The sequence below is a fragment of the Streptococcus sp. 517s genome, from assembly GCF_054445985.1.
The window spans coordinates 215,344-325,933 of record NZ_CM136847.1; the positions used below are offsets into that span (position 1 = coordinate 215,344).

A 110,590-nucleotide genomic window follows, 5' to 3' on the forward strand; every position below is an offset into this window, starting at 1 on the left:
TTATGTTTCTTAGTAGTCGTAATTGCAGTTGCTTGATTAGGAGTGATATCTTTTCGCCCGCCTGTAGTTGATGCTGAACTTGCTTTTGGTGGATTTTTGGCAAATTCTTCACGTACTTTTTGACGAAGTTTTGGACGAACAACATAGTTAACGATGAACTGTTGGAGAATCATCATGAAACCACCGACAACCCAGTAAAGTGTCACACTGGCTGGTGCGAAGAGGGAGAAGACGACAATCATGAGTGGGCTCATGTAAATCATTTTCTTGAGTTGATCTCTTTGCATCTCGTCTTCTACTCCGTGAAGTGAAAGGAGTGATTGGAGATAGTAGAGGATACCAGCGAAGGCGACAAGGATCATACTTGGGGAACCGAGATTGATACCCAAGAAGGTAGAGCTAGCTACACCATCAGTGTATTGGGCTGCAAAGTAGATAGCAGAGAAGAAAGGCATTTGAATGAGGATAGGGAAGCATCCTACACCACCGAACATGCTGATGCCGTTTTCTTTTTGTGCAGCAAAGAGAGCCTGTTGTGCTTCTAGTTTTTCTTCCTGAGTTGTTGCCTCTTTAAGGCGTGTTTGATGTGGTTCGAGCACGTGTTTGAGAGCATTCATCTTTTCAGAGTGAAGTGTTGCCTTCCATGATTGGTAGATACCAAGTGGCAAAATAATCAAACGTACGATAATCGTTACGATGATGATCCCAATCCCAAAACCAAGGTTCATATCATTGGCAAAGTATTTGATAGCCTCTGCCATAGGCGATCCGATAGTGTTCCAGATAAAACCAGTAGGTTGTCCTGTTGCTTTGTCTACTTGGACACAGCCTGTCAAGACGAGTAGCATAGCCACTCCCATAGCAGAGAGGGCAAAACGTTTAATAGATTTCAATGTTTTCATTCCTTCTTTAAAAATTATACCTTTCTATTCTACTGTTTTTTTGTAAAATATACAATAGTTCTAGAGACCTAATTTGCGACTTTGAAGTCTGGATAGGATGAAAAGTTGCTCATTTGTACATCTAGATAGGTGACTTTTGAAAAGGGTGTCGGACCTTTTCGGATTTCTTGGATAAATTTTGCCATAGCGGCAGAGGAGTCTGCCTGAGCAAGAATTTCCACTGTGCCATCGTCGTTATTCCAGACACGACCGGTGATGCCACCGATTTCAAGCGCTAAAGTATAAACACCCCAGCGAAAACCAACACCCTGCACCCTACCTTGGGCAATCATTCTAACCTTTTGCATACCAAACCCCTTTGATTGTGTTATAATATTTCTATGACTATTATAACCTCAAAAGCCAATTCTGTGGTAAAAAATGCCAAGAAATTGCATCAAAAAAAATATCGAAAGTCTGCCTATTTGATTGAGGGCTGGCACTTGTTTGAAGAAGCTGTTCAAGCAGGAGTGACGATTGAGAAGATTTTTGCCTTAGAAAGTTACCGAGATCAGCTAACCGCTTTTCCGCAAACGGTTTGGGTCTCTGAAGAAGTCTTGCTAGATTTGGCAGATACGCAAACCCCTCAAGGGATTGTTGCCGTGATTCAAAAAGAGGAAGTAGGACTGCCTGATCTCCGTCAGGGTAAGTTTCTATTTTTAGAGGATGTCCAAGATCCTGGTAATGTTGGCACCATGATTCGAACTGCGGATGCGGCAGGTTTTACAGGGGTTATTGTTTCAGATAAGTCAGCAGATATCTACAGTCTCAAGACCCTGCGTTCCATGCAAGGAAGTCATTTTCATTTGCCTATCTATCGTATGCCCGTTGCCGCTTTTGTAGAAGAGGCAAAGAAGAGCAATTTGCCTATTCTGGCAACGACCTTATCGAGAGAGTCAAAGGATTATCGTGAACTTTCTTCACTAGAGAACTTTGTTTTAGTCATGGGAAATGAAGGACAGGGGATTAGTTCTGTCATGGCTGAGAGTGCTGATCAGCTGGTTCATATTGGCATGAAAGGTCGAGCAGAAAGTCTCAACGTGGCAGTTGCCGCAGGTATATTGATGTTTTATTTTAGCTGATTTATAAAATCTTTGTTATAATCAAGACATACTTATAGAGAAAAGGAGAATCAGAATGAATCAAACGATTATTCAAGAACGTTCAGGTCTCAATCAATTTTACGCTAAGGTTTATGCCTTTGTGGGACTTGGGATTGGTCTATCAGCTCTCGTGTCAGCTTTGATGTTGACAGTCTTTCAGTCCCAGTTGATTTACTTTTTAATGCATGGCCGTCTCTGGCTGATGGTTGCAACTTTTGCAGAACTTGCTCTAGTCTTTGTTGCAAGTAGCATGGCTGCGAAGAACAGCCCAGCAGCTCTCCCAGTATTTTTAGTTTATTCTGTTTTAAATGGATTTACGCTTAGTTTTGTCGTAGCCTTCTATACACCTGGGACCGTCTTATCAGCCTTTGTATCTAGTGCCCTTCTCTTCTTTGTCATGGCGGTAATCGGAATTTTCACTAAGAAAGATTTGGGTGGAATGGGACGAGCTTTGATGGCGGCGCTTGTCGGCCTCATCATTGCCATGGTTGTGAATCTATTTTTAGCCAATGGCTTCTTTGACTACATGATTAGTATTGCCATGGTCTTGGTCTTCTCAGGTTTGATTGCTTGGGACAACCAAAAGATTCGCTATGTTTATGAGCAGTCACGAGGACAAGTAGCGACAGGTTGGGTCATCTCAATGGCACTCAGCATCTACTTAGACTTTATCAACCTCTTCCTTAGCATCTTACGAACCTTTGGTCGAAACGATTAATGAATGACAGAGTCAGTGTTCGAAAGAGCACTGACTTTTTCTCATTTACTCTTTTCTTTTCTTGGAAATAGGTGTATAATGCTTTTAACTAATTTTTGAGGAGCCGTTTATGAAGAAAAGTTTTATTCATCAGCAAGAAGAGATTTCCTTTGTCAAAAACACCTTTACCCAGTATTTGAAAGATAAGTTAGAAGTTGTTGAAGTTCAAGGTCCTATCTTGAGCAAGGTTGGTGATGGGATGCAGGACAACCTGTCCGGTGTCGAACATCCAGTATCCGTAAAGGTCTTGCAGATTCCAGATGAAACTTATGAAGTCGTCCACTCACTAGCCAAATGGAAACGCCACACCTTGGCTCGCTTTGGTTTTGGAGAAGGTGAAGGTCTTTTCGTCCATATGAAGGCCCTTCGTCCAGACGAAGATTCGCTTGATGCGACTCACTCTGTATATGTAGACCAGTGGGACTGGGAAAAAGTGATTCCAAATGGTCAACGTAATATCGCTTATCTCAAAGAAACCGTCGAGAAGATTTACAAGGCTATTCGTCTGACAGAGCTAGCCGTAGAAGCCCGCTACGATATCGAATCCATCTTGCCAAAACAAATCACCTTCATCCATACAGAAGAGTTGGTGGAACGCTATCCAGACCTAACACCGAAAGAGCGTGAAAATGCGATCTGTAAAGAGTTCGGTGCAGTCTTCTTGATTGGTATTGGTGGCGAGTTGCTTGACGGGAAACCTCATGATGGCCGTGCACCTGACTACGATGACTGGACAACAGAGTCTGAGAATGGCTACAAGGGATTGAATGGGGATATCCTGGTTTGGAATGAACCTCTTGGTTGTGCCTTTGAACTTTCATCAATGGGGATTCGGGTAGATGAGGATACCCTTCGTCGCCAAGTGGCTCTTACAGGAGACGAAGATCGTCTTGAGTTGGAATGGCATAAAGCCCTGCTTAACGGTCTTTTCCCATTGACAATCGGTGGAGGTATCGGACAGTCTCGGATGGCCATGTTCCTTCTTCGTAAGAAACACATTGGAGAAGTTCAGACCAGTGTTTGGCCTCAGGAAGTCCGCGATACGTATGAAAATATCTTGTAGAGAATCGAACCGCAAGGTTCGGTTTTCTTTCTCTTTTTGCCTATAATTTGGTATAATAAACGGTATGAAAATCGTATCAGGAATCTACGGAGGGCGTCCCCTCAAGACGCTAGAAGGCAAGACGACGAGGCCGACATCAGATAAGGTTCGTGGAGCTATCTTTAACATGATAGGTCCCTATTTTGAGGGCGGTCGTGTCTTGGATCTCTATGCTGGCAGTGGTGGTCTGTCTATTGAAGCTGTGTCAAGAGGGATGTCCCATGCTGTCTTAGTGGAACGGGATAGAAGGGCACAAGCTATCGTCGCTGCAAATATCCAAATGACCAAGGAAGTTTCCAAATTTCAGCTCTTAAAGATGGAGGCTGAACGGGCCTTGGAGCAGGTGACAGGTCCCTTTGACCTGGTCTTTTTAGACCCTCCCTATGCCAAGGAACAAATCGTTGCAGATATCGAAAAAATGGCAGAAAGAAACCTTTTCTCCGACGAGATCATGGTTGTCTGTGAAACCGATAAGTCTGTAGAACTTCCAGAAGAAATTGCCTGCCTCGGCATCTGGAAGGAAAAAATATATGGGATTAGTAAGGTGACAGTCTATGTCAGATAGAATTGGATTATTTACAGGTTCATTTGATCCGATGACAAATGGACATCTGGATATCATTGAACGAGCCAGCAGACTCTTTGATAAGCTTTATGTCGGGGTGTTCTACAATCCCCACAAACAAGGTTTTCTCCCTGTTGAAAACCGCAAACGGGCAGTCGAAAAAGCTGTGGCGCATTTAGATAATGTAGAGGTCCTGGCTTCTCATGACAAACTAGTCGTCGATGTTGCAAGAAGACTGGGTGCTAAGACCCTTGTCCGTGGCTTGCGGAATGCCACAGACTTGCAATACGAGTCTAGTTTTGATTACTACAATCATCAACTGGCTCCAGAAATCGGAACCATTTACCTATATAGTCGCCCAGAGCACCTTTATATTAGCTCTTCAGCCATGAGAGAACTTCTGAAGTTTGGTCAGGAGATTCAGCAATATGTACCAAACAGTGTTGTGGAGGAATTAGAACATGAAGAAAAAAACTAGATGGCCCTTATATGTCATCCTAGCACTAGTAGTGACTTTTTTAGCTTTTGTAGTACCTTTACCCTACTACATAGAAGTTCCAGGTGGAGCGGAAGATATTCGTCAAGTTTTAAAAGTCAATGAAACAGAAGATACAGAAGCAGGAGCTTACCAGTTTGTAACAGTCGGTATTCGACACGCAACCCTATCACATCTTGTCTATGCTTGGTTAACACCTTTTACGGATATTAGAAGTGCTAAGGAGACTACGGGTGGCTCTACTGATGCGGAGTTTATGCGGATCAATCAGTTCTACATGCAAACATCCCAAAACATGGCCAAGTATCAGGGATTGAAGACGGCTGGAAAGGATATCGAACTCAAGTATCTGGGAGTCTATGTCTTGACCGTGACGGACAATTCAACTTTTAAGGGCATTCTGAACATAGCAGACACCGTGACGGCTGTTAATGACAAAACATTTGACAGTTCAAAAGACTTGGTCGACTATGTTAATTCTCAACAATTAGGGGATACGGTCAAGGTAACCTATGAAGAAGACGGAAAAGTCAAGTCTGCAGAAGGTAAAATTATCACTCTCGAAAACGGGAAAAACGGGATTGGGATTGGTTTGATTGACCGTACGGAAGTGACCAGTGATGTTCCGATTCGCTTTTCAACAGCTGGTATCGGGGGGCCAAGCGCCGGTCTCATGTTTAGCCTAGCTATTTACACCCAGATAGCAGATCCAGGTCTTCGTAATGGTCGCATTGTTGCGGGAACGGGAACCATTGATCGCGATGGAAATGTTGGCGACATCGGTGGAATTGACAAAAAAGTGGTTGCAGCCTCTCGTCAGGGAGCCAACATCTTTTTTGCTCCTGACAATCCAGTCACCGAGGAAGCAAAAAAAGCAGATCCCGATGCGAAAAGCAACTATGAAACAGCCCTAGAAGCTGCTAAAACGATCAAAACAGAGATGAAAATCGTTCCGGTTAAAACCTTGCAGGATGCGATTGATTACCTTAAAAACAATCCCTAATTCGTAGAAAAATCGAAAACTAGCGCGCAAGCGGATAAGATGGTATAATAGTCAAATGGTTCAATTATTATTCACTCTAAGTAGTCATATACTCTTTATTTATTTGAGCTTTTACCTTTTGAAGGATCTTGTTAGATGGGAAAAGGTTTTAAAAGTGAACGCTACTAACACAAAAAAGGTTCGTTTGTTGGTAGGCTTCTTTAGTATTGTGATGGGCTATATCTTGAGTTCATTCTTTATCAGTTTGTACCAACTGTGGCAAGAAGCACTTAGAGGACTATTATAAAATCAAAAGTAAAGGAAACAACTATGGAAAAAATTGTGGTTCAAGGCGGAGATAATCGTCTGGTCGGGAGTGTGACGATCGAGGGAGCAAAGAATGCAGTCTTGCCCTTGTTGGCAGCGACTATTCTAGCAAGCAAGGGTAAGACAGTCTTGCAGAATGTTCCAATCTTGTCAGATGTTTTCACCATGAATCAAGTAGTTCGTGGTCTGAATGCCAAGGTGGACTTTGATGAGGAAGCTCATATTGTCGAGGTTGATGCGACTGGTGATATCACGGAGGAAGCTCCTTATAAATATGTCAGCAAGATGCGAGCATCCATCGTTGTCTTGGGACCAATCCTTGCTCGTGTAGGCCATGCCAAGGTATCCATGCCAGGGGGGTGCACCATCGGGAGTCGTCCCATCGACCTCCACCTCAAAGGTTTGGCAGCTATGGGGGCAAAGATTACCCAGGCAGCTGGTTACATTGAAGCCAAGGCAGACCATTTGCATGGCGCTCATATCTACATGGACTTCCCTAGCGTCGGCGCAACACAAAACTTGATGATGGCAGCAACTCTAGCTGATGGTGTGACAGTGATTGAAAATGCTGCGCGTGAGCCAGAAATTGTTGATCTCGCTATCTTCCTTAATGAAATGGGAGCCAAGGTCAAGGGAGCTGGTACCGAAACAATCACAGTGACTGGTGTCGAGGACCTCCATGGTACGACTCATACTGTAGTACAGGACCGTATTGAAGCTGGAACCTTTATGGTAGCAGCAGCTATGACAGGTGGGGATGTTCTCGTTCGTGATGCAGTATGGGAGCATAATCGTCCCTTGATTTCAAAACTACTTGAGATGGGTGTTGAAGTGACAGAGGAGTCAGAAGGTATCCGTGTTCGTTCTCAACTTGAAAATCTCAAAGCTGTTCATGTAAAAACCTTACCACATCCAGGATTCCCAACAGATATGCAGGCGCAATTTACAGCTCTGATGACAGTCGCAAAAGGGGAATCCACCATGGTGGAAACGGTGTTTGAAAATCGCTTCCAACACTTGGAGGAAATGCGCCGTATGGGCTTGCGTTCAGAGATTATCCGTGACACAGCTCGTATTGTTGGGGGACAGGCTTTACAGGGGGCAGAAGTTCTATCAACGGACCTTCGCGCTAGTGCGGCTTTAATTTTGACAGGTTTGGTGGCGCAGGGAGAAACAGTTGTCGGCAAACTAGTCCACCTTGATAGAGGTTACTACCGCTTCCATGAGAAGTTAGCTCGGCTAGGAGCGAAGATTCAGCGAATCGAGGCAAATGATGAAGAAGAATAAAAACTTACGCTATGTACTCCGTCGCCTACTGTTGATTTTTATTGTTCTATTGCTAGGATTTCTGGCTTTAGGAATCGGCTTGATGGTTGGCTATGGCATCCTAGGAAAGGGACAGGATCCGTGGGCTATCTTGTCTCCGGCAAAGTGGCAGGAATTGATTAGTAAATTTACAGGAAATTAGACTGGGAGACCAGTCTTTTTCTAAAGAAATAAGGAGAAAAATGAACAAAAAAACAAGACAGACTTTGATAGGGTTGCTTATATTCTTACTCTTGGCTGCGGGAAGCTATTATATCAAGCAGATGCAGTCGGCACCAAGTAGCCCTCGAACTAAGGTTAGTCAGAAAAAACAAGCTTCAGAAGCTCCCGGTAAGGAGCTGGCTGAAAGTGTCTTAACTGAGTCGATTAAGAACCAAATCAAGGGGGATCTCGAGTGGAATGGAGCAGGGGCTTTTGTTGTCAATGGCAATAAAACCAATCTAGATGCCAAGGTTTCTAGCAAACCCTATGCGGATAATAAAACAAAGACAGTGGGAAAAGAAACAGTTCCAACTGTTGCCAATGCCATCTTATCCAAAGTGACTCGGCAGTATAAGAATCGTGAAGAGACTGGAAATGGATCCACCTCTTGGACGCCACCAGGATGGCATCAGGTCAAGAATCTAAAGGGGGCCTATACACATGCAGTTGATAGAGGACACCTGCTGGGCTATGCCTTGATAGGTGGTTTGGATGGTTTTGATGCCTCTACTAGCAACCCCAAGAACGTTGCAGTCCAGACAGCTTGGGCTAACCAAGCGCAGGCTGAGGATTCGACAGGTCAGAACTACTATGAGAGTTTGGTCAGAAAAGCCTTGGACCAAAATAAGAGGGTCCGTTACCGCGTAACACTCCACTATGCGACAAATGAGGATCTAGTTCCATCCGCTTCACAAATCGAAGCCAAATCTTCGGATGGCGAATTGGAGTTCAATGTCCTAATCCCCAATGTTCAAAAGGGAATCCAGCTTGACTATCAAACAGGTCAAGTAACAGTGACGGATTAGAAACAATGGATACTGTATAAAACAGCTCCTTTGTCTTTTAGAGGCAGGGAGTTGTTGTTTAAATGAAAAATAATGTGAATCCTGAAGAATTTTATGATATAATGAAACACAAGATACTATTTTAGGAGAAGGACTATGGAAGACCCGAGCAGTCAGAATTTGTTGCTACAGTTTGTATTATTATTTATCTTGACCTTGTTAAATGCTTTTTTCTCAGCCACTGAGATGGCAATGGTGTCACTAAACCGTTCCCGAGTAGAACAAAAGGCAGAAGAGGGAGACAAACGTTACATCCGTTTGTTAAAGGTACTTGAAAATCCTAACCACTTTTTATCAACGATTCAAGTTGGTATCACGTTAATTACCATCTTGTCTGGGGCCAGTTTAGCGGAGACTCTAGGACGCGAAATTGCATCTTGGATAGGGAGCAGTGAAACAGCTTCCGCTATTGCAAGCTTTCTATCTTTAGCGTTTTTGACCTATATTTCTATTGTTTTTGGGGAACTTTATCCCAAGAGAATTGCTCTAAATCTGAAAGATACCTTGGCTATCCGAACAGCGCCAGTCATTATTGGTTTGGGGAAAATTGTCAGTCCCTTTGTTTGGCTTTTGTCAGCCTCAACGAATCTATTGAGCCGTGTGACGCCAATGACCTTTGATGATGCTGATGAAAAGATGACACGTGATGAAATTGAGTACATGCTCACTAACAGCGAAGAAACACTGGATGCAGATGAGATTGAAATGCTACAGGGAGTCTTTTCTTTAGATGAACTAATGGCTCGTGAGGTAATGGTGCCCCGAACAGATGCCTTTATGGTGGATATTCAGGATGACAGTCAAACGATTATCGAGAGTATTTTAAAGCAAAATTTCTCACGTATCCCTGTTTATGATGGGGATAAGGATAATGTTATTGGTTTGATTCACACCAAGCGCTTGTTGAATGCCGCTTTTGTGGATGGTTTTGACAATATTGTCTGGAAACGAATTCTCCAAACGCCACTGTTTGTTCCTGAGACTATCTTTGTGGACGATCTCCTTAAAGAACTTCGAAATACCCAAAATCAAATGGCCATCTTACTAGATGAATACGGTGGAATGGCTGGTTTGGTAACTCTGGAAGACCTCTTAGAAGAAATTGTTGGTGAGATTGATGATGAGACTGACAAGGCTGAAATTGAAGTCCATCAAATAGGAGAAGACACCTATATCGTTCAAGGGACCATGAATCTTAATGATTTTAATGACTACTTTGATGTGGAACTGGAAAGTGATGATGTTGATACCATCGCCGGTTATTATTTGACGGGTGTGGGAATGATTCCAACGACTGAAAAACTCAGTTATGAATTGGTCAGCCAAAACAAACAAATCATCCTAACCAACGACAAGGTGAAAAACGGACGTGTTACCAAGGTAAAAGTCCAAATCACTGAAATAGAGACTGAAGAAGAAACAGAATAAAGCAGTGACTTGAGTCACTGCTTTTTGTAAGTCTATATGGTAGACACAGTTATCCCTATCTATTTGGAATAACAAAAAAAGCCCGATTTTACGGGCTTTTCATTCGGTTAATTCCTGTTAATTCAGGTACTGAAAGGCGGTAGACGGATTAAATACTATTGATTTAATGGGCTTTATTAAGGTTTCGCCCCAAATCTGCCCCAAATTCAAGCAATCAGGAAGATTTCTTTAATTTTTTCAAAGTTCTTTTCTGCGAGTGCTTCCATTTGATGCGAATATACTTTCAAAGTGATATCTGGACTTTCATGCCCTAGCAATTTTGATATGGTTACAATATCTACACCCTTTAAAATCAAATAAGATGCGTAAGTGTGGCGCAGACTATGATTTCTTACTGGTCGACCAACTAGCCTTTTTATCAGCTTATTACAAGCCGAATTGGAAACACCAAAGCAAACTCGATTTTTTATGTTCGCTTGCCAATATTTCTTTTTATAAGTTTTCAGCGTTTCTATCGTGGTTTTGTCTATTGGGACCTTTCTTTTTGATGTTTCATTTTTTAGATTCGCAAAATCTTGCGTTTTGGAATAGTCAAAGGACTTATTTATATCTATTATTCCATTCTGTAAGTCTATATCACTCCACGTTAACCCTAGAGCCTCAGAAAAGCGCATACCAGTGACTGAAAGTAAGTAGAGGGTAAAATAGGACACGTACTGGATATTCGAGCGTGTGGACGAAATTAGAGCCTTATATTCACTTTCTTCCAAGAAGTCGTTTTCTTCTGCTCGGTTTTCAATTTGTGACTTTACTTTGGCATCTTCAGCAAAATTGTAGCTGATCACTTGTTCTCTGACTGCAACTTTTAGAGCGCCTTTTATCTGATAATGGAATTTCTCAAGTGTTTCCTGAGCATATTTTTCGCCAAACTCATTGAGTCGTTTTTGGTAATACAAGGGAGTAATATCCTTTACTTTCAAATCTCCAAAATAAGTTTTGATATGCTTCAGATTTTTGGTATAAGTGTCCCAGGTCTTATCCTTGACGTGCGGTCGCTTGTATACATCAGACCATGTTTTAACAAAATCATAGAGCGTGACATCCTTATCTGTCAGAATATTCTCGGATAGATTATCCTCTATCTCCCTTGCTGCTGCTTGAGCAAGTTTTTTTGTTTTGAATCCGCTCTTTGATTTCTGTTTATATTTACCAGACTTATCTTTGTAAGAGATGCGGTATTCCCAACCATTATCCCTTTTTCTAAAGTATGCCATTGTTTTTACCTCATTTTTTTGATAAAATGGGTATAGTAAAGAGGGCCATTTAATGCCTTTTACTATACATGTTTGCCTCACGCTCAGACTCGCCAAAGTTTTGAGAGCGTGGGGATTTTTGTTTTTTTACGAGTTATGAACGATAACATCCAAGGCTCCCATGATTCGCTGAGCGTTCTCGACGGCTTCCTTGTACTCTTTCGAAGTATTCTTCACAGGCTTTCTAATCAAGTCAATGAATACGACTGGTTTGGTGAAGTCATTTGAGGTTACACGGACTGTCATGTTTAAAATTTTAGAAGTTGATTTTCTTTTCGCAACAATACCGCCTGCGACAGCACCAATTGCACCAAACATAGCGCCTGCAATCAATGCTTGGCCAACTCCTCCAGAAACAACCGTTTGATTATTGATAATCAATTCATAGGATACTAAATCCTCAAACGAATACCAATCTGTGTCATTCTTATCTTTCTTGACCAAGGATGGTATCAAAGACAATCCCATCGTCCCCATGGCAAGACCTACTTTCGCTGTTCCTTTGATTGCTCCTCCGACCAAACCAGACGAACCTTTCGCTTTGCGTGCTCCATTTATCCGATAGGTACGATTATATCTATCAATTTCAAGTGGCCCGACTTTATCTGTCCGTCTGCTTTTAGCAGCAGGAGTAGGAGAAACTGGTTTCGTAGTTGGTTGAGGTTGCTCTGCAGGTTCTTGGTTAGCAATGGAATAACCACAATTTGGACAGAACTTATAGCCCTCTACTGGATTGCCACATTCAGGACAAAATTTCATATTGACCTCCAATGAAATTATATGATTTTTTATTTCTCTCTATACAAATCCACGACTTCACCAATAATTCGGAAGTCTGTTTCTGGTGTAATTGGCATATCTTTGTATGCAGGATTCAAGCTGTGTAAGTAAGCTTGGTCTTCGTCAATAACAAGCTGCTTGATATAAGCATCGCCGTTATAGTTAAACACTCCGATAACTCCGTCATTTAAATCCACGCTCGTCTGAATGAATACCAGGTCACCATCATGATAGTCAGGTTCCATGGAATCCCCTTTGATTGGTATAACAAAGTCAGCATCAATATCTACTGGCAACTCAATCCGTTCCACTCGTACATCGTTCAAATACTGTCCTGTACCTGCTGAAGCTGGGTGGTCGTAGTAGTCGTAACTATATAACTGAATGACCTCCGATACTTCGTTTGGTTGAGTTTCTTCGTTCCTCTGCTCGTCCAGTTGCTTTTCAGCATAGGCCAGGACCTTGTCTTGTCTCGGTGGTTTTAGTTCATCGTAGATGGTTTGGATTGAGGAAGCGGGAGAGATAGGGTTATTCCATGATTCTCCAACGACAGAGTAAATTACAGGATTAGCAGTAACAAATCTCGGATCTAGAGTGGATTTTGGAACTCCAAAAAAATCCGCAATTTTTTGAACATTCCCTGGAATCGGCAAAGAAGTTCCTTTTACATATCCTGTCAATGTGCTAGGCGGTATCCCTGTCGCTCGAGACAACTCAGCTTGTTTGCAATTTCTATCAGATAAAATTGAGTTAAGATTTGCAGAAAAGACTTTCATATCCTTTTTATCTTGAGGAGTTAATTTTCCTCGTCCTCTTGCCATATTTCCCCCTCCTATCTATCTTCTTTACTATATGATACCGTTTATTTTCGATTTTGTAAATAAAAAATTCGAAAAAATTACGAAAAAAATCGAAAAAACCATTGACTTACGATTTAAATCGTAGTATAATTAAATCAAGCTTAAGGAAATAACAAAAACCAAGAGCAAAAAAGAAAGGAGAAGAAAGATGAATGAGCTCGAAAAAACAGCCCTCAATGAAGTGTTGAGGACGGTTAGACTTATAAATGAAAAAGTTGCTGAGATTGTTGAACTTCAAAGTCAACAAGAGCTAGCTATTACTTATCTTCGGGGAATAATGGATGGTTCTGGGCCTGATTGAGCCTCTCTTGGGCTTGTTGAATAATTGACTGATAGTCAATTTTTGATGGTTTAAGATCAAAATCATGCGTGTTTACGAGAGAAGAATAAGACTGTTGGTTTTCTAACAGATTTAGTATCTTGTTTAGCTTTTTGGTCAAATTGTCATTGAGATCGTCAAGTGTAAGATTTCTTTCAGCACGATTCTCAGGCATTTCAAAGTTTTTAAAACTTTGTATTTTAGCTTTTAAATTCTCTTTAGATTCTTCGATTTTTGCTACATCCGTATCATAGAAAACGGTACGAGTCGTCATAACATCAAAAGGAAGATTTCCTCCTACTTTTATGATTGGGACTAGTGGAAGTTCAAGCGCCTGTCTGAAACCTAACTCGTAGAATGCGTTGGGATTATGGTCTGTCATATCTGCTATAACCATAGGAGCAGTTTTAAGGTAATTGATAATTGTAGCGTTGATGTTATCAACTGCGTTGACGTGGTCAACACGAACAGGTTTATAACCAAGTTCTTCACAAACAGGAGCAATAAGATATCTATATACGTTGTCAGCTCGTTCTCTTGTTGGTGTTCCGGATTCACCAATGGCAGTTACAATAAAACAAATCTTTTCAGTCATGTTTTTCTCCAATCATTTTATTTTGATTATACCATATTTGAAAGGGGGTGAGGGGGAGATTTTGAATAATAAAAAGCCTTGACCTACTTTACACTAGATCAAGACCTGCACACTTTGATAAGGTTTCACAGTCGGTGTAAAGCGACTGGTTGAAACTTCGCTGGTCATGCGTCCAGCACTGCAATCAACGTGGTTTGGCTAGTCTTTGAGTGCCGCACGGTAGTTATCTGTCAGTCCCGCTATAAGCAGAGCTGCAGTCCCTCTTATAGTCAGCGACAGGCTCCGTGCAGTCACACTCGCAGTAAAAACTCGTTGGTACCTAGCCAAACTGAATCACTGAACCACAGTCCCCTTCAAAAATTTTGCCAATTTGCATCAGCTCCTTTCTTGTTAAGGATAATATAAATATATACTGTTTTTGAAGGGGTTACATCGGTCTTAAGACTGATTTTTGGAGACAACCATGGAAGATAAAATCATCGAACTTGCTGATTACTTCATCAGTGAATCTAAAACGTACAGAGAAGCAAAGATAGCGTGTGAAAAGCTATTAGAACAAGTCAGCCATGAGATTGAACTCAGGGCGCTGGAAAGTAAGACGAGGGTATGAAATGAGACCAAAACGGTATCCGTATAGTGGGAAAAGAAAAAAGCAATCTGATGGACAGATTGCTAAGTTAAAAAGAGATATTGATGTAAATCGTACAAATATATCATCTTTAAAATTCGCTATAGAAACTCTAAATAACCATCAGAATTATCGATAACTTGATAACCTTGAGCGGTTGCTTCTTCGATAATCTCAGTTTTAGACATTTCAAAATTAGATAACTGAATTACTACGCTAGGTTTATCAGTAGCCGACTCTGAAAAATTAGATAATAGAATATTATCGAGATCTGCCCAAGTTAGTTTCTTAACAACGTGGTTTGGCTTGTGGCTAAGCTTACTCATATTATCAACCTCCTTTCTATCGAAATTTTGACTAAAACGGTGAGAGGTCCTAGTCAGGATATATTATAACTCAAACATTTTTGTTTGTCAATATATTGTATAAGAAAGGATGTAATGTGCTTGAAAAGCACAACATATGGTGTTTTAGATGTGGAATAAAATTGAAAAACAATTAAAAATAAAAGGCTGGTCGATGTATCGTTTGGCTAAGGAATCGGGTGTCCATCCATCCAATTTTTCAAACCTTAAGGCTGAAAGATTAAAAGAAATGTCGTGGACAAATATGTGCAAAATTGCTGATGCACTGGAAGTCAGCTTGGACGAATTTAGATAAGGAGGTAGGAACGTGCCGAAAATGACATTGAGAGCATTAAGAACGAATTATAACTTATCTGCAAAAGAAGTCGCCGATAAACTCAACATTCATCAACAAACACTGTTGAAGTATGAGCATGATAGTTCAAAAATCCCAATGGATCTTTTAGACAAACTTGCTCGACTATACAATGTCGAAAAGGATTTTATTTTTTTAGGCAAAAAATACGAATTAAATCATAATCTAGGAGAAGTGTGAATGGACAAACGAGAGTTACAGAAAGGGGCTTAAATATGAGGTATGCAGTATATTCTAAGAAATACTCACGAAAATTACACGGCTATCAATAACACTTTCACTCAAGATAAGCAACTGAAACCAGCTACAATAGGGATTTTGGCAGTCATACTGACTAACAAGTCTGATTGGGTTGTGTATCCTGACGAGATTGCACGACGTCTAGGGATAAGTAGGCGCACGGTAGATGAGCACTTTAAACTTTTAGAGAAAGCTGGTTATCTCAGAGTATACCGCTTAGGGCTAGGCAGAGGTAAAGGTGTCTCAGTACACAGATTTTTTTCAGATATGCCTATCTCAGATGATTACTTTGAGTATCTAAAAACTAATCTTGAAAAAGAGTTATCCACAGATGACGAAGTTTAAAAATACAGTTGGAAAATATTGCCATGTGTAATATTGCCATGTGTAAAATTGCCATGTGTAAAATTGCCCTCTAATAAGTACTAACTATACAACAAGTACTAACTATACAACAAGTACTAACTATACAATAATCTAAGCCTAACGGCACTAACTTAGTAATAAATACTAACTTACAACAAACTCCTAATTCTCTTAATAAATAAAAGAGAGAAATTTAAAAATTTCAAATTTAGGACTTTTGTTTGAAAGGAGGAATCAAAATGAAGAATTTAAGTATCGGCATCAAAGTTTGTAATGTCGATGAGTTGGTAGAAGCTAGTCAAGAAGTAATTAAAAAAGCCGAAGAATTGCAAGAAGCAATCAAACGGCTTGACGAGGTCGAGTTGAAATTAGAAACCGAGTTTCTTCATGATTAGGATTTGCGCTGCAGCAGACATCATTTCTTTCCAAGTCTTGAATTTTGTTTGTTCAGAAACAAAGACATCAAGAATTGCTTCATCTGCTTTTTCAAATTCTTCTGCATTGGATATTTTTTCTGGGCTTGATAACAAAAATTCGTCTATGGTTGAAAAATTTGTGTGTTCAACCATGAATTTATCAGAGAAAATTTCTTTGAAAGAATATTCGTGTGTGCCAGAAATGGATTGAGCGTTCTCTGAAAGTTGATCAAGTCGGTTAGAAAAATCATCTAGCCCTTTGATTTTGAAAGACATATTATCAACCTCCTTTCTATCGAAATTTTGACTAAAACGGTGAGAGGTCTCAGTCAAGAATGATTATAACATAGATAACAGAAAAACACAACATATTGTTAGTTAAATATATTTTTTAACAACATATAGTGTCTGAGGTGTAAAAATGTGGGAACAGTTAAACAGAATCATGCAAGAAAGAAATTTGAATGGCAATCAATTATCTAAGATGGCTGGAGTTAATCGAAGTTTCTTTTCTGATTTGAAAAGCGGAAAGGTGAAATACCTTTCTTGGCCGAACATATGCAAAATTGCTGATGCGTTGGAAATCAGCATAGACGAACTAAGATAAAACAAAAAAAGCACCTGACGGCAATCAGGCGCTCAACAAAATTATTCAAGGAAATTATAACATGAACGATTTAATGATGCAACTATTAGACCAGTTCGAGGCTGGTTTGATGGATAGAACACTAAAAGTCATGACTATCATCACGGACGAGAAAAAGCGCTATCCGATGGAACTGAACAAGTCACAATGTTCTGAAATGCTGTTAGGAACCAAGGATACGACGACATTCGACGAGCGCTTCAACCGACACGCAGATTTCCCACGAATTGAGGGTAAGCGTGAGAAATATCCAAGGGATGCCGTCATTGAATGGTATCACGAAAACTGGCAGAAAACAGCTATATAAATTAAAAGGAGAAAATATGAAATTACTTACTAAATTAAAACTCGGTCTTGAGGGAATCATCAAGGAAGTGAATCTTGACTGGAGAGAGGTCGCGGTAGAGCTTAACGAGGACCTTCTCAAAGAGCGCAAGCGTCGCTTTATGCGTGATCAAAAAATTTACGACTTGGAGCAACGATTGGCCATCTACGAAGAAAAAGAACAAGGAGAACAATATGTTTAAAGCACTAAAAACAATCAAAAAAATCAAACAACTTCAGTTAGAAATGCATGCTTTTAGTCTTGCTTTTTTGACCGTAGAAGAAATGGGGCTTTTTCCAGAAGATAAAAAAGGTAAGGCAAAGGCTCAAACAATGCACGACGTCAGTCTCATGATCAAGGACGTCCTGGACGGCAAGTCGGTAGATGAAGCGATGAAGCGTCTAAATAGCGAAGTGAAAATTGAAGAGGTGGAGCAGGAAGATGAACAGAATTGAACTTGAAAACCGTGTGTGGCTTTTGGCCAACAATGAAGAAAAAAACGAATTGCTGGATCTCGGTTTGACATCTAAAGTTCGATATGTGAAGCGAGTCCTGGAACTAGGGAAGGTGTATGCTCATGTTTGATTACGACAGAGATATGATGCAACCGCCTGAACCACGAGAAGAACTTGACCCTAGCGAGTATGTGGCTATCGGATGCGGTCGGCGTCGATATGTGGGTGATGAAGTATGATTGAAGAATTACACGCAGAAATCGACAATTGGCGGTCTGACTATATCCATCTTGGCCGAGAACTTGGGAAAATTATCAACGAACAACAAGACATAATTTTGAAATTGCAAAACAAAAACAGACGCTTGAAGCGTGAAAATTGGAATTTGAAGAAAACGAAAGGAAGAAAGAAATGAGTTACGAACAAATATCAGAGTCAACATACTATCAAAATATGAGCTACTGGAACCAAGTTGCACAAAATTATAGAGCGCTAGGTGGTCTAGGAATTTGTGACGATGAAACAGGCGAAGAGCTTTACACAATTTAAAATTTAAGGAGAAAGACAAAATGACAAACGAACTAACACAGAAGCAAGTTACATCAAATGTTGCAACACGAATCGAAGCGATGAAGGGAGAAGGGCTCCTGATTGCACCGAATTATAGCGTTAGCAATGCACTGAGTTCGGCATATTATGCTCTAAAAAACTCCAACAGTGGAAATTTGCTCCAACAATGCACTCAAGACAGCGTTTATAACGCATTATTAGAAATGGTAACCCAAGGACTAAGCCCGGCTAAAAAGCAATGCTACTTTATCAAATATGGCTCTGACGTCCAATTGAGAATGTCTTATTTTGGGACCATTAAAGTTACTAAAGATTTGCAAGAGGTGAAAGACGTTACTGCTAATGTTGTCTACGAAGGGGATACGCTAGAGGTATCAGTTGAAAACGGGCGTAAGAAGTTAGTCAAACATGAGACAGATTGGCAGAACGCAGATAATCCAATAATTGCTGCTTATTGCATCATCACTCGAACTGATGGAGAAGAGTTCTTTGAAGTCATGACTAAAAAACAAATTGACAAGTCATGGTCTAAGGCGAAAACGAAAAATGTCCAAATCGACTTCCCTGACCAGATGGCCATGCGTACGGTTATCAACCGAGCTGCCAAAATGTTTATCAACACAAGCAATGACAGCGACTTGTTCGCTGGAGCAATCAATAACACAATTGCTGACGAGTACGACAATGATCGGCAAATGAAAGAAGCTGAACCAGTGAGAGAAGAGGCTGAAACATTAGATAGTATCCTTGGAGCTTCTGAAGAAGTGACTGAAAAACCAAAAAAAGAGGTTATCAACCAGGAGTTGACGACCACAGATACAAGCTACCCAGCAGATGAAGTTCCAGATTTTGATCAAGAAACGGGCGAAGTAATTGATAAGGAGCCAGAAAATGGTCAAATGGACATGCTAGAAGGGGAGGATTTCTAAAATGACTGAAGAATTAAAAGATGTAACGGATAGCCTCGAGCTCGTTCCAGTAACGGATTTAGAAGTCGGATTTGTCCTGAAAGCGGCTGAAATCGAAATCCAAGGAAAGGAGGTTTTGGAACAAGCTTTAGCAGCTTATCAAAAGAAATACGCTGGCTATATCGTGACAGAAGAAACCTTGTCAGATGATACCAAGGTTAAAGATGAACTGGGACGAGTGCAACGTCAGATTGAACAAGAACTCAAAAATCAACTGAAAGACTACTCTAATCCGTTGGACGAAGTGAAAGCATGGGTTAATGCTGTACTGGACCCTATCAAAACTTTGCAGGCTGACATCAAAAATCAGATTAGAGAATTTGAAGAGAGAGCGACAGAAGCTCGCAAGGAAACAGTCAGAGAAGCTTTTGAATCTGCAATCGCAGATAGCGGAGTTGATCTCGATATCAAGCTGTTTGCTATTTACTTTGACGATTTTAGCAAGAAAAAGTGCTTCATGGCTGATAATGTGCGGATCAATCAAGCGACCTCTAAGATGATTGTTGATTTGGTCGCAGAAGAAGCAACCAAAAAACAGCAACGCGAGGCCGGACTTATCCAGATAACAGAAGCAGCTGCCAAGGCAGGCTTTGGCCCAGTTGTCTATATCCGACTTTATGAAGGGGGCGCCAAGCTGGAGGATATCCTGCAGGCCATTTTGGACGATAAAGACTTGGCGGACAAAACCAAAGCGAAGGAAGAGCTTAAAAAGCGTATCGAGGAAATGACAGCTATTGCAGAGGATAATGATCTAACTCCTCAAAAATACGTTGACATGCTCAAAGAAGGTAAATCAGTTTTGGATGTTATCAATGTCCTGCACGCAGATGCAGCTGAAATGAGACAAGCTCAAGCGGAAGCAGAACGAAATACCCAGAATCAATCCTACACCCAAAATCAGCCAGAATTTGAGCCTGAAACGAGTTCGGAGGGTAATAGCGCCCGCGAACAAGTAACGGGCCAAAAATCGCAAAATACGGCTTCTGATGATGTGGTTAAAAAATATGGTTATCGATATCAAAATATGGAGATAATTTTTCCTGAAAAAAACATGCGTCAAGTCAAAGAGCAATTCAAGACCATTTCTCAAGAATTGGGAATCGTTGTCCGGGTAATGTCTGGGATGGAAAGCAAGGCTGAAAAGGTGGAAATGGAATGACACAAGATTTACTTGGCAAAGATTACTATTCGGCAGCCTCTGCACGTCGCTACTGGTCCATCTCGCAATATAAGCGGTTTAGAGAGTGTGAAGCGCGAGCGCTAGCGGAGTTGGAAGGAGAATGGGAAGACCAGAGAGACAACACAGCTCTCTTGGTCGGGAACATGGTCCACAGCTATTTTGAAAGTCCAGAAGTACACAAGAAATTCATGGATGAAAATGCAGATGCCATGATTTCAAAAACTGGAAAAACCAAAGGTCAGTTAAAATCTGACTTCCTGGTTGGTCAGCGCATGATCGAGCGACTGGAAGCTGATAAGCAGTTCATGGACTACTATGTCGGCCAGAAAGAGGTTGCTGTAACGGGCAAAATCGAAGGCGTGGAATTCAAAGGCAAGATTGACTGTCTCAATGTTGAAAAAGGGTATTTCGTGGATATTAAGACCACGAAATCTGACATTGATAGCATGGTGTGGGTCCAGGACGAAGCAAGCGGCCGAAATATTCAGGTTCGCTGGTTCGAGGCTTGGGGGTATGTCTTGCAGATGGCAGCATATAAGAAAATGCTGGAAGAACAGTACGGGAAAGAGTTCACCCCTATTATCTACGCGGTGACTAAGGAATCTGCTCCTGATACCAGGGCCATCGTCTTTCAGACCCAAGAGAAACTTGGCTATGAGCTGACTGAGTTGTCTATGATCATCCAGCGTCTTGATAAGGTTAAAAAAGGCGAGGAGAAAGCAAAGCCATGCGGCCATTGTGAATACTGCAAAACGAAAGCTTTGAGCCAGCGTGTAGAGGTGATTTGATGAGTAAACAAGTAAAAGACATACTGGCAACCCATGACACAGGCTGCCCACATGGTATTACATTCGCTATACATCAAGATAAAGATGAGTGTATTGCTTTGTTTGGTCGTTCTGGTTGGCCTGGACTCAAACCTCGATTTATTCGTTGGAATGAAAGTGTTGAAAACAGAACAATGTATCACACAGAAGAAGAGTTACAGGATGCGTATGTTGATAAAGTCAAAGTAGTTGATGAAGATTTTATCATAATTGAATTGTTGCCATTTTAAGAGGGGAAAAATAATCAAAAACCAACTGTTTCCATTTTGTAAACAACTCAAAAATAAACAAGCCGTGCACTCTTGTAAAACTGCGAACTAGAAAATGTCAGTAAAGGTCATGTGGCCTGGACGAGCGACTGCCCGTATTTAGCCAATTATCACAAAGGCAGTCGCATTTTTTAAAAGGAGAAAAACAAATGCTAAACAAAATCGACATACCAGGAACAACTATTACACTTGAAATCGTGGACAAGACCATCACGATCACAAATAAAATTGAATATGATATGCAGATGGTTTTTAGAAACCAAGACGCAGACGCTTCTCTTGATACGAATGGCGACGTGTTCGAGCCCCTCTATTGGCTAGACATCAGGGTAACACCGAAAACGCCGACAGAGTATCATACAAGCCTTGGAGTCAAGAGAGAAAAACGCCACTTGGCCGAGCTTCAGAAGTTCTTTGAGTTCATCGAAAACAACAAGCGGAATCTCTTTGATCTTTGCGGTATCAAGGGAGAACTGCAATGAAATCTCTGACATTATCGTTAGACATTTCAACTACTGCGACAGGATGGGCCGTATTTCAAGGCTCTGACCTTGTCCAGAGTGGTGTCTTAAAACATAAAAGCAAGTCGTTCTTTGAACGTGGTCGATTCATGGCTAGCGAACTGCGAGCGATTCAATCGAGAGCGCTCCAGAAGTACGACTGCCATTTTGAATCGATTGTGGTCGAGAAAAACTCGGTTATGGGACCAAATCAACAATCTATGATCAGTATCGGAATTGTAACGGGCATCATCCTTGGACGATTGATTGCTGATAATGTGTATTTTGTGAACGTGTCGACCTGGCGCAAGTACTGGAAGTTCATCTACAAAGACCGCAGCAAGAAGTCGATGAAGCTGCAGGCCGTTGCTAAGGTTTCGGATGAATTTGACCTGAACGTCAAAGACGACGAGGCTGATGCAATCCTGATTGGTTCGTATTTTGTAAGTTACGGCCAGGAATTTGGAGAATTGGAAAACCACAAGATAAGTTGAGGAGTTGGAAGAATGAAGGAACAGGAATTAAGAACGAATAAACAAGAATTAATTTCAAAATATGAGCTACTTAAAAATAGCTATAATTTTAACGTTGTAGCAACAGACGGTATAATAAGCGATTTGAAGCGTTTAGACGAACCCGAAACAGGTCAAGCAGATGAAGCTCCACGATACGTTAAAAACGTACTAGCACGATTGCGAGAATTGCCATTGCATGACCGTGAAGTTTGGCTAAAGGCAATCATGGGTGAATTTGAACAAGATTTCAGCCGTGCCAAATGCCACGAGGTCGAGAAAGAGAAGAAATACAAAGTAGTTCTATTAAACTATAACGATGGACATTTGAATCTTGTTAATGTCAGGACTCTTGGAGAGAATATTATTTTCTTCACTAAGAAAACACAATTTGAGCCAAGAAGTCTTGAACTTACAAAAGCAGAAATAATTTCTTCTGGCTTTGGATGGGTATTCGATTGTCCAGGGGTACAGATTGAGGAGATGAAAGATGAGTGACTTTCTAAAAGGTATTGGAGCAGTAACATTGATGTTATCAACAGTTGCAGTCGTTTTCCTTGCTGTTTGCGGGCTTATTGAATGGTATTTTACATGGGTGTTTTCAATTTTTCCAATCAAACCTTATTTAATACCAATTCTGTTAGTACATTCTTTTCTTTTTGGAGGGTTGGTATTCCTTGTAGGAAGTTTAGTTGAACTAATCGGCAAAAGGAAATCTAAAATATAGGAGGTAAAATGAAACGATTTATCACGATCTGGATATTATTGTCTGCTGGATTGAATGTCTGGCAGAGTATCCAGATTAAGAACCTAGAACAAAAGCGCCCAATTATCGTCTATAAAGCTGACAATCAAGGCGCAGAAATTAAAGGTAAAGTCGTCGAGAAAGAACGACACGGCAAGCTATACACACTTACCATTCGTGATTACGGTATTTTCGTAGTCGCGAAGGAAGTGTACGATACGGTGAAAGTTGGGGATGAGGTGATGTTATGATGTTCGTGGAACATAATAACCGTCAGAAAGCCAATAAATTCGCTGAGTATGTGACTGGAAAACCGCTACGTGAATACTTAGCAAACAAAGTAAAACAATATTGCGGTGAGAATGTATCTGTCTTTGATGGCGCTGCAGGTTCTGGGCAGTTGGAGCAGTTTATTAGTATGACTGATTTTCATGCGGTGGAAATTCAGCAGGAAAGTTGCGAAGCATTGAAAACGAATTTTCCTCATGCTGTTGTGAATAATCAAAGTTTTTTCACTTATCACTCAGATATACAAGTTGATGCAATTGTAATGAATCCGCCTTATTCTATGAAATTGAAAGATTTACCAGAAGAAGACCAACAGGCCATTAAAGAATTGTACCCGTGGAAAAAGTCAGGTGTTGTTGATGATATTTTCCTGTTGAAGTCAATGACTTACACGAAACGATACGGATTTTATATCATGTTTCCTGGCATCGCTTATCGTCAATCTGAAAGGAAAATGAGAGAGCTGGTAGGGAATAACCTTGTTGAATTAAATGTGATTCAAAATGGATTTGAAGATACATCTATCAACGTGATTTTCTTAGTCATTGACAAAGAAAAAAGTAGCCCTGAGATTTCAAAAGAGATTTATGACTGTAAGGCCAAAAAGGTCGAATATGAAGAATCTGATACTCTAGATTCAGATTTTAGATGGGTAGCACCAAGCAAGCCTGTAGAGAAAGAAGAAATAGATATTGATCAAGTAAATGCAGAGCTAGAGCAAATGGCAATTGATCACCTTGAAAAACATTTAGCTAGTCAATTGATATTGATTCAGTTTTTCAATGCAGATATTGATTTAAAATCTTTCATAACAAAGTGCCATAAGGTTTTAGATGATTACTTGTTGATGTACAATTTTGCAGTAGGAGTAGAATGAAACCAGATAAGATAACAACGTGCGGATTGCTAGAAGTTTGCGAGCTTATTTCAGGTACTAGAACGAAAGTAACAGATGGGCCGTATTTTATCTATAGCGCTGGTATGAAAGCAAAGGGAACTACAGATAAATTCAATTGTGAGAGCGACACAATCCGCTTGACTCGTAAGGGTACAGTTGGTGCAGTTTATTTCCATCGAGATCCATTTTGGATAGATGAAGGTGGCTTTAAAGTTGAGCCAAAAGAAATGATAGATAAGCGATATTTATTTCACTGGCTGTTGATGAAGCGTGAAGAAATAGAGCAATGCGCAGACGGAGATAATCAACCAGGTTTATCAGTAGCTAGATTGTCAAAAATAAAGATTGACGTTCCTGATATGAAATATCAGTTAAAGGTTGTTAAGTTGTTGGATGAAATGAGTACAGATTTGGATTTTTTTATAGAAAATATCATACAAATTAAAATGCTAGAAGGTAAGGTTTTGAGTTACTACAATGAAAAAATCGGAACAGCTTTAGAAAGAGAAATAAATGGATAACAAGCTAGATTGTGAAGATTGTGAGCAGTTTTTCTTTTTGAAAGACAAGTTAGATTATGATTGTGTATTTCAATATGGCATTTGTAGTGAATGCTTAGTCAAAAGAGTGGAGAGGGGGATTGAATGGTAGTTGACGATAAATGGAGTCACGATTGGGCTTTGTATTCAGGAGACAAGCTTATCACGATAGGAACATTGTATGAGATAAGCGAATACACTGGTATTAGCTTAGACTCCTTAAAGATTTACTCAGGAAAATATCATAAAACACATTTTCCAAATGGGAGAGCTTTGATAAGAATAGAAGATGAGGAGGATTTGGTATGATACCAAAAAATCTTGGTTGGAGGTCCTGGGGAAAGTTATTTACTGGTATCTCGTTCTTTGGGCTTTGATGTGGATTGTGGTAAGTCTTTTGTAAAACAAAAAAGCCAAGACACTCTCTGTCTCAGCTATAATCTCAATAATATTATTATATCACAAAAGGAGATAGAGAGTGAAGGCTAAAGAGCTCTTGAAAGAGTTGCAGGATCTGGACATGGACATCCAAAGCCGTATAGATGAAATCAAAGAACTTGAGGCTGGTTTGCTCTCAAGTCCTAAGTGGACAGACGTTAAAGTCCAAGGCGGTCAAACTAGAAAGGTTGATGACGTCTATACTCAGCTTGTAGCGATGAAAGAGGCTATAGAACAGGATACTAAAGAGGTTATCAACAGAAAGCTTGAATTAGGTAGGATGATCAATAGGCTTAAAAATCCAAAACATAGAACTATTTTGAGAAAGACCTACATCAATAAGATATACGTTGATGACATCTGTGACAGCATGGGGGGCATGAGTTCCCCTACTTACTATCGTTTGAAGAAACAAGCAGTAAAGGAACTTGATAGTATTCTTTCAGAATTGATAGTAAATGATAGTAACTGTACAGGCATGAAGTCTAAAATCTGTTAAAATGGTAGTATCAAGAATTGAAAAGAGAGGTCTCAGAATTGGTAGATGGTTACCTGTAATATCAGGGGGCTGTAATGGCCTTGGAGGTTCAAGTCCTCCCCTCTCGTTTGAGTATTTTGTGTTCCAGAACGGGGTAGGCAGTAGGCTTAGCATTCATAAATTACTCATTAACTTATTAAATGGTCGGCAGTAGCGACTGGACCTTGCATGATTGCGTAGCTAATTATATTCCGGATAAGTTATAAGCTAGAGGGTTTGATTCCCTCAGAGGTTGTAATCAAAAGTCACATGGTTGTGTGGCTTTTTATTTTGTAAAAAATGGAGGTGATGGACATTGGGTTAAATCAAAGACAAAAGATGTTTGCGAGCGAGTATTTGAGGACTGGAAATGTCTATCAATCCGCAATATTTGCTGGTTATAGCGAGGCTTATGCTAAAACAACCGCTAGTAAATTGCTAGAAAATGCAAGCGTTAAAACGTTCATACAAACAGAAACCGAAAAGATGCACGATGAGAACATTCTGAGCGCTAAAGAGGCTCTTTCAATTCTTTCAGACATTGCAAGAGGCAAGCGTCTTGAAGAGGTCTTGATGATGAATCCGGTAACCGGAGAAGTCGATAGAGTCAAGAAGAAAGCAGATAATAACACGGTTATTAAAGCAATAGCTGAGATATTAAAACGATATCCTACTGCTAAACAAGCTGAGAAATTGGAACTTGAAATCGAAAAACTCAAATATCAAATCGGCATGGATGCCGAGCACGACGATAAGCTTGTGGAATTTGCTAAAGCTTTGAGAGGTGCTTTTAATGACAAGTAAATTCACGCCAAAACAAGAACAAGTCCTTAGACGGGTTTTAAACGATGATTTCTTTATTTGTGGTCTTCATGGTGCGAAGCGTTCGGGTAAGACTGTTTTGAATAATGTTGTTTTTGGGAATGAGATCGCACGAGTCCGAGAAATAGCAGATAAGTTGAACATTGACGAGCCGATGTATATCTTGGCAGGGACATCTTCGACATCAATTCAAAACAACATCATCCAAGAACTCTATAATATGTTTGGTATCGAACCGAAGTATGACAAACACGGAGCCTTCACTCTTTGTGGAGTCAAAATTATTCAAGTATATACTGGTTCGATTTCTGGTTTAAAGCGTGCTCGTGGTTTCACGGCTTTTGGGGCCTACATAAACGAGGCATCACTTGCTAATGAGCAAGTATTTAAAGAAATCATCTCACGTTGCTCAGGAGAGGGTGCACGGATTGTTTGGGATAGTAACCCGGACATTCCAACTCACTGGCTCAGACGAGATTATATCAACACTGGCGATGACATGATTATCGATTTTCATTTTAAGCTAGATGATAATACATTCATGTCTGACAGATATCGTGAGAATATTAAATCAGCCACACCAGCAGGCGTCTTCTATGACCGAGATATCCTTGGCCTTTGGGTGACTGGTGAAGGTGTGGTCTATCGTGATTTTAGCGAGAATATGTTTGTGAGTGAAGCGCCAGAAGATATCACGAAAATCTACGCAGGTGTAGACTGGGGATATGAACACTACGGCTCTATCGTGGTTATTGGAGAGTCAGCGGACGGCTCTGTCTACCTAGTCGAAGAACACGCACACCAACATCAAGAGATTGACTTTTGGGTAGATCTAGCAAAAGATATCAAAGAACGATATGGCAATATCACATTTTGGGCAGATAGCGCACGACCTGAACACGTTGCAAGATTTCAAAGAGAACAACTGAAGACATTTAACGCTAACAAAGCGGTTTTGTCTGGTATTGAAGAGGTTGCCAAGCTGATGAAAGCTGGGCGCTTTTTTGTTGTCTCAAATAAGGTTAGCAAGTTCAAAGATGAAGTTTATCAGTATATCTGGAACGAAAAGACGGGTGAGCCAGTAAAAGAGAATGATGACGTACTGGATGCGGTGCGTTATGCGATTTATTCGCATCATTCACAACCGAAAGCAACCGTCCGCAGACGTTCACAATACGGCTTATAGAAAGGATTTAAATGTATCAGATTTTAACTTATCCACGGGATGGATACGATGAAACAGCTTTGAGTAAAGAATTGATTTACAAGCTGATTCGCAAACACACACAAGAGCGCAGTCGCTTGCATGACTTGAAGAAATATTACTTGGGTGAGCATGCTATCTTGAATCACACGAGAAGAAATCAGAATGCTCCGAATTACAAGACGGTAGCTAATCATGCAAAGGACATCGCAGATACGTCTACTGGCTATTTCATGGGCAATCCTATCAAGTATAACAACACTGCTGAGAGCGATCTCGAGCCTCTACTTGAAGCTTTCGATGGCGCTGAAATAGACCAAGTAGACGCTCAGAATGCGTTGAACATGGCTATTTATGGACGTGCTTACGAGTACATCTATGCTAAAGAGGGATTGACTGAGCTTGATTCGACTAGCGTAGACCCTGAGAATGTATTTCTTGTATACGATGACAGCATCGAACGCAAGGCGCTCTTTGCGGTGTATTACTACGAAATTAAAGACGATACGAAAGATGCGACTAAGTATCAAGCAGAAGTCTTTACTCAAAATCTGCACTACCACATCGTGTTGCGTGATTCTAGTATGGGGACTACACGAAACGAGCAGGTAGAGCCTCACAACCTCGGGCAAATCCCAATCATTGAATATCGCAATAATCACTTTGCGATTGGTGATTATGAGCAACAGATTAGCTTGATTGATGCTTACAACTCATTGATGGGCAATCGTGTCAATGATAAGGAACAAGCGGTCGAGTCTATTCTTGTATTGTATGGTGCGCAGTTGGCTGACAATCTAGAGGATGCCAGGGAAGCAATGAGCATTCTTGCTGAAGAAGGTCTTTTGGAATTGCCAGCAGATGCCAAGGCTGATTTCTTAAAGAACGTCCTGGACGAGAACGCAACTGAAATCTTGCGCAAGGCTTTGAAGGAAGATATCTACACATTCAGCCATGTGCCGAATTTGACAGATGAGAACTTTGCAGGTAATAGCTCGGGTGTAGCTATGGAATTCAAGCTACTAGGTCTTGAAATGATTACTAAGACGAAAGAGGCTAATTACAAGCGCGGTCTTAGACAGCGGATTGCTATCTTTGCTCACTATTTGGGCATGCAGCAGATTGCTCTTGAAGCTCATTCAATTGTGCCACAATTCAGCCGTGGATTGCCTAAGAACTTACTTGAATTGTCACAGATTATCAATAATCTTGAAGGCAAGGTCTCACTTCGTCAGCTTATTTCGCTCTTGCCGTTCGTTGAAGATCCCGATGCTGAATTGGAAGAACTCGAAGAAGAGAAGGAGAAGAGCATGGAACGTGTGCCATTCTTTAACCAGACTAACACGAAGCCAGACGACGAGGTGACAGATGAAGAACAAGGACTACTGGACCAAGAGAAAGGCTAATCTCATCTATGAGCAGATGGATAAGGCTGAGAGGCAAGCTGACAAGTTCGACGAGATTTACAAGCAATCTAAAGCGTATTTAGACAAGAAAATCAACAAGGTCTTGGACAAGTTTCAGCGTGATCATGGTTTGAGCGAGCGTGATGCCCGTCATGTCTTAAAGAACATGAAGGACCAAAAGGACCTGAACGAACTTCGTAAGGTTCTTGAAGCTAGACCAAACGACTCGAACATCCAACGTTTACTCGCTGATTTAGATAGTCCAGCTTATGCTTATCGCATGAAGCGACTAGAGCGTTTGAACGACGATTTAGACCGCATGCGTGAGTCTATCTATCACTCTGAGAAATCAGGATCGGATGCCTTTTACAGTGACTTGATGAAGGATAGCTACTATAAAGCTACTTTTGACTTGCAGCAGCAGACTGGACTTGCTTATAGTTTCTCCAATCTCCCTGAAACTGAAATCAAGCGCTTGAAGGCTCTCAAATGGACAGGAGAGGGCTATTCGGACAGGATATGGGAAAATACAGGGGCGCTTGCTTCAAGCGTGAAAGACGAGCTTCTGGTAAGTCTCATGACGGGTCGGAGTGTAAGAGATACATCTCAAGCAATCGCTGAACGGTTCGGGGCAGGTCAAAACAACGCAAGGCGTTTGGTTCGTACCGAGTCAGCGTTCTTTCACAATCAAATGGAACTGCTCAGCTATGAAGATGCTGAGATTACAAAGTATCGCTTCGTAGCGGTATTGGACAAGCGTACATCACACATCTGTCAAGAACATGACAACAAGGTCTACGACACGGACAAGGCTGTTCCTGGCGTGAACTATCCACCTCTCCATCCGTGGTGCAGGTCTACGACTATCGCACATGATGACGATATCGACTACAGCAAGCTAGAGCGACGAGCGAGAAATCCTAAGACAGGTAAAGTCGAGTATGTACCTGCTGATATGAGTTATAAAGAGTGGTATGGCAAGTATGTTGATGAAAAAGGTAAGTCTGTAAAACGAGTCAAGAAAGCTCCCGTTGCTAAGAAAACAAATGTGCTAGATTTGTCTAAAGATATGCAAAAATCCTTGTATGATTATACAAACGGTGAGTATCAAGAGGTTTGTGATTATTCGCAGTACATCACAGATGAGAAACAGTTCAAACCGACCTATGTTTGGCACGGGGAAAACGGACAGCTAAAAACAATCACAGACAAGACAAAAGCAGATGTTGAATCTATACACGATTTAATCGATAAACAACCTCTTGAAAAAGACAAATTGATTCGATTTGAGAAATTGCGTTCTGGTGATTACTCAGACTATCAGGTTGGAGATACCCTTAATTTTGGTATTCGATCTGCTACTCGTGATAAAGAGTTTATTGAGAAGCTAGAGCAAGACAGGGTTGTTGGTTTTGAGACGAAGAAGAGAGGCTTGAATTCAAGAAAAAATGTTAAATTCATCTTTAATTCAAGCAAATCTTTGGATATTTCAAACATATCTGAGTATCCTGACCAGCTGGAAGAATTGATACAAGGTTCTTACAAGATTGTTGATACCAAATTTGTTGAAGGCAAAAATGCCGGTTGGGAATACATTGATATGCCTATGGCTCAGTACGTCGAAGAAAACAACCTCAAAACGGAAATCCGAGTCAGCAAAAAAGGCAATAAAAACATCGTTATCCACATGCCAACAGGCAAAGAACGACTTTATCCAATTGAAAAGTGGGAATCAGGAACAGTTCGATACACAGAGGAATTTTATAATTCAGAAGAAAAAATGGAGCGTTTGGAGGTGTATTTAGAGTATGTCAATGACAAAAAAAGAAGCTGAGAATCTTTTTGAAAGAATGACAAAACAAGCTAACAATAAGCCAAAACATAGAAAGGAGTAAAACATGTTCATTTGGGAATGGGTGCTGATTGCTTTCGGGTGGTTGGTATTCTTTTGGTTGTTCGTTTTAATTGCAGGAACTATTCTTGCGATTTTAACAGGTTTCAAAAACAGAAAGTAGGTGATCCAACATCTTGACTTGCAGGAATAGACTGCTATAAATCACTGTAAATTGCTATAAACCGTGTCATATTTGATGCGGTTTTTATATTGTCCGAGCATTGAAGACGTAAAAAGCCATGGAATTATATAGTCAGGGATGACTTTAAAAATAGGAGGTTCGCAATGAACGAAGAAACACAAACAGTCGAAGTCGAAACGGTTGAAGAGCAAAAGGTACCTGCAGAACCTACACCACAACCGCAAGACGAGAAGAAGTACACAGATGCAGACGTCGATGCTATCATCGATAAGAAATTTGCTAAGTGGAAATCTGAGCAGGAAGCTAGAGAAAACGAAGCGAAGAAACTTGCCAAAATGAACGCTGACGAGAAACAGAAATATCAGTTGGATCAGCGCGAGCAAGAATTGAATAATCGTGAACAGTCTATTGCTCGGAAAGAATTGATCGCAGAAGCTAAGACAATGTTAAGTGAACGTGGCTTACCAGTTGAATTAGTGACCGTGGTTGATTTGTCAAACGCAGAAGCTGTGACTGAATCAGTCGCGAGCATTCAGAAAACTTGGGAGGATGCAGTCCAAAAAGGTGTATCCGACCGCATGAAGGGTAGCGCACCTATTAAGACTGCCCCACAAGATAACAACGAGCTTACCAAGGCTCAATTTTACAGAATGAGTCATTCAGAGAAGGCTGCATTGAAGCAGTCAAATCCTGAATTGTATAACTCATTTTTGAATTAACGAATAAGGAGAATTTAATAAATGGCACAAACTAAAATCGCAAATCTCGTGAATCCTGAAGTAATGGGAGACATGATTGCAGCTAAACTACCAAAGAAATTGCAAGTAATTCCATTCGCAGCTATCGATCGCACGCTTGAAGGCGTGCCAGGGAACACTATCAAAGTCCCATCTTACACATACATCGGTGATGCCGAAGATGTAAACGAAGGTGTGGAAGCTGGTGTTGTAGTTCTTGGAACATCAACCAAAACTGCTACAATCAAGAAGGCTATGAAAGCCGTTGAATTGACGGACGAAGCTGTATTATCTGGCTACGGTGATCCAGTAGGAAATGCTGAAAACCAACTTGCACTTGCTATTGCTGCTAAAATCGATAACGACGCAATGGATGCCCTTCTAAAAACAAACACTCGTAAATTTGACTCAAAAACAAAAGCAATTAGCTATGATGTAATCGTTGATGCAATTGATCTGTTTGAAGAAGAAGTCAATACTGAAAAAGTTATGTTTGTCAATCCAAAGCAAGTCACAACTTTGCGTAAAGATCCAAACTTCATCTCAGCTGATAAATACCCAAATCAAGTTGTAATGACTGGTGAAATTGGTATGATTGCAAATACACGTATCGTTGCGACTAGTAAGGTAGCTCTGGACTCTACAAGCGCATTCTACACTTGCCCAATCATCAAGCTGACACACGATGACGAAACCGAACAAGACACTGCTGCATTGACAGTTTACATCAAACGTGATCCAAACGTCGAAGTAGACCGCAAGTCTTTGAAACGTTCTACCGAAATCTCAATTGACGAGTTTTACACAGTCGCAGTTTCAGACGATTCCAAGGTCGTGCTTGCTGAAATCAAGAAATAAGGTCTGACCTATGAAAGTCAGAGTCAAACAAGCCTTCAATGACTGGCAAGCAAAAGTGAGACGGCATGAAAATGATGTCTTTGAGATGACAGACGAGCGCTTCAACGAATTGTCACACAATCTCAAAAGTGAGTTCTCAGTCGATATCGCAGAGGTTGTCGAGATCATTGATGAAACCGAAATCCAAGGAGACGAGACGACTCCTTACGATTAGGAGGTCTTATGGAACTTGAAAAACTAAAATCATTGACGGGCGAGAGTGACGAAACAGTCCTCTCGTCTTTACTTTTAAGGGCTGAAAACATCATTTTATCTGAGACGAACCGAGAGAAGCTGACGCCAGCGCTCAAAAGACTACTACCTGAACTTGTAATTGAGCTATACAACCGCTCAGGAAGCGAAGGAGAGCAGTCTAGGAGTGAGGGCGGCATATCTGTCACCTATGGCGATAACGGGCTGTCTACGGGCATTTTACAGCGCATTCGGATGCATCGATTAGCGAGGGTGGCAGGTCATGTTTTTGAAAAAGAGTAGACTGAAGCCGTATAACCTCAAACGGTTCAAGAAAATCGTGACAAACGAGGGAGTCGCTAAAGAGGGATATTCGGACGAGATTGAAGAAGTACGACTTGAATTGTGGCCAGCGACTAGCAAGCTACAATCTGAAATCTATGGCGACCGTGTCAATGATATCCTGAATGCGAATGCGAGCAAGAGTGCAGACATCAACGTGAAAGACGGTGTCTGTATCGATAGCAAGACAGAGGTCACGCATCGGGTTATCTCGAAGAAAGTATACAGTCATCATCAAGTTTTGGAGTTGGAACGTGTCAGATTTAATCGGGGCAGATAGCTTAATCGCTAAGTGCCGTAAACTCTACGGAGCGAGGACTAATGAGTTTGTAGGACAAGCAGTCTTGCATGCTGCTAAAACAGTCGTACAAGCAGATGCTAAACTTAGAGCGCCCGCAAATGAGGGGGAATTGAGAAATAGCATTAGAGTGCGATTAAAAGTAAACGGCAACAAGATATCGGGCGAAGTCTTCACGAACTCAGACCATGGCGCCTATGTCGAACTTGGAACGGGTCCGAAAGGACAAGAGAATCATTCTGGTATATCTCCAGAAGTAAGCGTGTCTTATCGATCTAGTCCTTGGTATGTGCATGAGGACCAAATCAATGTAGGGCCTTACCACTTTGCGAAAAGAGGGGAATTCTACAAGATGTATGGTCAGCCTGCACAACCTTACTTGTATCCTGCTTTGAGAGATAACCATGACCATGTGTCAAGTAATATCTCAAAATACGTTAGTAGAAAGATAAGAGAACAGATAAAATGATTAATATTAAGCCTGTAATTTACAAAGAATTGCAAAAGGTTGCAGATAATGTGACTGATACTTATCCAAGCGACTGGGAGAATGTTCCAGTCGTCATTTTTTTGGAAGAACAGAATAAGCCGGGTGAATGGTTCGACGACCAAGAGAAGAAGTCGCATATTCGCTATAAGGTGGATATTTTCGACAAAGATAGCACAAGCAATTTAGCAGTCAAAATCAATGAAATCTTCGCATCTTTAGGGTTGCGAAGAACAGATTGTCAGGATGTACCTGACCCGTCGCATTTGCGTCACAAGTTGATGCGCTTCGAGGGAATCGTGGACCTTAATTCAGAATTGGTTTATCAGTATAGAATGGAGAATTAATACATGTTAGCAAACGGAATTACGCTTTCTTATGGAACAGCTAAAGGAACTTACACAAAACTTGCAGGACTTAAGGAAGTCCCTGAATTCGGTATTGAACCTGAAAAGGTTGAGAATACCACCCTTGAAGATAAGGTTAAAAAATATGAATTCGGTATTGGCGATGCTGGAGAATTGGAATACAAATTCGCTTACAAGAACGACGGGGTAAATGCTCCTTATCGTGTTTTACGTAAAGCAGCAGACGACAAGACAAAACTCTTCTTTGAACAAAAATACCCAGACAACACCAAGGTTCAATTTGAAGGTCAAGTGTCTGTCAAACTTGGTGGTGGTGGTGTGAACTCTGTTATTGAGTTTACTCTTAAAATTGCATTGCAGTCTGAACTTGAATTCACAGACGGAATTGGAGGTTAATAGATGGCTCTACCATACGCAACTTGGAAAGTTAGTGAGGATAAGGAATTGAAACTCCGCCTCACATCTTTGCAAGCAACGAAAGTTGAAGAAAAAATCGGAGCAAATTTGCTCAAGGTATTCATGCCTGCTGAAGGCGAAGCTTTTGCTTTGCCACCCCTAAAAGTCATGTTACTGTTGACCCATGGAGCACTTCAAAAGTTTGAGCATGGACTCTCATTTGAAGATGTATCTGACCTATACGATGACTACGTCGATAACGGTGGGGATCAGGCAGCATTTATGGCAGACGTCATCTTGCCAATGCTTCAAGTGTCGGGTTTTATGCCACGGGAGAAGGAAGGCAAGAAGAAAACTCCCAAGAAATCCGAAGCCAAAATGGAAGTAGTCAAATAGAAGAGACTACGGTTACATCAGTAAAAGAAATGGTCGAGAGGTTATACCCAATGTTTTTGGACATTGGGGGCAAGCCTCTCGATTTTTGGGATTTGACGGTACTTGAAATCAGAGACATGATTGAAAGCTATAATCGTGTCATGATTCAAAAGCAAAAAGAAAAAATCATTGAATCTTACAGACTTTCGCAGATGATAGCAAATAACGTGTCCATGTTGCTTTCAAAAGATGCCAAACCACTTGAAGTATGGGATTATGCTCCTGAGCTTTTTGAAAAAGAACGAGAGCAAGTGGAGCAAGCGAGATTGGCTCAAGAGTTGAATTTGCATAAGGAACGTATGCGCATGTTTGCTGAAAGTCACAACCGAAAATTAAAAATGAAAGGAGAATAGATGGGAGTTACACTTGACGAGCTCAAGGTAATGATTGACGCTGAAATCGCACCTTTCAAGAACAAGATGAAAGAAGTCGAGAACAAGGTCAAAGACGCCTCTAACAAAGTACAGTCATCCACCGACAAAATCAAGGCACAGTCAGGATCCATGCTTGGCGTTTTTGGCAAGTTAGCCAAATTCGCTGGATTTGCGTATCTTGGCAAGAAGTTACTTGATGTCGGCATGTACTCAACGCAGATGGCTCTTGAAGTTACAGCATCGATTAACCAAATCAAGCGTCAGATGGGCGAGAGCTCGCAGACATTCTTAAAATGGGTCAGCGATAACGCAAACGCTATGAACATGGGCGTTGGTGAAGCGACAAAATACGGAGCGGTGTATTCAAACCTATTTTCTGGCTTTATCAAGGATTCTAACAAGCTGAGCGCATACACTGCCAAAATGCTTCAGACATCGGCAGTAGTCGCAGAGGGTTCAGGACGTAGTATCACAGACGTAATGGAGCGGATTCGCTCAGGTTTGCTAGGAAATACAGAAGCGATTGAAGATTTAGGAATCAACGTCAATGTGGCGATGATCCAATCCACAGAAGCGTTTAAACGCTTTGCGAATGGACAAAGCTGGGATCAACTTGACTATCAGACCCAACAACAAATTCGTCTCATGGCTATTCTAGAGCAAGCGACTGCTAAGTATGGCACGACCTTGTCACAGTCCGTCAACGGACGCATTAGCTTGTTTAAATCGCTATTGAAAGATGCTGCCTTAAACGTAGGTAACGCCTTCTTGCCGATTATCAATGCTATCATGCCAGTCTTGAACTCGTTCGCTATGGTCTTGAAGAACGTGACGGCTAAGCTTGCTGAGTTTATCGCTTTAATGTTTAACAAGAAAGCTACTGTAAAAGACGGCGGTGTAGCTGGTGCAGTAAATGACATGAATGGTTCATTACAAGATGCAGCAGGTGGTGCAGGAGACCTAGCAGATGCTATGGATGATGCAGATGATTCTTCTGGCGGTTTAGCTGACAACCTTGGAGATTCAGCTAAAAATGCGAAAAAAGCAGTCAAAGAATTGCTTGGACTAGCTGGTTTTGACGAAATCACGCTCTTGAACAAGAAGGACGATTCGGACGACGGAGGCTCTGGAGGTTCTGGTGGCGGTGGAGGCAAAGGCAAGAAAGGAAAAGGCGGAAGCGGACCTTTTAAAGACATCTTGCCAGAAGTTGCCTTAACTGACATGGATAACCAATTCAAGAGCATTTTCGACGGTCTTGGAGATAAGCTAAAAGGTTTAACAGACCTCTTCAAAAAAGGCTTCACTGCTGCATTCAGAGCCGAGGGTCTAGAACGTATCAAGAATGCTTTAAGTCGAATTAAGAAGACACTTGAAGAAATTGGAAGTGATCCACGAGTAGTCAATGCTTTTAATGTCATGACCGAAAAAATCGCTTATGCACTAGGGCAGATTGTTGGATCTATTGCAACAATTGGAGTCGGTATCGGTGTCTTTCTCGCTGAAAGCATCGCAAACGGCTTAGGTCGTCAAAAAGAACGTATTATTCGCTCACTTGTGGCGGAGTTTGAGAATACAGGCATAATGTTTGCATCTGCTGGAAACATCGCTCAGGCATTTGCAGACGGCTTCTATGACGTCATAACATCGACTGGCGCCATTCGCATTGGAAGTTCGATTGTGTCGTCTATTTTAGCGATTCGTTCAAGCATTGTAGAGATTAGCTACAAATTCGGCGGTGACCTTATGCAAGGAATCGAGCGAATTGTCACAGACAATATGCCTGGTATCGCTGATGCACTTTCAAATGCTCTATCTGCCATTGTTCCTGTTTTTGAGAGTGCAGAACAAGCAATCAATGATATGTCTGACTCAATCAGTCATGTGTATGATAATTACATTCGTCCATCGATTGAATCATCAACGAAAGCTATATCAGGCATTATTGGCTTGTTTGTAAAAGGTTGGAATAATTACATCCAACCAATTATCGAAAAACTCGGTCAAGGTTTCTCGGACACAATCGGCAAACACATATCGCCAACGATCCAGAAGATTTTGGAGATGGTCGCAAGTTTCCAAGAAATGTCACAAGTCATTAACGCTTATGTAGGTCCTGTGATTGGTTTTATCGTTGAGCAATTGACGAGAGTTCTAGCTCCAACTCTTGAATATATCGGAGAAGTCTTCCGAATCTTATTCAATACGGTTGCTGATATATTCGGAGGTATAGCGGACTTTCTTAAAGGTGTATTTGATATCATCACTGGCATTCTTACGAGTGATATGAGCAAGATTTTCGACGGTTTCACTGAAACGGGCGATGCTATCATGAACATCCTATCAACGCTTCTCACAGCTTTGTTAGATTTAACAGTAGCGGTTTTGAAAGTTATCTGGGATACGATTGTAGCAATCTTCCAAGGAATTTGGGATGGGATTGTGGCTATCTTCACACCGATTGGCGAATGGTTCGCAGAACGTTGGAACGACATTACAGCTGTTTTAGCTGACGTGGCTAAATGGTTTGGGGATATGTTCCAGAAAGCTTGGAATGTATTGACAAACATATTCTCTTCAATCGGCACTTGGTTCGGCGAACGCTGGAATGACGTGACTGCTGCACTTGCTAATGTTGCAACGTGGTTCGGGAATATCTTCAGGACTGCATTTGAAGCGGTCAAGAACGCATTCAGCACGATTGGTAGTTTCTTCTCTGGCGTTTGGAACACGGTTAAGAGTATCTTCGTAAATGCTGGTCAAATGGTTGGTAGTGCAGTAGGTGGAGCCTTCAGGAGCGCAGTTAATGCGGTTCTTGGAACGATTGAAAATGTAGTCAACGGCTTCATCGGAATGATTAATGGCGTTATTGGCATGATTAACAAAATCCCTGGCGTATCTCTCAGCGGTATCGGCTATGTAAGCCTTCCTCGATTAGCTCGTGGTGGTATCGTTGACAGTCCGACAGTAGCCATGATTGGTGAAGCGGGTAAAGAGGTCGTTATGCCTCTTGAAAACACTGGATTCTTGCAGACTATGGGTCGCATCGTAGGTGGTGCGGTTGTTAACGCTCTAGGTGGTGGTTTACCACAATCTGGAGGCTTTAGCGGTAGTGGTGACATCGTCATCATGATTGGCGGTCACGAGTTCGGTCGTGTAGCTATCCAAGAAATAAATCGAGAACAAGAACGTGCAGGACAAGTCTTGCTTAACATTTAGGGGGAGGTAAAATGGCACGCTTAATTATCAACGGGGTGGCTGTTAAGCCTCCCAAATCTTTTCAAGTCGGTATCCAAGATATTGACGGAGAGACTGGTCGAAATGCTAACGGTGATATGGTGCGTGACCGTATCACGACCAAGCGAAAATTAGATTGCGAATGGGGCATGCTGACTCAAGATGAAATGAGTCAGCTTTTAAATGCCGTAGCGCCTGAGTTCTTCGAGGTATCTTATCCAGATCCATTACATGGTCAAACAACTAAAACGTTTTACGTTGGAGACAGAACGGCTCCGAGCTACTCGTTTACTGAGAAGCTCAAACCGTGGTCGGGCGCTAAATTTAATCTGATAGAAAGGTAGGCAGAACATGGATATATTCAGACGTAAGAAATTTGATGAAGCGATGTTCGCTAAGAACCGTACTCTTGCTATCAGAGTAGGGCAGTATCAGTCGAGCGATATCAAAGAGGCTAGCTTCGATTATGGCTACATCAAGGGTGATACATACAAGCCCGGTGGAACATGCGCAGGCAGTGCTAAAATCGTCTTTACGAGCATCATTACCACTTTCAATAAACTAGACAAGATTTACCCTGAAATCGGCCTTTTGGTAGATGGGACTTACGAATGGGTCAAAATGGGTGAATACTTCATCAATGATATTGAAATTGACCGCAACCGTAAAACGACCAAGCTCGACATTATGGACGGAATGTTCAAACTCAATCGTGAACATATCACAGATTTGACTTATCCAGCAGAAATCAGACAAGTGATTAAAGAAATCTGCTTAAAAACGGGTATCACACTAGCGAATGAAAACATGGATATTACATCCATGAATTATGTAATCGAGAATATCCCTAAAGAGAAAAAAATGACATTCAGAGACGTCTTGAGCCTAGCAACTCAAATGCTCGGGATGTCTTGTTTTTTCAATCGAGAGGGTAAACTCGAAATCAAGGAATTGACCGACTCAGGTATCACGATTACAGCAGACAGCTACTTTATGCACGGATTGACTAAGAGTGAAGTTCAATATCAGATTGCAGGGATAACTTGCAAAAAAGATAAAGAGGCACTTACGGTCGGAATGCGTACGGGTCGCTCGTTAGAATTGGATAATCTGTTCATGTCTCAAGTGGTTTTGGATAATCTCTATCACAAAATCAAGGATATTCGCTATTATCCGTTTAATTTGAATTACCAGGGGCACCTCTTGCTTAACGTGGGTGAATGGGTGACTATCAAGACCAACACCGGCGAAACCTTTAAAACGCCCGTATTGAGTCAGTCATTCACGTTTAAGGGTGGGCTTCGTGGTCGTATCAGCGCAGACAGTAAAGCCGGCAATGATGCGCAGTATTCATACGCAGGAACGCTCACGAAGAAGATTGTGCAATTCAGCGAATTCGAGGCTCAAATCCAAAACCAAATTGAAGAAGCAGATAAAGGATTTGACCAAAAGGTCGCAAAAATCAAAAAAGATTTTAGTGATCAAGTCGAACTTGCTAAGGCAAAAACTGAAGAGGTCAAACGTCAAATCGCTGACGAAATCGACAAGAAGTTTCAGTCATTTGATAATGCTTCAATCCAAGAAGCCAGACAAAAAGCCGAAGAAGCTTTGAAAAACGCTGGCGCAAGCAGCTTACTCGCTCAGGAAGCCAAGCGGATTGCTCTAGACTCTACCGCCAAGTTTGAAGAGTTTAAGAGACAGTCTACGAGCGCTCAGACGGCTCTGTCGGGTGATTTGGACGCTCTGAAGCGAACAGTCACAAGTGAGGTCAATCAAGCTTCAGAATATCGCAGAACGACCACAGAAGCTCTTAGTCGCATGACTGGACAGATGAATGGATTTGCGACGAAATCAGAGGTCAAGCAAGGCATTGATGGATTGACTCAGACCTTCGCCAAAATGAAGGTCGGTGGGCGGAATTACATTAGACATTATGATTTTGATGGTCTATTACCTTTGAGCGACTCTTTTCCTACTTGGAATTACGAAAGATTAGCAGATCCTGCATCTAAAAGTGGATATATGTTAAAGGCAACATGTACTCAAGTTGGTAATGGTGGATTTCATAAGGTCTTTTTCGATTTGAGAGCTGATGAATTTCAAGGCAAAGACATGACTTGGTCTTGGGATATGAAATCTAGTCGACCAATTACCTTCTATGATATGGGATTTGAGGCAGGCGGATTAAAGAAAAATGTGCCGATCTCAACAGAATGGACGAGAATTACCAACACCTTCAAAGTAGCATTTAAGCAATACTATTCATGTGTATTCTATGCGAACGGATGGGAAGTTGGTGACGTAGTTTATATTCGTGATCCCCAGTTAGAGGAAGGAACCGTTGCTACTACACCACGACCAGCGCCAGAAGATGGTAAGGATGAAATTCTAGCTGTTAGAACTGAATTCAAGCAGACTGCCGACGGTCTATCTGCTAAGATGGCAGCAGTCGAAAGCTATGTAGCTCAAGACGGCCAGAGACAGGAAGCCTTGAGAAGATACTCTCGTGAAGAGAGCGCTAAGCAAGCGACTGCTGTTCGTGAGTTAGTCACCAGGGATTATGTAGGCAAGGCAACCTATCAAGAAGATGTGAGAGCTATTGAACGCAAATTCGAAGCTATTACCAACCAAAAAAATGGCACGATAGCGACCCAGATTGCCAAATACAAAAATGCAGTAGATGGCCGGTTCGCAGATATCACTTCACTGATTGCTGGTAAGGCTAGTCAAGCCGACTTCCAAAGAGTCAAGGAGACTAGTCAGCTTTACGAGCGCATTTTGGGCAATACTAATAATAGCATCGCAGACAATATCGCTCGCATGACCTTGACTAACCAATTGTTTCAGGTTGAAGTTGGGAAGGTTATGAGAGGCGGACGAAATTATATCAGAAATGGTCAATTCAAGAACGGTTCAAAAAACTGGCTTGAATATCAGTCTGTTGATTTTGGCTTGTACTTCAATTACCAACATTCGCAAGACCCCAATAACCGCAATCGTCCAGGTGCTCATTTTTTCCACGACTCACAAAATGTCGCGGATTTCTTTGGTTTACAACAGGCTTTTGCTTTTGAAGGCGTTCGAGGGGAAAAGGTGAGTGTATCCCTGCTTGTCTCAAAAGACGGTGATGATACATACAGTGGTCTGAGAGTCGCATTGCACTATATTAAAAACAAAAACATTGTTGGACAAGAGTGGCAAGGGATTCAGAGCGAGCAAATAACTTCGAAGTACAAGCGTTTCACATTTACGTTCACATTATCAGATGATGTCGATCAGCTGAATCTGATGTTGTTTGGCGAGAAAGGAAAGACTATCAATCTCTATGTGACAGATGTTCAGCTTGAGAGAGGTTATGTTGCGACGGATTACAAAGAAGCACTCGAAGATACAGACGAAGCCATTCGCTCGGTTCAAAGCCAACTGGCTGGCTCGTGGGCAGTTCAAAATCTGACAAGCGCTGGATCTATCGTTTCGCAAATCAATGCGACCAACAATCAGATCTTGATTGAAGCTGAGAAGATTCGTCTTAAGGGTAAGACCTTGCTTGACGAACTGACAGCTATTCAAGGTTACTTCAAGCGGTTATTTGTGGGTGAAGGTAATTTCGCTAAGCTGAACGCTGAAATTATCGGTTCAAGGACCATCACAGCTGATAAGTTGATTATGGACCAAGCCATGGCTCGGATGTTCGTTTCAAGCGATATCTTCACGGACACGCTTGCTGCTAAAGAGGCCTTCATCAACAAGCTAAGGTCAGTAGTAGTATCTGCGACCTTGCTCGAAGGTTACAAAGGTAAGATTGGTGGATTCCAGATTGGTACACATGAGAAAGACTCCTCTGTATACTGGATTACTGGACAAAACCAGTTCGCAGTTGGGATGAGCAATGGTTCTGGAGATTGGAGTCAGACGGCTCTTTGGGTGAATTGGGGAAATGATTGGGGAAGGCCAAGCGATACAGCATGGTTCGTTAAGCATACAGGTCAAATGTTTTGCTACAATCGAGCGCATTTTTGGAATGATCCTACAGTATACGGAGATTTAATTGTTACAGGAAATATAAAATACTATCCAGAGGGTAAAATTCTTGGTGGTGCACATGCGTATTGGCTTTATTCCGGATCCTATAAAAAAGTGGATTCATCAAACGGCTACATGTATTTTTATGCAAAAGGAGACAACTATTATGACTGGATCCCGATGAATAAAGAAATCTCAGACCGTCGTTACAAGCACAATATCGAAGATAGTAGAGTCTCAGGTCTCGATGTAGTCGAAAGTCTGAAGACGTACAGCTATCGCAAAGAGTACGATGGAAAAATAGAAGATATCGCTTGCGGTATTATGGCGCAAGATGTCCAGAAATATGCTCCTGAAGCCTTTTATGAGAATCCTGACGGTGCATACTCTTATCGAACGTTTGAACTTGTGCCTTATTTAATCAAGGCCATTCAAGAACTCAATCAAAAAATAGAAAAATTGGAGAAAACAGCATGAACGAACAAAACCAACAAATCAGCAGTCTAGCGATTAAGTCGCTAGGCGAAAAAATTAGCAAAGAGGCTACTCAATCGGCAACGCTCGAAGCCCTCTATACAATAACTGCGATGGAGCTCGAGCAGATGAAGCAAATCATCGAATCGGATGAAGAGCTTAAGGCAAAATTTGAAGAAGTGAAAGGAAAAATGACAAATGGCAATCAGTAATTATGAACTAGCAAGCAAGCCTTATACGCGAGGTTTGGGCAACAAGACTGTGACGGTCGTTGAAGTCAAGCTTGCCGATGGCACCCGTTACAGTACGAACATGCGTGAGCTTGCAGGAGACCGCACAAATGATCAAGAGGACGTCTTGATTCAGGCCGTGATGGATATTATTAAGGCTGAACTAGATCCAGGTAGTGCCATCGTGAGGGCCCAAGCTGAGATTGAACAAGCGGTTCAATCTTTGGCAAAAGCTAAGACTGATCTCTCAGCGAACAAAGAGAACATCGATAGCGTATCAGCAATTACTGAAGTCCTCATTGCGCTTGCGATTGGCCAGAATGGGGGCATGCCAACGAATACTTATGAAAAGGTTGCGCAGTTCATCAAGCCGCTCGTGAAAGACCGTCGTTATGCGAACGGTGATATCGTATCAATGCCTTATCCGTTTGACACGAATCCGAAATGGCCGAAGGGAACACTTACCATCCTAAATTTCCAGATGCAACCGTCTGAGGGCTACACTTGGAAAGAGCAACCTCTTGCCGAAATGCTACAGAAGGGCATTCTGACGGTTGTTATGCCACGAATTGAGTAGAGGGAGGTTGTATGCCGATTGAAGAAGCTGAAAAAATCGCTCAAAGCCAGGTTGCTTGGGCGATTTTGTTTATCCTACTCTTCTTTATCATCATTCGATATCTTATCAAGACCTCGGACAAGCGAGAAAAGAAGATCATGGATCTGCATGAGCAATCAAAAGCCGACTCTAACAGACGAGAAGAGCGTTTGATGACTCATCTTGAAAAGACAACGACAGAATTAACCACAATTACACACACGGTCGGAGACATTCAGAAAGAAATGGTCCGCATGAACGACCGCATGGAAGAAATCGAAAAAGGAGAATAACACATGCAACAAATCAATGAAATTATCGCAAATGGAGCAATCAGCATTCTTGTCATTTTGGCTGGCATCGCAGTCAAATCAATTAAAGATTTTCTCGTCAAAAAAGGTGGAGAAAAGACAATTAAGATTGTTGAAATCCTTGCTAAAAATGCGGTCAACGCTGTTGAGCAGGTAGCAGCCGAAACTGGCTATAAAGGTGAAGAAAAGCTGGAGCAGGCTCGTGATAAAATCCGTGCTGAGTTGACCAAATATAACATCAGCATGACTGACCGCGATCTTGATACATTCGTCGAGTCAGCGGTTAAGCAGATGAACGATGTCTGGAAAGGAGACAAAGAAAATGTCTGAAAAACAAGATATGATTAACGACCTCATGGCTCACGCTGATGCTGGGACTGGTGTTGATTACGACGGAATGTATGGTTATCAATGTGCAGATGTGACGTGCTATGGTATCTATGAGTATTTCGGTATTCGGCTGTGGGGCAACGCTATCGACTTGCTACGGTCTGCAGAATCAGCAGGCTTGCAGGTCGTATATGGTGCTCAATATCCAAAGGCTGGCTGGTTCTTTGTTAAGAATTTTGTGGCAGGCGATGGAGTGAACTATGGTCATACTGGTCTTGTATATGAGGACTCAGACGGTTCTACAATCAAGACGATTGAGCAAAATATCGATGGCAATTGGGATTATCTCGAAGTTGGTGGGCCTTGTCGCTACAATGAGCGTTCTGTTGATTCTATTGTTGGCTATATCGTGCCTCCTGAAGAAGATGAATCAGGCTGGCAGCATGACGACACTGGCTGGTGGTGGCGTCGCAAAGATGGCTCATATCCAACCGCTAAATTTGAGGCAGTAGATGGCAATTGGTTCTACTTCAACGAAAACGGCTATATGTATGCTAACCAATGGCTACATCATACTGACGGCTATTGGTATTGGTTCGATAAGGACGGGTACATGGCTCATAGCGGATGGAAAAAAATCAATGGCAAGTGGTACTATTTCAATGCAGACGGTGCTATGCAGACTGGCTGGGTTAAATACTACGAGAAATGGTATTACCTCAATTCAGAAAATGGGGACATGGTATCAAACGCATTCGTGCCTTACAACGGCGGATACTACCTCATGCTTGAAGATGGCCGGTTGGCTGAAAAAGAAAGTTTCAACATTGAGCCAGACGGCTTAATCACAACTAAATAATTTTTTTAAATAGAAAGGAAAATTTCTAAAATATTGTTCGAATTGTAACCGCAGGCAATAGCTTGCGGTTTTTTGTTTGCTCTTTTGAAAAAATCGTAGTATAATGAATACGAGTTATATTTTAGTTCTCGAACAGTGAGAATAAGGTTTAACCGAACACAACCTTTTTAGAAGGTGGCGCCCGATTCGGGCGCATTTTTTTGTTTAGAAAAATATTTTTAAAAAATTTTAAAAAAGTTAAGGAAAAGTGTTGACAATATATAACAAATGTTATATACTATACTTGTAAGATAAATAAAACAAAAAACGGAGGACCTTACAATGAAAAACGGACACATGATTCTTGGACAACGCTGGACAAACGAGATCCGCAACGAAGCTGGAACATCAACTAAAATGTTCAACTTATCTAAAAAAATTGTTGAATTTCCTGATAATAACTTGCAAGAAATTCACAGCGCACTTTACGGCTTGTTGCGCGCAGGATATGACATCAGCAATATGCGTGATGTGGAAGAACTTGCTAAATATGTTGACGTGAAGAAATCACACGGGAAATTGTTTGATGTTACAAGAGATGATATCGAATTATATCACAGACTTTTCGTAGCGAGATTTGGCAAATAACAATAAAAATACCCCCTCAAAAAATGAGGGGGTTTGTAAGATAAACAAGGCGGCAGAGTGACCGCCTAGAAAGAGTATAACATGAAAGTAGATACAAAGCAAATCGAGTGGCTATTGGAAAATGCCAGTGGATACCAGATCTCAAAAATGAGCGGTGTTGCCCAACCAACAATTTCAGCTCTAGTAAAAGGAAAAAGGAAAGTCGAGAATCTCACAATAGAGACTGGTCACAAATTAACTGAACTTGCGAACCAAATGCAAAAAACGTCTTAAAAAGCCAATTTCAAGGCTTTTTTATTTTCTCTGAAAGTACTTTCTAAAATAAAAAAACTTTAAATTTCTTTGTGTTTTCTATTGACAATATATAACAAATGTTATATACTATACTTGTAAGATAAATAAAACAAAAAGAGGAAACAAAGATGAAAAAAGTAACTTATGACAAATCAGGAATCATGGAAGAAGCTTGGAACTTGTTTAACAACGACGACATCACACTTGCAGACTTTGAATATTTTGGATGGATGGAATGGAAAAGTGAAAAAACATTTGCTATTTGCTTGAAAGAAGCGTGGGGCCGTGAAAAAGAAGTTGTTGAACGTGTTAACCAAAAATTTGAAAATGCTGAAACATCTGAAGAAGTCAAAGCGTGGGATTGGGCCTGCAAGAAATTGGGTGTTGCGTTTGAAATGGACGCTTACACAAAAATGACAAATGTTGAAGGCATGGAAAAAGAAGCTTGGCCAGGAACTAGCGTGTGGTCACTAGCTATGCGTGCGGTAAAATTGCACATGGAAGTAGCAGCATAAAGAGTAAGACATGGTAAAAGATGATTTAACAAACCAACATTTCGGTCGTCTGACCGTTCTTGGTGACGTTGGAAAAAGAACTGGACGAGGAAGAATCCTCTGGCATTGTCTTTGTGAATGTGGACGAGTTACTTTTGTTCGAGGAGATCACCTGAAAAATGGAGAAATCAGTTCTTGTGGGTGCTTTAACGAAGAGAAAAACCATAAGCGATTCAAGGATTTGACGAATGCTGAAACAGATAATTTCAAGGTTATCGATAGAGCATACTCGAAAAATCAACGTGTATACTGGAATTGCATTTGTAAACATTGCGGGAATCACATCGAATTACACAGCAATCAGATAGAGCGATATTTTAGTTGCGGATGCAAGCACAATCGTAGTTCAAAAGAGCGAATGGCTGAAATCAGCGATCCTGAATCATTAAAGACGAACAGACCAACCGCAAAAAGTACGACTGGAATTCGAGGTGTCTACTACAACAAGCGAAAAAAGAGATATGTTGCTTATATCAATGTTGACAAGAAACCAAAATATTTAGGCAGTAGCGTAGATTTGAAAGAAGCAGCAGACATCAGACGCAAAGCTGAAATCGAATACGGATATAAACAAAAACAGTGATTTTTTTCACTGTTTTTTATTTTTTCTACGAATAGATAAGTAGGAGGAAGAAAACATGAACATTTTAAATATTAAACTTGCGAGCATAGAGCAGACAGATTTAGGTTTTGAACATTGGGTAGACGTGACTTACACTGTCCCAATTTTGAAAAATAAGTACACGGTAAAGATGTTGCTATTTATGGAATGCAAGATAGAGGACCAGGAAGTGATTGAGTACCTTGTATCAACCTGGAAGTATCGAGATCTCGTGCTACATTCTGTAAGGATGTATGAGATGGAGAGAATCGACTACAAATAATACTCCGCCCCAAATTCGCCCCAAAAGTTTTTCAAAGTTATCCGTATTTATCCGAAGAAAAAAATAAAAAAGCCCGATTTTACGGGCTTTTCATTCGGTTAATTCCTGTTAATTCAGGTACTGAAAGGCGGTAGACGGATTTGAACCGACGATCAAGCTTTTGCAGAGCCGTGCCTTACCACTTGGCTATACCGCCTCAACGTTTATTATTATACCTTGAAAATCATTTCCCGTCAATAGTTTCTTAATTGAAAATTCAATTTAGAAGATAGCCCTTTTTGACTGGGTAGAAAAATAGAGAGAGGGAGGCTGAAAATCAGGCTTTATGGGCATTAAGTTTGCCTGATGCCTCGATAGATAGCAAACAAAGAATAAAGAAATTTGACAAATGAAAGTTTTTGGTGGATACACGCCTAAATATTCTGAAAATTCGTTTACTTTTTAGAAGATATATGTTATAATCTTCAATAAGCCTAAATTTTTCAAGAGGAGTTAAAAACATGAAAAAAAGTAGAGTATTGGTTGCAGCAGGAGTTGCCTTATTAGCGACTGGTGTACTAGCTGCTTGCGGTTCTTCAAAATCATCTGATTCAACAGCGCCAAAAAATTATGGTTATGTTTATTCAGCTGACCCAGAAACATTGGATTACCTCATTTCAGGGAAACAAAGTACCAAAATTGCCACCTCAAATGGTATTGATGGTCTCTTTACAAATGACAAATATGGGAATCTGACTCCTGCGGTTGCAGAAGACTGGTCAGTCTCAAAAGATGGTTTGACTTATACCTACAAGATTCGTAAAGGTGTCAAATGGATGACATCTGATGGAGAAGAATATGCTGAAGTTACGGCTAAAGATTTCGTAAATGGTTTGAAACACGCAGCTGATAACAAATCAGAAGCACTTTACCTAGCAGAAACTTCTGTTAAAGGTTTGTCTGATTATTTGGCAGGTAATACAAAAGACTTTTCTTCAGTAGGTGTGAAGGCAGTTGATGATTATACTCTTGAGTATACTTTGAATAAGCCAGAACCATACTGGAACTCTAAGATGGCTTACTCAATCTTCTGGCCATTGAACGAAGATTTTGAAAAATCAAAAGGATCAGATTTTGCCAAAGCAACAGATCCTACGTCATTGCTTTATAATGGACCGTTCTTGCTAAAAGGTTTGACTACTAAATCTTCTATCGAATTCGCTAAGAATGAACAATACTGGGATAAGGATAACGTTCATCTTGATAAAGTTACCCTTGCTTTTTATGATGGCTCAGACCAAGAGTCCATTGAGCGTAACTTTACAAGTGGAGCCTATAGTTATGCTCGCCTTTACCCAACAAGTTCAAACTATTCTAAAGTAGAAGAGACATACAAGGAAAATATCTTCTACACTCCATCAGGGCCAGGGATTGCTGGTTTGGGTGTGAATATTGATCGTCAAGGTTACAAATACACTTCTAAGACAACGGATGAAGAGAAGACTTCTACTAAGAAAGCCCTTCTTAACAAAGACTTCCGTCAGGCCTTGAACTTTGCCTTTGACCGTACTTCTTACTCAGCACAAATCAATGGTAAAGAAGGGGCTCCCCTTGCAGTTCGTAACCTCTTTGTGAAACCAGGGTTTGTCTCTGCAGGTGAAAAAACTTTCGGTGACTTGGTAACTGATAAGATGGCTGCTTATGGTGATGAATGGAAGAATGTAAACTTTGCTGATGGTCAAGATGGACTCTTCAACTCCGACAAAGCCAAAGCTGAATTTGCGAAAGCCAAAACTGCATTGGAAGCAGAAGGTGCGAAATTCCCTATCCACTTGGATATTCCAGTAGACCAAACTGCTAAGAGCTATATCGCTCGTATTCAATCCTTTAAACAATCAGTTGAAAAAGTACTTGGTGAAGATAATGTAGTGATTGATATCCAACAAGTTTCTAAAGATGAGTTGAACAATATCACCTACTATGCAGCAAGCGCTGCGGCAGAAGATTGGGATCTCTCAGGAGCAGTTGCATGGAGTCCAGACTACGAAGATCCATCAACTTACCTTGATATCTTGAAGACAACGAATGCTGAACAAACAAAAACATACATGGGTTACGAAGGTGCAGATAATGCTGCAGCAGCTCAAGTTGGTTTGAAAGAATACGATAAGTTAGTTGATGAAGCTGCTAAAGAAACTGACGATTTGAACGCTCGTTATGAAAAATACGCAGCAGCTCAAGCTTGGTTGACAGATAGCTCTCTCTTCCTTCCTGCTATGTCATCTAGTGGAGCAGCGCCATTCATTTCTCGTGTAGTACCATTCTCTGCGTCATACAGTCAATCTGGAGATAAGGGTTCAGATGTATACTTCAAGTATATTCAGTTGCAAGACAAGGTAGTAACCAAAGCTGACTATGAACAAGCTCGTGAGAAATGGCTCAAAGAGAAAAAAGAATCAAACGAAAAAGTTCAAAAAGAATTGACAAATCACGTTAAATAAATAACTCTCAAGAGAACTTTCTCTCCATGAGGAGAAGGTTCTTTTGGGATTTTAAAAGGAAACGATATGAAAAAATATATTTTTATGCGTGTCTTGCGCTCATTGTTGTCTATTTTCTTGGTGACAACCTTGACCTACACGATTATCTATACGATGGTTCCTCGGAAACTGATTTTCAAGCAGGATACCAACTACAACAAGATTGCAACGACTCCAGATAAGCGGGATAATTATGAGAATACCGTTTATGAACGTATGGGCTATATCGAGTATTACGATACCAAGGAGTTGCAAGAAAAAGCTAGCTCAATGGACTCATCTGTAACAGTAGATGCCAATGACACCAATAAGGCAATCTACGAAAAATACATCAACCAACTCGGTAATGGTTGGACGTTAGGTGTCTTTTCAGAGAGTGGTCAGTTCTATGCTACGCGTGAAATTCCAATTTTTGAACGTGTTTTCAAATTCTATGCGAACTTACTTGATATTGATCATACAAACAAGATTCAAGATCCTGAAAATCCAAACTTGGAACGTTATCTTCGTTTTGAAAATGACCCTGCTATCGGTTGGTCATTGGTTGGTTCAGGTACCAAACATAAATACCTTTTGTATTTCAACAATCAATTCCCATTTGTACACCAAAACTTTGTGAACATTAACTTGGGTGACTCTTACCCAACTTATGCGAACACGCCAGTGCTTCAAGTTATCACACAAGGTCAAGGACAAACTAAGACATCAGAAGTTCAATTCCCTACTGGTAAAAAGACTTCGTCTGTAGATATTTACTCTCGTACCTACAAATCTCCAAGTCAAGCAGATGCGCGTGAAATAGCTAACTATGGTAAGGACGATCCATATACAGCTACAGAAAGTAACTACCAATATCCATCTATGATTGCAAGCTCAGCTGTTGCTGGTTTAATTGGTTTGATTATTTCTTATGCTATTGCGATTCCTCTTGGATCTGCTATGGCTCGCCACAAGAATACTTGGATTGACAGCTTCTCAACAGGTGCTCTAACCTTCTTGCTTGCCCTTCCAACGATTGCCTTGGTTTATATCGTGCGTTTGATTGGCTCATCTATTGGTCTTCCAGACTCATTCCCTATCCTAGGTGCTGGAGATTGGCGTTCCTATGTCTTGCCAGCAGTCATTCTAGGTTTGCTGGGAGCACCAAGTACAGCAATCTGGATTCGTCGTTATATGATTGACTTGCAATCTCAGGACTTCGTTCGTTTTGCTCGTGCAAAAGGTTTATCTGAAAAAGAAATCTCAAATAAACACGTCTTTAAAAATGCCATGGTTCCTTTGGTTTCAGGTATTCCAGGTGCCGTAATCGGGGTTATTGGTGGTGCAACATTGACAGAAACAGTCTTCGCCTTCCCAGGTATGGGTAAAATGTTGATTGACTCTGTTAAGGCATCAAATAACTCAATGGTAGTTGGTCTCGTCTTCATCTTTACATGTATTTCTATCTTCTCACTCTTTGTAGGAGATATCTGGATGACCATGCTTGACCCACGTATTAAATTGACAGAGAAAGGAGGCAAATAATGTCAACAATTGATAAAGAAAAATTTCAGTTCGTAAAACGTGATGATTTTGCCTCTGAAACGATTGATGCTCCTGCCTATTCATACTGGGGCTCTGTATTTAGACAGTTTTTAAAGAAAAAATCAACAGTCATTATGTTGGGAATATTGGTAGCTATTATTTTGATGAGTTTTATCTATCCGATGTTTTCAGATTTTGACTTTAACGATGTAAGTAAGGTGAATGACTTTAGCGCTCGTTTTATTAAGCCCAATGCCGAACACTGGTTTGGTACGGATAGCAATGGTAAATCCTTGTTTGATGGAGTTTGGTTTGGTGCGCGTAATTCTATCCTCATTTCTGTCATTGCCACTTTTATCAACCTTGTGATCGGGGTGATTGTTGGTGGAATTTGGGGGATTTCCAAATCTGTTGACCGCGTCATGATGGAAGTTTATAATATTATTTCAAACATTCCATCTCTCTTGATTGTTATCGTCTTGACTTACTCAATTGGTGCTGGTTTCTGGAATTTGATCTTCGCTATGAGTGTGACGACTTGGATCGGTATTGCTTATTCAATTCGTATTCAAATCATGCGTTACCGTGACTTGGAATACAACCTTGCTTCTCAAACACTTGGAACACCAACCTTTAAGATTATCGTGAAAAACATCATGCCACAATTGGTATCTGTTATTGTTTCTACGATGACCTTGATGTTGCCAAGCTTTATCTCTTATGAGGCATTCCTTTCTTTCTTTGGATTGGGATTGCCTGTAACAGTGCCAAGTTTGGGACGTTTGATCTCAGATTACTCACAAAACGTTACGACCAACGCGTACTTGTTCTGGATTCCATTGACAACCTTGATTTTGGTATCCCTATCTCTATTCGTTGTTGGTCAGAACTTAGCGGATGCTAGTGATCCACGTACACATAGATAGGAGTAGACATGACAAAAGAAAGTAATGTAATTTTGACTGCTCGCGATATCGTCGTGGAATTTGACGTTCGTGACAAAGTTCTGACGGCTATCCGAGGCGTTTCTCTAGAACTGATTGAAGGAGAAGTTCTTGCCTTGGTAGGTGAATCTGGTTCTGGTAAATCTGTATTAACAAAAACCTTTACAGGGATGTTAGAAGATAATGGACGCATTGCCCAAGGAAGCATCGACTATCGTGGACAAGACTTGACAGCCTTGACTTCGAACAAAGAATGGGAGAAAATCCGTGGTGCTAAAATTGCGACCATATTCCAAGACCCAATGACAAGTTTGGACCCAATCAATACAATCGGTAGTCAAATCACAGAAGTTATCGTTAAACACCAAGGGAAAACAGCTAAGGAAGCCAAAGAAATGGCAATCGACTATATGAACAAGGTCGGAATTCCAGACGCTGAAAAACGTTTTGACGAGTATCCTTTCCAATATTCTGGAGGGATGCGCCAACGTATCGTTATTGCGATTGCCCTTGCGTGTCGTCCAGATATTTTGATCTGTGACGAACCAACGACGGCTCTTGATGTAACCATTCAAGCGCAAATCATTGATTTGCTTAAAACTTTGCAAAATGAGTACCACTTCACCATTATCTTTATCACCCATGACCTTGGTGTGGTAGCAAGTATTGCCGATAAGGTAGCGGTTATGTATGCTGGTGAAATTGTAGAATATGGAACGGTTGAGGAAGTCTTCTATGATCCACGTCATCCATACACTTGGAGTCTCTTGTCTAGCTTGCCTCAGCTTGCTGATGATAAAGGGGAATTGTACTCTATCCCAGGAACACCACCGTCTCTTTATACGGAGTTGAAAGGTGATGCCTTTGCCCTTCGTTCAGATTATGCGATGCAAATTGACTTTGAACAGAAAGCACCTCAGTTTTCAGTCACTGATACTCACTGGGCTAAGACTTGGTTGCTTCATGAGAATGCTCCTAAGGTTGAAAAACCAGAAATCATCGCAGATTTACATGATAAAATTCGTGATAAAATGGGCTTTGCTCATCTAGAAGACTAGGAGGAAGGAAATGTCTGAAAAATTAGTAGAAATTAAAGATTTAGAAATTTCCTTTGGTGAAGGAAGTAAGAAGTTTGTTGCCGTTAAAAATGCTAACTTCTTTATCAACAAGGGAGAAACTTTCTCTCTCGTTGGTGAATCTGGTAGTGGGAAAACGACGATTGGTCGTGCCATTATTGGTTTGAATAATACCAGTAAAGGTGAGATCATCTTTGACGGTCATAAGATCAATGGGAAAAAATCTCATAAGGAATCTTCAGAGTTGATCCGCCGTATCCAGATGATTTTCCAAGACCCTGCAGCCAGTTTAAATGAACGTGCGACAGTTGACTATATCATCTCTGAAGGTCTTTACAACTACCACTTGTTCAAAGATGAAGAAGAGCGAAAAGAAAAAGTTCAAAAGATGATTCATGAAGTTGGTCTTTTGAAAGAGCACTTGACCCGTTACCCACACGAGTTTTCTGGTGGTCAACGTCAACGTATTGGGATTGCCCGTGCTCTTGTGATGGAACCTGATTTCGTTATTGCGGATGAGCCAATTTCAGCCTTGGACGTGTCTGTTCGTGCGCAAGTCTTGAACTTGCTCAAGAAGTTTCAAAAAGAATTGGGCTTGACCTATCTCTTTATCGCGCATGACTTGTCAGTTGTTCGCTTTATCTCAGATCGTATCGCAGTTATCTATAAGGGTGTTATCGTTGAAGTAGCGGAGACAGAGGAGTTGTTTAACAATCCGGTTCATCCGTACACTCAAGCGCTTCTGTCTGCTGTACCGATTCCAGATCCAATCTTGGAACGTAAGAAGGTCTTGAAAGTCTATGACCCTAGCCAACATGACTATGAGACAGACAAACCATCTATGGTGGAAATTCGTCCAGGTCACTATGTTTGGGCTAATCAAGCGGAAGTTGCTCGCTACAAAGAAGCACTTAAAAAATAAACAGATTAGGAGAGGACCGAAAGGTCTTCTCATTTTTAATAGAAAAACTCCCCTTTCACTAGCTTGTAAAAGGGGAGTTGTATTATCATTAGCGTTTAGACCAAGTTCGTTTCATAAAGAGAAGCAAAATGGGATAAATCTCTAGACGACCTGCAATCATTGCAAATGAGAGAAGGATTTTAGAGATGGGACTAAAGATAGCAAAACTAGAAGTTGTACCTAGAATAGGTCCGATGTTATTGAAACAACTGAAGACAGCACTGGTAACAACTAGAAAATCATTGCTATCTAGACTGACAATGAAGATAAGTGACAGTAAAATCATCACATAAATGACAAAATATTTTAGGACCTTGTGCTGAGTATCCTTATCAATCACAGTTTTATTGACATGTAGAGTCAATACGCGATGAGGAGATAAGATGGACAAGATCTGATTTTTTGCAATTTTTGAAAGGATGAGCCCTCTGATAACTTTGAGTCCACCTGCGGTTGATCCAGCAGAGCCGCCGATTCCCATGAGGAAGAGGAGGATAAATTGGGAGAAGAGGGGCCAGTTGGTAATATCTCCATAACCAAAACCAGTTGTTGTGATGATATTGGACACCTGGAAGAGGGCCATTTCAAAGCTCTTAGAGACACCTTGGTAGAGATGGAGCGTATTGAGAGTAATTAAGCCGGTAGAAACTAGGACAATGATTATATACGTGCGAAGTTCTTCATCACCAAAGAAAGCCTTAACCCGACGGAGCATGAGGTAGTAGTAGAGATTGAAGTTAATCCCAAAAACCAGAACTCCGATACTGACGAGATAGGTGATGAGTGAGCTGCCGTAGTGGGCAATCCCGTCGTTATAGACGGTGAAGCCTCCGGTTCCTGCCGTTCCCATAGCGATGACAAAGCTGTCAAATAGGGGCATACCAGCTAGATAGTAGATGACAACAAAGAGGGAGAAGAGCCCTAAATAAAGCAGATAGAGGATCTGGGCAGTATTTTTCAGTTTGGATACAACCTTGCCAAAGACAGGCCCAGGGACCTCAGCCTTCATCACCTCTAAGTGACTATTCTTGGCATTGTCCATAATGGCAAGCGCGAAGACGAGTACCCCCATCCCTCCAATCAAGTGAGTAAAACTTCGCCAGAAGAGGAGGGAACGGCTGAGAACTGAGACATCTGTCAGAATGGTCGCTCCTGTAGTTGTAAAACCAGAACTGATTTCAAAGAAGGCATCGATGACGCTTGGGATTTGTCCTGAAAAGACAAAGGGAAGTGCTCCAAAGAAAGACCATAGAATCCAACAGAGGGCGACGATTAAGACTCCCTCCTTGGTATAAATTCGCTGATTTTTGGGTTTCCGTAAAATTCCTAAGCTACCAAGAAGTATTAAAATTCCAATTGTTGTAAAGAGAGCTGTAAATACTTGCCTGGATTCTTGATAATAGGTTGCTACGCTAACGGGCACTAGGAGGAGAACCGCCTCAATCAAGAGAAGTTTTGAGAGGAGGTAACGAATCATACTTTTATTCATCTTTTACCTCTCAATCAGATCATAAATCTTGGTGATATTTGGTAATAAGGTCGTCACGAGTAACTGATCTCCTACCTCAAGTCTGTCCTCTCCAGTAGGGAAGATTGTTTTTCCTTTTCGGATAATGGCTGCGATGAGGACCCCTTTTTTCAATTTTAACTGTGAAAGAGGTTTGGCAGTCATTTTATTAGCTTCCTTGATTTGGAATTGAAGAGTTTCAATTTGACCGTTTGCTAGATGGTGCATGGCTTGAAGGTCTGAGTATTGAGCGTTTACTCGACCACGGATAAAGTGCATAATGGTATCTACTGCAATGCTTTTTGGTGTGATGATACTTGAAAAATCAGGTGCATGGATAATTTCCAAAAGGCTAGTGCGATTCACCTTGGTGATATTCTTATGAACACCAACACGGTCTAAGAACATAGAGGTAATGATGTTTTCCTCATCAACTCCAGTCAAAGTTGCAACTGCATCATAGTTGGGAGCACTTTCCTCAAGCAAGATATCTTTGGCAGTTCCATCTCCCTGTACGATATAGAGATTTGGAAATTTTTCACTGAAGAGACGAGCTCTCTCAGGATTAATCTCGATAACTTTAGTGTCAATACGGCTATCTTTTAAAATGCCAAGTAGGTAGTAAGCAATTTTTCCAGCACCAACGATGAGTAAGCTTTTCACTGCACGTGATTTGAAATAGTTATGGAAGAGCATCATATCCACACGATTCCCAGTAACAAAAATTCTATCTCTATCCTGAATAGTAATATCACCACTCGGAATCATAAGTTGATGGTCTCGTTCCATAGCGCAGACAATGATATTGCCAAATTTTTTACGAAAATCTGAGATTGGCATTTGACAGAGACCACTGGAATCTTTGACAACAAACTCCATCAGGTTGACCCGTCCCCCTGAGAACCGCTCAACTGAGAGTGCATTCGGAAAATCAATGATATTTGAGATAGCACGGGCGGCTAGGAGTTCTGGGTTAACGATAAGTGAGAATCCAAGAATATTTTTCTCTTTGAAATAGGCATTGGAGTATTCAGGATTTCGCACTCGAACGATGGTTTCTTTAGCACCCATTTTTTTAGCAAGTACTGCTGAAATCATATTCACTTCATCGTGTTCCGTTAGAGCGATAAAGATATCACACTCTTGAACGCCGGCTTGCTCTAAGATAGCAAAGTCTGCTCCATTTCCAAGGAGTCCCATGATATCAAAGCGACTGACAATATGATCGAGAACAGCCTCATCTTGTTCGATGAGGACGACGTCGTGTTTTTCTGCAACCAGTGAACGACAGAGGGCGAAACCGACTTTCCCTCCACCAACAAGGACAATTTTCATATAAAAACCCTACTTTTTCATGATGTAACTATCATACCCTTTTTTCGCAAAAAATGCACTTGCCAAGCCATTTTAGAGGATAAGAAAAGACTTTTTGTAAGTTTTCAAAGATAAAATCGGTCACCTTTCATAGAAATGTCTATTATATGAAGTGATTTCGCTCATTTAATATCCTTTCTCAGAAAAAGAATGACTAAGTATGGAAATATTATCAAAAAAAGTAAAAAAATCAAGTCGTTTCTATTGACAATGGTTGTGAAAGTGTTATACTAAGAAAGTAGTTTCGCTGATTTACTTCAAACCTGTTGTGAGGTAAGTTAACGATGCCTTAACCACGCTGTTTGCTGAGCTTGACTCCGGGCAGTGTGGCTATTTTTTTGCAATGGTGAAAGGAAGCCAGTCATGACAAATCACATTGTATTATTTGAACCTCAGATTCCACAAAATACAGGCAATATCGCACGTACTTGCGCTGCGACCAATTCTCCCCTTCACATCATCAAACCGATGGGATTTCCTATTGATGATCGCAAGATGAAGCGAGCTGGATTAGATTATTGGGATAAGTTAGATATTTATTTTTATGACAGCTTGGAAGATTTCATGTCTCAGATGAAGGGAAAACTCTATCTGATTTCGAAATTTGCTGAGAAGGTGTATTCTGAGGTAGATTTATCGACTGACGAGGACTATTATTTTCTCTTTGGACGTGAAGATAAGGGTTTACCTGAGGACTTTATGAGAGAACATCCTGAGAAAGCTCTCCGTATTCCCATGAACGATGAACACGTCCGCAGTCTCAATGTGTCTAATACCGTCTGCATGATTGTCTATGAAGCGCTTCGTCAGCAGAATTTTGCAGGTCTTGAGCTTGTTCACACCTATGAAGCAGATAAATTGAAATAATCAAAATGCTTGCACTTGCAAGCGTTTTTTGTTATGATTAAAGGGTCTTCAGGGCTGGGTGTGATTCCCGACCGGCGGTGACTTTAATACTCTTCGAAAATCCAATTCAAACCACGTCAGCTTCGCCTTGCCGTACTCAAGTACAGCCAGCGGCTAGCTTCCCAGTTTGTTCTTTGATTTTCATTGAGTATCATTAGGAAAAAATTTTTCCTTTAAAACTTTGTTGACAAGTTTTGCCTAACCAAAAGTTATACCTACAGCTTGTCGCCTAGTCTAAAAGAAAAACCTCAATTTCCTTCCCTTAAAGAAGTCCGCGAGCGCAAGCTGATGTGGTGTGATTCCACAACCGACAGTATAGTCTGGATGGGAGAAGACGAAAGAATAGCTTTGTCTGTTCTGATGAGTTTATAGATGAATTGCAACCGCTTGCTCAAAAGAGTGAGAGGGAGCTTTTAGGATATAAAAAGTGAGAATAGATAGAGGGATCCCTTTCCAACTTCTTCTGATTTTATAGAAAATTGGAGGAACCTGTTATGACAAACACACGTCGACTTTCGACCATTGCGATTTTATCAGCCATTTCATTTGTGCTGATGTACTTTGACTTTCCGCTCTTGCCAGCGGCGGCCTTCCTCAAGATCGAGTTTAGTATCTTGCCAGTCCTTGTAGGCTTGGTGGTGATGGATTTGCCTGCTGCTTTAGGGATTCTCTTGCTTCGATCACTCTTGAAGTTGCTTCTGAATAGCCAGGGAGTGAATACCTACATTGGTTTGCCAATGAATATCGTAGCCTTGGGAGTTTTTGTTATCGCCTTTGGTTTGATTTGGAAAAAGGAACGTAGCACTCTTCGTTTCCTACTAGCATCTCTAGCGGGAACTATTGGATTGCCTGCTGCGATGTTGGTTCTCAACTATGTTTATGCTGTTCCTTTGTACGCGCAGTTTGCCAACTTTGATATTGGAAAAATTTTGGGACTTTCCAACTACCTAATGACCATGGTTTTACCTTTTAACTTGATTGAGGGTATCATCTTTGCCGTTTCATTCTGGTTGTTATACGTCCTCTTGAAACCAACCTTAAAACATTATGAGAGATAAACAAATATTTTTAATGAAGGGCAGTTTTGCCCTTTTACTTTTCGTCCTTCTTGGCTATATGGTTAAGTTCTATCCTGAAACGTTGGTCGGTTTTGATCAACCGATTCAGACTGCCCTTCGTGGGGACTTGCCAAATTATTTGACAGTTCTGTTCCGTGCCCTTACGCATTTGATTGATATCCCAGTGATTATCACCTGGGTTACCATTGCAGCCTTTATCTTTTATCGTAAGCAGTGGAAGATAGAAAGCTACTTCATGGCGGGCAATCTAGCCTTAGCTGGTCTTTTAATCGTGACCTTTAAAAACATCTACCAGCGCCCTCGGCCAGCTATTTTACACTTGGTAGAGGAGAAGGGATTTTCCTTCCCAAGTGGGCATTCTCTGGCTGTGACGCTGATGGTAGGGACTCTGATTATCATTCTCAGTCAACGAATTAAAGATCCGGTTTGGAAAAAAATTGTGCAAATCGTTCTTGGCTTCTACCTAGTCAGTGTGCTGCTATCAAGAGTCTATCTGGGAGTTCACTACCCATCAGATGTTCTTGCCAGTTTCTGTGTAGGCTTGGGAGTCTTGTTTATCGAATTTCCTTTCTATGACAAGCTTCGCTTCCAATGGCGATTTAAAGGCAAGCAGAAGTGAGTATCGAATTCCCTTGAGGAGAAAGAAATGAAAGTCGACATAAAAGCTCTCCATCCGACTCAACTATACTTATCAGAAAAGAAACTAGAAGGCATTCAGACACTTTATCAGTCGGCAGAAATAATCAATGTTGCTCCAATCAGTATTCTTGCGTTCGGAGATTGCTTGTTGATTACAGATGGGCATCACAGGGCTTATCAGGCTTTATTGGCAGGTAGGGATACGATTTCTGCTGAGTGGGATAGAGATGGTGGCGATGAACTGTATTATCTCTATGCGCAAGCTTGCGAGGAAAGAAAGATTTACTCTGTTTTGGATTTAAAAGACCGTATCTTAGCTCAAGATGAGTATGAAGCAAAATGGTATAACTGGTGTGATGGTTTTAATCAAGCAGCAACTCTTTTATTGAAAAGGAAAGCAGATGAAACGGGCCCTACAAATAGATAGTGCATTGCGTCTTGTTCCTTTTTATATTGAAATTAGTCTAATCTAACTTGTTTTTTAACTAAAAATTTGATAAACTATGTAGTAATCGAATAGAAATCCGCAAGACTAGTAACTCAAGGGAAGTATATCAGGGAGGAGAGCCATGACTGCAAGCTCTCTATATGAAAGCTGAGTGAATTCACTTGCGCATGGATTTAGAAATGAAGGTCTGACTTGTCAGATGAAACGGATGGTACCGCGTGTCAACGCTCCGAGTGGAGTTTTTGGCATGTGGTTTTCTTTTTATCTACGAGCGACTGATGGAGGAATTATGTCAACTATTGAAGAACAATTAAAAGCGCTTCGCGAAGAAACGCTGGCTAGCTTGAAGCAGATTACTGCTGAAAATGAAAAAGAGATGCAAGAATTACGTGTCTCTGTCCTTGGGAAAAAAGGTTCACTGACTGAAATCCTTAAAGGGATGAAGGATGTATCGGCTGAAATGCGCCCTGTTATCGGGAAACACGTCAATGAAGCTCGTGATGTCTTGACCGCAGCCTTTGAAGAAACAGCGAAACTCTTGGAAGAAAAGAAAGTTGCAGCTCAACTAGCAAGTGAGAGTATCGATGTGACACTTCCAGGTCGCCCAGTTGCGACTGGTCACCGTCACGTTTTGACACAAACCAGTGAGGAAATCGAAGATATTTTCATCGGGATGGGGTACCAAGTCGTGGATGGTTTTGAAGTGGAGCAAGACTACTATAACTTCGAGCGTATGAACCTTCCAAAAGATCACCCAGCTCGCGATATGCAGGACACTTTCTACATCACAGAAGAAATCTTGCTCCGTACTCACACGTCTCCAGTTCAGGCGCGTGCTATGGACGCCCATGATTTTTCAAAAGGTCCTTTGAAAATGATCTCACCAGGGCGTGTATTCCGTCGTGATACGGACGATGCGACCCACAGTCACCAGTTCCACCAAATCGAAGGTTTGGTTGTTGGGAAAAACATCTCTATGGCAGATCTTCAAGGAACCCTTCAGTTGATTGTCCAAAAAATGTTTGGCGAAGAGCGTCAGATCCGTCTGCGCCCATCTTATTTCCCATTCACAGAGCCATCTGTTGAAGTGGATGTTTCCTGCTTCAAGTGTGGTGGAGAAGGCTGTAACGTATGTAAGAAAACAGGTTGGATCGAAATTATGGGTGCTGGTATGGTTCACCCACGTGTCCTTGAAATGAGCGGTATCGATGCGACTGTTTACTCTGGATTTGCCTTTGGTCTTGGTCAAGAGCGTGTAGCTATGCTTCGTTACGGAATCAACGATATCCGTGGATTCTACCAAGGAGATGTCCGCTTCTCAGAACAGTTTAAATAATGATTAGAAAAGTAGAAAATGCAGATATTGGGGTGTTGTCCAAAATTGCCAAACAAACCTTTCGTGAAACATTTGCTCATGATAATACGGAAGAGCAGTTACAGGAATACTTTGAAGAGGCTTATAGTCTGAGAGTTTTGTCAGCTGAGTTGGAAAATCCTGAATCAGCGACCTATTTCATTATGCATGAAGAGGAGATAGCTGGTTTTCTCAAAGTCAACTGGGGGAATGCTCAAACCGAGAGAGAATTAGAGAACGCCTTTGAAATTCAACGCCTCTATGTGCTACAAACATACCAAGGATTTGGACTTGGTAAGCAACTATTTGAATTCGCTTTGGAACTTGCCGAAAACAATGGTTTTTCCTGGGCTTGGCTAGGTGTTTGGGAGCATAATACAAAAGCTCAAGCATTTTATAATCGATATGGTTTTGAAAAATTTAGCCAACATAGTTTTCTGGTTGGGCAAAAGGTAGATACGGATTGGTTACTGAAAAAGAAATTAATGTAAGAAGATGATTCTTCTATATGAAATGATAGGAAAGGAAAAAAAACTAGAGTGGCAACGGTCATTCTGGAGAACTAAATTATGCTTGTATCTTATAAATGGTTAAAAGAATTGGTGGACATTGATGTGCCATCACAAGAGTTGGCTGAAAAAATGTCAACTACAGGGATTGAGGTAGAGGGTGTCGAATCACCAGCTGCCGGTCTCTCAAAAATTGTCGTCGGTGAGGTCTTGTCTTGCGAAGATGTGCCAGAAACACACTTGCATGTCTGTCAGGTTAACGTTGGTGAAGAAGAAGCCCGTCAGATCGTTTGTGGTGCCCCAAATGTGCGTACTGGTATCAAGGTCATGGTGGCTCTTCCAGGAGCTCGTATCGCTGACAATTACAAAATCAAAAAAGGGAAAATCCGTGGTTTAGAGTCTCTCGGAATGATCTGTTCACTTGGTGAATTGGGAATTTCTGACTCAGTTGTACCAAGGGAATTTGCAGATGGTATTCAAATCTTGCCAGAAGATGCAGTACCAGGTGAGGAAGTCTTCTCATATCTAGACTTGGATGATGAAATCATCGAGCTTTCCATCACGCCAAACCGTGCAGACGCTCTTTCTATGCGTGGAGTAGCGCACGAAGTAGCAGCCATCTATGACAAGGCTGTTAACTTTAAAGAATTTACTCTGACAGAAACAAATGAAGCTGCAGCAGATGCCCTTTCTGTAGGGATTGAAACAGACAAGGCACCATACTATGCAGTCCGTATCTTGGACAATGTGACCATCGCACCAAGTCCACAGTGGTTGCAAAATCTTCTTATGAACGAAGGCATCCGTCCCATCAATAATGTGGTAGACGTGACCAACTACATCCTACTCTACTTTGGTCAGCCCATGCATGCCTTTGACTTGGACACCTTTGAAGGCAGTGACATCCGTGTGCGTGAAGCGCGTGCTGGTGAAAAATTGGTAACCTTGGATGGTGAAGAACGCGACTTGGAAACAAATGACTTAGTCATCACTGTCGCTGACAAACCAGTAGCCCTTGCAGGTGTCATGGGTGGAGAGGCTACAGAAATCTCTGAAAAATCAAGTCGCGTTGTGTTAGAAGCAGCTGTTTTCAATGGTACATCCATTCGTAAGACTAGCGGATGCCTTAACCTTCGTTCGGAATCATCTTCTCGTTTTGAAAAAGGGATCAACGTGGCAATAGTCAATGAGGCCTTGGATGCTGCAGCGAGCATGATTGCAGAACTTGCAGGTGCGACGGTGCGTAAGGGCATCGTTTCAGCGGGTGAGCTTGACACTTCTGATGTAGAAGTTTCTTCAACCCTTGCAGACGTTAACCGCGTCCTTGGTACGGAGCTTTCATATGCTGATGTGGAAGATGTCTTCCGTCGTCTTGGCTTTGGTCTTTCTGGAAATGAAGATAGCTTTACAGTTAGCGTTCCACGTCGTCGTTGGGATATTACCATCGAAGCAGACCTCTTTGAAGAAATCGCTCGTATCTATGGATATGACCGCTTGCCAGCCAGTCTTCCAAAAGACGATGGTACAGCTGGTGAATTGACTGCGACACAAAAATTGCGTCGCCAAGTTCGTACGATCGCTGAAGGGGCAGGTTTGACAGAAATCATTACCTACGCTCTAACAACACCCGAAAAAGCAGTTGAGTTCACAGCTCAACCAAGTAACCTTACAGAACTCATGTGGCCAATGACAGTGGACCGTTCAGTCCTCCGTCAAAATATGGTTTCAGGTATTTTGGATACAGTTGCCTACAACGTAGCACGTAAGAATAAAAACTTGGCTCTTTACGAGATTGGAAAAGTCTTCGAGCAAACGGGTAATCCAAAAGAAGACTTGCCAAATGAAATTAACAGCTTTGCCTTTGCCTTAACCGGCTTGGTTGCAGAAAAAGATTTCCAAACGGCAGCAGTTCCAGTTGATTTCTTCTATGCTAAGGGAATCCTTGAAGCATTATTTACTCGCCTGGGACTTGAAGTGACTTATACAGCAACAACTGAGATTGCTAGCCTTCACCCAGGACGTACAGCCGTGATTTCGCTCGGTGACCAAGTTCTTGGTTTCCTTGGCCAAGTGCATCCAGTCACTGCTAAGGCTTATGATATTCCAGAAACGTATGTAGCGGAGCTCAACCTTTCAGCCATCGAAGCTGCCCTTCAACCAGCTACTCCATTTGTGGAAATCACCAAATTCCCAGCGGTTAGTCGTGATATTGCTCTACTTCTCAAGGCAGAAGTCACTCACCAAGAAGTTGTAGATGCTATCCGAGCTGCAGGCGTGAAACGTTTGACAGATATCAAACTCTTTGATGTCTTCTCAGGCGAAAAATTGGGACTTGGTATGAAGTCAATGGCCTATAGCTTGACCTTCCAAAATCCAGAAGATAGCTTGACAGACGAAGAAGTCGCACGCTACATGGAAAAAATCCAAGCATCACTTGAAGAAAAAGTCAATGCAGAAGTGCGTTAACTCATCAATCCATCCTTCGGGGTGGATTTTTAGCTTTAAGAGAACAGTTCAGAAGAGAAAAGCGACAGTTGAGGAGAAAGACACCCTATCCAATTTTTAATGAGCTATACTAAACCTATTACTAGAGCGCTTAACAACCTTAGATTTGGTAGATTTTTACTATAAATAATATCGATAAAAATGGACACAAAACGTTGTAAATGCTATCAAAAAGGAGTATAATAAGTGCAACATATCTAGGAGGTGGAAGATGCTAGAAGTAAGAAATCTAGAGAAAAGTTTCGGTTCCAAGCAAGTCTTGTTTGGTGTCGATTTTCAGGCAAATCCAGGAAGGATTCTGGGCTTGGTCGGGAAGAATGGGGCTGGGAAAACAACGATTTTCCACAGTATGTTGAAATTTTTAGTGTATCAAGGAGAAATCAGTCTGGATGGGCAGGAGATTCGTCAGGAAACCTATGCTCGGATTGGCTATCTGCCTGAGGAACGCAGCCTCATGCCCAAGTTGACAGTCCTTGAACAAGTTCGCTACTTGGCGACTCTAAAAGGCATGGATGCTAAGGAAGTCAAGGAAAAACTCCCTCAATGGATGGAAAAACTCGAAGTGAAGGGCAAATTGACTGATAAAATCAAGAGTCTCTCCAAAGGGAATCAGCAGAAAATTCAGCTCATTATCACCCTGATCCATGAGCCAGACTTGATTATTCTGGATGAGCCTTTTAGTGGTTTGGATCCAGTCAATACCGAGTTGCTCAAACAAGTCATCTTGAAAGAGAAAGAGCGCGGTGCAATCATTATCTTTTCTGACCATGTCATGACCAATGTCGAGGAGCTTTGCGATGATATTCTGATGATTCGAGATGGGCGTGTGGTCTTGCATGGGCCTGTTCAGGATGTCCGTAATCAATACGGGAAAACACGTCTCTTTGTTTCAAGTGAACGAAGCAAGGAAGAACTGGAAAAACTTCCTCACGTCAAACAGGTGAGCTTGACTAAGCAAGGCAGTTGGAAATTAATCCTAGATGATGAGGACGCTGGAAGGGAACTCTTCCCCATCCTCACTCAAGGTCAATATATCGCGACCTTTGACCAACAAGCTCCAACAATCGATGAAATCTTTAAACTAGAATCAGGGGTGGAAGTATGAGAAATATGTGGGTTGTAATGAAGGAAACCTATCTTCGGCATGTCAAGTCGTGGAGTTTCTTCTTCATGGTGATTTCGCCGTTCCTCTTTTTAGGATTATCTGTAGGAATCGGCTATCTCCAAGGGTCTTCTATGGCCAAGAATAGCAAGATAGCAGTAGTAACAACAGTGCCATCTGTAGCTGAGGGTCTCAAGGGTACCAATGGTATCAACTTTGATTATAAGGATGAAGCCAGTGCTCAAGCTGCTATCAAGGATGAGAAAATCAAGGGTTACCTAACCATTGACCAAGAGGACAGCGTCCTCAAGGCCGTCTATCACGGTGAAACCTCTCTTGAAAGTGGCATCAAGCTGGCTGTAACCAATAAGCTAAATGAACTGCAGTATCAACTGAATCGTTCGGCAGCCAATTTGTCTCAAGAACAGGAAAAACGCCTGAGTCAAACCGTTGACTTTACTGAGAAAATTGATGAATCTAAGGAAAACAAAAAAATTGTTCAAACCATTGCGGCCGCTGGGCTTGGTTTCTTCCTTTATATGATTTTGATTACCTATGCTAGTGTCACTGCTCAGGAAGTAGCTAGCGAGAAAGGAACCAAAATCATGGAAGTGGTCTTCTCTAGTATTCAAGCTAGCCATTATTTCTACGCTCGTATGATGGCTCTTCTCCTTGTGATTTTGACTCATATTGGAATTTACGTCGTGGGTGGGCTGGCTGCGATTCTGCTCTTTAAAGACCTACCAATCTTGGCTCAATCTGGTATTTTAAACCATCTAGGAGATGCCTTCTCGCTCAATACCTTATTGTTTGTCTTGGTTAGTCTCTTTATGTATGTTGTTTTAGCAGCCTTTCTAGGTTCTATGGTTTCTCGTCCTGAGGATTCAGGAAAGGCCTTGTCACCATTGATGATCTTGATTATAGCAGGATTCGTCGGAGTGACTGCTCTAGGTGCTGCAGGGGATAATTTGGTTTTGAAAATTGGTTCCTACATTCCCTTCATTTCGACCTTCTTTATGCCATTTCGAGCTATAAATGGGTATGCAAGTGGTCTAGAAGCTTGGATTTCACTTGCTATAACGGTTGTTTTTGCAGTCACTGCAACTGCCTTTATCGGACGCATGTATGCTAGTCTAGTCCTTCAAACGGATGATTTGGGAATCTGGAAAACCTTTAAACGTGCCTTAGCTTATAAATAAGAGAGCCTCGCAAAAGCGAGGTTTTTCTAGATGTTAAACACTGAAATCGGCAAAAATATTTTTCATATCTATTGACTTTTAGTAGTAAAATTTGGTATGATAGTAGACGGTATTGTTTACCCCATTTGTAAGGCCCCGGAACCTTTCAAATACCCCGCGGACCGGAACATCCGCCCTGTAAACAAAAACGATATTCATATAGGAGAAATCATGAACAAAACTACATTCATGGCTAAACCAGGCCAAGTAGAACGCAAATGGTACGTTGTTGACGCAACTGATGTACCTCTTGGACGCCTTTCAGCAGTTGTTGCTAGCGTACTTCGCGGAAAAAACAAACCAACATTCACACCACACACTGATACAGGTGACTTCGTAATCGTTATCAATGCTGAAAAAGTTAAATTGACTGGTAAAAAAGCAACTGATAAGATCTACTACACTCACTCAAACCACCCAGGTGGGTTGAAATCAATCTCTGCTGGTGAACTTCGTTCTAAAAATGCAGTACGTTTGATCGAAAAATCAGTTAAAGGTATGCTTCCACACAATACTCTTGGTCGCGCTCAAGGTATGAAATTGAAAGTATTCGTTGGAGCTGAGCACACTCACGCTGCACAACAACCAGAAGTTCTTGATATTTCAGGACTTATCTAAGGAAAGGAACAATAAAGTATGTCACAAGCACAATATGCAGGTACTGGACGTCGTAAAAACGCTGTTGCACGCGTTCGCCTTGTTCCAGGAACTGGTAAAATCACTGTTAACAAAAAAGATGTTGAAGAGTACATCCCACACGCTGACCTTCGTCTTGTTATCAACCAACCATTCGCAGTTACTTCAACTGTAGGTTCATACGACGTTTTCGTTAACGTTGTAGGTGGTGGATACGCTGGTCAAGCAGGAGCTATCCGTCACGGTATCGCTCGTGCCCTTCTTCAAGTAGACCCAGACTTCCGCGATTCATTGAAACGCGCAGGCCTTCTTACACGTGACTCACGTAAAGTTGAACGTAAGAAACCAGGTCTTAAGAAAGCTCGTAAAGCATCACAATTCTCAAAACGTTAATCAATACGATTATATCAACGTTTCAAAGCACTTCATGGTTCACACCATGGGGTGTTTTTTTGATGAATTTTGGCAAAATTCACACCATTTTTCACACCAAATTCACACCATTACTTTTTTAGATTGCGATAAGCAATCTCTCCAACAGCCATTGGAATGACATTTGAAGTATTGACATAAGTCTTTGTTGTAATCGTGTCACTATGTGTTAGAGCCTCAGATATATCTTCAATAGATGTTCCAGCCTGTTTTGCTAATGTTGCCCCTGTATGTCTTAATTTATGAGGTGTAGCATGCTTAAGTTCAGGATGACGACGTTTGACAGATTTCATTTTATTATTAAGATAGTCAGAGTGTAGAGGGCTATTAACATTACCCTTCATATCGATATAAGTAAAGACATACTGTTCATTGGATTGGATAATTCCAAATTTTGCTAGTTCATCTTTTTGCTGTTTTTTCCATTCTTTAAGTAAGTTAGTCAATTCAATGGGAATTCGGAAAGTTGTCTTTTTATTCCCTTTGGTAGACTTTGGATTTTTGTATTTATCCAAAGCTTGTACTAACTGAATTTCCTGATCACTTGTATTGATATGCTTCCATTGTAAAGCGTAGCTCTCTGATTTTCTATCTCCCAAGAAAAAGGTGGTATAAAACAAAACATAGTCTTTGAATAGAATTTTTCCAGTATCTAAATCCTTTTCAAAAGCTGTAAACCATGCTTGAAGTTCTTCTTGAGATAGGTATAAATCTTCATCTTTTTTAGATTCTTGCAACTTGATTTTCTTAGTGGCTTTGATACGACTTATTGTTTTAGATAGGCGGTTTGTTTCGATGTATTCTAATTCTTCCGCCCAGTCAAAGATAGAATTAACGTAGCTCCTGATAACTTTGAAATTTGCATATTCTTCAGCCTTTTGAGTTAATAGATTTAAAACAACTTGTTTATTTTGATTGAGAAACTCAATAGAGTAGTTACCAAGCATAGGTAAGATATGTTTTCTAAAGGCAATTTCTGTACCAGTTATGGTAGCTTGAGAAGGTGGCTTAGTTGTAGAAGTGGTTTGTCCTGCTTTGTAGGATTCCCACCAAACGTTTTTATAGAAGTCGGAAAAGAGTATAGAACCATTATTTTCTAGTAAGGCTGATTCCCCACTAATAATTTTGTCAATCTTGTTTTGAAGTTCTAGTTCGTATTTTTTTGCTTCACTCCTTGTTTTGAACCGTTTTTCAATCACTTTCTTATCAACACCTAGTGAAGACTTAACTTCCTCAGGAATATAGATTCGTAAGCGATAAGTTCCATTTTTAGTTTTTGTAATTGACATAGTATTCTCCTTTTTAATTGAGCTAGAAAAATACCGTGATTTCATTATAACAAACCACGGTAGAAATGCTACTGATTTTGTAACCAGCGATTGATTTCTGCTTTATCAAAACGAATAGTTTTTCCAACTCTAATGTAAGGTAATCCTTTTTTAATCCAACTGTCGAGAGTATTGTTTGAGATACCCAAGTAGTGGCAAGTCTGTTGTTTGTTTAAAAACGGACTGTCAAGGTTACTATTGTTTAATCTATTTTCAATTTCTTTCTTGATAAGTTCAGCAAGTAGGAGCTGAATTTGTTGAACTTGTTCATCTGGTAAAATGACTTGCATGTATTCCTCCAATGTATGGTATAATAGAGCTATCAAGAGATACCCTATTTACTTTTCTTGATTATCTGCAACCTCGTCCTCGCTCGCCAAAGTTTCGGATGGGGTTTTTGTTTTGTCGTACTCCCATATATCCCATTGATTATTGAGTCCAACCTTTGAAACTAGCATGGATAGAAGCTCTTCCTTACTTTTCATTTCGTTATCAGGTGTAAAATCGTACGATAAGTAAGTATCATATCCAATCTCTGGGATTCGTCTCAGATTATTCAATGTTCTGGTAGGGTGAGATTCATAAAAAATTGGTTCATCCCCCCCACCTTTTAATGATGCTAGATGTTCAATTCTTCTAACGAATTGTGATAAGTCTTCACGATTATTTCCTTTTGTATGATAGAAGAACGTTAGAGGATGTTTAGAACTTGTGATAATAATGACCTTGGCAGCGCCTATTTTATTTTGATAACGAGCTGAGATAGGACTAATATTATATGGATCTAAAACTTTTAACCAGTCTGAAGCAGTTAAGCTATCTCCTCGAACATCATCAAGTAGTAGGATTTCTTCTCCGTTTACTTCATCAAACATGTTAGTGCCTGCGGTCAGGACTGATTGCCATTTTTTATTATTCAGTTTTGCTAACTGAATAAGACTTTTTGCTATCTCTTTTGCAAACGTTGATTTGCCAAGTCCAGATGCACCGTATATGAATAGGATTGTCTTTTTAAACTCTCCGTTTTCTAGTTCATCTTTTGTTTTTGCGCACTTAATTTCTCCAATGCTTTTAATTGCGTCGTTTACTCTAACTTTATGAACTGTATAAAGAGTATGGTATTGCTTATTGAGTAGTATTTCCTTTTTCGTAATATTCTCGTTCAGAATGTTATCAATTAATAAATCGATATCCTCATAACTTTGTTGAACTTCTTTTTTTGCTTTACCTTTCAGCCAGCTTCCTTGTCTTTCGTGATAAACCTCTAAGTAGTTTTTACCTGTTAGAGTGAATACTTCGTCAGGAGTGTATTGATATTTGTCTTTATCTTTTGCATGAATTAAATAAGCTAACAAGTTATCGTAGCCATATCTACCAGATTTAGCTTTCTCAAGATACTGAGGTTCTAATCCTATTTTTACTGCTAAATCAGTTAGTGTTGCCCCTTTCTCAAATTTGAGTAAAGCGTGAATATGTGGCTCTTTTAGTTTGGAGGTTATTGAACTAGTTACACTGTCAAAAACAAGTGATGTATCCTTGTCATGCTTGATTGCGTATGCTTCGAAAACAGTTGCGACATCACTAACTCTTTTTACTATTTCCTCAAGAATTTTTTCAATATTTGCAGACTTAATCAGTTCTTCATTCCAGCCATTTTTCCAATATTTAGGATCAAAGTATTGTGTAATTGATACGGAAGTCAAAAGTGCTTCTTTTTTCTTTGTTGCCATGTATAATTAACCTTTCTTTTTTAACTATTCTTTAATTATTCTTTTAATTATTCTAGTGTTAGACCGTTGACAAGCCCAGTCTAACACGCGTTAGGAATAATTAAAAATTAAATTTAGATACTCTTGGGGCTTCGCCCCAAACCCTAACCTCTCCTGCCCGATGAATCCCCATCGAACCGAGAACGCTTGCCAATTCAACAAGGGACGGGGTAGTATTTTTCTTCGCTTCACTCCTTGCCGTTGGCATCGTTACGCTTAAAAAATCTCCACCCCTCAAGCCCTTGCGAATAGGCATTTTTCTGCTGGTAATGTCGTGCCGACACCTATACCGATGAAACCCTTAGGTAAGGTCAGTGTCGCGCTAAACAAGTGTAGCAGAAAAAGCGCTAGCTATATTTTGAAAATAGCTCTTGCATCCGCTGGTTTAACCGTTCTTCGTCTCTTACTTGAATAGTGCGAAACATCTTAACAGGTTCCCCTTCTAGCTGGAAATAGCCATATCCTCTAGGTTTTACTGAAACTTCGTCCTTTTCCATATCAGGAAAAAGGAGTTGTCTGTTGTTTGTTGCTAGCAGAAAGCTAGTTGATAAGGATATGACACAATTAAAATTGTAGCGACCTGGCAAATCAGACATTAAGAAACGTTGACTAGATAAAATGATTCGTAAACCTAAACTTCTGCCCATACTGTTGAGCATTAACATTTTTGATAAAACATCTTTATGTTTCTTCTTATCTGTTTGTTCTAGATAAGCAAGGAAAGCTTGCCACTCATCAAAATCAAGTAAAGATTATGAGAGTTTTCTTCTTGTTTATTAAGTCTATTTTCAAAGCGTTTGTAGACTGTTTCAAAAAGTTCTAGACAGTTAAAACCTCTTGCCACATGGTCACCAGCCATTGAAAACATTTCCTCATCGGCTTTAAAATCCAGAAAGTAAGCTTCAGCATCTGTATCATGAAATGAAATGAGGCCTAGAAGTCTTCTCAAAAAAGTAGATTTTCCCGAACCAGACGGGCCTGCGATTATCCATGCAAAAAATCGGTTAATGTCAACAGTGACAGGGGAGGGTTGTCCCCTGACGTTGACGTCGAAAACGTTTTTTATCATGCTAGAAATCCTCTTCTCTTTGAGGTTTTTGCATTAGAATCATGTCATTAGTTGACACTAAACGAACTTTGATCGCAAGAAAGGGATCACGCTTATAGCGACTTACAACGCAATCTGTAGAATCGTTTGACATAGTTTTTACAACTTGTCTTGCTTTTGTTGCAAAGTATTCAAGAGCTTCGTCAGAGATTTCTTTGTCAATATGAACAAAGTAAATGCCTTGTTCCGCAACTTCGACACCTTGTGTGTAACTTAGTGAAGAGATTGGTAGTTCTGTTACCCCTGCTTCAGTTAGCCAGTGATAGAAGTTATCAAATAAAGGATTAACAGCAGTTTGACTTGTTTGTTTGTATCGATGCCAAGCTAGAGAGAAAATTTCTCCATCCGTTACCAGCCACATGAGCAACAAAGAACCTAATATAAATGGAGCTATCCATAACAGAAACTTAAGAAGTAGTGCTAGTAAAACAAAGATTACTGAACCTATAAGTAGTTGATAATACCACTTTAATTCCATGATTTTTCTTAAGAAATTTTTCATATGAAACCTCTTTTCTATTTAATAGAAATGTCAGAAAGCTCAGCCACTAGTGCTAAATCGATTGGCTGCTTGAGTTTGTCAAAGACAAATGCTACATCGTAGTTATTAACTGTGATGTCAGCGTTAATCAAACTATCTAAGTTCTCGCTCTGGTAGTTTTTCAACTTGACTTTAAACGTTGGACAGTAGTCCTCTTGTCCAATACTTGCAAACGTTTCGTAGAGTTTTTTATCTACGCATGTTAGTGAAGCCCAAGTTCGTTGGTTTTCCTGACCTTCGTTGATGATGCCATCGTTTTTGTCAACAACTTTAATTGCTGATGGAACATCAACGGAAGTTGATAAAGAATCCAAAAATGCTCTTGCACTTTCTCGGTTTCCAAGTGTTATTTTTTTCTCTTTTGGCATGTGAATGCCTCCTTTTTTAAAAAATGTGCGTGGTCAGACTTTCTAGAACGCTGACAGAGTTTAAAACATGTTTTGTTTACAAAAATATGATAACACGAAGACATTAATTTGCCTATGCAGATAGGGTTCAAAAATAAATTGATAAAAAAAAGCAAATGTGGTAAAATAATCGCAAAAAGTGGGAATCAATTCATAAGTTTCGGAGGGAGGAATATATGTTAAAATCTGATACTTGGTTTAACTTTTATGAACCGTACATTAAGATTAATGATTTATTAGGTAGAGAAAATTTTTTAACAATATACATAGAAAATAACTACCAACATATCATTGTGGAACAATACGAACAATACAAGGATGAGGGCAAACGTAAGAGAGCTGGTGAATTTGTACAAAAAGATCTGGGACTTAATTTGAAGAATCCTGACGCTTTCTATAATGAAATAAAAAGAGGGGTAAAAAAAGATATTACGAACCTTATTCCGATTTTAAAAGAATTTCCAGTAGTAAAGCAATATCTATCAGAAACAGAAACACAAATTTATAGAAAGCTTAGTAATATTAAATGGTCTTTGGAATTGGGGTATGAACTTTTATATCATCCAGAATGTGCTACTTTTCTTTTATCATTTTTGCCAAAAATATTTCCTTGTCCAGAGGAGCTTATATATTTTAGAAAATTAAATTATATTTCAAATAAGATAAAAGATAATTTAATTAATTTCAATGAGATTGGTGATGAAATATCTTGCATATCTCTATCGGAATATGAGGCATTTTTAAATATTTCTGATTTTAAAACTGAAGAAAGTGTCGTTGATTTGTATATCAAGAAAAATTATAGCAAGATTATGAGGGATCAGTACAAGCAACTAAAACCATATGAAAAATACTGTAAGCAGGAAAGTTTTATAGAAGAATTAATCAATAATGAAGTAGATGAAAAAAGATCTTTATTTCATAGACTGTCAAAAGGTTCTAAAAAGATAGACAATAATTTATTAGAAAGGTTTAGAGAATTTCCCATCCTGCAACCAGAGAGTGAGTCTTTACATTCAAATAACATAAAAAAATTAAATTACATAAGATTTGCTTTATATTTGGGAGCTATTTTTTTGGAAGAGACATTATTGCTACCTAGTGTCACTAGTGCAGTGAAAAAAACAAATTCATTAGAATTATCTGGTATTGACTATTTGCGCACTTTTTCAGTTAAATTAGAAGAAGAAGCTGACGAACTGGAAGAGGAATATGAGTGGGAAGAAAATCAGATTAGGTTAGATAAATATTATTCTGAAGACTTAAAGATATAATGAAAAACCCAACCAAAATTTATTTTGGCTGGGTTTATTTGATATTCTTTACAATCTCATTAAATGAAGATATAATTTTTCCTTGTTTTTCTTTGGGTAACCTTGTTAAATTTTCGAAAAGTATTTCTGGGGAGTCTTCTCTTTCTGATTCATATGATTGTAGATTAAAGAACTCCTCGACCGTTAGATTTAGGGCTTTGATTACGGATTCAAGAGTTTTTATCTTAAAATCATACTTCATGTTCTCTATATTTTGAATCGCTTTAACGCCTAGCCCAGCGATTTCAGATAATTTTTCTTGACTTAATCCCTGCTCTTTTCTGCATTCACGTATTCGAAATGCGATATGCTTTTGTAATTTATTATATTCCATACTATATACCATTGTACTATCTGTTTTCTCTAAAAATAAGTATAATAAACTATCCAAAAAACGATAAAAGTATGGTAGAATAGTACTATATTAAATAAAATGCATAGGGCATTGTACAAAGGAGTTTATAGATGTCAAAAACTACGGAAAATAGTCATAGTACTACTAAAAAATTGTATACAGGTGCGGTTATTTCTGCCATCGCAGCAACTGGTCTTGTCGGCACAATCGGAACTGCTCATGCAGATACGACTGAAACACACATCCCTACAACTGCTAAAAACGAGCCAGCTTTGGTAGAGAAAGAAGCGCCTAAGAAAGTGGAAGTGAAAACTCCTACTAAGGGAGAAGTCGCTGAACTTGGCGCTACTGCTAAACAAACCCAAGCAGATGCAGACAAAGCAAAAGAAGTCTTGGATCAAACCAATGAAAAATCTGATAAGACAGAAAAGAAAGTAGCAGACTTGAAACAAGCTCAAGCAGATGCTCAAAAGACTGCGGACAAAGCAACACCTGAAGCTATCAAAGGTGCTGAGAAGAAAGTGGAAACCGCAAAAGCGAGTGTTCCAACTGCTGAACAAGCGGTATCTTCTGCGCAAGCTGAGAAAGACGATGCAGACCGTACTGTTGCTATTCAAGGCAAAACGGTTGGTACTAAGCAAGCAGAAGTGACTCAAGCTGAAACTGGTGTAGCGGATGCTAAAGCTGAAGTTAAAAACGCTGAGGATGCTTTGAAAGGTGAAGGTCTTGCAGAAGCTAAAGAAGCGCAAGATAAAGCAATCAAGGAAGAGAGCGAGAGCAAACAAGCTCAAGCAGATGCCCAAAAGGTTCTGGATGAAGCTAAAGCACAAAATCAAGACCATGCTACACAAGTAAAACAAGCAGAGCAAGCGGTTAAAACTGCTCAAGCAAACCTTGAAAGCAAATCTCAAGAAAAAGAAACTGCAATAACAAATGCAGAGAAGGCAAATACCACTTATAACCAAGCGGTATCTACTCTCAACGCACTTCAAAACGATACTAAAGCAACCATCACTCTTGCCCCAGACTTTATCAAGGCTGTGAAAGAGAATATAGCTTATACTGAAGAGTTGCGTAACGGAACTACTCTCACATCCGAAGAGCAAAGTGCTAAGACATTGGAACTCTACAACAAAATCGTAGACTCCCAACTCCAAAACCGCACCCTTAACAAGTACACCCAATCCGCAAAAGACCTAGCAGACAAAACTCGCTACGACATCAACAATCTTCCTAAAGAAGTTACAGATGAGTTGAACTACTTTGTCGCAGACCTTATCAACCAAATGCGTCGTCAACTTGGACTTCCAGACGTTGTTCTTTCAAAATCAAGCCTTGAATTTGCAAACAAAATCGCTAAAGAGTATGTAAAAGCGAACTTCTCTAAAGCGATGAAAGATGAATATCGTGCTAAAGGTGGCGCAGGTCACTACGCTAAAGGTGTTTACAAGGTTGCTAAAGAGTACGGTTTGAATAGCACCTACACAGAAGAAGAAAACCAAGAGAACGCTGAAAAAGGTTTGCAACCTTACGAGAATGCAGTTACAACTTATGTTTACCACGACTTTGATGATGCAGATGGTGTGTTCCGTAAAACTATTGGAGAAATGAAAGAGAAATTGTACGATGACCTCATTGAACTTGTTTCTCATAAGAATGACTACCTCCACACTCAGGGTATCCTCCAATTCGACTACGCAAACGAAACAGTGTACTTCGGTGGTGTAGCGCAAAGTAAAACAGACGAGTTCTATACAACTCACTTCCTCACAAGCATCCGCACAACTAATGTAGACGGCTCAAAATGGGATAAAACTCCTATTGTGAACCCACTAAGCGATGAAGTAGTTGCACGTAAATTGAGCGAAGCTCGCCAAGTTCTTGCTGATGCTATGGTAGCTCGTAAAGATGCAGAAGCTAAATTGAACTCAGCTACAAAAGCAGAGTCAGATGCGAAAACTACTCTTCAAAACGCTCAAGCTACCTTGAAAGCCTTGAACAATGGAGAAAACCCACTAGCTAACGCTCAAAAGGCTTTTGATGAAGCAAAAGCTCGTCATGATAAAGCGGTGGTTACACTTGCCAACGCAAATGCCCTTGTCAATAACTTGACTGCTTCAAAAGCTACAAAAGAGGAAACTCTTAAAGCTGCACAAGCGAAACTTGATGAAGCAAACAAAGCTCTCAACCTTGCACAAAACGCTCTTAAAGCAGAAGAAGATAAGATGAAAGAGCTTGAAGCAGTTGCTTCAAACAAAGCCCAAGCGGTATCTACTGCTGAGAAAGCACTTCAAGATGCGAAAGACCAAGTTAAACAAGCAGAAAAAGAACTTGCAGACCTTAACGGTGCGAAAGCTCGCTTGAACGAAGTCAAAGCAGAGCTTGAACAAGCAGAAAAAGAGCTTAAAGAAGTTTACAAGGCACAAAACAAAGCTAAAGTGGACTATGAGGTTAAGAGCCTTGCAGCAGACCAAGCTAAGACTGCTTATGAAACTGCCAAAGCGAAGTATGAAGAAGCAGAAACAAAACGCTTGGTAGCCCTTGCAGATGCCAAACGTAAAGAGCTTGAAAAAGCAGGTTATAAACCAGTTCCAGTAGTGGATGGTAAGGGGAATGTTGTGGATTACAAAGCAGAGAAAGTAACCGTAGGCACTACAGGCGATAAAACATATCAAGCGCCTGCACAAGCTACAAATGCAAAAGCAGAGCCTAAGAAACAACTTCCAAATACTGGAACGAAAGAATCGAATCTCCTAGCAGTACTTGGGGCAAGTCTTGGACTACTAGCTTTGGTAGGAAAACGAAAATATAATAGATAAAAAGAAAGAGAGCGGTGGCTCTCTTTTCTCTATTACAGTTCAGTTATATATAAATTTTATATGGTGTGAACTTTTTGGTAAAATCTAGCTCAATTCGTATATTTTTAGGGTGAAATTCACACCATTCAACTGAAATTTATTCAAATTAGATGTAATTCTGTTTTCTGAAAAAGTGGGAAAACATTGATTTTAAGCATTTACTGAAGGTTATTCAAATCATAGTTTTTCCAACCAGGTCTTAAGAAAGCTCGTAAAGCATCACAATTTAGTAAACGTTAATTCGAAGGAATTACTATACTTACAAAGAGCACCTTTCAAGGTGTTCTTTTTTTATACTTTCTTACTAAATTGGTGCAATTGACACAGTTGTTGCGACTTTAGTCGCTTACAAATGAGGCTGCAATCTGACAAAGTCAGTTGCCTCAAAACGTTAATCAATACGATTATATCAACGTTTACAGACATTCAAGAATTTACTCTTGGATGTCTTTTTTGTTTCAAAAAATCAAAGTTCACCCCAAAATTCACCCCATCAATTTTTTAAACTACGAAATGCAATATCACCTACAGTCTGATTGACTTTATCTTTGGTATTAACGTAAGTTTTTGTAATTTCTTTATCACTATGAGTAAGAGCTTCTGAAATGGCCTCAAGAGAAATACCTGCTTGTTTAGCAAGAGTAGCACCAGTATGTCTTAGTTTGTGTGGTGAAGCTGGTGCTAATTCGGGATGTCTTCGTCTAACTGATTTCATTCTATAGTTCAGATAGTCTGTATGGAGAGGAAGATTAATATTATTAGTACGATCATTATAAGTAAAAACAAACTGTTTTTGTGTTTGCTTCAGTCCGAAAAGTTTGAGCTCTTCTTGTTGTTTAACTTTCCAATTTGCTAGAAGCTCCATTAGTTCGGTCGGTGCTTTAAAGAGAGTCCTTTTGTTTCCCTTAGTTGATTTCACATTACCAAAACGGTCTAAAGCTTGTTCTATAAGTATTTCTCCGGTTGAAAAGTTGATATGTTTCCATTGAAGAGCATAGGATTCTGATTTTCTATCGCCTAAGAAAAAGGTGAGATAGAATATATGACTTTTTTTCTACAACAAAATAGGCTCCATAATTTCTACAGTAGTTTTACCCACTACAGAAATTATAGAGCCAGATGATTTTCAGTTAGTTCTTAGGAAGTAATTGGAAAGGAAATAGTCCAGAACAACTGTTCTGGACTATTTTTTTATCTTGAGAAATCAGTGACGCTTTTAAACGTTATTAAGAATCAATTTACATAATATTTATAAGTAATTTTTTCTATAAATAATAAAGTATGCCCTTGAACTTTTTTAGTATTCTAGCCTATAAAATATAGGGTATTGATGGAGACTTGTCATCTGAAATGAAATAATAGATCGTTAAGGGATAACAATTGATTTGAGAAGTGTTTGTCCTACTAAGTGATGAATGTGAATTCTGTGAATGGAGATGGCTCGAGTAAGTTTTAGAGGAAACTATTTAAGTAGGAGGCTAGAAAAATATGGGCGTTCAGTACTGTGAATTTATAAAAAGTTCAATTAAATTTTGGGATCCTTTATGGATTTTTTCACACAAGGTTGATCGTGAAAAAAAGAGAAGACCAGATGGTCTTCTCTACGGGGGAACGGAATAATTAGAAAGAATCAATCAAAGAGGGTTATTAGTCTTTGAAATTCTTTTGGAAGATGAGGAGAGACAAGATAGAAGTAATGGCTGCCAAGAAGAGGAAGGCAGTTGCTTCTTGTTCCCCAGTTGCAGGGAGTAGTCTTTCCTTGTCTTCTTTGACTGTAGCTGTAACAGGAGCTTTTTCATCTTTTGCTGATGAGTTATCTGTTACGACTGGAGCAGGTTTTTCAGTCTCTCTTGGTAGAACATACTCAGGAAGAGTCACAACTGGTGGCGCTTCTGTACCAACTGAGCTTTGTTTGCTACCTACCTCAATCACTCGATCTTGAGCTGGAGTTGCTTCTGTTTGGAGAACCTTGCGATTGTCACTGTCCACTTCAACATACTCGACTAAGAGACCGTCTTTCCCTTCTGATAGAACTTGCTCTTTTCCTTTGTCTAATTGTGGGTTTTCGCGACGAATCGTCTTGAACGGTACGACCTTATTGACGATTTCCAAGTTTGGAAGTGTAAAGACAAGGTCTTTAACCCCTTCCTCAGGACTTGAAGAAGTAATTGGTTTCTCAGGTTGCGCTGGAGTTTCCGGTTGAGCAGGTTTCTCAGGTTGCGCTGGAGTTTCCGGTTGAGCAGGTTTCTCAGGTTGAGCTGGCTTTTCAGGCTGAGCAGGTTTCTCCGGTTGAACTGGATTCTCAGGTTGAGTTGGTTGTTCCGGTTGCGCTGGCTTTTCAGGCTGAGCCGGAGTTTCCGGTTGAGTTGGTTTTTCAGGCTGAGCAGGTTTCTCAGGTTGAGCAGGTTTCTCAGGTTGAGCAGGTTTCTCAGGCTGAGCCGGTTTTTCAGGTTGAGTCGGATTTTCAGGCTGAACTGGTTTTTCAGGTTCAGCAGGTTTCTCAGGCTGAGCTGCTTCGAGCTTGCTGATTTGTTCGAGAGCAGTTTCTAGCGCTTGATTGACTGCTTCCTGAGTTTTAGCTTCTTGGATTGCAGCAATGGCTTGGTCAGCAATTTCTAATAATTTCTTCTTAGCTTCCTTGTTGGATCCAAGCTCAGCGACTTTTTTCTCGATAGCTTTTGTCAAGCTGTCCATAGCCTTATCATACTCAATTTCCGGTTGTTTTGGTTCAGCTGGTTGCTCAGGCTGATCAGGTTTCTCAGGTTCTTCTGGCTGTTCCGGTTGCTCTGGACTAGGCTCCTCTTGACCTCTTTGATAGTTCTCATCCTTGGATAGGATATCTTGTAGGGCACTGACCGTCAACATGACTTCTTGAACATCTACTGCATCAGCACTGAGTTGGTTTCTCAATTTTTCTAGATTTGCTTGGAAAGCTTGGCGCGCAGTAGCCGTATTTTTCAAGCCTGCTGGATCAAAGTTGGACAGATCATCCTTCCATTTAGAGATAGACTGGATGATATCTGCCTTGCTGTAGAGTTCGCTACCTTCGCCACGAGTGATAAATTGATCCACTTGAATACCGATATTTCGAGACAAATCGTTTCGATCAGGATCTAGTTGAAGGGTGACTGCGTGCAAGTTTTCGTCCAGACCTTTTAGGCTGACCAGAGTTTGGTTGCCTTGGCGTTGGGCTGCACGACCGCTAAAGTATTTCTTACCATCAATAGTTGAAGCATTTCCCATGTCATCTTGGTAAGGAACTTCTTTGCCATCTAGGAAGACTTTGTAGATACCATGATTTGGATCAACATAGCCCTTGATATCAAGTCCAGTACCGTAGAAGTAGGCTGTGACAGTTGTCTTTTTCTTTTGCTCGTCAGTTAAGCGACCAAAGGATGCCCAAGACTCCGTTTTTTGGTACTTGTCTGCCGAATTGGTTTCATGATGCCAGCCAGGACTGTAATCCAACTGACTAGCTTGGTCATCATAGCTTGTTTGGTCCTTGACCAGCAATTCAGCTTTCATCACTTGGATGGTTGCATCGGTAGCGAAACCGAGCAGGGCCCCATCAGTGACCGAAGTGAGCTTGGCTTTGAAGTCAAAGACAGAGTCGGCTTGTTCTGTAAAGTCAATCGTTGGGATGGTAACAGTCTTTTCAGTTTCTCCATCTTCAAAAGTCACATCTTGAGTTGTATCTTGGTAAACTTTACCGTGAACTCCAGTTCCAGGTTCTGTGATAAAGCGAACAGTAGCAGCCCCCTTGCTTCCACCAACACGTTTAATCTTAACAGTGACTGGTTTTCCTTTTTCGACTTCGTAGTTGGTAGACTCGAGTTCAAACATCCCTTTACTATCATTATTTAGGGTGTAGATTCCTTCAGTAGCAATTGGTTCGCCTGTTTTATTTACAAGGGTAATAGTGTGTTGGCCTGGTGCTAAATCGCCTGTCTCAAAGACTTTTTGGCTACGTTTACGGCTAGCATTCTTAGTTTGGACATCGGCAACCTTTTGTCCATCAACGTAGATGGACATTTCTCCATGACCTGGGTCGACTGTAGAGACGACATAGGCCTTGGTTCCTGTGAAGGTATAGCTTACTTTGGCATCTTTTTGATTGGTCCACATAGAAGTGCCACGAACACCTTCAGATTCATTGTACCAAGTTGTTCCGGCTGTATCCGCTGTTGTGTTTGAGTGGTATTCAAGTCCAAGAGGGTAGCCATCTGTTTTTTCAATGCTGCTTGGTGTCTTGTAGACTGAGAAGTTGGTCAAGATTGGAGTTGCTTGAGCACCGGTGATGGTCACACGGATTTTTTGTGCCTCTACAGGTTTTCCTTGAACCAAGCGACGGTAACCAACGGTCGAACCTTCGCCGTAAGTCACCCAACGTCCGTTGATTTCGACTTCAATCTTGAAACCAGAGATACGTTGACCTTTGGCGATGTCTTCTTTGAGTTCGACAACGTCAAAGCGTCTCTTTTGTCCTAAATCGACTGTAAAGCTACCGGTTGTGGCATCATTTGAGAGCGCCCAACTAGTATCATCTTTACCGTCAGTCAGGTGACTTTCTTTGTAGAGGTAGTTCTGACGAGTAGAACTTGCTGTTACAGTGGCCCCTTTGGCAAAGTCAGTCGCATACATTTGGTCTAGAGTTGCCTTGAACTCCTTCAAGCGAGTCACATCCGCATCAGCGAATTTTCCTTCTTTGTTTGGTGGAATGTTGAGAAGGAGAGGGGTTCCACGACCAACAGACTTGAAGTAGATGTCCATCAACTCTTTGAGTGATTTCGGCTGTTGATTGTCATGGTAGAACCAGCCCGAACGGATCGAAACATCAGCTTCCCCTACAGAATACATATCACCATCTGGGTCACCATGGTTGAGGTATTCGTTTTTCACATCGTCTGTGATGTTGGCCCTTTTGACTTTATGCCAGACAGGGTCACCTGCGATACCCCGTTCATTTCCAATCCAGCGAACGCTTGTCGGTTGAGCAGAGAAGATAGCAATATCTCCTTCAGCTTCTTTGATATATTTGAACCATTCATCAAAGGTATAGGTTACTTTTTGGGCACCGCTACCACGCGCTCCGTCCATCCAAACCTCGATGAATTTCCCTTTATTTCCGTATTTTGGATTTCCAAGGATTTCTTTTAGTTGGTTGAGATAGTATTGGTTGTATTCTTTTTCGGTTGCAACATGGTATTTTGGATGATTGGCATCCCATGGTGACAAGTAAACACCCATATTCATGTCATACTTGCTAGCAGACTTGGAAACTTCTTCGAGAAGGTCACCCTTTCCATCTTTCCATGGGCTAGCAGCTACAGTATGATCTGTATACTTAGAAGGGTAAGCAACGAAACCGTCGTGGTGTTTAACAACCATAATGGTTCGTTTGAAGCCTGTTTCCTTCAGAGTGCGAATCCACTGGTCAGTATCCAAGTTGGTTGGATTGAAGTATCGGGGGTCTTCTTTCCCATTTCCCCATTCAGAATTGGTATAAGTGTTCATTCCGTAGTGGATGAAGGCCGCCAATTCTTCCTTGTGGTAATCGAGTTGAGCCTTGCTTGGAAGAGGCCCATGATTGCCAATCTCGGTTTCCTTATCTTCTGGATGAGCTACTGGTGGTGTTGGAGTCGTTGGATTAGCTGTATTAGCGACTGGCTCGTATTCAAAGACGACCTCATTCACCCCTTTTTGCTGGATCCTTGCTTCCAAGTTAGCCTTGACTGGACGGTAGCCAGCAATGTCTTTTGCATGGAAGGTGTTGACAAAGGAAACGTCATACTCTTGGCCGTCATTGTTATCAACTGTCGCTTCCGCTAGTTCAGTAGTGGTTCCTTTTTGACGGTAGTAAACCTTGAAGGAGCCTTTGTTGACTTTATAGACCACCTTGATGACACGTGTACCGGCAGGCGCTTTGCTGACAACATTGTGATCTTCAGCCCAAGCATCTTTTAGTTGTTTATTGACTGCTACGCCATCAATGGATACAATTTCGTATTTGTCTTTATTCTTCTGATAGAAGTCCGTTTTCTCGATTTCTTTTTTGAAATTGTAGTCAAATGGAGAATCAACAGCTGTCTGTTCGATAAAGGTATCATTATCTTTGACAGGATTTCCTTCTTCGTCTTCGTGTTGAACAACAACACGACCGTATTCAACTCCCTTGGTCAAGGTAGCAATCCCATCTTGGTTGAAGGAATATTCGTTGCTTCCGATAACAGCTTTTTCATTCCGAAGCATACGTCCTTCATCGGTAAAGTAGTAACGATTTCCGTTGTCTCCTTGGTACCAGCCTTTCACGCCATGTTTGGCAATCAAGTCCTTCACCCATTTCAGTTGTTCAGGTGAAAGGACGAGTCCGCCACCAAAGCGATCCTTTTCAGCGACACCATTGTCAACGGTTCCGTGTTGGTGAACACCGAGAACTTTTCCTTGGGTATCCACAATCCCGCCACCAGACAAACCAGATACAGAAGTGGTTTGGTAGGTGATACCGGTCGTTCCCTTATCATCATAGGACTCAATAGATCGGATGGTCCCATCTGCCTTGTAAAGCTGACCGGCTAGGATAGGTTGTTTCAGTTCTTTTGAGCTCGAGTCAGTTGGGTAGCCAATCGTACTGATGGCTTCTCCAGGCTGATGCGTCTTGTGCTCCGCTAAAGGCGCAAAGGTTGCTGCTTTGTTTGGACTAGCAATCGGAAGAGGAATAGGAGCTTCTACAAGAGCAAGGTCATTCTTATAGCCTTTTCCAAACTCCTTCTTATTCCAGAAATGGATGTCCTTTTCTCTGAATAAAACCGTAGTTCCAGAAGATGGTAGTGAGTTTTTCTTTTCGCTGTTTGAACCAACGTTATAGTAGAACTGTGCAGATTTTCCACCACGAATGTGACCTTCGCCAGTTTCTTTATTGGCCTCTAGAAAGTTATGAGCAACGGTAAGGATCAGGTTAGGTGCTACAAAGATACCTGAGCCTGAAACGAGGTAGCGTTGTTCCCCTGCGTTGTAAATGCTGTAGACCATAGTTGCAGCAGTTGCGGGTTGTCCCTCGTAATTGATATGTTTGAGGTCTTGTCCACCGTTAATGATGGCACGGTTTCCTTTCTCAGCTTCCTTTGGAGTTTCTTCCTTGTTCTTTAGAATGCTCTTAGTTTCTACTTTTGGACTAGCTTTCTGGTCAACGATAGTCTTTGTGTCGAGTTCCTTGACAGGTGTGTCTGGATAGGCACGGTCCTGAATGTCTTCAGGGAGCAAATCAGCACTGCTGGTATCTGCAGCAGGTGTTTCTTGTTTTTCAGTCTCTACACGGCCTTCTTCTTTGACTGGTTCAGCCTTGGTCTCTTCTATATCTGCGACTTGTTTAATTTGCTGATCTAAATTGGATGTCGTGGCAGGAGACGTTTCGTCTGCACGCACGGTTCCAGAAGCAAAAAATGCCAGTCCGACGATAACAGAGGCCACACCTACAGTCAACTTCCGAATACTAAATGTTTGCCCTTTTTCAAAAAGGTATCGATTCATAATATACTCCTAGTTTTTAGAAAGGCAGTCAGCTACTGCCCAAGCCCAAGTCTGACTTGGTTACAATTTGATTTAATGAAAAAACTCTCTGATAATTTGTAAGCCACCTTACCTCCCGTTTATAAAGCGCTTTCATTTTAAGATAAAAAAATTTAAAAGGTCATTTCTCCCTTAAAATGACTGAAAACTTTTAATATAACAAATATACTAAATTAATAAAAGAATTGCAATAGCGAAAAAGCAAAAAATAAGTATAAATTAAAGAAAATAAGTTACTTTTTAAAGAAAAAAGCATCCTTTCAAGTCTCCAACTAAATGAAAGGACACGTTTTCAAAAGAAATTAGAGTATCTTTTGGAGAGGCTCTTGAATAGTTTTGGGGTCTGTTTTGGAAGAGAAGCGCTCAAGGACTTGCCCATCTCGACCAATGAGAAATTTAGCAAAATTCCATTCGATTCGTTTTCCTAGCGGGCCAGACTTCTGGTCTTTTAGCCAAACATAAAGAGGATCTGCCTCCTTGCCGTTGACCTTGATCTTGGCAAAGCGAGGAAAAGTGGTCTGGTAGTGTAGGCTGCAGAAGCTATTGATTTCCTCTGCGCTGCCGGGTGCTTGTCCCATGAACTGATTGCAAGGGAAATCCAATATTTCAAAGCCCTGATCTTGATAGCGTTCATAGAGTTCTTGAAGCCCCTGGTACTGGGGCGTTAAACCACATCCAGTAGCAGTGTTGACAATCAAGAGAACGTTGCCACGATAGCTATCCAGTGGAGTTGCTTGGTTGTTTTGGTTCAAAACGGAAAAATCATATACACTGGTCATTTTTCTATATTCTCCTTATGCATTCCTGGTTCAGAGTGTTTCATCTCGTGTTCCGATAAAAAGGCGTAGGTCATGGTTCCAAAGATGGCACCAATTCCCAAACCCAAGATTAGTAAAGGGAGCATTTTATCGAACTGTGAGAGATTGTCCCAAAAGGTATCGAGGGGAAGATGCTGAACAAAGAGTTTGTGAAAGGCTGATGAGACAAACAAGCCAATTGGAATACTGATGAATACACCCCAACTACGAACGGTGATTTGGCTTTTGCTGTAGCTTTTGTGATGGATTTCGGACTGGTCATCCTTGTCCAAATGTAAGTCGCGAACTGCTAGTCTCGCCCTAGACGAGAGGACGAAGATAAGTCCAAAATAGAGGTAGGGCATGGCATCTCGAACCAACTCTATGAAGCGTCCAAATAGGAGATAGAACAAGAAGAGTAGGAGGGAGGAGTAAACGATTTGGATCAAGGCACGGGCACAAGCCCTGTAGATTATCTCTTGGCGGCATTCATCAAAGGGGCCTTGTATGTGAAAGAATAGTTTAAGTAAGCGAGTGGTGAAATCTTCTTTTTTCATGGGAGTAATCTCCTAAATTAACTGTTTTTGATCTACTTCTTTAACTACTTGATAAAAGTTATAGAAGTAGGCCAAACTTGAAATGATGGATACGACTAGGAATATTGGAAATTTCCATTGGACAGGGTTGGTTAGAAGCTGTGGCAAGGATATGAGGAGAAAGAAGAGGGCAGCGTTGAGGATGGGTACCCGTTTTGATTGCATTCTCTCAAGTCCTTTATTGAGCGCAGGAAGAAAGAGGAGCAAGAGTATTAAAACTGTATGAGAAACAGCTCTTGAAACAAGGGCGAAGGAAAGGAAAATACTGATAAAAACATGACTGATCAGTAGTCTAGCTAGTGATTTCATAAGGCACCTCTTAGTCGTCTTCTTGGTCTTTCTTGGCTTTTTGAATGCGAAGAGAGACAACAATTTGCATCATCAGTCCAAAAAAGGACGCTCCCAGTATAGTTTTTAAAATATGTTTTGAATTCAGAAGAGAACTGATGAAATTTGGATTTTCACTGGTTAGGGTATCGATGAGTGGCATTATAAAAAATATCGCTATGCCGTAGATCAGACCGGCTTTTAGACCAGGAAAATGTAGCTGTTTACTTTCTTTTTGACTCAGCATTTCGGGATCAATGGCTGTGATGCCCGTTTTCTTGGTTTGAGAGACCACATAGAGGGCAGCTACCATCGAAATGCCAAACACCACGAGAGGATAACCGATAGCGACAATTTGCGGGTATTTATAAGCAAGAACGAGCGGGATAAGATTGCCAAATGTCATCAGATAAAAGAGGACAATAAAGACCTGATTCCCGATACGATCGGCCTCGCGCCGTTTGTGTTCGTCAAGGGGACCAGAAATACCGTATATGCGTTTGATGAGTTTTTCAGTGAGAGTTTCTTTTTTCATTTGTTTGCTCCTTTTTTAAAAATCGTCTTCCCAAAAGAGGCTATTGAGGTCAGTTTGGAGGCTGCGGGCGAGGTTGAGACAGAGTTCTAGGGTTGGATTGTACTTGTCATTTTCAATCATGTTGATGGTCTGTCTCGAGACACCGATATCTTTGGCGAGCTCGAGCTGAGAAATGCCCAGTTCCTTGCGGAATTCTTTCACACGATTCATAGGGTCTCCTTTCTGATATGTCGTATATATTTGACTATATTATATTCTTTTGGAGATAGCGTGTCAAGTATATATGACATTTTTTGAGAATTTTTTTTCGAAGAAACTTAGCCTTGTCTGACAAGTGCAAGCTGGTCAGATTTGTGGTAAAATAGATAAGATATGACAAAAGAATTTCATCATGTAACGGTCTTGCTTCATGAAACGATTGATATGCTTGACGTAAAACCTGACGGTATCTATGTTGATGCGACTTTGGGTGGAGCAGGCCATAGCGAATATTTATTAAGTAAATTGAGCGAAAAAGGGCATCTCTATGCCTTTGACCAGGACCAGAATGCCATTGACAATGCGCAAAAACGGTTGGCACCCTATATCGAAAAGGGAATGGTAACCTTTATCAAGGACAACTTCCGTCATTTGCAGGCACGTTTACAAGAGGCTGGTGTCCAGGAAATTGATGGAATTTGTTATGACTTGGGAGTGTCCAGTCCTCAATTGGATCAGCGGGAGCGTGGTTTTTCGTATAAAAAAGATGCGCCACTGGATATGCGGATGAATCAGGAAGCTAGTCTGACGGCCTATGAGGTGGTTAATCATTATGACTATCATGACTTGGTTCGGATCTTTTTCAAGTATGGCGAGGATAAGTTTTCTAAACAGATTGCCCGCAAGATTGAGCAAGCGCGTGAGGTGAAACCAATCGAGACAACGACTGAGTTGGCAGAGATTATCAAGTCTGCCAAGCCTGCCAAGGAGCTCAAGAAAAAGGGGCATCCTGCCAAGCAGATTTTCCAGGCCATTCGGATCGAAGTCAATGATGAGCTGGGCGCAGCAGATGAGTCTATCCAGCAGGCCATGGACATGCTGGCTCTGGATGGTAGAATCTCAGTCATTACCTTTCATTCCTTGGAAGACCGTTTGACCAAGCAATTATTCAAGGAAGCTTCAACAGTGGAAGTTCCCAAAGGCTTGCCCTTCATTCCAGATGATCTTAAGCCTAAGATGGGATTGGTATCCCGTAAGCCAATCTTGCCAAGTGCCGAAGAGCTGGCAGCCAACAATCGTTCGCATTCAGCCAAGTTGCGCGTGGCCAGAAAAATTCATAAGTAAGAGGAAAAACATGGCAGAAAGAATCGAAAAAACAAGCCAGTTATTGCAAACGAAGTTTAAAGGTTTTTCACGTGTGGAAAAGGCCTTCTATGTTTCGATTGCTGCAACAATGATTATCCTGGCAGTCAGCGTTGTGTTTATGCAGACCAAGCTATTACAAGTTCAGAATGAATTGACCAAGGTCAATGCTCAAATCGAAGAAAAGAAAACAGAGCTCGACGATGCCAAGCAAGAGGTCAATGAATTGATTCGTTCAGAACGTTTGAAAGAAATTGCAAACTCTAAGAATTTACAGCTGAATAACGAAAATATCCGAGCAACGGAGTAAGAAATGAAACAGTGGAAAGAAAAAATCATCCGTTATGCCGTTCGTAATCGTAAATCCCCAGAAGAAAACCGCAGAAGAGTAGGGAAAAGCCTGAGTTTATTGGCTGTCATACTCTTCGCTGTCTTTTTGGTGAACTTTGCGGTCATTATCGGAACGGGTAAAAAATTTGGTAAGGACTTGGTTCAAGAAGCCAAAAAGGTTCACCAAACAACCAAGACGATTCCAGCCAAGCGGGGGACCATCTACGATCGTAATGGTACGCCTATTGCAGAAGATGCGACATCTTATAATATCTATGCTGTTATTGACAAGACCTACAAGTCAGCAACAGGCAAAATTCTCTATGTAGAGGATTCTCAATTTAATAAGGTAGCTGAAATTTTCCATAAGTATCTGGATATGGAGGAGTCCTATGTCAAAGAACAGCTTTCTCAGCCAGATCTAAAACAGGTATCCTTTGGTACCAAGGGAAATGGGATTACCTATGCCAATATGATGGCCATTAAAAACGACCTCAAAACTGCTGGTGTCGAGGGAGTTGACTTTACAACCAGCCCTAATCGTAGTTACCCCAATGGTCAGTTTGCTTCTTCCTTTATCGGTTTAGCACAACTCCATGAAAATGAGGATGGCACCAAGAGCTTGATTGGAACATCTGGTTTGGAGAGTTCTTTAAATAGCATTCTGGCAGGTACAGATGGGATTATCACTTATGAGAAGGATCGTCTGGGAAACATCGTTCCGGGTACCGATCAAGCTTCCCAACAAACAGTAGATGGAAAGGATGTGTACACAACCCTTTCTAGTCCCTTGCAATCCTTTATGGAAACCCAGATGGATGCCTTTCAGGAAAAGGTAAAAGGCAAGTATATGACGGCTACCTTGGTCAGCGCTAAGACAGGGGAAATCCTGGCTACAACCCAACGGCCGACCTTCAATGCTGATACCAAGGATGGCATCACAAAAGACTTTGTCTGGCGTGATATCCTCTATCAAAGTAACTATGAGCCAGGATCAACTATGAAGGTGATGATGTTGGCCTCAGCTATTGATAACAATACCTTCCCTGGTGGTGAGTACTTTAACAGTAGTGAATTGAAAATAGCTGATGCGACCATTCGAGACTGGGACGTCAATGAAGGATTGACTAGTGGTAGCACCATGACCTTCTCTCAAGGATTTGCTCACTCAAGTAATATCGGAATGACCTTGCTTGAGCAAAAGATGGGAGATGCAACCTGGTTGGACTACCTTAACCGCTTTAAGTTTGGGGTGCCAACTCGTTTTGGTCTGACAGATGAGTACACAGGTCAATTACCTGCTGATAACATTGTCAATATTGCTATGAGTGCATTTGGACAAGGGATTTCTGTTACCCAGACACAGATGCTTCGTGCCTTTACAGCCATTGCCAATGATGGGGTTATGTTGGAGCCAAAATTTATCAGTGCCCTCTATGATCCAAATGATCAGTCTGTCCGTAAGTCTCAAAAGGAAATTGTCGGAAATCCTGTGTCAAAAGTTGCAGCGTCCTCTACTCGGGATCACATGGTCATGGTCGGAACAGATCCTGTCTACGGTACCATGTACAACCACAGCATAGGAAAGCCGAATGTCAATGTTCCAGGTCAGAATGTCGCCCTGAAATCAGGGACAGCTCAGATTGCCGATGAGAAGAATGGGGGTTACCTTACAGGTGAAACCAACTATATCTTCTCTGTTGTGTCGATGCATCCTGCAGAAAATCCTGACTTTATCCTCTATGTGACGGTGCAACAGCCAGAGCATTATTCGGGCGTTCAGCTTGGAGAGTTTGCCAACCCAATCCTTGAGCGAGCTTCTGCCATGAAAGAATCCCTCAATCTTCAGTCAACTGCCAAGAATTTGGATCAGGTCAGTAAGACGACAAGCTATGCGATGCCAGCTACCAAGGACTTTACTCCGGGTGACCTAGCAGAGGAATTGCGCCGTAACCTTGTCCAACCAATCGTTATCGGAACAGGAACAAAGATCAAGGAGCTCTCGGTTTCTGAAGGAGATAATTTGGAAGCCAATCAGCAAATCTTGATCCTGTCAGATAAGGTCGAAGAAATGCCTGATATGTATGGCTGGACAGATGAAAATGTGCAAACATTTGCCAAATGGCTAAATATAGAAGTTGAGTGGGAAGGTAGTGGCAAAACGGTCAAGAAACAAAGTGTCCGTGCCAATACAGCCCTCAAAGACATTAAAAAAATGAAAATAACTTTAGGAGATTAAGATGATTAGTTCCATTAGTGCTGGAGTTCTAGCCTTTCTATTGACCTTGATAGGTATTCCAGCCTTTATCCGATTTTATCGAAAAGCACAGATTACGGGTCAGCAGATGCACGAGGATGTCAAGCAACACCAAGCTAAAGCTGGGACTCCAACCATGGGAGGTCTTGTCTTCCTGATCGTTGCAGTAGTTGTGAGCTTCCTTGTCGCTCTCTTTACCCAACAATTGACTAACAATGTAGGCATGATTTTGTTTATCTTGGTTTTGTATGGTTTAGTAGGTTTTTTGGATGATTTCCTCAAAATTTTCCGTAAGATCAACGAAGGATTGAATCCTAAACAAAAGCTTGCTCTCCAGCTGCTTGGAGGAGTGATTTTCTACCTCTTTTATGAGCGTGGTGGCGACATGCTTTCAGTCTTTGGCTACCAAGTTCATCTGGGAATTTTCTATATTTTCTTTGCCCTTTTCTGGCTAGTTGGCTTTTCAAATGCGGTGAATCTGACGGACGGGATCGATGGCTTAGCAAGTATTTCCGTGGTGATTAGCTTATCGGCCTACGGTGTGATTGCTTATATGCAAAATCAACTGGATATCCTTCTTGTGATTCTTGCCATGATTGGTGGTTTGCTAGGTTTCTTCGTCTTTAACCATAAGCCTGCTAAGGTCTTTATGGGTGACGTTGGAAGTTTGGCTCTAGGTGGGATGCTGGCAGCAATCTCTATGGCCCTCCATCAAGAATGGACCCTTTTGCTGATTGGGATCATTTACGTCTTTGAGACAAGCTCTGTTATGATGCAGGTCACCTACTTCAAACTTAGTGGTGGGAAGCGTATTTTCCGTATGACACCTGTCCACCACCATTTTGAGCTTGGAGGATTCTCAGGCAAGGGCAATCCTTGGAGCGAGTGGAAGGTTGACTTCTTCTTTTGGGGAGTTGGACTTCTAGCAAGTCTCTTGACCCTAGCCTTTTTATACCTGCTGTAAATAACCTTTGATTACAAAATAAAACAGGATGAAGTTGTTCTTCATCCTGTTTTTGTGATGTTAAAAGTTAGTTGGAGTCATCCTTTCTTCCTTTTAACATAAAAGTGGCTGTAAGGGCTAGGCTGAGTCCTGCTAAGAAGAGGAGTGGGTTGGACGCTTCTCCTGTTGCTGGAAGTTCTTCTTTAGGAGAATGATTTCCAGCTTTAGCAAGGCTCGGACTAGCTGGAAATTGTTCAGTCTCGTGTGCCAAGGTTTCTTCATCTGAAGCACTTGGTTTTTCCTCAGTGTTAGAGCTTGTTCCAGTAGCTTGATAGACGACAGCATAGGTACTGAAATGATTAGTGATGAATTCTACCTTTCCGTCTCGAACGGTGAAATCAAGGGATTGCAACTCCTTGGTCGGAGTGATGTAGTAGATATTTTCTACGCTAGCTGAAATAGGCAAGCGAACCAAGACAGAGCCTTTTGGCTGCAAGCTATGATCTGTTGGATTTTTAAGTTGTAGGTCGTAAGCATCATAGGTCTTACCAAAGAGTTCCTGAGTTAGGACACGTCGGCTAGAGATGTGAGAAATTCCTTCTAAGTCAGTGACTCCACCAATGATTTCCACTCCAGTTTCCTTGTCTTTTAAGACTCGAACTGGATAATCAGGAAGGCTAAGGGTTGGAGCAGCCTGATCCCCACTAGTTCGGATAGGGTCAGTGTACTCAGGTTTTTCAACAGTAGGCGCATCTCCTTGCCCTGCGGTTCCGATAGGGTTGGTGTATTCCGGAATTGTCACTGTAGGCGGTTCCTCTTGCCCTGCCGTTCCGATAGGGTTGGTGTATTCCGGAATTTCAACTGTTGGAGCTTCTTCTTCTCCTGCAGTTCCGATAGGCTCGGTGTATTCAGGTATTTCTACTGTTGGAGCTTCTTGTTCTCCCGCAGTTCCGATAGGCTCAGTGTATTCAGGTATTGTCACTGTAGGCGGTTCCTCTTGCCCTGCCGTTCCGATAGGCTCGGTGTATTCAGGAATTTCAACAGTTGGAGCTGGTTCCTCTCCCTTGCTTGTAGTTGGTTGTTTCTCATCAACTTTCTTTTCATCCTTTTTAGTAAAGACGGCTACGATAGGACTACTTGTGGTATTTCCTTGAATGGAATAAGCTTCAATGGCATTTCCAGCTTTGCGATTGGTTTCGTCAGGGATTGGGATTTGAACTTGATTGTCTTGGATTGATAGGATAGTCTGATCTCCACTTGTAACTAGATGCGTTTCATCCACCTTACGCAAAACTAGAGGATCTTTGACACCTGGGAAGGTCACTGCGATGGCTTCCCAATCTCCAGCTGGTAGGCTTAAGGAAATGGTTTTGTCATTTTCCTTAAGAGGCGCGATGCTAGGGCTATCTATACCAACAGCTGGAGCTTTGATGATATCAAAGGAGTCTAGAGAGATTTTCTTGCGACCTTCTTGCGAATCTGGGTCAACTTGTAATGTCAGGGTGTGCGGACCGTCAGTGAGATTTGTAAATTCGCCAATAAAGGCTCTCTTTTCGGTCGCACCTGAAGTGTAGAAGTCTAGACTTGACATTTCTTTGCCATCTAGTGTAACACGTGCTCGTCCAAGGGCAAGGCTCTTCAAGCCATAGATACGAATGCCCGTTCCTGTAAAGGAAATAGTTGCCTGAGCTTCTGAAGCTGTACTAGAGTCGCTGTTGTTAATATCAGCGTATTTTTCCGTACCTCCGTAGAGTTCAGGGTCAGACCAGTCCTTAAACTGGGAACCATACTGGATACGCGAATCACGATCATCCATTTTTTCAATCGTGTTGCCTGTTCCTGATAGGATCTTGAAGTAGTCTAATGAAATTTTCGAGCGCTCACTACCACGTCCTTTGTGCTCACGTTTAACACTAAGAGTTAATGTGTGCGGACCGTCAGATAATCCTGCGAAGCGACCGATGAGACTACCTTTTTCAGTTGCCCCAGCAGTATGGAAGTCAAGCTCGCCGACTTCTTTGCCATCAATTTTAGCAGTGGCAAGACCTAATTCAGACGATTTCAGTCCATAGATTTCGATACCAACACCAGTGAAAGGAATGGTGGCAGTGAGGTCTTCGTCTGTGTAGTCTCCTTTTGAAAGGTCAGCAAATTTTTCTGTTCCTCCAAATAATTCTGAGTCTGCCCAGTTTCCAAAGGCAGCTCCGTACTGGATGCGGCTATCTCGGTCGTCCATCAACTCGCTATAGGTTTCGACAGTGGCCTGTTCAGAAACTTGTGTGGCAAGCTCGCCCAGCATCGCCTTGACAGTATAGGTGTAGGCATGTTGAGGATTGAGTGATCGGTCAATAAAGTGGGTTTGATTGGTTACAAATTCTCTGGTCGCAGAGGTTTGGCCAGTTTCGTCTTTCACTTGTCTTTGGATGACATAGTGGGTAGCGCCTTCTACTTGGTTGAAGGTAAGTTCGGCGGTGACACCATTTTGTCGAACGGCTGTCAGACTGGTTACACGACCAGGGAAGTGTTCAAAGGTAATGACGTCACCTTTTTGCGTTGCAAGCTGGATACGATTATCTTTAAGCACAGTTGCCTTGACTGGTTTGCCATTGACCTTGATTTGGCTGGCTTCGATATTTGGGTAATCTACAACCAGGTCTCCACCGACATTTGAAAGGAAGGACAAGCTTTGCAGGTTTTTATCTTTCCACTTCATGTTGACTTCAAAGTTTCCTCGAGCAACCAAGCCAGAAACCTGACCGTCTTTCCAAGCATCAGGAAGGGCTGGCAGTGGGGCGATATAGCCAGTGTGTGATTGGAGGAGCATTTCTGCCATCCCGCTGGTTGCTCCAAAGTTGCCGTCGATTTGGAAAGGTGCGTGGGTATCCCAAAGGTTTTCTAGGGTTGAATACTTGAGCTGTTCAGCGAGCAAGCGATGGGCACGGTTACCGTCCAGCAAACGAGCCCAGAGGTTGATTTTATTGGCCTTAGACCAACCCGTACCACCATCTCCACGGTGGTTCAAGGTAGCACGCGCAGCCTCTAGGTATTCAGCCTGGTCCTTGCTAAAGAGCGTACCTGGGAAGAGACCAACTAGATGGGAAACGTGACGGTGGTGATTTTCAATCCCTTCATTTGTGAATTGGGGACTGTCCTCCTCGTACCATTCCTTGATGCGTCCCTCTTTGTTGATGTGAAGTGGTTTGAGTTTGTCAAATTTAGCCTTGACCTCTGTGACTAAGTCTTGGTCGACATTCAGATGGTTGGCGACTTCCATGTAGTCGTGGAATAGCTGCCAGACTAGCGATTGGTCAAAGGTATTTCCGATGGTAATGGTCCCGTGTTCAGGTGAGTAGGATGGAGAAGACACCCAACGGTCACTGGCCTTATCATAGTGCAAGAAGGAGTTCCAGAACTTAGCTGTTTCCTTGAGCATTGGATAAATCTTTTCTTTTAGATAAGTTTCGTCCTTGGTGAATTTATAGTAGTCATAGACATTCTGCATCATCCAAGCGTTAGCAGCTGGAGACCAACCCCAATAGTAATTCCAGCCTGGAGTAGTCCAGCCAAATGGTGTCGCCTGGGTGTGGACCAGCCAACCATTTTCTTGTCCGTCTTTGGATTCGATACCAGCGTATTCCTTAGCAGCGATACGACCATAGTAACGCATGTCGTCAATGTAATTGATCATTGGCTTGGCTGTTTCAGCAAGGTTGCTCATGTAGGCTGGCCAATAGTTCATTTGCAAATTGACATTGAGGTGGTAGTCAGCGTTCCAAGGTGGATTGTCTACAGCGTTCCAGACTCCTTGTAGGTTGGCAGGAAGGGCATCTATCCGATCACGAGACGAACTGATGAGTAGATATCGGCCATATTGGAAGAAGAGTTCTTCCAATTTTTGCCCTTTTTCTGGGTTATAGCCTTGAAGGGCCTCTTTTGTCGTTTGAGCAGTCTTATTTCCACCTAGGTTTAGTTTAACGCGGTTAAAGAGACTTTGATAATCCTTGATATGGGCTTTTTTTAGTGTTTCGTAGTCTTTGGCCTTAGCTGCTTCGACAATCCCTTTAACTGTTTTTTCTAGGTCAATGTCTTTTCGATAGTTGGTTTTTGGATTCTGAGCAAAGTTAGTCTTGGCACTGAGATAGAGGGTCGCATAACTTGCGCCTGTAACGGTTAGAGTTTCGTCCTGTACAGTCACCTTCCCGTCCGTTTTAACTCCTAGGTAGGATGCAAATTTGAGGCCGTTATCTTTGACAGTTCCCTTTAGAAGGATTCCGTTTGCATCTGTAGTGACATGACCATTCTTATAGTCGGAATATTCCCAAGAGTAGTTGCCATTAGCAAGCAAGTCTTCTGTCAAACTGTTCCAAAGGGTAAAGTCAAGTGTCTTGTTTCCTTTTTTGGTCAAGTGGGTCACAGTGACATCATCAGGATAGCTGGAGAAGGTTTCGCGTTTGAAGGTGGTCCCATCTTGGGTGTAAGAAGTGGTCGTAGTGGCTTCAGTGATGTCTAGATTACGATGATAATCAGTTACAGTATCTAACCCTTTCTTCTGGTTATTGAAGACCATGAAGATATCTCCAAAGGCTAGGTAACGTCCATACTGGGCATTGTTTGATCCAACTAGATTTTGTTCAGCTAGCTGTTTTGCTTTTTGACGGTCACCAGCTTCGAGGGCTTTACGTATCTCTGCTAAGACCTTGTAGCGCTCCTTGTAGTTTCCTCCGTTATAGTCGGTGCTATCGGGTTGTGGTCCTCCTGACCAGAGGGTCTTTTCGTTGTACTGGATTCTTTCTTCGCCAATGAGTCCGAAAACCTTGGCTCCCGTCTCTCCATTTCCGACAGGAAGGGCTTGTTTTTCCCATCCATCATAGGAGGGAGCTGTTGGCTGATCGTAGTTGAGTTGATAGTTTTCTTGCTTTGTCACCGGTTGATCTGCTTTTTCAGGTTCCTTATTTTCTTTAGCTTCGACAATGGCTTCTTAACTGGCTTGACTATTTGTCTTCTGACTCTCCTCAGCTGGTTTGCTTTCGGAAACTACGGGACTCTCGGCTAGAGACGGTTTTGTAGTTTCAGTAGCTTCATCTGTTTTGGGTTCACTATCAGGCTTAGTGATAGTTTCGACAGAGCTTGGTTCAGTTTGCTTGACCTCAAACACTGTCTGCAGCTACAGTGTGGTTGACTAGAAAAATAGCTCCCAGTAAAACAGAAGCAGTCCCAACCGTCAGCTTGCGGATGCTATAGCGACAGGATTTCTCCCAAAAGTGTTTTTTCATAAAACTCTCCTTTGTTTATTCGAAATCGCTTACATTTTATGAAGCAGTCCCGTTTAATTTGTTTCTATTTATCTCCTCACTTCCCATTCTAATGATCGTTTAGCATTTGTCAAGAGCTTTTTAGCAAGATACATATTTGCTGTTGTTTTTTCTTAAAATAGTAGAATAAGTAGCAAGTAGTGCCTCTTTTCCAACTATCAACTCCTTTATTTACTACTAAAAAACAGTTGAGAGTATTCCCAACTGTAGGTATTTATTTCGGATGTCTTTTGGCAAAGTCAACAAAGTGAAATTTTTCTAATTTATGGCGACTTTCGGTAAACTGAAACTGACGCCCGTCTTGGAGATAGACTTTTGACTTGATTGAAACGACATAAGGGTCTTTGCCAATGTCCATGAGAATCTTGTCTCGGTCACCCGTGTGATCAATGGTAATTTCTTTCTGAGCATAATCAATAAGGAGTTTGAGGTCGTCCTCTATATACGAGTAGATAGACTGCTCAGCGATTTGGCGAGTGAGATTTGGGATCAGTTCCATATCCAGATAGTCCGTATCCAGAACCGATACCAGGTCATCCACCACACGCTGGCGGACCACCTTCCAAACCATCCGAAACTCTGGGAAACCGGTTATTAGTGAGGATTTTTTATCGATAATGATCTTGTCCAGACTGACCACATTGGTCTTAGAGCGCAGTCCAAGTTCCTGGACCAGTTCTTGGTAGCTAGTTAGGTTGGAGACAGGGAAGCTGACCGTTTCTTCTTTGACAACTTGAGAACCTTGCCCCCTTATCTTTTTGATTAATCCTTCTTCTTGGAGGAGGGACAGAGCTTTTCGGACGGTGTCACGGCTCACCTGATACTGCTTCATGAGTTCGTGCTCGCTGGGGAGGAAATCTCCGACAGCGTATGTCTCGTTTTGAATGGTTTTTTGGATTTGCTTAAATAGTTGTTGGTATTTCTTCATTTTGCTTCCTTAAATGGGTTTTTAGTCTAGTTCAATGGACACCTGTATCTATTTTACCATACAAGTGCTAGAAAATATACAAAAATATCCTCTTTTTATCACAAACAAGTTGCATACAAGTTTGGTATCGTTTACAATAGAACTATCAAATCAAGCTTGCTTTGACAATTATAAGGAGAATCAAATGGGAAAATTTGAACAAGAAGCCAAAGATCTGCTTCAAGCAATCGGAGGCAAGGAGAATGTTACTGCCGTAACCCACTGTGCGACACGGATGCGCTTTGTTCTCGGAGACGAAAAGAAGGCCAATGTCAAGGTCATCGAGTCGATTCCAGCCGTCAAAGGGACCTTTACCAACGCGGGTCAATTTCAGGTGATTATCGGGAATGACGTGCCAATTTTTTACAATGATTTTACAGCTGTTTCAGGCATTGAGGGTGTTTCCAAAGAAGCAGCCAAGTCGGCAGCTAAGAGCAATCAAAACGTGGTCCAACGTGTCATGACCACCCTAGCGGAAATCTTTACACCGATTATTCCAGCCCTGATTGTTGGTGGACTAATCCTCGGTTTCCGTAATGTATTGGAAGGGGTGCATTGGTCGATGTTGGATGGTAAGACCATCACAGAATCCTCTCAGTTTTGGGCAGGGGTTAATCACTTCCTCTGGTTGCCTGGTGAAGCGATCTTCCAGTTCTTGCCAGTAGGAATTACCTGGTCTGTCTCTCGTAAGATGGGAACCAGCCAAATTTTGGGAATTGTTCTCGGGATCTGTTTGGTTTCACCACAGTTGCTCAACGCCTATGCAGTAGCGTCTACTTCAACAGAAGAAATCGCAGCCAACTGGGTCTGGAATTTTGGATACTTTACTGTTAATCGTATTGGTTATCAGGCTCAAGTTATTCCAGCCTTGCTTGCAGGTTTGAGTCTGTCTTATCTTGAAATTTTCTGGCGCAAGCATATCCCAGAAGTCATTTCCATGATTTTTGTACCTTTCTTGTCATTGATTCCAGCCTTGATTTTGGCTCACACTGTCTTGGGACCAATCGGTTGGACAATTGGTCAAGGACTTTCAGCAGTTGTCTTGGCAGGGTTGACGGGTCCCGTTAAATGGCTCTTCGGTGCCATTTTTGGTGCCCTATACGCTCCATTTGTCATCACTGGTTTGCATCATATGACCAATGCCATCGATACACAATTGATTGCGGATGCTGGCGGAACTGCCCTTTGGCCAATGATTGCTCTTTCTAATATTGCTCAAGGTTCTGCCGTATTTGCCTATTATTTCATGCACCGCCATGATGAGCGTGAGGCTCAGATTTCACTTCCTGCAACCATTTCAGCCTATCTCGGTGTTACAGAACCAGCCCTCTTTGGGGTCAATGTCAAATACATCTATCCATTTGTAGCTGGGATGATTGGTTCAGCCCTTGCAGGGATGTTATCCGTTACTTTCAATGTAACGGCGGCTTCTATCGGCATCGGTGGTTTGCCAGGTATCCTCTCTATTCAACCTCAATACATGCTGCCGTTTGCAGGAACCATGCTAGTTGCTATTGTTGTACCAATGCTCTTGACTTTCTTCTTCCGCAAAGTCGGTCTCTTTACAAAGACAGAGGATGATACAGCCTTACAGGCAGAATTTGTCAGTCATGAACCAGTAACCCTTGCTCCAGTAGAAATTGTCAGCCCACTTACAGGTCAAGTGAAAGAATTGAGTCAAGCGACAGACCCTGTTTTTGCATCAGGTGTCATGGGACAAGGTCTAGTCATTGAACCAAGCCAAGGTGAGTTGACTTCTCCAGTCAATGGGACAGTGACGGTTCTTTTCCCTACCAAGCATGCCATCGGTATTGTCTCTGATGAGGGGGTGGAATTGCTCATCCACATCGGTATGGATACAGTCGGTCTTGATGGCAAAGGTTTTGAAAGTCTTGTAGCCCAAGGAGACCACGTCACAGTAGGTCAGAAATTGATTCGTTTTGATATAGATGTTATTAAGGCTGCAGGTCTCGTGACAGAAACTCCAGTTATCATCACTAACCAAGATGCTTATACAGCGACTATCACTGGAACTTATCCAACAACTATCCAAGCTGGGGCAGCTCTCATGGTCGCTACACGAATCTAATACTCTTCGAAAATCTCTTCAAACCACGTCAGCTTTATCTGCAACCTCAAAGCGGTGCTTTGAGCAACCTGCGGCTAGCTTCCTAGTTTGCTCTTTGATTTTCATTGAGTATAATTGTAATAAAACAAACAGGGAAGGAACACAGGTTCCTCCCTTTTACCAGAAAAGGAGAAACAGATGGCACTTGATAAAGGAAAAGTAGTCTATCAAATCTATCCAAAATCATATAAAGACACCACTGGAAATGGTATTGGGGATTTCCGTGGGATTATCAAAAAGATCCCCTATATAGCCAAACTGGGCGTGGATATGGTCTGGCTCAATCCATTCTATCCAAGCCCCCAACGGGATAATGGCTACGATATTTCAGATTATATGGCAGTAGATCCTCTTTTTGGTGATATGGCTGATTTTGAGGAGATGGTGCGTGTCGGTAAGGAGCACAAGATTGACTTTATGCTGGATATGGTGCTCAATCATTGCTCGACAGAGCATGAATGGTTTCAGAAGGCCCTAGCTGGCGACCAGTATTACCAAGACTTTTTCTTCATCCAAGACCAACCGACAGATTGGCAGTCTAAGTTTGGTGGCTCTGCCTGGGCGCCTTTCGGGGATACAGGGAAATATTACCTCCACCTCTTTGACGAGACTCAGGCTGACCTTAATTGGCGCAATCCCAATGTTCGCAAGGAGCTTTTCAAGGTTGTTAATTTCTGGTGCGACAAGGGAGTCAAAGGTTTCCGATTTGATGTGATCAATTTGATCGGCAAGGATGAGGTCTTAGTGGATTGTCCTGAAAATGAAGGGAAGCCAGCTTACACAGACAAGCCCATCGTTCATGACTATTTGCGCATGATGAATCAAGCCACTTTTGGATCAGATGATAGTTTTATGACAGTTGGGGAAATGTCCTCAACCACCATGGAAAACTGTGTTCTCTATTCGGCACCTGATCGTCAGGAATTATCCATGACCTTTAATTTCCATCATCTCAAGGTGGACTACAAGGATGGACAAAAGTGGACCTTGGCTCCCTTTGATTTCGAAGAGTTGAAAAGACTTTACCATAGCTGGGGAAAGGAAATGAGTGACAAAAACGGCTGGAGTGCCCTCTTTTGGAACAATCACGACCAACCGCGAGCATTGAATCGTTTTGTCGATATTCAACATTTCCGCAATGAAGGGGCGACCATGCTTGCTGCCAGCATTCATCTGTCACGTGGGACACCTTATATCTACATGGGTGAGGAAATTGGCATGATTGACCCTGATTATGCTTCCATGGATGATTATGTGGATGTCGAGTCCGTCAATGCTTATCAGATGCTCTTAAAAGAAGGGAAAAGTGATCAAGAAGCCTTCCAGATTATTCAGGCTAAGTCACGAGATAATTCACGCATTCCTATGCAGTGGGATGCTTCAGAAAATGCTGGTTTCACAAAAGGAACTCCTTGGCTGAAGGCAGGAAAATCCTACTCTCACATCAACGTAGAAAATGAAATTCAAGGCCCAATTTTCACCTTCTACCAAAACTTGATTCGGCTTCGTAAGGACATGTCGATCATCTCAGAAGGAAGCTACAAACCAGCTTTTGAAGACAGTCAGCAAGTCTATGCCTTTGAACGTCAGTATGAGGATGAAAAGTTACTAGTGCTCAATAACTTTTACGCTACAGAAGTAGAAATTGACTTGCCAACAGCCTACCAAAATGGACAAATTTTGCTTTCAAACTATGAAAATGTAGAAGTATCAGAAAAAATTCTTCTAAAACCGTATCAAACACTGGCTATTTATGTAAAATAATACTCTTCGAAAATCTCTTCAAACCGCGTCAGCTCTATCTGCAACCTCAAAACAGTGTTTTGAGCAACCTGCGGCTAGCTTCCTAGTTTGCTCTTTGATTTTCATTGAGCATAAACGCAGCAAGGAGCTCTCTTTCATCGAAATGAGGAGCTCCTTTTTTGTCGCCTATTGTGCCCTTCTTGAAAGCGTAAAACAAACTAGTCAGGAAAGTCACTTTATGGTATAATATAGAAGACTTAAAAAGAAACAGGAGAAAAAGAATGGACTTACTTTTAGCAATTGTCTTGATTGTGCTAGCTTTTCTAGGAGGAGCTCTTGGAGGGATGTACTTGGTTCGTAAGCAAATCGAAAAAGAATTTGCGGACAACCCACGTTTGAACGCTGAGGCAGTTCGTGCTCTCTTGAGTGCAAATGGTCAAAAACCAAGCGAAGCCAAGGTACAACAAGTTTACCACCAAATCATCCGCCAACAAAAAGCAGCTCTTGCTAACAATAAAAAGAAAAAATAAATAAGGAAAAGTCTGGGATGAAAGTTCCAGACTTCTCACTATGTTGGCTATGGTTTAGGGATGAGACTTTTTCCTTGCATTCTATTGATATTTGATTATGATTAAGAGAGAGGCAGTTGACATTCCATCAAGCTGTCTATCCGTTTATTTAGGACGAGTAATCATGATGAACTATCAATCAGAAAAAGACTAGAAAGAAGACTGTATGGATAATCGACCAATTGGTTTTTTGGATTCGGGTGTCGGGGGCTTGACCGTTGTTCGTGAGCTCATGCGCCAGCTTCCCCATGAAGAAATCGTCTATATTGGAGATTCGGCGCGGGCGCCCTATGGTCCCCGTCCTGCTGAGCAAATTCGTGAATATACTTGGCAGTTGGTCAACTTTCTCTTGACCAAGGATGTCAAGATGATTGTCATTGCTTGCAACACTGCGACGGCGGTCGTCTGGGAAGAAATCAAGGCCCAACTAGATATTCCCGTCCTAGGTGTGATTTTGCCAGGAGCTTCGGCAGCTATCAAGTCCAGTCAAGGTGGGAAAATCGGAGTCATTGGAACACCCATGACGGTCCAATCAGATATCTACCGTCAAAAAATCCATGATTTGGATCCAGACTTACAGGTGGAAAGTTTGGCCTGTCCCAAGTTTGCCCCCTTGGTCGAGTCTGGTGCCCTGTCAACCAGTGTAACAAAGAAAGTGGTCTATGAAACCCTGCGCCCCTTGGTTGGAAAGGTGGATAGCCTGATTTTGGGTTGTACCCATTACCCACTCCTTCGCCCTATCATCCAAAATGTCATGGGACCAAAGGTTCAACTCATTGATAGTGGGGCAGAGTGTGTACGGGATATCTCGGTTTTGCTTAACTATTTTGAAATCAATCGTAGCCGAGATGCGGGACCTCTTCAACATCGTTTTTACACAACAGCCAATAGCCAAAGTTTTGCCCAGATTGGAGCAGAATGGCTGGAAAAAGAGATTCATGTGGAGCATGTAACTTTATGACAAACAAAATTTATGAATACAAGGATGACCAGGACTGGTATGTCGGTGTCTGGGATGTCTATGGAGGCATCTATAGCCTTATCAAAGATCCTCTCGAGCTTGATTTTATAGATTTAGCGCGGATTTTTCGTGACGAGGAAAACGGCTTTCCGATTACGATAACGGTGATGCGCTGGTCTTCTAACTTTCGTCTGCTCTCCTTTATCGTTGAGATTTTAAATGCAGAAGCAGGCCGCAATCTAGAAGTCATCCAACGTCAGGGGGCCTTGCTCTTGATAGAAAATGGGCAACTCCTGCATGTAGAATTGCCTAAAGAAGGAGTCGATGTAGAAGCCTTCTTTGATACTGGCAAGGTCAGAGAAACTCTGCTCATTGCGACTCGTAACGAAGGCAAGACCAAGGAATTCCGAGCTATCTTTGACAAGTTAGGCTACGATGTGGAAAATCTCAATGACTATCCAGATCTGCCTGAAGTAGCTGAAACTGGCATGACTTTTGAAGAAAATGCTCGACTTAAAGCAGAAACTATTTCCCAATTAACAGGCAAGATGGTTTTGGCAGATGATTCTGGTCTCAAAGTTGATGTCCTTGGTGGCTTGCCAGGTGTCTGGTCAGCCCGTTTTGCAGGAGTGGGAGCAACTGATCGTGAAAATAACGCCAAACTCTTGCACGAATTGGCCATGGTCTTTGAACTCAAGGACCGCTCGGCTCAATTCCATACAACCCTAGTTGTAGCTAGTCCAAACAAGGAAAGCTTGGTGGTTGAAGCTGACTGGCCAGGCTACATTAACTTTGAACCCAAGGGTGAAAATGGCTTTGGCTACGATCCTCTCTTCCTTGTGGGAGAGACAGGCAAGTCAGCAGCTGAATTAACCCTTGAAGAAAAAAATAGCCAATCCCACCGTGCCTTAGCCGTTAAGAAACTTTTGGAGGTATTTCCATCATGGCAAAGCAAACCATCATTGTAATGAGTGATTCCCACGGAGATAGCTTGATTGTCGAAGAAATTCGTGATCGCTATGTGGGGAAAGTTGATGCCATTTTTCACGATGGTGACTCAGAACTCCGTCCAGACTCTCCGCTCTGGGAAGGCATTCATGTCGTCAAAGGAAACATGGACTTTTATGCTGGCTACCCAGAACGTTTGGTGACTCAACTTGGTCCGACCAAGATCATACAGACGCATGGACACTTGTTTGACATCAATTTCAACTTTCAAAAGTTGGACTACTGGGCTCAGGAAGAAGATGCCGATATCTGTCTCTATGGTCACTTGCATGTGCCAAATGCTTGGATGGAAGGCAAAACACTCTTTTTAAATCCAGGTTCCATCAGCCAACCACGAGGAACCATCAGAGAATGCCTCTATGCCCGTGTAGAGATTGATGACAGCTATTTCAAAGTAGACTTTTTGACACGTAATCATGAGGTTTACCCAGGCTTGTCCAGGGAGTTTGCTCGATGATTGCCAAGGAATTTGAAGCATTTTTATTGGAGCAGGAAGAGACATTTCTTACCCCTGCTGAGAATCTAGCAGCCTTGATCGATACCCATAACGCTGACCATGCGATTTTAGTGTTGAGCCAAATCACTTATACCCGTATCCCTGTTGTGACCTTTGACAAACGCTTTGTCGGAACCATTGGTCTGAGAGACATTTTAGCTTATCAAATGGAGCAAGGTTTGACGGATGAGCAGATGGCAAAGACAGACATCGTCAATATGACCAAGACGGATGTGGCAGTTGTCGCTCCAGACTATAACATTACAGAGGTCCTCCATAAACTGGTGGATGAACCCTTCTTGCCAGTGGTAGATGATGAAGGGATTTTTCAAGGAATCATCACGCGCAAATCTATCCTCAAGGCCGTCAATGCCCTCTTGCATGACTTTAGTAAGGAATATGAGATTCGATGCAAATGAGAGAGAGGATTTCAGACTTTTTAGAGGGAAAGCAGGGTTTGTCTGCCAATTCCAAGCAGTCCTATAAGTATGATTTGGAGCAATTTTTAGACATTGTAGGTGAGCGGATCTCTGAGACCAGTCTCAAGATTTACCAAGCCCAGCTAGCCAATCTAAAAATCAGCGCCCAGAAGCGAAAACTTTCGGCTTGTAACCAATTTCTCTACTTTCTCTATCGAAAAGGAGAGGTGGACAGTTTTTACCGTTTGGAATTAGCTAAACAAGCTGAAAAGAAGACTGAAAAACCAGAGATTCTAGACCTAGAGTCTTTTTGGCAGGAAAGTAATTATCCAGAAGGACGCTTGCTGGCGCTTCTTATCTTGGAACTAGGGCTCTTGCCAAGTGAGATTTTAGCTCTTAAGGTTGCGGATATCAATCTGGATTTTCAGGTGTTGCGAATTAACAAGGCTTCCCAACAGAGGATTGTCACTATTCCTACGCCCTTGATTCCAGAGCTAGAATCCTTGATGGGGCAGACCTATCTCTTTGAAAGGGGAGGGAAAGCTTATTCTCGTCAGTGGGCCTTTCGTCAGCTGGAGTCCTTTGTCAAGGAGAAAGGTTTCCCCACCTTATCCGCTCAAGCCTTGCGGGAACAGTTCATTCTAAGACAGATAGAAAACAAGGTCGATTTGTACGAAATTGCAAAAAAACTAGGATTAAAAACAGTCCTGACCTTAGAAAAATATAGATAATGGATATTAAATTAAAAGATTTTGAAGGGCCCCTGGATCTGCTCTTGCACCTGGTTTCTAAGTACCAGATGGATATTTACGATGTGCCCATTACAGAAGTTATCGAACAGTATCTAGCCTATGTCTCAACTCTGCAGGCAATGCGTCTGGAAGTGACGGGCGAGTATATGGTCATGGCTAGTCAGCTGATGCTGATCAAGAGTCGCAAGCTCTTGCCAAAGGTAGCAGAAGTGACAGACTTGGAGGATGACCTGGAGCAGGACCTTCTCTCTCAAATCGAAGAATACCGCAAGTTCAAGCTCTTGGGTGAGCACTTGGAGGCTAAGCACCAAGATCGGGCCCAGTACTATTCCAAAGCGCCAACAGAGTTGATTTATGAGGATGCGGAGCTTGTGCATGACAAGACGACCATTGACCTCTTTTTGGCTTTTTCAAATATCCTAGCCAAGAAAAAAGAGGAGTTCGCACAGAATCATACAACTATCCTGCGGGATGAGTATAAGATTGAGGACATGATGGTCATCGTAAAAGAGTCCTTGTCTGGACGAGACCAGTTGCGCTTGCAGGATTTGTTCAAGGAAGCCCAGAATGTTCAAGAGGTTATTACCCTCTTTTTGGCAACCCTAGAGTTAATCAAAACTCAGGAACTGATCCTCGTGCAAGAGGAGAGTTTCGGAGATATCTATCTCATGGAAAAGAAGGAAGAAAGTCAAGAGGCACAAAGCTAGACTTGATAGAGAGGAAAGATGAGTACTTTAGCAGAAATAGAAGCGCTCTTGTTTGTAGCAGGTGAAGATGGGATTCGGGTCCGTCAGTTGGCTGAACTCCTCTCACTTCCACCGACAGGCATCCAACAGAGTTTAGAAAAATTAGCCCATAAGTATGGAGAAGACCAGGATTCCAGCTTGTCTCTGATCGAGACAGGTGGTGCATACAGATTGGTCACCAAGCCTCAATTTGCAGCGATTTTGAAGGAATACTCCAAGGCGCCCATCAACCAAAGTTTGTCTCGGGCTGCCCTTGAGACCTTGTCCATCATTGCCTACAAGCAACCCATCACACGGATAGAAATTGATGCTATTCGTGGGGTTAACTCGAGTGGAGCCTTGGCAAAGTTGCAGGCTTTTGACTTGATTAAAGAAAACGGGAAAAAAGAAGTGTTGGGCCGCCCCAACCTCTATGTGACTACGGATTATTTCCTAGATTACATGGGGATTAACCATTTGGAAGAACTGCCAGTGATTGATGAGCTTGAGATTCAAGCCCAAGAAAGCCAATTATTTGGTGAAAGGATAGAAGAAGATGAGAATCAATAAGTATATTGCCCACGCAGGTGTGGCCAGTAGGAGAAAAGCAGAAGAGTTGATCAAGCAAGGCTTGGTGACGGTTAACGGCCAAGTGGTACGTGAACTCGCAACAACCATCAAGACTGGCGATAAGGTCGAAGTTGAAGGTCAACCCATCTACAACGAAGAAAAGGTCTACTATCTGCTTAATAAACCGCGCGGAGTGATTTCCAGTGTGACAGACGACAAGGGCCGCAAGACTGTTGTAGACCTCTTGCCAAATGTCAAAGAACGCATTTATCCTGTGGGACGTTTGGACTGGGATACATCAGGTGTCTTGATTTTGACCAATGATGGTGACTTTACGGATGAGATGATTCACCCCCGTAATGAGATTGATAAGGTCTATGTCGCGCGTGTTAAAGGTGTGGCCAATAAGGATAATCTCCGCCCCTTGACCCGTGGTCTTGAGATTGATGGCAAGAAAACCAAGCCAGCTGTCTATGAGATTCTCAAAGTGGATCCAGTTAAAAATCGCTCTGTGGTGCAGTTGACCATCCACGAAGGGCGTAATCATCAGGTTAAAAAGATGTTTGAAGCTGTTGGTCTTCAAGTGGATAAGTTGTCTCGGACACGTTTTGGACACTTAGACTTGACAGGTCTTCGTCCAGGAGAATCCCGTCGCCTTAATAAAAAAGAAATCAGCCAACTACACACTATGGCTGTAACCAAGAAATAATGAAACGAATCTTAATAGCGCCAGTACGCTTTTACCAACGTTTTATCTCACCAGCCTTTCCCCCCTCTTGTCGCTTTGAGCCTACTTGTTCCAACTACATGATTCAGGCTATTGAAAAACATGGCTTCAAGGGTGTCTTGATGGGCTTGGCTCGAATTTTCCGATGCCATCCTTGGTCGCCGATAGGAAAAGATCCTGTTCCAGACCACTTTTCACTAAAACGGAATCAAGAAAAAAAATAACCCAACATCAGATGATGTTGGGTTTTCTTGTTTATTTCAAAGCTTTTTGAGTGTCTTCAATCATAAGTTTAGTTGATTCAAGTCCGCCACCACTTAGATACCAGAGGTCTGGTGTTAGTTGGATAATTTTACCATTTTTAGCGGCAGGAGTTTCAGCAATGAGGGCATTTTCTAGGACGCCGTCGTTGCTAGAGTTGTCCCCACCGATGGCAAGGGTACGGTTGATGACAAAGAGGATGTCAGGATTGATTTCTTTCACACTTTCAAAGCTAACTTCCTGACCATGGCGAGAGTCTTCAAATTGAGTGTCAGTTGGCTTGAATTTCAAGGTTTGGTACAAGAAAGAGAAACGAGATTGGGCACCAAAGGCAGCCATTTTTCCTTCGTTGAGGAGGATAGCAAGGGCTTTTTTGTCAGAACTTTCGTTTTTAGTTGCGACTTCTTGGATGCTCTTGTCTAGATTAGCTAA

At 41.5% G+C, this 110,590-nt stretch carries 123 protein-coding genes, 2 tRNA genes and 2 pseudogenes (2 of these 127 running past the window's edge); 98 read left to right on the plus strand and 29 right to left on the minus strand.

Translation table 11 applies throughout. The annotated features are described in order from the left end of the window. On the minus strand, positions 1–893 hold the 5' portion of the coding sequence (gene yidC / locus ACVX3R_RS01150; protein WP_061420056.1) for a membrane protein insertase YidC. It extends 37 nt beyond the left edge of the window; the window shows 893 of its 930 coding nt (coding positions 1–893); its start codon is at positions 891–893; the stop codon falls past the left edge of the window. 77 nt (positions 894–970) lie between these two features. Next, the gene (locus ACVX3R_RS01155; protein ID WP_458795160.1) at positions 971–1,249 is read right to left on the minus strand and encodes an acylphosphatase; all 279 of its coding nucleotides are present in this window, start codon (positions 1,247–1,249) and stop codon (positions 971–973) included. 33 nt (positions 1,250–1,282) lie between these two features. Here ACVX3R_RS01155 and ACVX3R_RS01160 point away from each other — a divergent pair, with 33 nt between their 5' ends. The 11 genes from ACVX3R_RS01160 to ACVX3R_RS01210 all read left to right on the plus strand — a co-directional run bounded on the left by ACVX3R_RS01160 (position 1,283) and on the right by ACVX3R_RS01210 (position 10,073). Continuing rightward, positions 1,283–2,023 carry a TrmH family RNA methyltransferase gene (locus ACVX3R_RS01160; RefSeq protein WP_458795161.1) on the plus strand — a complete coding sequence of 247 codons (741 nt, stop codon included), beginning with the start codon at positions 1,283–1,285 and terminating at the stop codon, positions 2,021–2,023. Positions 2,024–2,078: 55 nt separating this feature from the next. After that, a complete protein-coding gene (locus ACVX3R_RS01165; RefSeq protein WP_458795162.1) occupies positions 2,079–2,762 on the plus strand; it encodes a Bax inhibitor-1/YccA family protein in 684 nt (227 codons plus the stop codon). Positions 2,763–2,871: 109 nt separating this feature from the next. After that, positions 2,872–3,864, plus strand: a complete 993-nt coding sequence (asnA, locus tag ACVX3R_RS01170) for an aspartate--ammonia ligase (protein ID WP_458795163.1) — start codon at positions 2,872–2,874, stop codon at positions 3,862–3,864. 64 nt (positions 3,865–3,928) lie between these two features. After that, positions 3,929–4,468, plus strand: a complete 540-nt coding sequence (rsmD, locus tag ACVX3R_RS01175; RefSeq protein ID WP_000706948.1) for a 16S rRNA (guanine(966)-N(2))-methyltransferase RsmD — start codon at positions 3,929–3,931, stop codon at positions 4,466–4,468. After that, positions 4,458–4,946: a pantetheine-phosphate adenylyltransferase gene (gene coaD / locus ACVX3R_RS01180; protein ID WP_458795164.1), complete on the plus strand. Its 489-nt coding sequence runs from the start codon at positions 4,458–4,460 to the stop codon at positions 4,944–4,946. The genes rsmD and coaD overlap by 11 nt, the downstream gene beginning before the upstream one ends. Next, positions 4,930–5,967, plus strand: a complete 1,038-nt coding sequence (locus ACVX3R_RS01185; protein ID WP_458795165.1) for a SepM family pheromone-processing serine protease — start codon at positions 4,930–4,932, stop codon at positions 5,965–5,967. Before coaD ends, ACVX3R_RS01185 begins: the two co-directional genes overlap by 17 nt. Positions 5,968–6,022: 55 nt before the next feature. Beyond that, positions 6,023–6,253: a DUF1146 family protein gene (locus ACVX3R_RS01190; protein WP_080619411.1), complete on the plus strand. Its 231-nt coding sequence runs from the start codon at positions 6,023–6,025 to the stop codon at positions 6,251–6,253. A 23-nt stretch (positions 6,254–6,276) separates the two neighbouring features. Continuing rightward, on the plus strand, positions 6,277–7,560 hold the full coding sequence (murA, locus tag ACVX3R_RS01195) for a UDP-N-acetylglucosamine 1-carboxyvinyltransferase (RefSeq protein ID WP_458795166.1): 1,284 nt from the start codon (positions 6,277–6,279) through the stop codon (positions 7,558–7,560). Then, on the plus strand, positions 7,547–7,741 hold the full coding sequence (locus ACVX3R_RS01200) for a DNA-directed RNA polymerase subunit beta (RefSeq protein WP_000739701.1): 195 nt from the start codon (positions 7,547–7,549) through the stop codon (positions 7,739–7,741). The genes murA and ACVX3R_RS01200 overlap by 14 nt, the downstream gene beginning before the upstream one ends. 40 nt (positions 7,742–7,781) lie before the next feature. Then, on the plus strand, positions 7,782–8,606 hold the full coding sequence (locus ACVX3R_RS01205) for a DNA/RNA non-specific endonuclease (protein ID WP_458795167.1): 825 nt from the start codon (positions 7,782–7,784) through the stop codon (positions 8,604–8,606). Between the two features lie 135 nt (positions 8,607–8,741). Further along, positions 8,742–10,073 carry a hemolysin family protein gene (locus ACVX3R_RS01210; RefSeq protein ID WP_458795168.1) on the plus strand — a complete coding sequence of 444 codons (1,332 nt, stop codon included), beginning with the start codon at positions 8,742–8,744 and terminating at the stop codon, positions 10,071–10,073. Positions 10,074–10,279: 206 nt separating this feature from the next. On the opposite strand, the gene ACVX3R_RS01215 is transcribed toward ACVX3R_RS01210, so the two are convergent. The 4 genes from ACVX3R_RS01215 to ACVX3R_RS01230 form a co-directional block, all read right to left on the minus strand. Continuing rightward, positions 10,280–11,347, minus strand: a complete 1,068-nt coding sequence (locus ACVX3R_RS01215; protein WP_458795169.1) for a site-specific integrase — start codon at positions 11,345–11,347, stop codon at positions 10,280–10,282. A gap of 126 nt (positions 11,348–11,473) precedes the next feature. Beyond that, complete coding sequence (locus ACVX3R_RS01220; RefSeq protein WP_458795170.1) at positions 11,474–12,145, minus strand: zinc ribbon domain-containing protein; 672 nt, start codon at positions 12,143–12,145, stop codon at positions 11,474–11,476. 29 nt (positions 12,146–12,174) lie between these two features. After that, positions 12,175–12,987 (minus strand): XRE family transcriptional regulator, encoded by an 813-nt coding sequence (locus tag ACVX3R_RS01225; protein ID WP_458795171.1) that lies wholly within the window; start codon positions 12,985–12,987, stop codon positions 12,175–12,177. A 296-nt stretch (positions 12,988–13,283) separates the two neighbouring features. Then, complete coding sequence (locus tag ACVX3R_RS01230) at positions 13,284–13,940, minus strand: hypothetical protein (RefSeq protein WP_458795172.1); 657 nt, start codon at positions 13,938–13,940, stop codon at positions 13,284–13,286. A gap of 463 nt (positions 13,941–14,403) precedes the next feature. Here ACVX3R_RS01230 and ACVX3R_RS01235 point away from each other — a divergent pair, with 463 nt between their 5' ends. Continuing rightward, a complete protein-coding gene (locus ACVX3R_RS01235; protein ID WP_458795173.1) occupies positions 14,404–14,550 on the plus strand; it encodes a hypothetical protein in 147 nt (48 codons plus the stop codon). Positions 14,551–14,669: 119 nt separating this feature from the next. Here the strand turns inward: ACVX3R_RS01235 and ACVX3R_RS01240 are convergent, their stop codons facing one another. Continuing rightward, complete coding sequence (locus ACVX3R_RS01240; protein ID WP_458795174.1) at positions 14,670–14,894, minus strand: hypothetical protein; 225 nt, start codon at positions 14,892–14,894, stop codon at positions 14,670–14,672. A 148-nt stretch (positions 14,895–15,042) separates the two neighbouring features. Here ACVX3R_RS01240 and ACVX3R_RS01245 point away from each other — a divergent pair, with 148 nt between their 5' ends. The 4 genes from ACVX3R_RS01245 (at position 15,043) to ACVX3R_RS01260 (ending at position 16,289) form a co-directional block, all read left to right on the plus strand. After that, entirely contained in the window at positions 15,043–15,228 is a 186-nt protein-coding gene (locus ACVX3R_RS01245) for a helix-turn-helix domain-containing protein (protein ID WP_458795175.1), read from the plus strand. Positions 15,229–15,240: 12 nt separating this feature from the next. Then, positions 15,241–15,468 (plus strand): helix-turn-helix domain-containing protein, encoded by a 228-nt coding sequence (locus ACVX3R_RS01250; RefSeq protein ID WP_006151555.1) that lies wholly within the window; start codon positions 15,241–15,243, stop codon positions 15,466–15,468. 42 nt (positions 15,469–15,510) lie between these two features. Next, complete coding sequence (locus ACVX3R_RS01255; RefSeq protein ID WP_006151626.1) at positions 15,511–15,873, plus strand: ArsR/SmtB family transcription factor; 363 nt, start codon at positions 15,511–15,513, stop codon at positions 15,871–15,873. Between the two features lie 260 nt (positions 15,874–16,133). Continuing rightward, positions 16,134–16,289 (plus strand): hypothetical protein, encoded by a 156-nt coding sequence (locus tag ACVX3R_RS01260; protein WP_458795176.1) that lies wholly within the window; start codon positions 16,134–16,136, stop codon positions 16,287–16,289. On the opposite strand, the gene ACVX3R_RS01265 is transcribed toward ACVX3R_RS01260, so the two are convergent. After that, positions 16,263–16,586 carry a hypothetical protein gene (locus ACVX3R_RS01265; RefSeq protein ID WP_458795177.1) on the minus strand — a complete coding sequence of 108 codons (324 nt, stop codon included), beginning with the start codon at positions 16,584–16,586 and terminating at the stop codon, positions 16,263–16,265. The genes ACVX3R_RS01260 and ACVX3R_RS01265 overlap by 27 nt on opposite strands. A 145-nt stretch (positions 16,587–16,731) precedes the next feature. On the opposite strand from ACVX3R_RS01265, the gene ACVX3R_RS01270 reads away from it, so the two are divergent. From ACVX3R_RS01270 to ACVX3R_RS01505, 48 genes are all read left to right on the plus strand, one after another. Next, positions 16,732–16,917, plus strand: coding sequence for a helix-turn-helix domain-containing protein (locus ACVX3R_RS01270; protein ID WP_458795178.1), 186 nt, complete (start codon positions 16,732–16,734; stop codon positions 16,915–16,917). A 61-nt stretch (positions 16,918–16,978) separates the two neighbouring features. Next, on the plus strand, positions 16,979–17,263 hold the full coding sequence (locus tag ACVX3R_RS01275; protein WP_458795179.1) for a DNA-binding protein: 285 nt from the start codon (positions 16,979–16,981) through the stop codon (positions 17,261–17,263). 16 nt (positions 17,264–17,279) lie between these two features. Then, positions 17,280–17,483: a hypothetical protein gene (locus tag ACVX3R_RS01280; RefSeq protein WP_458795180.1), complete on the plus strand. Its 204-nt coding sequence runs from the start codon at positions 17,280–17,282 to the stop codon at positions 17,481–17,483. Beyond that, complete coding sequence (locus ACVX3R_RS01285; protein WP_458795181.1) at positions 17,476–17,736, plus strand: hypothetical protein; 261 nt, start codon at positions 17,476–17,478, stop codon at positions 17,734–17,736. The genes ACVX3R_RS01280 and ACVX3R_RS01285 overlap by 8 nt, the downstream gene beginning before the upstream one ends. Continuing rightward, positions 17,723–17,866 carry a hypothetical protein gene (locus ACVX3R_RS01290; RefSeq protein ID WP_192831372.1) on the plus strand — a complete coding sequence of 48 codons (144 nt, stop codon included), beginning with the start codon at positions 17,723–17,725 and terminating at the stop codon, positions 17,864–17,866. The genes ACVX3R_RS01285 and ACVX3R_RS01290 overlap by 14 nt, the downstream gene beginning before the upstream one ends. 105 nt (positions 17,867–17,971) lie before the next feature. After that, complete coding sequence (locus ACVX3R_RS01295) at positions 17,972–18,151, plus strand: hypothetical protein (RefSeq protein WP_084856297.1); 180 nt, start codon at positions 17,972–17,974, stop codon at positions 18,149–18,151. Beyond that, on the plus strand, positions 18,148–18,285 hold the full coding sequence (locus tag ACVX3R_RS01300) for a hypothetical protein (protein WP_164497107.1): 138 nt from the start codon (positions 18,148–18,150) through the stop codon (positions 18,283–18,285). The genes ACVX3R_RS01295 and ACVX3R_RS01300 overlap by 4 nt, the downstream gene beginning before the upstream one ends. Before the next feature lie 20 nt (positions 18,286–18,305). Continuing rightward, on the plus strand, positions 18,306–19,235 hold the full coding sequence (locus tag ACVX3R_RS01305) for a recombinase RecT (RefSeq protein WP_049490388.1): 930 nt from the start codon (positions 18,306–18,308) through the stop codon (positions 19,233–19,235). A gap of 1 nt (position 19,236) precedes the next feature. Next, a complete protein-coding gene (locus ACVX3R_RS01310; protein WP_458795182.1) occupies positions 19,237–20,433 on the plus strand; it encodes a DUF1351 domain-containing protein in 1,197 nt (398 codons plus the stop codon). Further along, positions 20,430–21,242 carry a PD-(D/E)XK nuclease-like domain-containing protein gene (locus tag ACVX3R_RS01315; protein ID WP_458795183.1) on the plus strand — a complete coding sequence of 271 codons (813 nt, stop codon included), beginning with the start codon at positions 20,430–20,432 and terminating at the stop codon, positions 21,240–21,242. The genes ACVX3R_RS01310 and ACVX3R_RS01315 overlap by 4 nt, the downstream gene beginning before the upstream one ends. After that, positions 21,242–21,511: a hypothetical protein gene (locus ACVX3R_RS01320; RefSeq protein ID WP_458795184.1), complete on the plus strand. Its 270-nt coding sequence runs from the start codon at positions 21,242–21,244 to the stop codon at positions 21,509–21,511. Before ACVX3R_RS01315 ends, ACVX3R_RS01320 begins: the two co-directional genes overlap by 1 nt. A gap of 188 nt (positions 21,512–21,699) precedes the next feature. Further along, positions 21,700–22,032, plus strand: a complete 333-nt coding sequence (locus tag ACVX3R_RS01325; protein ID WP_458795185.1) for a hypothetical protein — start codon at positions 21,700–21,702, stop codon at positions 22,030–22,032. Continuing rightward, the gene (locus ACVX3R_RS01330; protein WP_458795186.1) at positions 22,029–22,544 is read left to right on the plus strand and encodes a RuvC family protein; all 516 of its coding nucleotides are present in this window, start codon (positions 22,029–22,031) and stop codon (positions 22,542–22,544) included. The genes ACVX3R_RS01325 and ACVX3R_RS01330 overlap by 4 nt, the downstream gene beginning before the upstream one ends. Positions 22,545–22,556: 12 nt before the next feature. Further along, a complete protein-coding gene (locus ACVX3R_RS01335; RefSeq protein ID WP_458795187.1) occupies positions 22,557–23,060 on the plus strand; it encodes a DUF1642 domain-containing protein in 504 nt (167 codons plus the stop codon). Then, a complete protein-coding gene (locus ACVX3R_RS01340) occupies positions 23,053–23,289 on the plus strand; it encodes a hypothetical protein (RefSeq protein WP_125852305.1) in 237 nt (78 codons plus the stop codon). The genes ACVX3R_RS01335 and ACVX3R_RS01340 overlap by 8 nt, the downstream gene beginning before the upstream one ends. Before the next feature lie 8 nt (positions 23,290–23,297). Continuing rightward, entirely contained in the window at positions 23,298–23,558 is a 261-nt protein-coding gene (locus tag ACVX3R_RS01345; RefSeq protein WP_458795188.1) for a DUF1372 family protein, read from the plus strand. Continuing rightward, a complete protein-coding gene (locus ACVX3R_RS01350) occupies positions 23,555–24,472 on the plus strand; it encodes an N-6 DNA methylase (RefSeq protein ID WP_458795189.1) in 918 nt (305 codons plus the stop codon). The genes ACVX3R_RS01345 and ACVX3R_RS01350 overlap by 4 nt, the downstream gene beginning before the upstream one ends. Continuing rightward, positions 24,469–25,014 carry a restriction endonuclease subunit S gene (locus ACVX3R_RS01355; protein ID WP_458795190.1) on the plus strand — a complete coding sequence of 182 codons (546 nt, stop codon included), beginning with the start codon at positions 24,469–24,471 and terminating at the stop codon, positions 25,012–25,014. The genes ACVX3R_RS01350 and ACVX3R_RS01355 overlap by 4 nt, the downstream gene beginning before the upstream one ends. 123 nt (positions 25,015–25,137) lie before the next feature. Then, positions 25,138–25,341, plus strand: a complete 204-nt coding sequence (locus tag ACVX3R_RS01360) for a hypothetical protein (protein ID WP_458795191.1) — start codon at positions 25,138–25,140, stop codon at positions 25,339–25,341. A 211-nt stretch (positions 25,342–25,552) separates the two neighbouring features. Beyond that, complete coding sequence (locus tag ACVX3R_RS01365) at positions 25,553–25,969, plus strand: DUF1492 domain-containing protein (RefSeq protein ID WP_458795664.1); 417 nt, start codon at positions 25,553–25,555, stop codon at positions 25,967–25,969. Positions 25,970–25,992: 23 nt separating this feature from the next. Beyond that, positions 25,993–26,076, plus strand: a tRNA-OTHER gene (locus tag ACVX3R_RS01370). 220 nt (positions 26,077–26,296) lie between these two features. Further along, entirely contained in the window at positions 26,297–26,791 is a 495-nt protein-coding gene (locus tag ACVX3R_RS01375; protein ID WP_458795192.1) for a terminase small subunit, read from the plus strand. Then, entirely contained in the window at positions 26,781–27,995 is a 1,215-nt protein-coding gene (locus ACVX3R_RS01380) for a PBSX family phage terminase large subunit (RefSeq protein ID WP_458795193.1), read from the plus strand. Before ACVX3R_RS01375 ends, ACVX3R_RS01380 begins: the two co-directional genes overlap by 11 nt. 11 nt (positions 27,996–28,006) lie before the next feature. Then, a complete protein-coding gene (locus ACVX3R_RS01385) occupies positions 28,007–29,419 on the plus strand; it encodes a phage portal protein (RefSeq protein ID WP_458795194.1) in 1,413 nt (470 codons plus the stop codon). Then, complete coding sequence (locus tag ACVX3R_RS01390) at positions 29,382–31,253, plus strand: minor capsid protein (protein ID WP_458795195.1); 1,872 nt, start codon at positions 29,382–29,384, stop codon at positions 31,251–31,253. Before ACVX3R_RS01385 ends, ACVX3R_RS01390 begins: the two co-directional genes overlap by 38 nt. A 345-nt stretch (positions 31,254–31,598) precedes the next feature. After that, complete coding sequence (locus tag ACVX3R_RS01395; protein WP_458795196.1) at positions 31,599–32,174, plus strand: DUF4355 domain-containing protein; 576 nt, start codon at positions 31,599–31,601, stop codon at positions 32,172–32,174. Between the two features lie 21 nt (positions 32,175–32,195). Next, positions 32,196–33,050 (plus strand): N4-gp56 family major capsid protein, encoded by an 855-nt coding sequence (locus ACVX3R_RS01400; RefSeq protein ID WP_458795197.1) that lies wholly within the window; start codon positions 32,196–32,198, stop codon positions 33,048–33,050. A gap of 10 nt (positions 33,051–33,060) precedes the next feature. Continuing rightward, the gene (locus ACVX3R_RS01405; RefSeq protein WP_458795198.1) at positions 33,061–33,264 is read left to right on the plus strand and encodes a hypothetical protein; all 204 of its coding nucleotides are present in this window, start codon (positions 33,061–33,063) and stop codon (positions 33,262–33,264) included. A gap of 8 nt (positions 33,265–33,272) precedes the next feature. Next, positions 33,273–33,584, plus strand: a complete 312-nt coding sequence (locus tag ACVX3R_RS01410) for a phage head-tail connector protein (protein WP_458795199.1) — start codon at positions 33,273–33,275, stop codon at positions 33,582–33,584. Beyond that, positions 33,565–33,903, plus strand: coding sequence for a hypothetical protein (locus ACVX3R_RS01415; RefSeq protein WP_458795200.1), 339 nt, complete (start codon positions 33,565–33,567; stop codon positions 33,901–33,903). The genes ACVX3R_RS01410 and ACVX3R_RS01415 overlap by 20 nt, the downstream gene beginning before the upstream one ends. Beyond that, positions 33,878–34,390, plus strand: coding sequence for an HK97-gp10 family putative phage morphogenesis protein (locus ACVX3R_RS01420; RefSeq protein WP_458795201.1), 513 nt, complete (start codon positions 33,878–33,880; stop codon positions 34,388–34,390). Before ACVX3R_RS01415 ends, ACVX3R_RS01420 begins: the two co-directional genes overlap by 26 nt. Further along, complete coding sequence (locus ACVX3R_RS01425) at positions 34,387–34,755, plus strand: hypothetical protein (protein ID WP_458795202.1); 369 nt, start codon at positions 34,387–34,389, stop codon at positions 34,753–34,755. The genes ACVX3R_RS01420 and ACVX3R_RS01425 overlap by 4 nt, the downstream gene beginning before the upstream one ends. A gap of 3 nt (positions 34,756–34,758) precedes the next feature. Further along, on the plus strand, positions 34,759–35,172 hold the full coding sequence (locus ACVX3R_RS01430) for a phage tail tube protein (RefSeq protein ID WP_458795203.1): 414 nt from the start codon (positions 34,759–34,761) through the stop codon (positions 35,170–35,172). 3 nt (positions 35,173–35,175) lie between these two features. Continuing rightward, positions 35,176–35,568: a DUF6096 family protein gene (locus tag ACVX3R_RS01435; protein WP_458795204.1), complete on the plus strand. Its 393-nt coding sequence runs from the start codon at positions 35,176–35,178 to the stop codon at positions 35,566–35,568. Positions 35,569–35,618: 50 nt separating this feature from the next. Then, a complete protein-coding gene (locus ACVX3R_RS01440; RefSeq protein WP_458795205.1) occupies positions 35,619–35,960 on the plus strand; it encodes a hypothetical protein in 342 nt (113 codons plus the stop codon). Continuing rightward, positions 35,961–39,197 carry a hypothetical protein gene (locus tag ACVX3R_RS01445; RefSeq protein ID WP_458795206.1) on the plus strand — a complete coding sequence of 1,079 codons (3,237 nt, stop codon included), beginning with the start codon at positions 35,961–35,963 and terminating at the stop codon, positions 39,195–39,197. Positions 39,198–39,208: 11 nt separating this feature from the next. Continuing rightward, positions 39,209–39,559: a DUF6711 family protein gene (locus ACVX3R_RS01450; RefSeq protein WP_458795207.1), complete on the plus strand. Its 351-nt coding sequence runs from the start codon at positions 39,209–39,211 to the stop codon at positions 39,557–39,559. 7 nt (positions 39,560–39,566) lie between these two features. Continuing rightward, the gene (locus ACVX3R_RS01455) at positions 39,567–43,715 is read left to right on the plus strand and encodes a tail fiber domain-containing protein (protein WP_458795208.1); all 4,149 of its coding nucleotides are present in this window, start codon (positions 39,567–39,569) and stop codon (positions 43,713–43,715) included. Next, positions 43,712–43,924 (plus strand): hypothetical protein, encoded by a 213-nt coding sequence (locus ACVX3R_RS01460; RefSeq protein ID WP_458795209.1) that lies wholly within the window; start codon positions 43,712–43,714, stop codon positions 43,922–43,924. Before ACVX3R_RS01455 ends, ACVX3R_RS01460 begins: the two co-directional genes overlap by 4 nt. Beyond that, positions 43,911–44,519, plus strand: a complete 609-nt coding sequence (locus ACVX3R_RS01465) for a hypothetical protein (RefSeq protein WP_458795210.1) — start codon at positions 43,911–43,913, stop codon at positions 44,517–44,519. The genes ACVX3R_RS01460 and ACVX3R_RS01465 overlap by 14 nt, the downstream gene beginning before the upstream one ends. Positions 44,520–44,530: 11 nt before the next feature. Beyond that, positions 44,531–44,830, plus strand: coding sequence for a hypothetical protein (locus ACVX3R_RS01470; RefSeq protein WP_001811580.1), 300 nt, complete (start codon positions 44,531–44,533; stop codon positions 44,828–44,830). Positions 44,831–44,833: 3 nt separating this feature from the next. After that, entirely contained in the window at positions 44,834–45,178 is a 345-nt protein-coding gene (locus ACVX3R_RS01475) for a phage holin (RefSeq protein WP_458795211.1), read from the plus strand. Beyond that, a complete protein-coding gene (locus ACVX3R_RS01480; RefSeq protein WP_458795212.1) occupies positions 45,171–46,037 on the plus strand; it encodes a CHAP domain-containing protein in 867 nt (288 codons plus the stop codon). The genes ACVX3R_RS01475 and ACVX3R_RS01480 overlap by 8 nt, the downstream gene beginning before the upstream one ends. A gap of 321 nt (positions 46,038–46,358) precedes the next feature. Beyond that, entirely contained in the window at positions 46,359–46,664 is a 306-nt protein-coding gene (locus ACVX3R_RS01485) for a hypothetical protein (protein WP_458795213.1), read from the plus strand. Positions 46,665–46,745: 81 nt separating this feature from the next. Beyond that, positions 46,746–46,937, plus strand: coding sequence for an XRE family transcriptional regulator (locus tag ACVX3R_RS01490; protein WP_458795214.1), 192 nt, complete (start codon positions 46,746–46,748; stop codon positions 46,935–46,937). A 149-nt stretch (positions 46,938–47,086) separates the two neighbouring features. Beyond that, positions 47,087–47,473 carry an anti-CRISPR protein AcrIIA3 gene (acrIIA3, locus tag ACVX3R_RS01495; protein WP_458795215.1) on the plus strand — a complete coding sequence of 129 codons (387 nt, stop codon included), beginning with the start codon at positions 47,087–47,089 and terminating at the stop codon, positions 47,471–47,473. A gap of 10 nt (positions 47,474–47,483) precedes the next feature. Continuing rightward, the gene (locus tag ACVX3R_RS01500) at positions 47,484–48,095 is read left to right on the plus strand and encodes an AP2 domain-containing protein (RefSeq protein ID WP_458795216.1); all 612 of its coding nucleotides are present in this window, start codon (positions 47,484–47,486) and stop codon (positions 48,093–48,095) included. Between the two features lie 55 nt (positions 48,096–48,150). After that, positions 48,151–48,396, plus strand: coding sequence for a DUF7720 family protein (locus ACVX3R_RS01505; RefSeq protein ID WP_458795217.1), 246 nt, complete (start codon positions 48,151–48,153; stop codon positions 48,394–48,396). A 125-nt stretch (positions 48,397–48,521) separates the two neighbouring features. Here the strand turns inward: ACVX3R_RS01505 and ACVX3R_RS01510 are convergent. Further along, positions 48,522–48,592 (minus strand) — tRNA-Cys (locus ACVX3R_RS01510). Between the two features lie 304 nt (positions 48,593–48,896). Between ACVX3R_RS01510 and ACVX3R_RS01515 the strand changes: the two genes are divergently transcribed. The 5 genes from ACVX3R_RS01515 to ACVX3R_RS01535 all read left to right on the plus strand — a co-directional run bounded on the left by ACVX3R_RS01515 (position 48,897) and on the right by ACVX3R_RS01535 (position 55,381). Beyond that, a complete protein-coding gene (locus ACVX3R_RS01515; protein WP_458795218.1) occupies positions 48,897–50,876 on the plus strand; it encodes a peptide ABC transporter substrate-binding protein in 1,980 nt (659 codons plus the stop codon). Positions 50,877–50,942: 66 nt separating this feature from the next. Then, positions 50,943–52,439, plus strand: a complete 1,497-nt coding sequence (locus ACVX3R_RS01520) for an ABC transporter permease (protein WP_247946724.1) — start codon at positions 50,943–50,945, stop codon at positions 52,437–52,439. Then, on the plus strand, positions 52,439–53,365 hold the full coding sequence (gene oppC / locus ACVX3R_RS01525; protein ID WP_000103693.1) for an oligopeptide ABC transporter permease OppC: 927 nt from the start codon (positions 52,439–52,441) through the stop codon (positions 53,363–53,365). The genes ACVX3R_RS01520 and oppC overlap by 1 nt, the downstream gene beginning before the upstream one ends. Before the next feature lie 8 nt (positions 53,366–53,373). Further along, a complete protein-coding gene (locus tag ACVX3R_RS01530; protein ID WP_000159803.1) occupies positions 53,374–54,441 on the plus strand; it encodes an ABC transporter ATP-binding protein in 1,068 nt (355 codons plus the stop codon). A gap of 10 nt (positions 54,442–54,451) precedes the next feature. Next, positions 54,452–55,381: an ATP-binding cassette domain-containing protein gene (locus ACVX3R_RS01535; RefSeq protein WP_001291314.1), complete on the plus strand. Its 930-nt coding sequence runs from the start codon at positions 54,452–54,454 to the stop codon at positions 55,379–55,381. 88 nt (positions 55,382–55,469) lie between these two features. On the opposite strand, the gene ACVX3R_RS01540 is transcribed toward ACVX3R_RS01535, so the two are convergent. Both ACVX3R_RS01540 and trkA read right to left on the minus strand, forming a co-directional pair. After that, positions 55,470–56,909: a TrkH family potassium uptake protein gene (locus ACVX3R_RS01540; RefSeq protein ID WP_458795219.1), complete on the minus strand. Its 1,440-nt coding sequence runs from the start codon at positions 56,907–56,909 to the stop codon at positions 55,470–55,472. A 3-nt stretch (positions 56,910–56,912) separates the two neighbouring features. Further along, positions 56,913–58,262, minus strand: coding sequence for a Trk system potassium transporter TrkA (gene trkA, locus ACVX3R_RS01545; RefSeq protein ID WP_000706803.1), 1,350 nt, complete (start codon positions 58,260–58,262; stop codon positions 56,913–56,915). 402 nt (positions 58,263–58,664) lie between these two features. On the opposite strand from trkA, the gene ACVX3R_RS01550 reads away from it, so the two are divergent. The 11 genes from ACVX3R_RS01550 (at position 58,665) to rpsI (ending at position 69,110) form a co-directional block, all read left to right on the plus strand. Continuing rightward, entirely contained in the window at positions 58,665–59,168 is a 504-nt protein-coding gene (locus ACVX3R_RS01550) for a tRNA (cytidine(34)-2'-O)-methyltransferase (protein ID WP_458795220.1), read from the plus strand. 533 nt (positions 59,169–59,701) lie between these two features. Further along, positions 59,702–60,265: an ECF transporter S component gene (locus tag ACVX3R_RS01555; protein ID WP_458795221.1), complete on the plus strand. Its 564-nt coding sequence runs from the start codon at positions 59,702–59,704 to the stop codon at positions 60,263–60,265. After that, positions 60,255–60,905 carry a phosphatase PAP2 family protein gene (locus ACVX3R_RS01560; protein WP_458795222.1) on the plus strand — a complete coding sequence of 217 codons (651 nt, stop codon included), beginning with the start codon at positions 60,255–60,257 and terminating at the stop codon, positions 60,903–60,905. The genes ACVX3R_RS01555 and ACVX3R_RS01560 overlap by 11 nt, the downstream gene beginning before the upstream one ends. Before the next feature lie 27 nt (positions 60,906–60,932). Continuing rightward, complete coding sequence (locus ACVX3R_RS01565; RefSeq protein ID WP_458795223.1) at positions 60,933–61,352, plus strand: chromosome partitioning protein ParB; 420 nt, start codon at positions 60,933–60,935, stop codon at positions 61,350–61,352. A gap of 310 nt (positions 61,353–61,662) precedes the next feature. Next, a complete protein-coding gene (gene pheS / locus ACVX3R_RS01570) occupies positions 61,663–62,709 on the plus strand; it encodes a phenylalanine--tRNA ligase subunit alpha (RefSeq protein ID WP_084868660.1) in 1,047 nt (348 codons plus the stop codon). Next, a complete protein-coding gene (locus tag ACVX3R_RS01575; RefSeq protein WP_458795224.1) occupies positions 62,709–63,218 on the plus strand; it encodes an N-acetyltransferase family protein in 510 nt (169 codons plus the stop codon). Before pheS ends, ACVX3R_RS01575 begins: the two co-directional genes overlap by 1 nt. A gap of 78 nt (positions 63,219–63,296) precedes the next feature. After that, positions 63,297–65,702 (plus strand): phenylalanine--tRNA ligase subunit beta, encoded by a 2,406-nt coding sequence (pheT, locus tag ACVX3R_RS01580; RefSeq protein WP_458795225.1) that lies wholly within the window; start codon positions 63,297–63,299, stop codon positions 65,700–65,702. Positions 65,703–65,952: 250 nt separating this feature from the next. Further along, positions 65,953–66,846, plus strand: coding sequence for an ABC transporter ATP-binding protein (locus tag ACVX3R_RS01585; RefSeq protein ID WP_458795226.1), 894 nt, complete (start codon positions 65,953–65,955; stop codon positions 66,844–66,846). Next, on the plus strand, positions 66,843–68,042 hold the full coding sequence (locus tag ACVX3R_RS01590) for an ABC transporter permease (RefSeq protein ID WP_458795227.1): 1,200 nt from the start codon (positions 66,843–66,845) through the stop codon (positions 68,040–68,042). The genes ACVX3R_RS01585 and ACVX3R_RS01590 overlap by 4 nt, the downstream gene beginning before the upstream one ends. A gap of 210 nt (positions 68,043–68,252) precedes the next feature. Beyond that, complete coding sequence (rplM, locus tag ACVX3R_RS01595) at positions 68,253–68,699, plus strand: 50S ribosomal protein L13 (RefSeq protein ID WP_002876943.1); 447 nt, start codon at positions 68,253–68,255, stop codon at positions 68,697–68,699. Between the two features lie 18 nt (positions 68,700–68,717). Next, positions 68,718–69,110, plus strand: a complete 393-nt coding sequence (rpsI, locus tag ACVX3R_RS01600) for a 30S ribosomal protein S9 (RefSeq protein ID WP_000075969.1) — start codon at positions 68,718–68,720, stop codon at positions 69,108–69,110. A gap of 110 nt (positions 69,111–69,220) precedes the next feature. Here the strand turns inward: rpsI and ACVX3R_RS01605 are convergent, their stop codons facing one another. The 7 genes from ACVX3R_RS01605 to ACVX3R_RS01635 form a co-directional block, all read right to left on the minus strand. Further along, positions 69,221–70,438: a tyrosine-type recombinase/integrase gene (locus ACVX3R_RS01605; protein WP_173266768.1), complete on the minus strand. Its 1,218-nt coding sequence runs from the start codon at positions 70,436–70,438 to the stop codon at positions 69,221–69,223. Between the two features lie 68 nt (positions 70,439–70,506). Continuing rightward, positions 70,507–70,767: a helix-turn-helix transcriptional regulator gene (locus ACVX3R_RS01610; RefSeq protein WP_125837281.1), complete on the minus strand. Its 261-nt coding sequence runs from the start codon at positions 70,765–70,767 to the stop codon at positions 70,507–70,509. A gap of 48 nt (positions 70,768–70,815) precedes the next feature. Next, positions 70,816–72,207 carry a Rep family protein gene (locus ACVX3R_RS01615; RefSeq protein WP_458795228.1) on the minus strand — a complete coding sequence of 464 codons (1,392 nt, stop codon included), beginning with the start codon at positions 72,205–72,207 and terminating at the stop codon, positions 70,816–70,818. Between the two features lie 386 nt (positions 72,208–72,593). Beyond that, positions 72,594–72,842, minus strand: coding sequence for a hypothetical protein (locus ACVX3R_RS01620; protein WP_458795229.1), 249 nt, complete (start codon positions 72,840–72,842; stop codon positions 72,594–72,596). Positions 72,843–72,952: 110 nt separating this feature from the next. Further along, a complete protein-coding gene (locus ACVX3R_RS01625; protein ID WP_458795230.1) occupies positions 72,953–73,315 on the minus strand; it encodes a hypothetical protein in 363 nt (120 codons plus the stop codon). A 1-nt stretch (position 73,316) separates the two neighbouring features. Next, a complete protein-coding gene (locus ACVX3R_RS01630; RefSeq protein WP_125837276.1) occupies positions 73,317–73,856 on the minus strand; it encodes a hypothetical protein in 540 nt (179 codons plus the stop codon). A 14-nt stretch (positions 73,857–73,870) separates the two neighbouring features. Then, positions 73,871–74,263: a hypothetical protein gene (locus tag ACVX3R_RS01635; protein ID WP_458795231.1), complete on the minus strand. Its 393-nt coding sequence runs from the start codon at positions 74,261–74,263 to the stop codon at positions 73,871–73,873. 215 nt (positions 74,264–74,478) lie between these two features. Here ACVX3R_RS01635 and ACVX3R_RS01640 point away from each other — a divergent pair, with 215 nt between their 5' ends. Beyond that, complete coding sequence (locus tag ACVX3R_RS01640; protein WP_125838125.1) at positions 74,479–75,576, plus strand: hypothetical protein; 1,098 nt, start codon at positions 74,479–74,481, stop codon at positions 75,574–75,576. A 34-nt stretch (positions 75,577–75,610) separates the two neighbouring features. Here the strand turns inward: ACVX3R_RS01640 and ACVX3R_RS01645 are convergent, their stop codons facing one another. Then, the gene (locus tag ACVX3R_RS01645; RefSeq protein ID WP_125838123.1) at positions 75,611–75,949 is read right to left on the minus strand and encodes a helix-turn-helix domain-containing protein; all 339 of its coding nucleotides are present in this window, start codon (positions 75,947–75,949) and stop codon (positions 75,611–75,613) included. 131 nt (positions 75,950–76,080) lie between these two features. Between ACVX3R_RS01645 and ACVX3R_RS01650 the strand changes: the two genes are divergently transcribed. Continuing rightward, entirely contained in the window at positions 76,081–78,789 is a 2,709-nt protein-coding gene (locus ACVX3R_RS01650; protein ID WP_458795232.1) for an SEC10/PgrA surface exclusion domain-containing protein, read from the plus strand. 532 nt (positions 78,790–79,321) lie between these two features. On the opposite strand, the pseudogene ACVX3R_RS01655 reads toward ACVX3R_RS01650, so the two are convergent. The 7 genes and pseudogenes from ACVX3R_RS01655 to ACVX3R_RS01685 form a co-directional block, all read right to left on the minus strand. Continuing rightward, positions 79,322–79,870 (minus strand): annotated as a pseudogene (locus ACVX3R_RS01655) (site-specific integrase); the annotation flags it as partial. Between the two features lie 605 nt (positions 79,871–80,475). After that, complete coding sequence (locus tag ACVX3R_RS01660) at positions 80,476–86,355, minus strand: alpha-L-fucosidase (protein ID WP_458795233.1); 5,880 nt, start codon at positions 86,353–86,355, stop codon at positions 80,476–80,478. Between the two features lie 341 nt (positions 86,356–86,696). Continuing rightward, positions 86,697–87,173 (minus strand): glutathione peroxidase, encoded by a 477-nt coding sequence (locus tag ACVX3R_RS01665; protein ID WP_458795234.1) that lies wholly within the window; start codon positions 87,171–87,173, stop codon positions 86,697–86,699. Beyond that, entirely contained in the window at positions 87,170–87,748 is a 579-nt protein-coding gene (locus ACVX3R_RS01670; RefSeq protein ID WP_458795235.1) for a DUF3278 domain-containing protein, read from the minus strand. Before ACVX3R_RS01670 ends, ACVX3R_RS01665 begins: the two co-directional genes overlap by 4 nt. Before the next feature lie 12 nt (positions 87,749–87,760). After that, positions 87,761–88,096, minus strand: coding sequence for a hypothetical protein (locus ACVX3R_RS01675; RefSeq protein ID WP_458795236.1), 336 nt, complete (start codon positions 88,094–88,096; stop codon positions 87,761–87,763). Between the two features lie 10 nt (positions 88,097–88,106). Beyond that, a complete protein-coding gene (locus tag ACVX3R_RS01680; RefSeq protein WP_458795237.1) occupies positions 88,107–88,649 on the minus strand; it encodes a DUF3278 domain-containing protein in 543 nt (180 codons plus the stop codon). A gap of 15 nt (positions 88,650–88,664) precedes the next feature. Further along, positions 88,665–88,859 (minus strand): helix-turn-helix transcriptional regulator, encoded by a 195-nt coding sequence (locus ACVX3R_RS01685; RefSeq protein WP_001082470.1) that lies wholly within the window; start codon positions 88,857–88,859, stop codon positions 88,665–88,667. Between the two features lie 162 nt (positions 88,860–89,021). Between ACVX3R_RS01685 and rsmH the strand changes: the two genes are divergently transcribed. Genes rsmH through mraY form a run of 4 tightly spaced genes read left to right on the plus strand, consistent with a single transcriptional unit; the run spans position 89,022 to position 93,541 of the window. Next, positions 89,022–89,972, plus strand: a complete 951-nt coding sequence (rsmH, locus tag ACVX3R_RS01690) for a 16S rRNA (cytosine(1402)-N(4))-methyltransferase RsmH (protein ID WP_458795238.1) — start codon at positions 89,022–89,024, stop codon at positions 89,970–89,972. Positions 89,973–89,982: 10 nt separating this feature from the next. Further along, on the plus strand, positions 89,983–90,300 hold the full coding sequence (ftsL, locus tag ACVX3R_RS01695) for a cell division protein FtsL (RefSeq protein ID WP_000840799.1): 318 nt from the start codon (positions 89,983–89,985) through the stop codon (positions 90,298–90,300). A gap of 3 nt (positions 90,301–90,303) precedes the next feature. Continuing rightward, positions 90,304–92,559, plus strand: coding sequence for a penicillin-binding protein PBP2X (pbp2x, locus tag ACVX3R_RS01700; RefSeq protein WP_458795239.1), 2,256 nt, complete (start codon positions 90,304–90,306; stop codon positions 92,557–92,559). Position 92,560: 1 nt separating this feature from the next. Next, on the plus strand, positions 92,561–93,541 hold the full coding sequence (mraY, locus tag ACVX3R_RS01705) for a phospho-N-acetylmuramoyl-pentapeptide-transferase (protein ID WP_458795240.1): 981 nt from the start codon (positions 92,561–92,563) through the stop codon (positions 93,539–93,541). Between the two features lie 67 nt (positions 93,542–93,608). On the opposite strand, the pseudogene ACVX3R_RS01710 reads toward mraY, so the two are convergent. Then, positions 93,609–98,793 (minus strand): annotated as a pseudogene (locus tag ACVX3R_RS01710) (SIALI-17 repeat-containing surface protein). A 253-nt stretch (positions 98,794–99,046) separates the two neighbouring features. Next, positions 99,047–99,760, minus strand: coding sequence for a trehalose operon repressor (gene treR, locus ACVX3R_RS01715; protein ID WP_458795241.1), 714 nt, complete (start codon positions 99,758–99,760; stop codon positions 99,047–99,049). Between the two features lie 184 nt (positions 99,761–99,944). On the opposite strand from treR, the gene treP reads away from it, so the two are divergent. The 12 genes from treP (at position 99,945) to yidD (ending at position 110,121) form a co-directional block, all read left to right on the plus strand. Continuing rightward, positions 99,945–101,888 (plus strand): PTS system trehalose-specific EIIBC component, encoded by a 1,944-nt coding sequence (treP, locus tag ACVX3R_RS01720; RefSeq protein WP_458795242.1) that lies wholly within the window; start codon positions 99,945–99,947, stop codon positions 101,886–101,888. A gap of 177 nt (positions 101,889–102,065) precedes the next feature. Then, complete coding sequence (gene treC, locus ACVX3R_RS01725; protein ID WP_458795243.1) at positions 102,066–103,691, plus strand: alpha,alpha-phosphotrehalase; 1,626 nt, start codon at positions 102,066–102,068, stop codon at positions 103,689–103,691. A 260-nt stretch (positions 103,692–103,951) separates the two neighbouring features. Beyond that, positions 103,952–104,200, plus strand: a complete 249-nt coding sequence (locus ACVX3R_RS01730) for a YneF family protein (protein WP_000364987.1) — start codon at positions 103,952–103,954, stop codon at positions 104,198–104,200. 205 nt (positions 104,201–104,405) lie between these two features. Beyond that, positions 104,406–105,200, plus strand: coding sequence for a glutamate racemase (gene racE / locus ACVX3R_RS01735; RefSeq protein WP_000370379.1), 795 nt, complete (start codon positions 104,406–104,408; stop codon positions 105,198–105,200). Beyond that, positions 105,197–106,168, plus strand: coding sequence for a nucleoside-triphosphate diphosphatase (locus tag ACVX3R_RS01740; RefSeq protein WP_458795244.1), 972 nt, complete (start codon positions 105,197–105,199; stop codon positions 106,166–106,168). The genes racE and ACVX3R_RS01740 overlap by 4 nt, the downstream gene beginning before the upstream one ends. Next, the gene (locus ACVX3R_RS01745; protein WP_458795245.1) at positions 106,144–106,665 is read left to right on the plus strand and encodes a metallophosphoesterase; all 522 of its coding nucleotides are present in this window, start codon (positions 106,144–106,146) and stop codon (positions 106,663–106,665) included. Before ACVX3R_RS01740 ends, ACVX3R_RS01745 begins: the two co-directional genes overlap by 25 nt. Next, positions 106,662–107,123 carry a cyclic-di-AMP-binding protein CbpB gene (gene cbpB / locus ACVX3R_RS01750; RefSeq protein ID WP_000560694.1) on the plus strand — a complete coding sequence of 154 codons (462 nt, stop codon included), beginning with the start codon at positions 106,662–106,664 and terminating at the stop codon, positions 107,121–107,123. Before ACVX3R_RS01745 ends, cbpB begins: the two co-directional genes overlap by 4 nt. After that, a complete protein-coding gene (xerD, locus tag ACVX3R_RS01755; RefSeq protein WP_458795665.1) occupies positions 107,120–107,854 on the plus strand; it encodes a site-specific tyrosine recombinase XerD in 735 nt (244 codons plus the stop codon). Before cbpB ends, xerD begins: the two co-directional genes overlap by 4 nt. Beyond that, positions 107,854–108,582 carry a segregation/condensation protein A gene (locus ACVX3R_RS01760; protein ID WP_049550437.1) on the plus strand — a complete coding sequence of 243 codons (729 nt, stop codon included), beginning with the start codon at positions 107,854–107,856 and terminating at the stop codon, positions 108,580–108,582. Before xerD ends, ACVX3R_RS01760 begins: the two co-directional genes overlap by 1 nt. An 18-nt stretch (positions 108,583–108,600) precedes the next feature. After that, positions 108,601–109,170: an SMC-Scp complex subunit ScpB gene (gene scpB / locus ACVX3R_RS01765; RefSeq protein ID WP_458795246.1), complete on the plus strand. Its 570-nt coding sequence runs from the start codon at positions 108,601–108,603 to the stop codon at positions 109,168–109,170. Beyond that, entirely contained in the window at positions 109,157–109,879 is a 723-nt protein-coding gene (locus ACVX3R_RS01770) for a pseudouridine synthase (protein WP_001222234.1), read from the plus strand. Before scpB ends, ACVX3R_RS01770 begins: the two co-directional genes overlap by 14 nt. After that, entirely contained in the window at positions 109,879–110,121 is a 243-nt protein-coding gene (gene yidD / locus ACVX3R_RS01775) for a membrane protein insertion efficiency factor YidD (protein WP_007519230.1), read from the plus strand. Before ACVX3R_RS01770 ends, yidD begins: the two co-directional genes overlap by 1 nt. 31 nt (positions 110,122–110,152) lie before the next feature. Here the strand turns inward: yidD and ACVX3R_RS01780 are convergent, their stop codons facing one another. Next, positions 110,153–110,590, minus strand: partial view of a siderophore ABC transporter substrate-binding protein gene (locus tag ACVX3R_RS01780; protein WP_458795247.1) — the 3' end only. 528 nt of this gene lie beyond the right edge of the window; only the last 438 of its 966 coding nucleotides appear in the window; the start codon falls outside the window, past its right edge — the gene reads right to left on this strand; it ends in the stop codon at positions 110,153–110,155.

What these genes read in the sequence shown, in the direction of transcription:
- ACVX3R_RS01300 (WP_164497107.1), top strand. Translation starts at nt 18,148, where the DNA reads ATGAGTTACGAACAAATATCAGAGTCAACATACTATCAAAATATGAGC.
- rpsI (WP_000075969.1), top strand. Translation starts at nt 68,718, where the DNA reads ATGTCACAAGCACAATATGCAGGTACTGGACGTCGTAAAAACGCTGTT.
- cbpB (WP_000560694.1), top strand. Translation starts at nt 106,662, where the DNA reads ATGATTGCCAAGGAATTTGAAGCATTTTTATTGGAGCAGGAAGAGACA.
- ACVX3R_RS01620 (WP_458795229.1), bottom strand. Translation starts at nt 72,842, where the DNA reads ATGTCTGATTTGCCAGGTCGCTACAATTTTAATTGTGTCATATCCTTA.
- ACVX3R_RS01390 (WP_458795195.1), top strand. Translation starts at nt 29,382, where the DNA reads ATGAAGAACAAGGACTACTGGACCAAGAGAAAGGCTAATCTCATCTAT.
- ACVX3R_RS01675 (WP_458795236.1), bottom strand. Translation starts at nt 88,096, where the DNA reads ATGAAATCACTAGCTAGACTACTGATCAGTCATGTTTTTATCAGTATT.
- ACVX3R_RS01565 (WP_458795223.1), top strand. Translation starts at nt 60,933, where the DNA reads ATGAAAGTCGACATAAAAGCTCTCCATCCGACTCAACTATACTTATCA.
- scpB (WP_458795246.1), top strand. Translation starts at nt 108,601, where the DNA reads ATGAGTACTTTAGCAGAAATAGAAGCGCTCTTGTTTGTAGCAGGTGAA.
- asnA (WP_458795163.1), top strand. Translation starts at nt 2,872, where the DNA reads ATGAAGAAAAGTTTTATTCATCAGCAAGAAGAGATTTCCTTTGTCAAA.
- ACVX3R_RS01500 (WP_458795216.1), top strand. Translation starts at nt 47,484, where the DNA reads ATGGTAAAAGATGATTTAACAAACCAACATTTCGGTCGTCTGACCGTT.
- pheT (WP_458795225.1), top strand. Translation starts at nt 63,297, where the DNA reads ATGCTTGTATCTTATAAATGGTTAAAAGAATTGGTGGACATTGATGTG.
- ACVX3R_RS01745 (WP_458795245.1), top strand. Translation starts at nt 106,144, where the DNA reads ATGGCAAAGCAAACCATCATTGTAATGAGTGATTCCCACGGAGATAGC.
- ACVX3R_RS01740 (WP_458795244.1), top strand. Translation starts at nt 105,197, where the DNA reads ATGACAAACAAAATTTATGAATACAAGGATGACCAGGACTGGTATGTC.
- ACVX3R_RS01485 (WP_458795213.1), top strand. Translation starts at nt 46,359, where the DNA reads ATGAAAAACGGACACATGATTCTTGGACAACGCTGGACAAACGAGATC.
- ACVX3R_RS01190 (WP_080619411.1), top strand. Translation starts at nt 6,023, where the DNA reads ATGGTTCAATTATTATTCACTCTAAGTAGTCATATACTCTTTATTTAT.
- ACVX3R_RS01540 (WP_458795219.1), bottom strand. Translation starts at nt 56,909, where the DNA reads ATGAATAAAAGTATGATTCGTTACCTCCTCTCAAAACTTCTCTTGATT.
- ACVX3R_RS01585 (WP_458795226.1), top strand. Translation starts at nt 65,953, where the DNA reads ATGCTAGAAGTAAGAAATCTAGAGAAAAGTTTCGGTTCCAAGCAAGTC.
- ACVX3R_RS01590 (WP_458795227.1), top strand. Translation starts at nt 66,843, where the DNA reads ATGAGAAATATGTGGGTTGTAATGAAGGAAACCTATCTTCGGCATGTC.
- ACVX3R_RS01505 (WP_458795217.1), top strand. Translation starts at nt 48,151, where the DNA reads ATGAACATTTTAAATATTAAACTTGCGAGCATAGAGCAGACAGATTTA.
- ACVX3R_RS01635 (WP_458795231.1), bottom strand. Translation starts at nt 74,263, where the DNA reads ATGCCAAAAGAGAAAAAAATAACACTTGGAAACCGAGAAAGTGCAAGA.
- ACVX3R_RS01645 (WP_125838123.1), bottom strand. Translation starts at nt 75,949, where the DNA reads ATGGAATATAATAAATTACAAAAGCATATCGCATTTCGAATACGTGAA.
- ACVX3R_RS01375 (WP_458795192.1), top strand. Translation starts at nt 26,297, where the DNA reads ATGGACATTGGGTTAAATCAAAGACAAAAGATGTTTGCGAGCGAGTAT.
- ACVX3R_RS01310 (WP_458795182.1), top strand. Translation starts at nt 19,237, where the DNA reads ATGACTGAAGAATTAAAAGATGTAACGGATAGCCTCGAGCTCGTTCCA.
- treC (WP_458795243.1), top strand. Translation starts at nt 102,066, where the DNA reads ATGGCACTTGATAAAGGAAAAGTAGTCTATCAAATCTATCCAAAATCA.
- yidD (WP_007519230.1), top strand. Translation starts at nt 109,879, where the DNA reads ATGAAACGAATCTTAATAGCGCCAGTACGCTTTTACCAACGTTTTATC.
- ACVX3R_RS01185 (WP_458795165.1), top strand. Translation starts at nt 4,930, where the DNA reads ATGAAGAAAAAAACTAGATGGCCCTTATATGTCATCCTAGCACTAGTA.
- ACVX3R_RS01415 (WP_458795200.1), top strand. Translation starts at nt 33,565, where the DNA reads ATGTTTTTGAAAAAGAGTAGACTGAAGCCGTATAACCTCAAACGGTTC.
- ACVX3R_RS01205 (WP_458795167.1), top strand. Translation starts at nt 7,782, where the DNA reads ATGAACAAAAAAACAAGACAGACTTTGATAGGGTTGCTTATATTCTTA.
- ACVX3R_RS01255 (WP_006151626.1), top strand. Translation starts at nt 15,511, where the DNA reads ATGCAGTATATTCTAAGAAATACTCACGAAAATTACACGGCTATCAAT.
- ACVX3R_RS01160 (WP_458795161.1), top strand. Translation starts at nt 1,283, where the DNA reads ATGACTATTATAACCTCAAAAGCCAATTCTGTGGTAAAAAATGCCAAG.
- murA (WP_458795166.1), top strand. Translation starts at nt 6,277, where the DNA reads ATGGAAAAAATTGTGGTTCAAGGCGGAGATAATCGTCTGGTCGGGAGT.
- ACVX3R_RS01685 (WP_001082470.1), bottom strand. Translation starts at nt 88,859, where the DNA reads ATGAATCGTGTGAAAGAATTCCGCAAGGAACTGGGCATTTCTCAGCTC.
- ACVX3R_RS01280 (WP_458795180.1), top strand. Translation starts at nt 17,280, where the DNA reads ATGAAATTACTTACTAAATTAAAACTCGGTCTTGAGGGAATCATCAAG.
- ACVX3R_RS01340 (WP_125852305.1), top strand. Translation starts at nt 23,053, where the DNA reads ATGAGTGACTTTCTAAAAGGTATTGGAGCAGTAACATTGATGTTATCA.
- ACVX3R_RS01730 (WP_000364987.1), top strand. Translation starts at nt 103,952, where the DNA reads ATGGACTTACTTTTAGCAATTGTCTTGATTGTGCTAGCTTTTCTAGGA.
- ACVX3R_RS01430 (WP_458795203.1), top strand. Translation starts at nt 34,759, where the DNA reads ATGTTAGCAAACGGAATTACGCTTTCTTATGGAACAGCTAAAGGAACT.
- ACVX3R_RS01455 (WP_458795208.1), top strand. Translation starts at nt 39,567, where the DNA reads ATGGATATATTCAGACGTAAGAAATTTGATGAAGCGATGTTCGCTAAG.
- ACVX3R_RS01615 (WP_458795228.1), bottom strand. Translation starts at nt 72,207, where the DNA reads ATGGCAACAAAGAAAAAAGAAGCACTTTTGACTTCCGTATCAATTACA.
- treP (WP_458795242.1), top strand. Translation starts at nt 99,945, where the DNA reads ATGGGAAAATTTGAACAAGAAGCCAAAGATCTGCTTCAAGCAATCGGA.
- ACVX3R_RS01200 (WP_000739701.1), top strand. Translation starts at nt 7,547, where the DNA reads ATGAAGAAGAATAAAAACTTACGCTATGTACTCCGTCGCCTACTGTTG.
- ACVX3R_RS01630 (WP_125837276.1), bottom strand. Translation starts at nt 73,856, where the DNA reads ATGAAAAATTTCTTAAGAAAAATCATGGAATTAAAGTGGTATTATCAA.
- ACVX3R_RS01770 (WP_001222234.1), top strand. Translation starts at nt 109,157, where the DNA reads ATGAGAATCAATAAGTATATTGCCCACGCAGGTGTGGCCAGTAGGAGA.
- ACVX3R_RS01490 (WP_458795214.1), top strand. Translation starts at nt 46,746, where the DNA reads ATGAAAGTAGATACAAAGCAAATCGAGTGGCTATTGGAAAATGCCAGT.
- ACVX3R_RS01245 (WP_458795175.1), top strand. Translation starts at nt 15,043, where the DNA reads ATGTGGAATAAAATTGAAAAACAATTAAAAATAAAAGGCTGGTCGATG.
- ACVX3R_RS01440 (WP_458795205.1), top strand. Translation starts at nt 35,619, where the DNA reads ATGTTTTTGGACATTGGGGGCAAGCCTCTCGATTTTTGGGATTTGACG.
- xerD (WP_458795665.1), top strand. Translation starts at nt 107,120, where the DNA reads ATGAGAGAGAGGATTTCAGACTTTTTAGAGGGAAAGCAGGGTTTGTCT.
- ACVX3R_RS01400 (WP_458795197.1), top strand. Translation starts at nt 32,196, where the DNA reads ATGGCACAAACTAAAATCGCAAATCTCGTGAATCCTGAAGTAATGGGA.
- ACVX3R_RS01445 (WP_458795206.1), top strand. Translation starts at nt 35,961, where the DNA reads ATGGGAGTTACACTTGACGAGCTCAAGGTAATGATTGACGCTGAAATC.
- ACVX3R_RS01410 (WP_458795199.1), top strand. Translation starts at nt 33,273, where the DNA reads ATGGAACTTGAAAAACTAAAATCATTGACGGGCGAGAGTGACGAAACA.
- ACVX3R_RS01320 (WP_458795184.1), top strand. Translation starts at nt 21,242, where the DNA reads ATGAGTAAACAAGTAAAAGACATACTGGCAACCCATGACACAGGCTGC.
- mraY (WP_458795240.1), top strand. Translation starts at nt 92,561, where the DNA reads ATGATTAGTTCCATTAGTGCTGGAGTTCTAGCCTTTCTATTGACCTTG.
- ACVX3R_RS01475 (WP_458795211.1), top strand. Translation starts at nt 44,834, where the DNA reads ATGCAACAAATCAATGAAATTATCGCAAATGGAGCAATCAGCATTCTT.
- ACVX3R_RS01660 (WP_458795233.1), bottom strand. Translation starts at nt 86,355, where the DNA reads ATGAATCGATACCTTTTTGAAAAAGGGCAAACATTTAGTATTCGGAAG.
- ACVX3R_RS01295 (WP_084856297.1), top strand. Translation starts at nt 17,972, where the DNA reads ATGATTGAAGAATTACACGCAGAAATCGACAATTGGCGGTCTGACTAT.
- ACVX3R_RS01350 (WP_458795189.1), top strand. Translation starts at nt 23,555, where the DNA reads ATGATGTTCGTGGAACATAATAACCGTCAGAAAGCCAATAAATTCGCT.
- ACVX3R_RS01535 (WP_001291314.1), top strand. Translation starts at nt 54,452, where the DNA reads ATGTCTGAAAAATTAGTAGAAATTAAAGATTTAGAAATTTCCTTTGGT.
- coaD (WP_458795164.1), top strand. Translation starts at nt 4,458, where the DNA reads ATGTCAGATAGAATTGGATTATTTACAGGTTCATTTGATCCGATGACA.
- ACVX3R_RS01365 (WP_458795664.1), top strand. Translation starts at nt 25,553, where the DNA reads ATGGACATCCAAAGCCGTATAGATGAAATCAAAGAACTTGAGGCTGGT.
- acrIIA3 (WP_458795215.1), top strand. Translation starts at nt 47,087, where the DNA reads ATGAAAAAAGTAACTTATGACAAATCAGGAATCATGGAAGAAGCTTGG.
- ACVX3R_RS01530 (WP_000159803.1), top strand. Translation starts at nt 53,374, where the DNA reads ATGACAAAAGAAAGTAATGTAATTTTGACTGCTCGCGATATCGTCGTG.
- ACVX3R_RS01560 (WP_458795222.1), top strand. Translation starts at nt 60,255, where the DNA reads ATGAGAGATAAACAAATATTTTTAATGAAGGGCAGTTTTGCCCTTTTA.
- ACVX3R_RS01550 (WP_458795220.1), top strand. Translation starts at nt 58,665, where the DNA reads ATGACAAATCACATTGTATTATTTGAACCTCAGATTCCACAAAATACA.
- ACVX3R_RS01330 (WP_458795186.1), top strand. Translation starts at nt 22,029, where the DNA reads ATGAAATCTCTGACATTATCGTTAGACATTTCAACTACTGCGACAGGA.
- ACVX3R_RS01650 (WP_458795232.1), top strand. Translation starts at nt 76,081, where the DNA reads ATGTCAAAAACTACGGAAAATAGTCATAGTACTACTAAAAAATTGTAT.
- ACVX3R_RS01240 (WP_458795174.1), bottom strand. Translation starts at nt 14,894, where the DNA reads ATGAGTAAGCTTAGCCACAAGCCAAACCACGTTGTTAAGAAACTAACT.
- trkA (WP_000706803.1), bottom strand. Translation starts at nt 58,262, where the DNA reads ATGAAAATTGTCCTTGTTGGTGGAGGGAAAGTCGGTTTCGCCCTCTGT.
- ACVX3R_RS01345 (WP_458795188.1), top strand. Translation starts at nt 23,298, where the DNA reads ATGAAACGATTTATCACGATCTGGATATTATTGTCTGCTGGATTGAAT.
- ACVX3R_RS01235 (WP_458795173.1), top strand. Translation starts at nt 14,404, where the DNA reads ATGGAAGATAAAATCATCGAACTTGCTGATTACTTCATCAGTGAATCT.
- oppC (WP_000103693.1), top strand. Translation starts at nt 52,439, where the DNA reads ATGTCAACAATTGATAAAGAAAAATTTCAGTTCGTAAAACGTGATGAT.
- ACVX3R_RS01425 (WP_458795202.1), top strand. Translation starts at nt 34,387, where the DNA reads ATGATTAATATTAAGCCTGTAATTTACAAAGAATTGCAAAAGGTTGCA.
- ACVX3R_RS01275 (WP_458795179.1), top strand. Translation starts at nt 16,979, where the DNA reads ATGAACGATTTAATGATGCAACTATTAGACCAGTTCGAGGCTGGTTTG.
- ACVX3R_RS01360 (WP_458795191.1), top strand. Translation starts at nt 25,138, where the DNA reads ATGGTAGTTGACGATAAATGGAGTCACGATTGGGCTTTGTATTCAGGA.
- ftsL (WP_000840799.1), top strand. Translation starts at nt 89,983, where the DNA reads ATGGCAGAAAGAATCGAAAAAACAAGCCAGTTATTGCAAACGAAGTTT.
- ACVX3R_RS01305 (WP_049490388.1), top strand. Translation starts at nt 18,306, where the DNA reads ATGACAAACGAACTAACACAGAAGCAAGTTACATCAAATGTTGCAACA.
- ACVX3R_RS01355 (WP_458795190.1), top strand. Translation starts at nt 24,469, where the DNA reads ATGAAACCAGATAAGATAACAACGTGCGGATTGCTAGAAGTTTGCGAG.
- pbp2x (WP_458795239.1), top strand. Translation starts at nt 90,304, where the DNA reads ATGAAACAGTGGAAAGAAAAAATCATCCGTTATGCCGTTCGTAATCGT.
- ACVX3R_RS01285 (WP_458795181.1), top strand. Translation starts at nt 17,476, where the DNA reads ATGTTTAAAGCACTAAAAACAATCAAAAAAATCAAACAACTTCAGTTA.
- ACVX3R_RS01225 (WP_458795171.1), bottom strand. Translation starts at nt 12,987, where the DNA reads ATGGCAAGAGGACGAGGAAAATTAACTCCTCAAGATAAAAAGGATATG.
- racE (WP_000370379.1), top strand. Translation starts at nt 104,406, where the DNA reads ATGGATAATCGACCAATTGGTTTTTTGGATTCGGGTGTCGGGGGCTTG.
- ACVX3R_RS01515 (WP_458795218.1), top strand. Translation starts at nt 48,897, where the DNA reads ATGAAAAAAAGTAGAGTATTGGTTGCAGCAGGAGTTGCCTTATTAGCG.
- ACVX3R_RS01670 (WP_458795235.1), bottom strand. Translation starts at nt 87,748, where the DNA reads ATGAAAAAAGAAGATTTCACCACTCGCTTACTTAAACTATTCTTTCAC.
- ACVX3R_RS01465 (WP_458795210.1), top strand. Translation starts at nt 43,911, where the DNA reads ATGGCAATCAGTAATTATGAACTAGCAAGCAAGCCTTATACGCGAGGT.
- ACVX3R_RS01665 (WP_458795234.1), bottom strand. Translation starts at nt 87,173, where the DNA reads ATGACCAGTGTATATGATTTTTCCGTTTTGAACCAAAACAACCAAGCA.
- ACVX3R_RS01290 (WP_192831372.1), top strand. Translation starts at nt 17,723, where the DNA reads ATGAACAGAATTGAACTTGAAAACCGTGTGTGGCTTTTGGCCAACAAT.
- ACVX3R_RS01575 (WP_458795224.1), top strand. Translation starts at nt 62,709, where the DNA reads ATGATTAGAAAAGTAGAAAATGCAGATATTGGGGTGTTGTCCAAAATT.
- ACVX3R_RS01380 (WP_458795193.1), top strand. Translation starts at nt 26,781, where the DNA reads ATGACAAGTAAATTCACGCCAAAACAAGAACAAGTCCTTAGACGGGTT.
- ACVX3R_RS01470 (WP_001811580.1), top strand. Translation starts at nt 44,531, where the DNA reads ATGCCGATTGAAGAAGCTGAAAAAATCGCTCAAAGCCAGGTTGCTTGG.
- ACVX3R_RS01460 (WP_458795209.1), top strand. Translation starts at nt 43,712, where the DNA reads ATGAACGAACAAAACCAACAAATCAGCAGTCTAGCGATTAAGTCGCTA.
- ACVX3R_RS01435 (WP_458795204.1), top strand. Translation starts at nt 35,176, where the DNA reads ATGGCTCTACCATACGCAACTTGGAAAGTTAGTGAGGATAAGGAATTG.
- pheS (WP_084868660.1), top strand. Translation starts at nt 61,663, where the DNA reads ATGTCAACTATTGAAGAACAATTAAAAGCGCTTCGCGAAGAAACGCTG.
- rsmD (WP_000706948.1), top strand. Translation starts at nt 3,929, where the DNA reads ATGAAAATCGTATCAGGAATCTACGGAGGGCGTCCCCTCAAGACGCTA.
- rplM (WP_002876943.1), top strand. Translation starts at nt 68,253, where the DNA reads ATGAACAAAACTACATTCATGGCTAAACCAGGCCAAGTAGAACGCAAA.
- ACVX3R_RS01680 (WP_458795237.1), bottom strand. Translation starts at nt 88,649, where the DNA reads ATGAAAAAAGAAACTCTCACTGAAAAACTCATCAAACGCATATACGGT.
- ACVX3R_RS01165 (WP_458795162.1), top strand. Translation starts at nt 2,079, where the DNA reads ATGAATCAAACGATTATTCAAGAACGTTCAGGTCTCAATCAATTTTAC.
- ACVX3R_RS01215 (WP_458795169.1), bottom strand. Translation starts at nt 11,347, where the DNA reads ATGGCATACTTTAGAAAAAGGGATAATGGTTGGGAATACCGCATCTCT.
- ACVX3R_RS01610 (WP_125837281.1), bottom strand. Translation starts at nt 70,767, where the DNA reads ATGCAAGTCATTTTACCAGATGAACAAGTTCAACAAATTCAGCTCCTA.
- ACVX3R_RS01520 (WP_247946724.1), top strand. Translation starts at nt 50,943, where the DNA reads ATGAAAAAATATATTTTTATGCGTGTCTTGCGCTCATTGTTGTCTATT.
- ACVX3R_RS01230 (WP_458795172.1), bottom strand. Translation starts at nt 13,940, where the DNA reads ATGACTGAAAAGATTTGTTTTATTGTAACTGCCATTGGTGAATCCGGA.
- ACVX3R_RS01265 (WP_458795177.1), bottom strand. Translation starts at nt 16,586, where the DNA reads ATGTCTTTCAAAATCAAAGGGCTAGATGATTTTTCTAACCGACTTGAT.
- ACVX3R_RS01220 (WP_458795170.1), bottom strand. Translation starts at nt 12,145, where the DNA reads ATGAAATTTTGTCCTGAATGTGGCAATCCAGTAGAGGGCTATAAGTTC.
- ACVX3R_RS01210 (WP_458795168.1), top strand. Translation starts at nt 8,742, where the DNA reads ATGGAAGACCCGAGCAGTCAGAATTTGTTGCTACAGTTTGTATTATTA.
- treR (WP_458795241.1), bottom strand. Translation starts at nt 99,760, where the DNA reads ATGAAGAAATACCAACAACTATTTAAGCAAATCCAAAAAACCATTCAA.
- ACVX3R_RS01760 (WP_049550437.1), top strand. Translation starts at nt 107,854, where the DNA reads ATGGATATTAAATTAAAAGATTTTGAAGGGCCCCTGGATCTGCTCTTG.
- ACVX3R_RS01605 (WP_173266768.1), bottom strand. Translation starts at nt 70,438, where the DNA reads ATGTCAATTACAAAAACTAAAAATGGAACTTATCGCTTACGAATCTAT.
- ACVX3R_RS01395 (WP_458795196.1), top strand. Translation starts at nt 31,599, where the DNA reads ATGAACGAAGAAACACAAACAGTCGAAGTCGAAACGGTTGAAGAGCAA.
- ACVX3R_RS01480 (WP_458795212.1), top strand. Translation starts at nt 45,171, where the DNA reads ATGTCTGAAAAACAAGATATGATTAACGACCTCATGGCTCACGCTGAT.
- ACVX3R_RS01155 (WP_458795160.1), bottom strand. Translation starts at nt 1,249, where the DNA reads ATGCAAAAGGTTAGAATGATTGCCCAAGGTAGGGTGCAGGGTGTTGGT.
- ACVX3R_RS01555 (WP_458795221.1), top strand. Translation starts at nt 59,702, where the DNA reads ATGACAAACACACGTCGACTTTCGACCATTGCGATTTTATCAGCCATT.
- ACVX3R_RS01625 (WP_458795230.1), bottom strand. Translation starts at nt 73,315, where the DNA reads ATGATAAAAAACGTTTTCGACGTCAACGTCAGGGGACAACCCTCCCCT.
- rsmH (WP_458795238.1), top strand. Translation starts at nt 89,022, where the DNA reads ATGACAAAAGAATTTCATCATGTAACGGTCTTGCTTCATGAAACGATT.
- ACVX3R_RS01450 (WP_458795207.1), top strand. Translation starts at nt 39,209, where the DNA reads ATGGCACGCTTAATTATCAACGGGGTGGCTGTTAAGCCTCCCAAATCT.
- ACVX3R_RS01270 (WP_458795178.1), top strand. Translation starts at nt 16,732, where the DNA reads ATGTGGGAACAGTTAAACAGAATCATGCAAGAAAGAAATTTGAATGGC.
- ACVX3R_RS01260 (WP_458795176.1), top strand. Translation starts at nt 16,134, where the DNA reads ATGAAGAATTTAAGTATCGGCATCAAAGTTTGTAATGTCGATGAGTTG.
- ACVX3R_RS01315 (WP_458795183.1), top strand. Translation starts at nt 20,430, where the DNA reads ATGACACAAGATTTACTTGGCAAAGATTACTATTCGGCAGCCTCTGCA.
- ACVX3R_RS01335 (WP_458795187.1), top strand. Translation starts at nt 22,557, where the DNA reads ATGAAGGAACAGGAATTAAGAACGAATAAACAAGAATTAATTTCAAAA.
- ACVX3R_RS01640 (WP_125838125.1), top strand. Translation starts at nt 74,479, where the DNA reads ATGTTAAAATCTGATACTTGGTTTAACTTTTATGAACCGTACATTAAG.
- ACVX3R_RS01385 (WP_458795194.1), top strand. Translation starts at nt 28,007, where the DNA reads ATGTATCAGATTTTAACTTATCCACGGGATGGATACGATGAAACAGCT.
- ACVX3R_RS01405 (WP_458795198.1), top strand. Translation starts at nt 33,061, where the DNA reads ATGAAAGTCAGAGTCAAACAAGCCTTCAATGACTGGCAAGCAAAAGTG.
- ACVX3R_RS01325 (WP_458795185.1), top strand. Translation starts at nt 21,700, where the DNA reads ATGCTAAACAAAATCGACATACCAGGAACAACTATTACACTTGAAATC.